A 111333-nucleotide genomic window follows, 5' to 3' on the forward strand; every position below is an offset into this window, starting at 1 on the left:
TGACGTTGATCGGCGTCCGGCTGCTCGGGATCGGCATCAAGCCCGGCCACTACCCGGTCCGGAGCCGGATCGGCTGGCAGGTGTGGGCGACAGAGCGACTGCTCGACACCGCCCGGACGCTGCTGTTCCCGCTCTACGCGAGCCTGGCGACCCCGTGGTGGCTGCGTGCGCTCGGCGCGAAGATCGGCAAGGACGTCGAGGCGTCGACGGTGTTGCTGCTGCCGAAGATGACCACGGTCGGCGAGGGCGCGTTCCTCGCCGACGACACGATGATCGCGTCGTACGAGCTCGGTGGCGGCTGGCTGCACGTGGCCGGTGCGAAGGTCGGCAAGCGCGCGTTCCTGGGCAACTCCGGGATGACCGCGCCCGGCCGCTCGGTCCCGAAGAACGGACTGGTCGCCGTACTGTCGGCAGCTCCGAAGAAGTCCAAAGCCGGTACGTCGTGGCTCGGCTCGCCGCCGGTGAAGCTGCGCAGGCAGGCCGTGGCCGGCGACCAGAGCCGCACGTTCCACCCGCCGTTCAAGCTCAAGGTCGCCCGCGCACTGGTCGAGCTCTGCCGGTTCGTCCCGATGATGTGCACGGTGCTGATCGCGCTCGGCGTCCTGTTCGCGCTGCAGGCGCTCGACATCTGGCTCGGGCCCTGGGCGGCACTGCTGCTCTCTGGCGCGGTGATCCTCGCGGCCGGCGCGGTCGCGGGCGGGATGGCGACCGTCGCCAAGTGGGTGATCGTCGGCCGCACCCGCGCCGTCGAGTACCCGCTGTGGAGCTCGTTCGTCTGGCGCAACGAGGTGGTCGACAGCTTCGTCGAGCTGGTCGCGGCTCCCTGGTTCGCGAACGCCGCCGCCGGTACGCCGGTCCTCGCGCTCTGGCTGCGGTCCCTCGGGGCCAAGATCGGCAAGGGGGTTTGGTGCGAGACGTACTGGTTACCGGAGGCCGACCTCGTCACATTGGGCGACGGGGCAACGGTGAATCGCGGATGCGTGCTGCAGACACATCTTTTTCATGATCGAGTGCTCTCCATGAGCACAGTCACCTTCGGCCCGGGAGCGACGCTCGGCCCGCACGGCATCGTCCTGCCCGCGGCCTCGATCGGTGCAGGAGCTACCATCGGCCCGGTGTCTCTCGTCATGCGCGGTGAAGGTGTGCCCGACGGCACGCGCTGGGCCGGGAACCCGATCGCTCCCTGGCAGGGCTGATGGTGCTCCGTGGTCACGGACAGCCAGGAGCGTCGTCCGCCGGAGATCCGTACACGCCCAACCACGGCAACGGCGGCTACCACGTCGAGTCGTACGAACTCGATCTCGACTATCGGGTCAACAGCAACCGCCTGACCGGCAAGGCCGGGATCACCGCAGTCGCCGACCAGACGCTGACCCGGTTCGCCCTCGACCTGTCCGGACTGCGCGCCACCAAGGTGACCATCAACGGCCGCCGGGTCTCGCGCTTCACCCAGCGTGCCGGGAAGCTGCACATCACCCCGGCCAGCACGCTGATGGACGGCGCCGAGTTCCTCGTCGACATCCAGTACGCCGGGAACCCGAAACCCGAGGACAGTCCGTGGGGCGGCCTCGGCTGGGACGAGCTCACCGAGGGTGTGATCGTGGCCAGCCAGCCCAGTGGCGCGGCGACCTGGTTCCCTTGCAACGACCATCCGGCCGACAAGGCGCACTACCGGATCACGATCACCACCGATTCGCCGTACCACGCCCTCGCGAACGGGCGGCTGGTCTCGCGCCGGGTGAAGGCGAGTCGCACGACCTGGGTCTACGACCAAGCCGCGCCGATGGCGACGTACCTGGCGACCGTGCAGATCGGCCGGTACGACGAACTGGAGCTGGCCACGACTCCGGTCACCACGCGCGCGCTGGTGCCGCCGGGCGAGCTGCGCGAGTTCAAGCACGACTTCGGTCGGCAGCAGGACATGATCAAGCTGTTCTGCCAGCTGTTCGGGCCCTATCCGTTCGGCAACTACACCGTCGTGGTGACCGACGACGACCTGGAGATTCCCCTGGAGGCACAGGGGATCTCGGTCTTCGGCAGCAACCATGTGGACGGCAAGCGGACCGCGGAGCGACTGGTCGCGCACGAGCTGGCGCATCAGTGGTTCGGCAACAGCGTCACGCCTTCGGCCTGGAAGGACATCTGGCTCAACGAGGGCTTCGCCTGCTACGCGGAGTGGCTGTGGTCGGAGGAGTCCGGCGGTCTCAGTGCGGACCAGCAGGTCGCGAAGGCTCACACTCGGTTGCGCGGACTGCCGCAGGACCTGCTGCTGTCGGATCCCGGTCCGGAGCTGATGTTCGACGACCGGCTCTACAAACGTGGCGCGATCACGCTGCACGCCGTACGGCTGCATCTCGGTGACGACGCCTTCTTCGACTTGCTGCGGACGTGGACCAAGACCTACCGCCACGCCTCCGTCACCACGGCCGACTTCATCACCCTCGCCAGCCAGTTCTCTCCGGACGCTGACGCTCTCCGCACCCTCTTCACCAGCTGGCTGGACGACTACCCCGTGCCACCCCGCCCCCGTAAGCGCTAACCGCGGGCGGCCTCGGCGGCGGCTTGGAGGAAGCGCTCGGTGAGTGGACTGCGGGTGGACCAGGCGGCGCCGATCCACCAGGTGGCGGTGCGGCCCGGGAGCGGGACGAGGCGCACCTCGCCGGGCGCGATGCGTTCGGCCGACAGCGGTACGACGGATGGTCCGGCACCGGCCGCGGTGAGCGCCAGCACGGTCTGCAGGTCGCCGGCTTCCTGAAGTACTTGCGGATGGCAACCGAGTTCGGCGTACAGGCCGTTGATCTGGGCGGTGAGTCCGGGACCGCGGCTCGGGGTCAGCCGGACCAGTGGGCGGCCGTCCAGCCAGCGTGCGAGGTCGCGCGGCACGGCCTGCTCGACGGGCAACGCGAGCGCCAGCCGGTCCTTGCGTAGACGCAGATGCTCGAGGCCGGCCGGGACCGGCAGGCGCACGAAACCGATCTGTAGTCCGCCGGCACGGAGTCGCTCGTACTGCTCGGCCGACGACATGTCCTCCAGCGATACCGACACCCGCGGCCAGCGGCTGCGGAACAGCGCGACCGCACGCGGCGCCAGCTCGATCCCGGACAGACCGAAGCCGATCGCGAGCGAACCCTCGACGCCGGCGGCGACCTGCGCGGCCCGCCGCTCGAGGGCCTCCGACCGCTCGAGCAGTTGCAGAGCGTCAGGGAGCAGCAGCTCACCTTCCGGAGTCAGCCGGGCGCCGTGGCGGCCGCGGACGAACAGCACCGCGCCGATCCTGCGTTCGAGGACCTGGATCTGCTTGGTGAGCGCCGGCTGGCTGGTCGCCAGCTCGTCGGCCGCGGCCCCGAAGGTCCGCAGCCTGGCGACGGTGACGAATGCCCGCAGCAGTCGCAGGTCCATAACCACAGGATATGGAAAATCGACAAACATCTATTGGACGTGATGGATCGTCGGGCGTTTCGATGGCGGTATGACGCTCTTTCGCACCGCCACCGTCCAGTTCCAGGCCGTCCCCGACGACCCCGCGCAGAACCTCGCCACCGTCGAGCGGCTGGCGCGACAGGCCGTTGCCGAGGGCGCGCGGTTGGTCGTCTTCCCCGAGCTCTGCCTGCTCGGCTACTGGCACCTGCGCCGGCACACCGCCGCCCGCCTGGCCGAGCTCGCGCAACCGGCCGACGGCCCGCTGATCCGACAGGTGCTTGCCCTGGCCAAGGACCTGGACGCCGGGCTCGGCGTCGGCTTCCTGGAGGCCGCCGACGGACAGCTCTACAACGCGTACGCCGTCTGCCTGCCGACCGGCCAGGTCCACGTGCACCGCAAACTGCATGCCTTCGAGCACGAGGCGATCGCCAGCGGATCGTCGTACACGGTGTTCGAGACGCCGTGGGGGTTCCGGGCCGGGGTGCTGATCTGCTGGGACAACAACCTGGTGGAGAACGTCCGGATCACCGCGTTGCTCGGGGCCACGGTCCTGCTCGCCCCGCACCAGACCGGCGGGACGAACTCACGCAGCCCGCACGGAATGAAGCCGATCCCACTGGAGGTCTGGGAACAGGACCCGACCGAGGCCTTCAACGGCCCGAACGGCCGGGAGTGGTTGCTGCGCTGGCTGCCGGCCCGGGCGCACGACAACGGCATCTTCGTCGTCTTCAGCAACGGAGTCGGACCGGACGACGACGAACTGCGGACCGGCAACGCGATGATCCTCGACCCGTACGGCCGGATCGTCGCCGAGACGCCGGTCCCGCGCGAGGCCGTGGTCACCGCCGACCTGGACCTAGACCTGGTGCCACTGGCAACCGGCCAACGCTGGATGAGAGGCCGCCGCCCCGAGCTGTACGGCCCACTGACAGTGCCACACGGTGAGGTGGACGCGAGAACAGCTCGGTTCTCGACAGCGCCAGTCAGTAGATGAGGGCGGTGGCCATCGCCACGATGCCTTCGGCGCGACCCGTGAAGCCCAGCCCGTCGGTGGTTGCCGCGCTCACCGACACCTCGGCGTCGCACGCGGCGCTCAGCACCTTCTCGGCTTCTTCCCGCCGCACGCCGATCCGGGGCCGGTTGCAGACGATCTGCACCGTCACGTTCCCGATCTCGAACCCGGCCGCTCGCACCCGCCGCGCAGCCTCGGTGACCAGCGCGACGCCTGCCGCCCCGGCCCACTCCGGCTCGGCGGTCCCGAAGTTCGAACCCAGGTCTCCCAGCCGCGCCGCGCTCAAGAGCGCCGTACAGATGGCGTGCGCAGCAGCATCACCGTCGGAGTGACCGGCGAGTCCGGCCGGCTCGTCCGGCCAGTGGAGCCCGGCCAGCCACATCGGTCGGCCGGCCTCCAACGGGTGCACGTCGATGCCGTTGCCGACCCGAGGAAGCTTCACGCCAATCGCCTCTCCGCCAGCAGGGCCTCTGCCAGCAGCAAGTCCTGGGGACGCGTCACCTTGAACGCGTCCGGCGACCCCTCGACCGTCTGCACGGTCACGCCGAGCGCCTCGCACAGCATCGCATCGTCGGTGGCCCCGACCACCCCGGCCGCATGCGCCCGCCGCAGTACGTCGGGCGCGAAGCCCTGTGGCGTCTGCACGGCAACCAGCGTCGACCGGTCGGGCGTGGCAACCACCTCGCCGGTTGGCGCGACCTGCTTGATCGTGTCTGTCACCGGCACAGCCGGTACGACGGCCTCCGCGCCGGCACGCACTGCCGCGACCACCCGCTCGATCGCGTCGACGGGGACGAACGCCCGCGCCGCGTCGTGCACCAGGATGCAGTCGATTCCCTCGACCGGGACGAGCTCCAGCGCCGTCCGGACCGAGTCGGACCGCTCCGCGCCGCCGGCAACCACGAGCAGGCGGGTCTGACCGACGTACGGGGTGAGTTCTTTGGTGACGATCTCTTCGGTCCCGAGCGGGACCGCGACCACCAAACAGACGAGGTCGGCGGCGGACGCTGCCTTCAGTCCACGAACCGCGTGGACCAGCAGCGCGTCGCCACCGACCTCTCGAAACGCCTTCGGGGTCTCGCCACCGAGTCTCAGCCCGAGACCTGCTGCCGGAATGATCGCCGCGGTGCTCATGCGACGGAACCGGACAGCAGGATCACGGGAACAGACTCGACCTGGAAATCAGGACGCGAGAACCTCGTCGAGGATGGCTTCCGCCTTGTCCTCGTTGGTGTGCTCGGCCAGCGCCAGCTCGGAGACGAGGATCTGACGAGCCTTCGCCAGCATCCGCTTCTCACCCGCCGACAGGCCACGATCACGCTCACGGCGCCACAGGTCGCGGACGACCTCTGCCACCTTCATCACGTCACCGGAGTGCAGCTTCTCCAGGTTCGCCTTGTACCGTCGCGACCAGTTGGTCGGCTCCTCCGTGTGCGGAGCCCGCAGCACGTCGAAGACGCGCTCCAGACCGGCCTGATCCACGACGTCACGCACGCCGACAAGATCGAGGTTGCACGCGGGGACCCGGACGACCAGGTCGTTCTGAGCGACGATCCTCAAGACCAGATAGGTCTTGTCCTCACCTTTGATCTTACGGGTCTCGATGTCCTCGATAACGGCCGCACCGTGGTTGGGGTAAACAACCGTCTCGCCGACGTTGAAAGTCATATGTCACGTGCCCCTTTCCGAGACCTATCCTACCACGCAGTCGCTGGTCCGGTCCGGGCGTTTGTGCTGGTCAGACGCCATTTCCCGCCTTGACAAACCCTGTCGGCCATGCGTCGTACGCGCGAAAACAGTTGCCGGTGACACCTTCGAAGGCCCACCCGGCGTCGGCCTCGCCGGGGCCGGGCACTACGCTGTGCTGCGCCGGAGGCCACGCACTGGGTCCAGTACCCGAGCCGTGCCGAAGGGCCCCGAAACAGCTTGCAGGAGAGGGATTCCAGTGCCGATCACGTTGTCCGCGCGGTCCGTCCGGCGCGTCGCGCTGGCGGGTGCCGCCGCCACTCTCAGTGTCGTTCTGGCGGCCTGTGGCGCGAGCTTCAACGCCCAGACGTCACAGCCGTACCAGCCGGCCGAGGGCACCAACGCCGCCTCGGGCGGCATCGTGGTTCGCAACCTCCTGATCCTGTCCGACGCGGACGGCAAGGGCGAGGTGCACGGCGTCGTCGTCAACAACGGCGCCGAGTCCGACACCCTGGTCTCGATCACCCAGGCCCCGCCGAAGCCGGCCGCCGCGGACACCCCGCCGGAAGACGCGACCCCGGTGAAGTTCGGCGAGTTCCAGCCCCTGACCCTGCAGGTCGGTGCCGCTGTGCGCCTCCCGCAGACCGGCGGCACCGAGCCCACGCCGACCACCACCCCGTCGACGACGCCGAGCACCACCCCCACCGCCACCCCGAAGACCCCGGCCACCCCCGCAGCGGCGGCCCCCTTCTCGGTTACCGGCGGCAAGCCCGGCGAAATGGTCAGCGTCGTCATCACCTTCGGCAAGGCCGGCCCGATCACCGCCGACATCCCGATCCTCCCCGAGGACCACTACAGCCCCTCCCCGCGCAACGACGCCGAGGCCGGGCACTAACTCCCCAGAACGCCCGAACGGGCCGCTCCCGGCGCGGGGCGGCCCGTTCGTCGTACCGGCGGGGCCTGTGGCCGAGGTCCCGTCGGACGCCTCAGCTGGCGGCTTGGGCCGCCTTCGTCAGGCCGGGAAGCATCTTGTCCAGGACCCAAGGGACGCTCAGGACGCTGATCGCGCTCTGGCCGGAGATGACCTGCTGGTCGTCCAGGACGTAGGCGCTGCCGCGTTTGACGGCGCCCAGGGACGCGTAGATCGGGTCGGCGGCGAACTTCTGCGGGCCGAGACCGTCGACGTACGCGATCAGTACGTCGGCATCGGCGGAGGCGATCTTCTCCTTGCTGACGGTCACCGCGAACTCGTTCTTGGTGTTGGCCTTCTGCAGGGCCTCGACGCCGGGCGCGTTCACGAAGCCCATCTCGTTGAGGATCTGCACCCGGGGATCGCCCGGCATGTAGACGTAGTTCTCCGCGCCGAAGGAGCCGACCGCGATCGACTTGCCCTTGAATTCGGGGTGCTCGGTCGCGACCTGCTTGATCTTGTCGTTCAGCCCGGTGATCAGCTTCTCGGCCTCGGCCTTCTTGCCGAGCGCTTCACCGACGAGCAGCGTCTGGTCCTGCCAGGTGGTCTGCCACGGAGCACCCGGGTAGGCGACCGTCGGCGCGATCCCGGACAGCGTCTCGTACGTCGCCTTGTCGAAACCCTCGTACGGCGCCAGGATCACGTCCGGCTTCAGCGCCGCGATCTTCTCGAACGGGTACTTGTCACCGGTGTCGAGCAGTTCGGTCTTGGCCGGGTCGAACCAGTCCGCGTCCCAGGCAGTGACACCGGCCGCGGTCGGGCCGTAGGTGACCTTCGGCATCGCGACCGGGGTCTCGCCGAGGGCGTGCACGATGTCCTGGGCGTTCCAGCCGAGGGTGACGATCCGCTGCGGTTTCGCGGGGACGACGGTCTCGCCGAAGGTGTTCTTCAGCGTGACCGGGAACCCCGCCGTACTGGCGGACTCCTGCGGCGCCGCGTCGTCGGATGCACCGCACGCGACGAGCAAGCTGGTCGCGATCAGTACGCCGGCGGCCGCACTGATCGCCCGAAAACAGGGCCACGCCATAGGAAACTCTCCTCAGTTCAGATGCCTCACTAAGGACAGCCTAAGCTAACCCCCACTCAGGAATCGAACTTGTACCCCAGACCACGGACCGTGACCAGGTGCTGCGGGTTCGACGGGTCCTTCTCGAGCTTCGAGCGCAGCCGCTTCACGTGCACGTCCAGGGTCTTGGTGTCGCCCACGTAGTCGGCGCCCCAGATCCGGTCGATCAGCTGGCCGCGGGTAAGCACCCGGCCGGTGTTGCGCAGCAGCATCTCGAGCAGCTCGAACTCCTTCAGCGGCAGCCGGATCTCGGTGCCGGCGACGGTCACGACGTGCCGCTCGACGTCCATCCGGACCGGTCCGGCCTCGAGGGTGTCCGGCAGCAGCTCGACGTCCTGACCGCGGCGCAGTACGGCGCGGATCCGGGCCAGCAGCTCGCGCGGGCTGTACGGCTTGGTGACGTAGTCGTCCGCGCCCAGCTCGAGCCCGACGACCTTGTCCACCTCGGTGTCCTTGGCGCTCACGATGATCACCGGGACGTTGCCCCGGCTGCGCAGCGCCCGGCACACCTCCGTACCGGACAGGCCCGGCAGCATCAGGTCGAGCAGCACGATGTCCGCACCGGCCCGGTCGTACTCGTCCAGCGCGTCCGGCCCGGTCTCCGCGACGGCGACCTCGAAGCCTTCCTTGCGCAGCACGTACGACAACGCGTCGCTGTAGCTCTCTTCGTCTTCGACGACCAGCACTCGGGTCACGAAGCTGTCTCCTTTGTGATCTGCCCTGACGGGGTAGGCGGCAGGGTGACGGCCGGGTCCTCCTGGCTGGCGGAACCGGTCTGGCCCGGGGCGGATTCGAGCCGCAACGGGAGTCTCACGGTGAACGTGGAGCCTTGGCCTTCGACACTCCACACCCGTACGTCGCCTCCGTGGATCGAGGCGATGTGCTTGACGATCGACAACCCGAGCCCGGTGCCGCCGGTCTCCCGGCTGCGGGCCCGGTCGACCCGGTAGAAACGCTCGAAGATGCGCTCCAGGTCGCTGCTCGGGATACCCACGCCCTGGTCGCTCACCGTCACCTCGACCAGGTCGCCGATCGGGTGCGCGGCGACCGCGACCCGGGTGCCGTCCGGGCTGTAGTTGACCGCGTTCTCCACCAAGTTGCCGATGGCAATGGACAGCTGGTCCTCGCTGCCCATCACCTCCAGCTCCGGCTCGGCCTTGACGACGATCTTGATGTCGCGGTCCTCGGCGTCCACCCGGCAGCGGTCGACCGCGGCCTCGATCACCGCGTTGATGTCGACCGAGTGCGGGTGCTCCAGCGGATCGTCGCCCTGCAGCCGGGACAGCTCGATGATCTCCTTGACCAGCCGGCTGAGCCGGGAGGCCTCGATCCGCATCCGGTCCGAGAACCGTTGCACCGCTTCGGGATCGTCCGAGGCCTCGGAGACCGCATCGGCGAGCAGGATCAGCGCACCGACCGGGGTCTTCAGCTCGTGACTCACGTTGACGGTGAAGTCGCGCCGGATCGCGTCCAGCCGGCGCTCGCGGGTCCGGTCCTCGACCAGCACCAGCACCAGCTGGCTGCCCAGCGGGGCGACCCGGGCGCTCACGTACTGCGTGGCGCCGAGCCGGCCGCGGACGATCTCCAGGTCCTGCTGGCGGATCTCGCCGTCCCGGCGGACCGCGCGGACCATGGTCAGGATGTCGTCGACCACCAGCCGCTCACCCCGGACGATGCCGAGCACATGCGCCGGAGCGCTTGCCTGCAGCACCTGATCCTCCGGACCCATCACGACCGCGGACGAACGCAGTACCGACAGGACGGTCGCGACCCCACTCGGTACGGCGGGGTCCGGGGTCTCGGGGATCTTGCGCTGGGACCGCTCCGAAAGCATCATCGCGCCGAGTGAAAGGAGGGCCAGGGCCGCGCCGATGACGCCGCCCAGCACCGCAGCCAGCGTGGGGTCCACGAAACCGATGCTACGCGGGCAACCAGCAGGGAAAGACCGAATGAGCACCGGATGACCGGGACGCGTCACAACTGTTCATCAGGCGTTCACCACGCGTCGCCGTCCGGCAACCTCGACGGCATACGGTCCCCCTTGGAGCAGGTACCGGCCTGTCCGGCACCGGGTACGGGCACACCACAGATCGGAAACGAACACAATGCGTGACAGCTACCACGAGCAGCTCGACGACATCCTCGCCGAGCTCGAGCGGATGACCCGCACGGTCTCCACCGCCGTTCGCCGGTCGACCGCAGCCCTGCTGGAGGCCGACATCCGCAAGGCCGAAGAGGTGATCGCGGCCGACATCCAACTGGACGCGGCCGGCGAGGGCGTCGAGGAGAAGGTCTTCGAGCTGATGGCCCGCCAGGCCCCCGTCGCCAACGAACTGCGGATGCTGGTCGCCGCCCTGCGCATGGTCGCCGACCTCGAGCGGATGGGCGACCTCGCCGCCCACGTCTCCAAGATCGCCCGCCTGCGCTACCCCTCCCCCGCCATCCCCACCGAGCTGCACTCCGTCATCCAGGAGATGGGCACCGTCGCCGGCCAGATGGTCGACGCCGCCGGCGACGTCATCCAGACCCGCGACGTCGAAGCCGCCGGAGCCCTCGAGGCCACCGACGACCTGATGGACAAGCTCCGCAGCAACCAGTTCCGCCTGATGATGGACGACACCTGGCCGCACGGCGTCGAGGTGGCCGTCGACATCGCCCTCCTCGGCCGCTACTACGAGCGCATCTCCGACCACGCCGTCTCGATGGCCCGCCGCGTCGTCTACCTCGTCACCGGCGAACTCCCGGTAGCCATCGGCGGCACCGCCGCCGGCTCCGGCGCCGGCGCCTCGGCACCAAACCCCAACGGCGCCAACTGATCCACGCCGTACAAGTAGCCCCTGGCAACCAAATAGTTGCTAGGGGCTACTTCTCGTCCAGGGGCAGTGGGAGTGGCCGGGCGGCGCGCCAGAGAATCTCCGCCTCCTCGAGGAACTGCGGGAACCAGGCGTCGCTCGGCTGAAGGACGAACTTCGGCTCCCCTTCGGCCTGGAAGGTGTAGTACTCGACGAACAAGGCCGAGTACTCCGTCCGCCGGTCGGGCGCGGTGTCGACCGCCACGACGCCGAGCGGGATCGGATGGCTCGTCAGTCGGACCTCGAGCGCACCACCGGTCGTCGTGGCCAGCTCGGACAGTAGCCGCAGCGACTGTTCGATGCGACCCCTGGCGGACGCCGGAGAGCGCTCGGCGTAATACCGTTCGGCGGCGACCTCGACCGCGTTCGAGGACGGCTCGATCAACAAGATCCGGAGCGTGCACCCCCGCCGCAACCACCGCTCGAATTCGTTGTAGTTCTCCACCAGCAGCGTGTTCCGCGCAACGCCGGTGACGAACAGGTCGGTCGCGGCCTTCATCGAGTTCAGCAGTTCCGGGCCGAACGACTGCACGAACTTCGGCCGCGCCATCGTGCTGAGCCGGCGACTCGGCGGCGGCGGCCAACTGGTCCCGGCTTCCCACAGCCGCTCGGCCTGCTGTGCGTAGAAGGAGAACCAGCTGTCGGACTCCGTGAAGTGCATGATCGGGCCCGGCTCGGCCGCGGGCCGCAGCTCCGGGTGCTGGATGGTCACGGACGCCGAACCGCGGGCGCGAATCAGGTTCACCCCGATCGGCGGCACGAACTGCGCAACGCGGATCTCAAGGTTGCCCTGGGTGCTTGCCTGGAGTTCTTCCAGTTCCTCGATCGTCGTCATGATCCGCTGCGACAACAGTGCCGCGCGGCCGACCGGACGGTGCATGGCAGCCTGCCCGACCAGCGCGTCATCGGTCGGATCGACGACCAGGACACGCAGCCGCGCACCGCGAACCAGTGCTCGGTGGAAGTCGTCGCGGGCCCCTTGAACAGTGCGTGCCATCGCGATTCCGATCAGCAGTACGTCGTCCGCCTCGGCCCGCCGGCGAGCCAGGTCCGCAGGGAAGTCCCGCAGCAGGACTTCGGCCGGCTGGGCGCGATCGGCCATCTCCGCGACCAGCCGCCGGGACCGGACCTGCGCGATCGCCAGCGCCGCGAGCAACGCCAGGATCGCCGAACTCAGCACCTCCGGCTTCGCCACGTTCACGATGCCGAGCACGGTGAACACCCCGGCCGCAGCCGTCAGCAACCAGAGGTCGAAGTTGTCGTCCGTCAACACCCGATGAACGGCCCGCGCCGAGGCCCGCAGGAGACTCACTCACCTACCGTACGGACACTGGCGCCGCCGGGTCGGGTCCCCCGAGTGTCACGGCGCCGGCGCCAACCGTTCAAGGGCCTGGTGGTTGTTGGATGGCCTCGGTGGAGACCACGGCGGCCAGTACGAGCGGGGCGTCGCCGTCGCTGTGGCCTACGGTGATGGCGATCCAGCGGTTGTCGACGTGCCAGACGTGGAGTTCGCCGTACAGGTCTTGGCTGAAGAGGGCGTGGAACAAAGGGTGCACCGGTTGGGACTGGTGCCAGCGCAGGAGTGGGCCGTCGAGGGTGATGACGTGGTGCGGGCCCCAGTGGGCCGAGAGGACCTCGGTCAGGTGGGTCAGGTGGGTGGTGCCGATGCCTTCGGCTGCTTCCCAGGCGGCGTCGTACAGGCCGGTGAGGGATTCGCCTTCCCAGAGCGGGACGATGTGGAAGCCGGCGCCGGTGGTGCCGGTCCATTCACCGGTGGCCGGGTCGCCTTCGGCGGTGGTCGGGCCGGCGGCCGGGACGTCGGCGACCAGGAGTTCGGTCACCTCGGTCCCGGCCCGGGACGCGTCGAAGGACTGTCCGGCGCGGACGGTCAACGGCCCTGGTTCTTGACGGCTTCGATGGCTGCTGCGGCGGCGTTGGGGTCGAGGTACTCGCCGCCGGGGGTGATCGGCTTGAGGTTCTCGTCGAGCTCGTAGAGCAGCGGGAGGCCGGTGGGGATGTTGAGGCCTACGACGGTGGGCTCGTCGAGGTTGTCGAGGTGCTTGACCAGGGCGCGCAGCGAGTTGCCGTGGGCGGTGACCAGGACCGTCTTGCCGGCGCGGAGGTCGGGGACGATGGCGTCGTACCAGTAGGGGAGCATCCGGGCGACGACGTCCTTGAGGCACTCGGTCGTCGGGATGATCTCGGGGGCGAGCGCCGCGTAGCGGGGGTCGCCGGCCTGGTCGAACTCGGAGCCGCGCTCGATCGGCGGCGGCGGGGTGTCGTAGGAGCGGCGGAACAGCATGAACTGCTCCTCGCCGAGCTCCTCGAGGGTCTGCTTCTTGTCCTTGCCCTGCAGGGCGCCGTAGTGGCGCTCGTTGAGGCGCCAGGAGCGGCGGACGTCGATCCACTGGCGCTCGGCCACCTCGAGCGCGATGTTCGCGGTGCGGATCGCCCGGCGCAGCACCGAGGTGTGCAGGACGTCGGGGAGCAGGCCGCGGTCGCGGAGCAACTCACCGCCGCGGTGCGCCTCCTCGACACCCTGCGCGTTCAGGTCGACGTCGACCCAGCCGGTGAAGAGGTTCTTGGCGTTCCATTCGCTGTGGCCGTGGCGGAGCAGGATCAGGCGATAGGTCATACCCGCAGCTTACAAGTGGTCCGGGCGTGCTGAGGCTTGAGTGATAGCGGTGTCCAGGTGCGTGCCTGGGCGCCGATAGCGCCAAGCCTCAGTGCGCCCGGACCACTATGGTTCCAGCCAGCCTTTGAAGGCGTCCAGGTTCCGGGTGGACTCGCCCCGCGAGATCCGCCACTCGTACTCCTTGCGGATCGACGAGGCGAAGCCGAGCTCGAGGATCGTGTTGAACGACGAGTCCGCATACTCCAGTACGGCGCCCAGCAGCCGGTCCACCTCGGTCGGGGTGATCGCGTGCAGCGGGACCCGGCCGTCCAGGTGGATGTCGCCCAGGTGGTCGACGGCGAAGGCGACGCCGTACATCTTGAGGTTCTTCTCGAGCAGCCAGCGGTAGACGGCCTCATGGTTCTCGTCCGGGCGCCGGGCCACGAAGGCGTGCACCTGGACGGCCTGCGCGCCGACCGACAGTGTGACGGTGGTCTTGAGCTTGCGCTCACCCGGCAGGTCGGCGCTGAACTCGCCCGGCTTCACCTCGGTGAACTCGATCTCGTTCTCGGTCAGCACCTGACGGATCACATCCGCCGCGGACACCCTCATTCAGAAAACACCTCAGCCGCCATGGTCTCCGCTGCGGTCCGGTACGCCGCCAGCGTCTTACGCGCGGTCAGTTCCCAGCCGAAGCCCTGCGCATGCTTGACCGCTGCGCGGCTCATCGTCTCGCGGGTGTGCGGATCCGTCGCGATCCGCGCCAGCGCGTCGGCGAAGTCGTCGGCGCCGTGCCCGTCGACGAGCAGCCCGGTCTGCCCGTTCACCACGGCGGTCGTCAGGCCGCCCACAGCCGCCGCGACCACCGGCGTACCGCAGGCTTGGGCCTCCAGTGCGACCAGCCCGAACGACTCCGAGTACGACGGGACGCAGACCACCGAGGCCGCGCGGTACCAGTCGGCCAATCCGCTGCGCTCCATCGGCTTCACGAACCGCGTCACGTCGTCGACCCCGAGCGCCCGTGCCAGCTCGGCATGCGCCTCGGGGTGCTCCATCCCGTTCCCCGACGGACCGCCGATGATCGCGACGACGAGCCGGCTGCGCAACGACGGGTCACGCGAAAGCATCCGCGCCGCTGCCCGAATCAGCAGGTCAGGCGCCTTCAGCGGCTGGATCCGCCCGACAAAAGCCAGTACGACAGCATCTTCCGGTACGCCGACCGCCCGGCGCGCGGCGAGCTGGTCGCCAGGCGCGAACACCTCCAGGTCGACCCCGGGGTTCACCACACCGACCTTCGCGGGCTGGGCGCCGTACAGGGTGATCAGTTCCTGCGCCTCGTCCGGAGTGTTCGCCAGCAGCCGGTCCGCGGACTCGACGACCTGCTCCTCGCCGATCAGCCGAGCAGCCGGTTCCGGTACGTCGCCCTCCGCCAGGCTGGCGTTCTTGACCTTCGCCATCGTGTGCATGGTGTGCACGAGCGGAACCGCCCACCGGTCCCGCGCCAGCAACCCGACCTGCCCGGACAGCCAGTAGTGCGAGTGGATCACGTCGTACCAGCCGGGCTCGTGGATCGCCTCGGCCCGCAGGACCGCCCGGGCGAAGGTGCAGAGCTGAGCCGGAAGCTCGTTCTTGGTCAGGCCCTCGTAGGGCCCGGCCGCCACGTTGCGCACCATCACACCAGGCATCAGCTCGACTCGCGGCGGCACCGCCGAGGTGGTGGCGCGAGTGAAGATGTCGACCTCGGTCCCGAGTTCGGCGAGCTGCTTCGACAGCTCCACGACGTACACGTTCATCCCGCCGGCATCGCCGGTCCCCGGCTGGTCCAACGGCGAGGTGTGCAGGCTGATCATCGCGACCCGCCGCGGCGGACGGTCGGCGGACGGCGGCAGACTCACGCCGCCAGCGTACGCCCGTCGGTGGAGGTAACTCCCCTACGGGAGGAGCCCTGAACCCAGTGCTCCGCGCGGCGTGCGCCGAAAGCATGAACACATGCACAAAGTCCTCGCCGAAGTACGAACCTGGCATCGCCCGTTGCTGGTGATGGTGTCCGCCATGGCCGCCCTGGTCCTCGTCGCCGGTATCGGCCTGCTGGTCGACAACCGCGAGATCCTGAACGAGTCCGTCTGGCTCAAGCCGTTCAAGTTCGGCCTGTCCTTCGTCCTGTACGGCGCGACGCTGGCGTGGCTGGTGTCCAAGCTGCGCAAGGCGAAGCGGTTCGGCTGGTGGCTGGGCACCGTCTTCGCGATCACCGGCGTGATCGACGTCGGCTTCATCGCGATCCAGGCCGCTCGGGGCACGTTCAGCCACTTCAACGCCAACACCGACACCTTCAACCAGGTCGGCCAGCAGGTCTTCATGTCCGGGGTGCTGGGTCTGTTCGGCGTGAACCTCGTGGTCGCGGTGATGCTGTTGTTCCAGCGGGTCGGTGACGCGCCGCTGAACCGCGCGATCCGAACCGGCCTTGCCCTGGCGATCGCCGGGATGGCACTGGCCTTCTACCTGGTGGGCGCCAACGGCACCAGGACGCAGACCACCGATGCCTACGGCAACCCGGTGACGCTGGGCGGCAGCCATGGTGTCGGCGTCGAGGCCGGCGGTCCCGGCTTGCCGATCACGCACTGGAGCACGGTCGGCGGCGACCTGCGCGTCCCGCACTTCATCGGCCTGCATGCGATCCACGCCTTGCTGGCGGTCGTTCTGCTGCTGAGCATTCTGGCCGCCCGGGTGGCCTGGCTGCGTCCGGAGCGGGTTCGTGCCCGGCTGGTCGGGGCGGCTGTCATCGCCTACACCGGTCTGATGGTCGCGACCAGCGTCCAAGCGTTCCGCGGGCAGTCGGTCGTTCATCCGGACGGACAAACCCTCGCTTTGTTCGGCGGCTTCGTCGTACTGGGCCTGGCGGTGGCCGCCGGCACGATCGTCGCGGCGCGGCGCGCAGTACCTGAGACGGGTTCGGCCGAGATCCGGGCGAGTGAAACACTGACGGTATGACTGCGAACCGTCCTCTTGCCGTGGTGACCGGAGCGAGCAGCGGGATCGGGGCCGCCACGGCCCGCCGGCTGGCCAAGGACGGGTTCGAGGTGATCGCGGCCGCCCGGCGGCTGGATCGGATCGAGGCGCTGGCCAAGGAGATCGACGGCCGCGCGGTGCAGTGCGACGTCACGTCGGCCGACGACGTGGCGGCACTGACCGCGACCGTCGGTGACCGGCTGGATCTGCTGGTGAACAACGCCGGTGGCGCGTTCGGCGCCGAGCCGGTGGCCGACGCCGACCTGGACGCGTGGCGGCGGATGTACGAGGTGAACGTGATCGGCGTCGCCGCCGTCACCAAGTCGTTGCTCCCGGCCCTTATCACCGGCCGGGGCACGATCGTCGTGATGGGCTCGACGGCCGGCCAGGTGGCCTACGAGAACGGCGGCGGGTACGTCGCCGCCAAGCACGCCGCGAAGGCAGTCGTCGACACGCTGCGCCTGGAGCTCTTCGACCAGCCGGTCCGGGTCACCGAGATCGCCCCGGGCATGGTCAAGAGCGAGGGCTTCGCCCTGACCCGCTTCGAGGGCGACCAGGCCAAGGCCGACGCCGTGTACGCCGGGGTCGCCGAACCGCTGACCTCGGACGACATCGCTGACATCGTCAGCTGGGTCGCGAGCCGCCCGCCGCACGTCAACCTGGACCGGATCACCGTCCGCCCGCGGGCGCAGGCCGCGCAGCACAAGGTGCACCGCGTGCAGTAGGCGATTCGGGGATACGCTCCGTCACAGGTAGGATTGGGCTGCTGTGCCCTGCGTCGAGTGGCTGTTCTCTCGTGAATCGACACGCCGTAGCCACCGCCTGACACTCAGTCTACTGCTTGGAGCGCTTCCCCATGCCTGTCCGTAACGACCTGCGCAACGTCGCGATCGTGGCCCACGTCGACCACGGCAAGACCACCCTGGTCGACGCGATGCTGTGGCAGTCCGGCGCCTTCGGCGCGCATCAGCACGTGGACGAGCGGGCGATGGACTCCGGCGACCTGGAGCGTGAGAAGGGCATCACGATCCTCGCCAAGAACACCGCCGTCCGGCACAAGATGGCCAGCGGCGAGACGGTGACGATCAACATCATCGACACCCCCGGCCACGCCGACTTCGGTGGTGAGGTCGAGCGCGGCCTGTCGATGGTGGACGCGATCGTGCTGCTGGTCGACGCCTCCGAGGGTCCGCTGCCGCAGACCCGGTTCGTGCTGCGCAAGGCGCTGGCCCGCCGGATGCCGGTGATCCTCGTGGTGAACAAGGTGGACCGGCCGGACTCCCGGATCGCCGAGGTCGTCGACGAGACCTACGAGCTGTTCCTCGACCTGCTCGACCACGACGCCGACCAGAGCGCCCTCGACTTCCCGGTCGTGTACGCCTCGGCCCGCGCCGGCCGCGCCTCGCTGACCCAGCCCGCCGACGGCGGCCTGCCGGACTCCGAGGACCTCGAGCCGCTGTTCGAAACCATCATGGCCAACGTGCCGGCCCCGGAGTACACCGAGGACGCGCCGCTGCAGGCCCACGTGACCAACCTGGACGCCTCGCCGTTCCTCGGCCGGCTCGCGCTGGTCCGGATCCACGAGGGCACGCTGAAGAAGGGCTCCCAGGTCGCCTGGTGCCGCCACGACGGCTCGATCCAGAAGGTCAAGATCACCGAACTGCTGGTCACCGAGGCGCTCGAGCGCGTCCCCGGCGACTCGGCCGGTCCCGGTGACATCGTCGCGATCGCCGGTATTCCGGAGATCATGATCGGCGACACCCTGACCGACCCGGACAACCCCAAGCCGCTGCCGCTGATCACCGTGGACGAGCCGGCCATCTCGATGACGATCGGCACCAACACCTCGCCGCTGGCCGGCCGGACCAAGGGCACCAAGGTCACCGCCCGCCTGGTCAAGGACCGCCTCGACCGCGAGCTGATCGGCAACGTGTCGCTGAAGGTGCTGCCGACCGAGCGTCCGGACGCCTGGGAGGTGCAGGGCCGTGGTGAGCTGGCGCTGGCCATCCTGGTCGAGCAGATGCGTCGTGAGGGTTACGAGCTGACCGTCGGCAAGCCACAGGTGGTCACCAAGGAGATCAACGGCAAGCGCCACGAGCCGGTCGAGCGTCTCACCATCGACTGCCCCGAGGAGTACCTCGGCACGGTCACCCAGCTGCTCGCGGTCCGCAAGGGCCGGATGGAGCAGATGACCAACCACGGCACCGGCTGGGTCCGGATGGAGTTCCTGGTCCCGGCGCGCGGCCTGATCGGCTTCCGCACCGAGTTCCTCACCGACACCCGCGGTACCGGGATCGCGCACCACGTCTTCGAGGGTTACGAGCCGTGGTTCGGCGAGCTGCGTACCCGTCCGTCCGGTTCGCTGGTCTCCGACCGGGCCGGCGCCGCGACGTCGTACGCGATGATCAACCTGCAGGAGCGCGGCACGATGTTCGTCGAGCCGACCACCGAGGTGTACGAGGGCATGATCATCGGCGAGAACTCGCGCGCCGACGACATGGACGTCAACATCACCAAGGAAAAGAAGATGACCAACGTCCGCTCGAACGCGGACGAGTTCGAGAAGCTGGTGCCGGCTCGCAAGCTGTCGCTCGAGCAGTCGCTGGAGTTCTGCCGCGAGGACGAGTGCGTCGAGGTCACGCCGGACGCGATCCGGATGCGCAAGGTCGCACTGACCCAGATCGAGCGGGCCAAGCTGGGGCGCAAGAGCAAGGCCTGAGCTGTCAGAAGTCGTTTCACAACACGGTTCGGCAACGCGGACCGCGACGACGCGCGCCGAAAGACAAGGGTGTGATACACCCTTCTTCGGCCGGTCGCGCGAAAGATACTTCCGGATCGTTACCAACCAGATGTCGCCGCGCGACGTCTGACTCTGTGAACAGCAAAACATCAGTTGGGGGAAGGAAGAATCACCATGGGGATCCTGCGTAAGCTCGGCGCCACCGTGACCGCGGTCGCCTTTGTCGGCGTCGGTGCACTCACCGCCGGTACGACGGCGCACGCCGCCACCGCGTCGGTCGCACCGAAGGCCGCTGTGGCCGTGCCGCAGAAGGCGGTCGCCAAGACCAAGTACATCGGTCGCTACCACCTGGACCCGCGGTGCATGAAGGGCCGTGTCATGTGCGCCAACAAGAAGACGCGCAAGATGGTCTACCTGATCAACGGCAAGACGATCTACGTCCTGGACGCCCGCTTCGGCGGCTCCAAGACGCCGACCCGCAACGGTCAGTTCAAGGTCTACCGCAAGTCGAAGAACCACGTCTCGACGCTCTACAAGTCGAAGATGCCGTACGCGATGTTCTTCAGTGGCGGCCAGGCCGTGCACTACTCGTCGGACTTCAAGGCCCGCGGCTACAACGGCGCCTCGCACGGCTGCATGAACATCCGTGACAAGGCCAAGCTGGCCAAGATCTTCGCCCAGATCAAGATCGGCGACAAGGTCGTCGTCTACAGCGGCTGATCGATCGAACGTCTACAGCGGCCGGGGCTTCACGCCTCGGCCGCTGTTGCTTTTCCGAACGCCTTGTACAGCCGCGGCTCCACCAGACAGAACGTCGCCGTCTCCACAGCACTCGCCGTACGGCGAAGTGTCCCGACCGCGATGTCGGCCGCCGACTGGGCCGGCCACCCGAAGATCCCCGCCGAAACCGCCGGCAGCGCCAAGGTCTTCACGCCCAGCTCGTCGGCGATCCGCAGCGCATTGCGATAGCACGACTCGAGCAGCGCCGGATCGCGTTGACCGGCGGTGTAGTTCGGTCCCACCACGTGAATCACGTACGACGCAGGCAGTTGCCCGGCTGTCGTCCACACCGCGTCACCGGGTGACGCTCCTCGCGGATAGCGCTCGATCAACTCGGCGAGGATCTCCGGTCCGCCGGCTCGGTGGATCGCGCCGTCGACTCCACCACCGCCGCGTAGGGCGTGGTGGGCGGCGTTCACGACCGCATCGGCGGGAACGGTGGTGATGTCCGCCGTACTGAGCACGATCTCCATGGGGTCTCCGGTCACGAGTTGCTCACGAGTGGTGTGGGGCTGGTGGTAAGTAATTTACGCTGGTGCGATGCGCGCGTTGAGTATTCGCAAGGTCGTGGCTGGGCTGGTGGCCGGCGCGGCGGCTGCGGTGCTGGGTGGGGCGGGGGCGCAGGCGGCGCCGGCCGAGGTGAAGGTGGTGCCGTTCGAGGTCAGTGGGCAGCTGCCGATCTATCCGAAGGCCCTGTACCGGTACGGCGCGGTGAGTGTGAGCGTGCGGAAGCTCGAGGCCCGGCTGATCCAGCTGAAGCTGATCGACAAGAAGTACCTGGACAACGAGTACGGGACGATGACCCGGGCCGCGGTGAAGAAGTTCCAGCAATCCAAGGGGATTCCGCCGCTGGGGTATGTCGACCAGAACACCTGGGACAAGCTGCTCGCGGCGACGAAGGAGCCGACTCAGCAGGAGCTGTACCCGCCGGTGCCGGTGGTCGACGGACGCAAGCTGGACGCGCGGTGTGCGACCGGGACGGCGTTGTGCATCGACAAGACCACCCGCAAACTCCGGTACGTCGTCGATGGCGTCGTGAAGATGCAGTTCGACGTACGGTTCGGGGCGGTGAAGACGGCTACACGTGAGGGTGGTTTCACGGTCGGCTGGAAGAGCCGGAACCACGTGTCGAAGCTCTACGACTCACCGATGCCGTACGCGATGTTCTTCAGCGGCGGTCAGGCGGTGCACTACTCGTCGGACTTCGCGGCGCGCGGCTACAACGGGGCGTCGCACGGCTGCGTGAACGTCCGCGACCTGGCCAAGATCAAGGTCCTGTTCGACCTCGTCCACATCGGCGACAAGGTCATCGTCTACCGCTCGTAAGCAGGGCTCAGAGCGGACGAGGGCCGCGCCGGCGGCGAATGCCCCAGCCACCGCGACCACGGCCGGTGGCGGCGCGCAGCGCGGGCCGGGCGTCGACGAGGTAGACACCGGCGGCGGCGATGCCGATCAGGCCGAAGAAGCTGAGCCAGCCTTGGAAGAGCTGGCTGAGCGAGAACACGACCAGGATCAGCACCCAGCCGGGCTTCGTCAGCTTGTCCGCGGCGATGAAGACCGCCCGCGGCCGGAGGGCCGCATCGACGAGCGCCACGAGCTTCAGCGCGAGCACCACCCACCAGATGATCTCGAACGGGCCCGCGAACCCCGGGAAGAGGTTTGGGAACGTGGCGAGTGGGAGCATGCCCCGAGCCTAGCCGAAAGACCGGGCGGCCCACCCCTGTCAAGGACAGGTGCGGGCCGCCCGGGCCGAATTTTCACCCTGTGCTGGGTGAATTACTACGCTCAGTCGCCGACCTTGGCGGCCGCGGCGGTGGTCGCCTTGGCGGCCGTCTTCGCGGTCTTCTTGGCCGCGGTGGTGGTCGCCTTGACGTTGCGCTGCGCGGTCGTGGCGGTCTTCTTCACCGTGGTGCGGGTGGCCTTGGCCTTGCTCACCGTGGTCTTCGCGGCGGCCTCGAGGTCCGCGGTCGCCTTCTGCGAGCGGATCCGCCCGACCAGGTCCTTGCCGCGACCGGCGAGGTCCTCGTAGGTCTCCTCGGCCTGGCCGAGCACGGTGGTGAAACCGGCCTGCGCGACGGCCGGCAGCTCCCGCAGCTTGGCCGGGGCGGTGCGGGCGTCGGCGACCAGAGCCTCGAAACGCTTGGTCAGCTCAGCCTGACGCTTGGTCAGCTCGGCGGTGAGCTCGCTCTGCCGCTTGGTGAGCTCGGCCTGCACGGCCTTCTGGTCCAGCTTGGCGAACCGGGTGGTGACGTCGGCGCTGACCGCGCGGACCTTCTCCACGGCCAGGTCGCCGGCACCGGCGATCGCGTACAGCGGGGTGACGGGGGTACGGGTAGCCATCAGGCTTCTCCTCGGGATGTTCAGCGAGTGGTGGTACGAGGTGTTGCAGGGGTCTTCTTGGCCGCGGCCGGCTTCTTCTTCGGCGGCTCGGCGGCGGTCTCGGCGGGCGTCTCGTCGGCGGGCGTGTTCTCACGGACAAAGGAGCCGTACACGTCCAGCAGGACCCGTTTCTGCCGCTCGTTGAGCGCTGGGTCGAGCAGGATCGCGTCGACCACGGCGGCGGCCCCTCGGCCGTCCGAACCGTCGTCCGGATCGAGAATGCCGGCCCGCACGTACAAGGTCTCCGCGGAGATCCGCAACGCCTTCGCGAGCTGCTGCAGCACCTCGGCCGACGGTTTCCGCAGGCCGCGCTCGATCTGGCTCAGGTACGGGTTCGACACTCCGGCCAGATCCGACAGCTGCCGCAACGACAACTGCGCCTGTCGCCGCTGCTCGGCCAGGTACTCCCCAACGGAGCCCACCGATCCGGCGACACGATCACTCAATCTGGCCATGTCCCCAGTGTGCTAGCAGGGTGCTTGCAATTGCAAGCAGACCCGCCGTGACTTCACTCACTACTCGAAGGCAGGCCCATGCGGCCGCACCGAGCCGACCTCCACACCGCCACCCAGCAACGGGAACTGCGACTGCTGCTCGATCACCTCGTGCTCAAGCCCGAGCTTGCGCAGTACGGCGGCCATCACCACTGCCCGGGCCCGCGGCGTACCGTCCTCGATCTTGAGCGCGATCCCGCGGCCGTCCTCGAGGCCCACGGCGTACACGGCCTCGGCGCCCACCTTGCAGAACAGGCCAGGCACCGCGCGCATCAGAGCCGCCTCGTCGCGTGTACTCCCGCTGGCGTACTCGGGGTACGCCCGGTAGGCATCCTTCACCTTGGCCTCGAGCGTGCCGGGCGCCGCGGCGGCGAACAGGCCGAACGACCGCGCCAGGCCGGCCAGGCTGATCGCGAGGATCGGCGCACCGCAGCCGTCGACGGCGACGTACGAGACCTTCTCGCCGGCGATGTCCTCGACCGCGCTGCGGATGGCCTGCTGCAGCGGGTGATCCGGCGAGCGGTAGGTGTCGATCGGCCAGCCGTTCGTCACACAGGTCAGCAGCATCGCGGCATGCTTGCCCGAGCAGTTCATCACGACCGATTCCTGGCCATGGCCGGCCCGGACCCAGGCGTCGCGGACGGCGTCCTCGATCGGGTACGCCGGGGGCGTCTGCAGCGCGGACTCGTCGAGCTTCGCGAGCGCGAGGATCTCGCGGACACCGTCCACATGGAACGGCTCACCCGAGTGTGATGCCGCCGCCAGGGACAACAGTTTCCCGTCCAGCGGGAGGCCGTGGCGCAGCATGCCGACAGCCTGCATCGGCTTGTTCGACGACCGCGGGAACATCGGCTGGTCGACGATGCCGACCGACCACGACACGGTCCCATCGGGATCCGTCACGACGACGGAGCCACGGTGGTGGCCTTCGACGAAACCACTGCGGACGACATCGGCCAGGATCACAGGTTCACTCACGGCACGAACTGTACGGCCTGGATGTCAGGGGCAAAAAGCGGTCTTGCGAATGATCCGGCTCACAGCCGAGCGCGCACGTGCAGCCCGACCTCGGGGTCGACCAGCAGCTCCTGCGTCGCGGTCACGGTCGGCTGATCCTCCGCGACCACCTCGAGAATCGCCTCGGGGTCGACATTCCGCTTGACCAGCGCGAGCGCGATCGGGCCGAGCTCGTGATGCCGGGCCGCGGAGCCGATGAAGCCGATCTGCTTCTCCCCCACCCGTACGGCGTACCCGTGCGTGGGCAGGTGGTCGACCGAACCATCGAGCAGCAGCCGGACCAGGCGGCGCGGCGGGCGGCCGAGGTTGTGCACGCGAGCGACCGTCTCCTGGCCGCGGTAGCAACCCTTGTCCAGGTGGACGCCGATGCCCAGCCAGCCCAGCTCGTTCGGGATCGCGCGCTCGTCGGTGTCCAGGCCGAAGCGCGGGTGACCAGCCTCGATCCGGAGCGCTTCGTACGCCCAGATGCCGGCCGCGGGGCCCTCCAGACCAGCGAGCTCGGCGCGCGGGAGGAAGACCTCGTGCCCGCCCAGCGAGTCCGCACCGGAGCGCGTGAGGTGCTCACCGGTAGCCGGACCCGGCCGCCAGACGATCGCGTAGTCGTCGGTCACGTCAGCGATCTCGACGCGGGACATGAAGACCATCTTCTGCAGCCACTCGACCAACGCGGCCGCCGCGCCAGGCTCGGTGTGCAGCCAGAACGTCTCGCCGTCGTCCACGCCGTACATCGCGTGCTCGACGTGGCCGGTCGGCGACAACAGCAGCGCGGTGGTCGACGTACCGGGCTTGAGGCCTTCGAAGTACTGGGAGGTGAGCGCGTGCAGCCAGGTCAGCCGGTCCGGGCCCTTGATCGTGACCACGTCGCGGTGCGACAGGTCGACGAACGCCTCGCCCGCGACCAGCGCGCGCTGTTCGCGCAGATCCGAGCCGTAGTGCGCCGCGACTCCGGCGTCGAGTCCGTCGGCCTCGACGGCGGCGGGCCGGTCGAGCAGGGGGCTGCGGGTCCGTGACATGTCACCAGAGTACGTCGCCCGGCGTACGGCGATCGCCTCCCTGCGTGGGATGCGGACGGAGGTGGCTCGCGGCCAGGCTGTGGGTATGAGATTTCGATTCGGAGTAGTGGGCAGCCCGCAGACGGGCGACGACTGGATCAAGACCGCCCAGCGGGCGGCCGAGCTCGGCTACACGACCGTGCTGATGCCTGACGGCCTGCAGTTGCCGTCGCCGTTTCCCTCGCTGGCGATGGCGGCCGCGGTGGCCGATATCCGGGTCGGCACGTTCGTGACCGCCGCCCCATTGCGTACGCCGCGCCAGACCGCCTGGGAAGCGCACACCCTGTCGACGCTCACCGACGGCCGGTTCGAGTTCGGGATCGGCACCGGACGGCCGGTCGCCGAACAGCAGACCGCCGAGCTCGGCCTCCCCTGGGGTACCGCTCGTGAACGCCGTGAGCAGGTGATTGAGACGCTCGACCTGCTGCGTGAGCTGGACGGCGAACGTCGTACGCCGATCATGCTGGCGGCCGGTGGTCCCAAGGCGCTAGCCCTGGCTGCCGAACGAGCCGACATCGTCTCCCTCGCCAAGGACGCCACCACACCCCGCGAGGAGGTAGCAGCCCTCGCGCAAAACCTCCGCGACCTGGCCGGCTCCCGAGCCGACGACATCGAACTCGCCATGAACCTGCTCGCCGCCGGCACCCGTCCGCTTCCCGCCTGGACGAAGCGCGCCTCCGGCGTCGACCCCGAAGCCCTGGAAGCGATGGACTCCCTCATGCTGCTCCGCGGTACCCCGCGAGAGATGGCCGACGAACTCCTCCGCCGCCGCGACACCATCGGCGCCACCTACATCTCCGTCAACGCCGGCTACCTCGAAGACCTTGCCCCGGTCATCGAACTCCTGCGGGACAAGTAGCCGGAACCCGGCGGACGCGGCACTCGTCGTACAGCTGCTGCAAGGCACTGTCCGCCCATCAAGGAGTGTTCATGGATCTGATCCTGCCCTCGACTCTCAGCCGCCGGTCGCTGATCCGGCTCGGCGCGGCCGCAGCCGGCGGCGCCGTTCTCGGGTCGGCCGTCGCGCCCGGGATCGCCGAGGCGACGTTGCCCACGTCACCCAAGTTCAACCTGACGGCGACCGAACACCACCTGTTCGGCCCCAAGATCATGCACGAGACGCACCACGGCATTCAGGGCTTCACGTTCGACGACGTCAACCGGCGGCTGTTCGTCGTTCAGGCGCAGAACAAGGGATCCGGCGCCGACCTGGTGGTCAACCAGGTCTCGGCGAGCGGCAAGGTGCTCGGCTCGATGGTGGTGAAGCGGGCCGGCCACGGCGTGTCGATCGCCGCCGAGCCGGTCGGCAAGACGACGTACATCTGGATCGAGTGCGACGCCGACAAGAACACCAAGGACGGCCGCGGTACGGCGCTGGCCCGGGTCCAGTTCAAGAACATCACCCGGACCTCGATCGACAGCTCGGCGAAGTTCTTCAAGGGCAGTAAGAGCATCACCGCAGCGGTCGACCCGGTCAACAAGCGGCTGATGGTCCGCCGGATCGAGAACGGCGACTGGTGGTTGAGCGTCTGGCCGCTCAGTAAGGCGCGAGCCGGCAAGGCCGCCGACCGGCTCGTGCACATCAAGCAGCCGTCGTACGGGCGGACCTTCCAGGGCTACACGTTCTACGGCCAGTACGCGTACCTGTTCTACGGCGACGGCCACACCGACCCGGCGAAGATCAACTCGACGATCCGGCGGCTGAACCTCAACACCGGCAAGTTCGACGGCGACGCCTACGTCACCAAGGCCGGGAAGTCGCTGAACTACCGCGAGCCCGAGGGAATGGCTATCCACAAGCTGGACAACGGTCACGTCGGCCTGTTCTTCGGCTTCGCCTCGCACCAGTCCGGCGGCGGCGCCAACCGGTACGCCAACCTCTACTACAAGCAGCTCTGAACAGACCACGCCCGCCGGGCTGTGGCACCGGCGGGCAGTGTGGGGGGTGGGAAGGGTGGTCAGTGGGTTCTGGTGTCGTTGACCTCGGCAGGTACGTCGCCGGCCGGTAGGTCGCCGGCGTGGGTGTCGCCGGCCGCGAAGGCCACTTCGTCGAAGGGGTCCTCGCCGGCGAAGACCTGGCGAGCCTGGTCCTTGTCGAAGTCCTTGACCCAGTGGCCGACCAGGACGGTGGCCACCGCGTTCCCCGCGAAGTTGGTCAGGGCACGGGCCTCGGACATGAAGCGGTCGATGCCGACGATCAGGCCGACGCCGTCGACGAGCTCGGGGCGGTGCGACTGCAGGCCGCCGGCCAGCGTGGCCAGGCCGGCGCCGGTGACACCGGCGGCACCCTTCGAGGCAATGATCATGAACACCAGCAGGGAGATCTGCTGCCCGAGCGAGAACGGCGTGTTCATCGCCTCGGCGATGAACAGCGACGCCATCGTCAGGTAGATCGCGGTGCCGTCCAGGTTGAACGAGTAGCCGGTCGGAACGGTGATACCGACCACGGACTTGCCGACGCCGAGGTGTTCCATCTTTCCGATCAGCCGGGGCAGCGCGGTCTCCGACGACGAGCTGGACACGATCAGCAGGAACTCGCGGCCCAGGTACTTGAGCAGCTGGAAGATCGAGATCCCGGTGACCACCTTGAGAATGGTGCCCAGGACAACGATCACGAACAGCGCACAGGTGATGTAGAAGGCGACCATGATCTTCAGCAGGCTGAGGAGTGCGGTCGAACCGGCCGCGCCGACCACTGCGGCGAGCGCGCCGAACGCACCGATCGGCGCCGTCCACATGATCATCGACAGGATCTTGAAGACCAGCCGCTGGATGTGACCGATGCCGACCAGGATCGGCGCGCCCTTCGAGCCCAGCGCCTGCAGCGCGAACCCGACCAGCAGGGCCACCAGCACCGTCTGCAGGACCTGACCCTCGGTCAGCGAGGAGAGCAGCGACTTCGGGATGATGCCGAGGATGAAGTCGGTCGTCGTCGCGTGCGCACCGGAGGCCTGTTTCTGGCCCGCCTCGCGCAGCTTGTCGGTCAGGTTCAGACCGGAGCCCGGCTGAACGATGTTGCCGACCACCAGACCGATGAACAGCGCGACCGTCGACATCACCAGGAAGTAGACGAGCGCCAGGCCACCGACCTTGCCGACCGAGGCCGCCTGGCGGACCGAGCCGATGCCGATGACGAGGGTGCAGAAGATGATCGGGCTGATCAGCATCTTGATCAGGTTCACGAAGCCGGTGCCGAGCGGCTTCAGCTCCATCGCGAAGCTCGGGAACAGCAGGCCGACACCGATACCGAGGAACGCGGCGACGATGACGGCGATGTAGAGGAAGTGGGTTCGATCGTTCCGGACCGGGGTCGGTCGGGGTTCGGTCGTGGCCATGAAGACTCCTGTATCGGCCGGCGGGGCAGTACTGGGCTGGAGGGCTTGAGTAACTGTGACGTGACGCACAGGAGAAGTGCGCGTTTCGTTCATATCGTTCTCGGTGCAGACTGTCCGGTGTGAAACACCGGCCGTGGGAGCTCCGTCGCCAGGTCCTCTGGTTGCAGACGGTCACGGTTGCCGTGCTGATCGTCATGGTCTGGATCTCGCTCGTGGCTCGCTCCCGCGCGCAGGCCGACCGCGATGCGGCGGCCACCGGCACCGCCCCGGCAAGTCTGGGCGAGCTCGTCCGCCTCGACCTGCGCCCGATGCTCGGGATCGCCAGCCTGATGCTCGGGGTCGCGATCGCCGGTAACGCCCTGGTCGCCTGGCGGGTCCGCCGGGCCACTCGCGGCATCGGCACCCAGGCACTCGCCCGGATGCTCGACTTCTACGAGGGTGTTCTGCATGCGGCGCGCGAAGGCCTGATCCTGCTGGACGCCGACGGCCGGGTCCAGCTCGCCAACGACGAAGCCCTTCAACTGCTCGGCCTCCGCCAGGTCCCACCCGGTACGCCGATCGAAGAACTCCACCTCGGTACGCCGTTGGCCGAGCTCCTCCACGACGGCAGAACGGCGTACGACGAACTGCATCTCGGCGCGAACGGCGTACTGGTCGTGAACCAGCAACCGTCCCGCGCCGGGCGGATCGTGACACTTCGCGATCACACCGAACTGCAGCGGCTGCTGGGCGAGCTGGACGCGGTCCGCAGCCTGGCCGAGTCGCTGCAGGCACAGAACCACGAGGCGTCCAACCGGCTGCACACCGTCGTCAGCCTGATCGAGATCGGCAAGCCGGAGCGGGCCAGGGAGTTCGCGGTGTCGGAGTTGCAGTTCGCGCAGGCGATGACGGATCGGGTGGTCGGCACGGTCGGCGATCCGGTGCTCGCATCGCTGCTGCTCGCCAAGCTGGCCCAGGCTCAGGAGCGCGGCGTCACACTCACGCTCGACCTCGGCCAGGAGTCGCTCAACACCCGGCTCCCTGCGCAGGACGTGGTCACCGTCGTGGGCAATCTGCTCGACAACGCGATGGAGGCCGCTCGCGGCGGACCGGCGCCGCGCCGCGTCGAGCTCCGCGCCAGTACGACGCCGGACGCGATCGACCTGATCGTCACCAACACCGGCGCCGAGCTCGGTGCGACTGAGCTGGCGCACATGTTCGAGCGCGGCTGGACCACGAAGTCCGAGCCTGGTCATGGCCTCGGGCTCGTGCTGGTCCGCAGTACGGTCGAGCGCTGGCAGGGCACGCTGATGGTCGATCCCGATTCCGAACTGGCCGACGTACCGGCGCTGACCGTGCGGGTCCGGCTGCCGCGGGCGGTGAGCGCGAGTGCCTGACCTGCGGGTCCTCGTGGTCGAGGACGACCCGGTCGCGGCCGAAGCCCATCGCACGTACGTCGACCGGCTGCCGGGCTTCACCTGTATCGGCATCGCCGGTACGGCGGCCCGCGCGCTCCAGACGCTCAGCCGGCCGGGCGTGGACCTGGTGCTGCTGGACATGAACCTGCCGGACGGTCACGGCCTCGACGTCGTCCGCCGAATGCGGGCCCTAGGCAACCAAACCGATGTGGTCGCGGTGACCGCGGCCCGCGAGGTGGCGGCAGTGCAGGCGGCGGCTCGGATCGGCGTCGTGCAGTACGTGCTGAAACCCTTTGCCTACGAGACGTTGCGCGACCGGCTCACGGCGTACGCCCGGCAACGCCGTGCCGCCGAGGCCGGCCAGGTCGTCGCCGACCAGGACGAGGTTGACCGTTTGCTGCACCCGGCAAGGGTCTCGTCGGTTCCGAAGGGTCTCGCCGGGTCGGTGCTGGACCGTGTCGTCCAGTTGCTCGGCAACCGTGAAGGCTGGACCGCCGAAGAGGTCGCCGGCTCGATCGGCACCTCGCGCATCACCGCGCGGCGCTATCTGGAACACCTGGCGGATCAGGGGCAGGCGCTGCGCACGCAGCGGTACGACGGGCGCAGCGGGCGCCCGAAGGTGGAGTACAGCTGGGTCGCCGAGAGCTAGGCGCGGACGAGGGTGGCCCAGAGGTGGGGCTGGAGGGGCTGGCCTTCGGCGGCCATGTCGTAGGCCCACATCAGCTCGCCCTTGACCAGGCCGTAGAGGCGGTGGCCGGCGGTGACTTCCTTCGCCGTTTCGGTGCGGGCGACCACGTCGGTCCGCATCTCCACCTTGGCGCCCTCGATCTCGCCGTACCAGATCTCGGCGAAGCCGGTCGGGTGCGCGAGGATCACCTCGAGCTTGTTGTCCGGCTTCGGCCGCCAGAACCCGGTCTCGAGTGCCAGCGGGCGCTCGCGCTTGCCGTCCTCGCCGACCACGAAGGTCTGGCTGACGTAGTGCAGGAACGGCTTGCCGTTGTGACTGAAGTCGATCTGCTGCCCGAACTCGAACTTCTCAATCGTCGGGTAGTCACCGTGCCCGCGGCCCTCCCAGCGACCGAGCAGCCAGGCCAGCGGCATCAGGTCGGGGTGCAGGTTCTGCGGGATCTCGAACGCCATCGGGGTCGCTCAGCTCGCCTGGCGGCCGCGGAACAGCCGGTAGACGACGTATGCCGAGAACCAGCCCATGAAGATGGACACCAGGACCAGCAGCGTGGTGAAGATGACGTGGAGCACGATCACGAGTCTAGAGGATGGTTCGCGGGGCTTCGGCTACCGTGGCGTGATGTCCCGCACGCTGGTGATCAAACTGACCGCAGGCGCCGACGAGCCGGAGCGCGCCAACCAGGCGTTCACGGTGGCCGCCACAGCGGTCGCCGCCGGTGCCGAGGTGTCGCTCTGGCTGACCGGTGACGCCGTCTGGTTCGCCGTACCGGGCCGGGCGGAGGCCTTCGAGCTCCCGCACGCGGCACCGCTCGCTGACCTGCTCGCCGCGGTCCTGGAGGGTGGTCAGCTCACCGCCTGCACGCAGTGCGTCAAGCGCCGCGACCTGACCGAGGCCGACCTGCTCCCCGGGACGCGGATCGCCGGAGCGCCCGCGTTCACCGAGGAGATCCTGGCCGACACCGCCCAGGCCATCGTCTACTAGCCCTTGCTGAGTTCGTGGCCGCTCTGCTCGCGGCCGCCGCGGCCGGTGGTCTTCGCGTGCAGCTGGGCAGCGGTCTGGCCGCCGCGAGCGCCTTCGAGCGCCTCACCGTTCGGGCGGCTGCCGACCGCGCCGCTCGGGCTCGCCGTACCGGCGCTGTAGGCGTTCTGGTTGCGCTGCACTTCTTCGGGTGACATCTGGCTGCGGGTGGATCCGTCCTGCTGCGGGCTCGCGCCGTCCTGCTGCTCGCGATCGAGCCGCTGCTGCTCGAGGAGCTGATCCTCCGCGTTGACCCGGCCGTCGGGCTGCTCGGCCTGTTCGGCGGCCCGGTCCGCGACCTCGTGGTCGCCGCCGGTCGGGAACGCCTCGCCGGTACCGACGTCGGCCTGCTCCCGGTCTTCTTCCTGGCGCTCGGTCTCCTGTTCGCGGCGACTCTCCGGCTCGTCGCCGTCCACACCGTCCTGCTCGACCTGCTCGCGCTCCTCCTGAGCTTGCGGCTCGCGCTCCTGCTGTTCGCGCACCTGCTCCTGAGTCTGCTCCCGCGGATCCTGCTGCTGAGCTGCCTGCTCCTGAGCCTGCTGCGGGTCTTGCGCCTGCTCGCGCTGCTCCTGCTGGGCTTGGTCGCGCTGCTCCTGCTCAACCCGCTGCTGCTGCGCCTGCTCCTGGCTGGGCTGCTGCTCCTGCCGGGTCTCCGTCTGCTCCTGCTGCGGAGACTCCTGCGACTGGTCCTGCTGGTTGCGAGCCTCCTCGACCTGCTCGGCCACATCTCGCGGCGGCATCTCGTTGCGCTGCTCGGCCTCGGCGCGCACCTCGTCGACCAGCTCACGGTCGCCCAGGCCGCCGGAGTTCTCCATCTCCTGGCGCTGCTGCTCGCGGATCTGCTCGCTCTGCGCTTCCATCGACTGCCGGGACTGCTCGCGAGCGGCCTCGTTGTCGGCGCGCATCTGCTCGGCGGTCTGGTCGAAGTCGTCGTCGAGCGCGGCCGCGGCGCCGGCGCCCGCGGCGGCTTCGGCGACCGGCAGGCTGGGGTTCGGCGTACCGGACTCAGTGCCGCGCTGCTCCTCCTCCTGCCGCTTGCGCTCCTCTTCTTCGCGCTCGCGCTGTTCTTCCTGCTCGCGCTGCCGCTCTTCCTCTTCGCGCTCGCGCTGCTCCTGCTCCTCGCGCTCACGCTCGTCCTGCTGCTCCTGCTCGGAGCGCTCGTCGCGGTCGTCGGTGACCTCGTCGCGCTCCTCGATGTCGTTGCGCGAGTCGTCCGGGTTGCCGTCCCGGTTCAGGTCCTGGTTCGCCTCGAGCTCCCGCTGCCGGTCGTCGAGCTCGCGGCGCAGATCGGCTTCGCGCTGCCGCAACGTCTGCACCTCGCGCTCGAACTGCGCGTACCGCTCCGTGGGCGGCCGCTGGGAGGTGACCTGATCCACGCCCCAGTGGTGCCGCTGGATGTTGCGGATCTCCTCCATCAACGGGCGCGGCATCTGCGCCTGCCGGTTCTGCTGGAGCTGCCGCCGGAAGCTGTCCAGGTCCCGGGCCAGCTTCCGGACCTGCTTGAACAGGATCTCCAGCATCTCTTCGGCTTCATCAGCCATCAGGCGACCTCGCTCGCATAGACGGAGTACCCGAACCCGGCCTGCGGGGTGTCCACAGTCGGCTGCGTGGCATACAGATGGAACTCGGCGCCCGGGCGCAGCCAGACGGCCAGGTGCCGTCGCCGGCCCCGCCACTCCGGCGGAACCCGCGGATCCGATCCGGGACCGACGTACACCGGGGCGCCCCAGTGCCGGCGGCCGCGCTCGATCTCGGCCGGCCAGTGCTCGTCGAGCCCCTCTTCGGCCGCGGGCAGCTCGCCGGGCCCGATGTCGTACGCCGACCAGCCACTGCGCGGGCTCTCCGGCAGTACGGCGTCGGGGAGCAGCAGCATGACGGTCTCGCGCGGGGTGATCAGGCCCCAGGTGAACTGCTCGGGGTCGATGTTCCCCGGCGCCCAGGGGCGCCAGCCGGTGGCGGCAGTGACTCGCAGGACGCGCTGCCGGATGGCCTCCGGGCCGGCTCCGGGCGGTCCCCAGACCGACGTCCACTCGGACACCTCGGCCAGGTCCGCCATGGCGCGCTCGTCGTCGTCGGACGGCCGCTGCTGCGTCTTCACCTGCTACTCACTCCTCTCCCCTGATCCGCCCCAGCCTATGCCTTCGGCAGGCCGTCCACCTCGTGCATAGACGTGCCGAAAGCTGCAACGGATCCCGTTCGCGAGCAGTAACCGGTGATCGCCGTTCAGCGGCCGTGATCTGCGCTGTAGTTGAGACATGAAGCTTCCGGCCCCTCCGACGGAGAACTCGTTTCGGTCGCCACTGCACCATCCGCGGGTGGCGACCGTGCTCGGCCGCTGGCTGGCCGCGGCGGTGGCGATCTGCTTCCTGACCGGCCTGTTCAGTCATTTCGTCCAGGAAACGCCCGCCTGGCTGCACATCCCGACCCGCCCGGCCTCGCTCTACCGAGTGACTCAGGGTCTGCACGTGCTGAGCGGGACAGTCGCCGTACCGTTGCTGCTGGCAAAGCTCTGGACGGTCTACCCCAAGCTCTTCGCGAAGCCGGAGCTCAAGACGCTGCTCGAGCGCGGATCGATCCTGGTTCTGGTCTCGGCGATGGCGCTGGAGCTGTTCCTCGGCTATCTCAACACTCTGCAGTGGTATCCGTGGCCGTTTCCGTTCAAGCAGACGCACTACGCCCTGGCCTGGATCATCGTCGGCGCACTGCTCGTCCACATCGCCGTGAAGCTCCCGCTGATCCGCGCCCACTGGCGCCGTACGACGGAAGCCGTGCCAGAGTCTTTGCCGCCAGCAACCACCGGGCTGACCCGCCGGGGACTGTTCCGTACCGTTGCCGGCGCTGCCTCGCTGGTCGGAATCAGCACCATCGGTCAGTCCGTATCGGCGTTCGGGCCGGTCGCCGTTCTCGCACCACGCAAGCCGAACATCGGCCCGCAAGGCCTGCCCGTCAACCGCACGGCCCACGACGCGGGCGTCTCGGCCGTCGCGGCCGACTGGCGCTTCACGGTCAGTGGCCCTCAGCAACTATCGCTGTCGCTGGCGGATCTCCAGCAGCTTCCGCAGCGCCGCTCTGCATTGCCGATCGCCTGTGTCGAAGGCTGGAGCCAGGGCGCCCACTGGGAGGGCATCCGGATCCGCGACCTGCTCGAACTCTGCGGCGCTCCGGCGTCGTCCCGAGTCCGCGTCGTCTCGATGGAGAAGGGCGGCTTCTACGCGACAACCGAGCTTCCGCCGGAGTACGCCGCCGATCCGCTCACGCTGCTCGCCTTGCGGCTCAACGGCGCCGAGCTCGCCCTCGACCACGGATTCCCGGCCCGGATCATCGCGCCGAACCGCCCTGGCGTCCTGCAGACCAAATGGGTGCACCGACTGGAGGTCATCAGATGAAGGCCCGCGCCGCCCTGATCGCGGTCGGCGTCGGCTTCGGCCTCTGGGGTGTCTGGCTGATGCTCCAGGCGCTGGAGCCGCCGCAATTGATCCGGCTGCCGCTCTGGCTGGGCGGCGCCGTCCTCGTCGACGACGCCTTTCTCGTCCCGATCACCGTCGCCGCCGGCTGGCTCGTCACCCGCTGGTCGATCGGCCCCGACCATCACCGCACGGTCGGCGCCGTCCGCACCACCTTGCTGTACGTCGGAATCACCACGCTGATCGCGATTCCGCTGCTGCTGCGGCAGGGCAAGGGCGCCAACCCGACCGTCCTGCCGCGCAACTATCTCCGGGACTGGCTGTTGCTCGAAGCAACGATCGTCGCGGTCGGCCTGGTGGTGTTCGTTGTTCAGCGGTCACGCTTGACGTTGAGCAGGTCACGCGCCTCGTCCGGTGACATCGGCGGCCGCTGAGCCATCGTCGCGAGCGCGGCGGCCCGCTCGACCAGCTCCGCGTTGTGGTTCACCGGCTGACCCTTGGCCAGGGTCAGCGTGTCCTCCATGCCGACGCGGAGGTGGCCGCCCTTCGACAACGCGGCCAGCGCGACGGTGATCGACGAGCGCCCGATGCCGGTGGCGGACCACGACGTCACCGCGGCCGGCAGCGCGTTCACCGCGGCCACCAGGGCATCCGTCGTACCGGGCATGCCGCCGGGCACACCCATCACCAGGTCGCAGTGGACGCGGCCGCCGTACGGGAGGCCGAACTTGTCCAGCAAGCGGTGCAGCGCGGCGACCTGGCCGAGGTCGAACAGCTCGAACTCCGGGACGATCTCCCGCTCCTGGCTGAGCTGGTAGAGCTCGGTCACGAACGGCCATGGGTTCATGAAGACGTCGTCGCCGAAGTTCACCGTGCCCATCGTCAGCGAGCAGGAGTCCGGCGCGGCGTCGAGCACCCGCAGCCGGTGGTCGTACGGATCGGTGACCGCGCCGCCCGAGGAGAGCTGCACGATCAGCCCGGTGTTCGCGCGGACCGCGGCGACCGCCTCGGTCAGTCGGCCGAGGTCGAGCGTCGGCCGGTGCTCGCCGTCCCGGATGTGCAGGTGGATCATCGCGGCCCCGGCCGCCTCACACCGCTTCGCCGTCTCGACGAGCTCCTCGAGCGTGGTGGGCAGCGCCGGGCAGTCCGCCTTCGCGGTCTCGGCGCCGGTCGGGGCAACGGTGATCAAAGTCGAGGCCATGGAGCAAATACTGCCAGATCCCGGCTGACGACGGGAGATTCCCCGGTCAAACTAGCTCATCACAGGATTTCTTCCGGCACGGCAGGATTAGCCTTATGAGAGCAGTCGTGCAGCGAGTCAGTCAGGCGTCCGTCACGGTCGAGGGCGAGGTGGTCGGCGCGATCGACGGGCCGGGGCTACTGGTCCTGCTCGGCGTGACGCACGACGACACGGTTGCGACGGCGAAGACGCTGGCAGCGAAGATCTGGACCCTGCGCATCCTGCACGGCGAGCGCTCCGCCTCCGACGAGCAGGCGCCGATCCTCGCGATCAGCCAGTTCACCCTGTACGCCGACACCCGCAAAGGCCGCCGCCCGTCCTGGAACGCAGCCGCCCCAGGCCCCGTCTCCGAACCCCTGTACGGCGCCTTCTGCGCGACTCTGGAGGAGTTGGGCGCGAAGGTGGAGCGGGGCAGGTTCGGCGCCCACATGGACGTCAGCCTGGTCAACGACGGCCCGGTGACACTGATCCTCGACGCCTGACATGGATCAAGCCCGTCTCGTCGCCCGTCGGTTGCCGCAGGCGCCCGGCGTCTACCGCTTCCGCGACGACAACGGCCGCGTCCTCTACATCGGCCGCGCGGTCAACCTGCGCCGCCGTGTGCTGTCGTACTGGACGCATCTCGGCGACCGGCCGCGGCTGGCCCGGATGGTGAACCGGATCGCTCGGGTCGAGGGTGTGGAGTGCGACTCCGAACACGAGGCAGCCTGGCTCGAGCGCAACCTGCTCGAGCACACCAAGCCTCGCTGGAACCGGACCGAGGGTGGCCAGGAGGTCATCGGGTACATCCGGTTCGACGCTGGTCCCGCTCGCCCCGGTCTGCGATTCACCCACACGATCACGTCGGGCGCCCGGCACTTCGGGCCCTACCTCGGCGGGCTCCGCATCCGGCAGGCGATCTCGGCCCTGCACCGCGTGATCCCACTGCAGTACACGGCCGAGGCCAACGGCAGTCTGCGCGAGTTCGCCGAGCTCGTCGGCGTCAGCCCCAGCGACCGGGAGGCGCTCACGAGCGCGGTGTGCGCCGTACTCGATCGCGATCCTGCGGCGGTGAACGCCGTACGGGACGAGTTGGCCCGGCGGCGAGACCGTGCGTCGGCGGCGTTGCGCTTCGAGTTCGCGGGGAAGTTGCAGGACGAGCTGGCGGCGTTCGAGTGGATCGTGGCCGAGCAGAAGGTCTCACTGCTGACAGCTGACGATGCGGACGTCTTCGGATGGGCCGACGGCGTCATGGTCGGCTTCGGACTGCGCGACGGCCGGGTGCGGACCTGGAGCCAGCACGCGATGAGCGAGCGCACCGCACGCGATCGGGTGGCCGCCACTCCGCCGGCCTGGCAGTTGTTTGCCCAACGCAACGCCGAGCTCGCCGCACGCTTGCTGGCATAAGAGAAACCGCCCCGGATCCCGAAGGACCCGAGGCGGTTCTCAGATTTCTGAGACGGTGAGGTTCGACTCAGACAGGTGGCTCGATCAGCCGATGACGCCCGCGGCGGAGTGGCCGACGACAACCTTGGTGTTCAGGCTGTAGACATCGATCACCAGTGCGTTCACCGCGATGTACCGCTGCTGCTTGACGACCTGGTTGAAGGTCAGCTTGGCGATGCCGGGGATGTCCAGCGTGGAGTTCACGCCGGTCTTGACCGGGTAGACCTTGCCGTTGACCGAGATCGAGGCGATGCTCGACTTCGAGTCGACGCCGTACTTGCCGTCCTTGGTCTTCCAGGCCGACGCCGAGGAGTTGATGGCGCCGATGGCGAGGTTGCCGACCTTCACACCCGCGACGTGCGAGGTGAAGTTGACGGCGGCCTTGCTCGCGTTCTGGTAGCCGTTCTTCGTGGTGTAAGCAGCACCGACGTAGGCGACCTTCGGGATGACGACCTCGCCCACCGAGGCGCGGATCGTCTTGCCCTCGGTGCCCTTGCAGGTGGCCTGGTACGACGTCGGGCCGGACACGACCAGCTTGTCGACGTTCGCCTTGGTCACGAAGGCGTCACCGATGACGATCCCGACGGCCGGCTTGGCGATCTCGGCGCGCGTCTTCAGGATCGCGACGTCGACACCCTCCGGGATGTACTTGTTCTTCACGTTCGCGTGGACCACGACGGCCTGCGCGTACGAGTAGATGCCGCTCTCGCTCTTCACGCCACCGACGCGGTTCAGCACGATGTAGCCGAGGCCCGGAACGGCGACCTTGGTGTTCCAGTCGGGCTTGATCAGCGACGGCACCGAGATGCCACCGATCTTCACACTGGCGAACGTGGTGCCGCCGGTGTAGGAGAGCTTGCCGTTCTTGTAGACAGCCGTGGTGGTGGTCTTCACACCGGACAGCTGGAGCAGGCTGCCGATCTTGATGTCGACCGCCGAAGCGTTGCTGGTGACGCCGTTGCCGGACTTGTTGTTGAACGCGTGGGTGTCGGTCCGCACGGTGCGCGCGATCGCCTGGTTGTTCACGTTCGCCGCGGCGACGTCGTTGGACATCTTGGCCGACGCGTTCGTGGTGCAGCTGATGGTGCTCACGGTCTGCGGGCCGCTGTTGACGACACCGCCCGTGGCCTCGACACCGATGCCGTAGCCGCTGTAGCCGAAGACCGGCGACGCGGACGCAGAGCCCGAAGTCAGCGCGATCGTAGAAGCGACGCCGACGACCGCCGCTACACCGACGGCGGCGAGCTTCTTGTTGATGCGGGGTCCCATGACCCCTCCTCCCTGAGTGATGACATGACCCGTAGCGCGGGCCAGGACACAGAGGACAACTCGGGCAGTTGCGGTAGGTAACGAGCCTGATGCGCTCCGAGATCAAACCGTTACCTTGCGATTCAATGAACCCGCACCCATAACCCCGGCCGAATGACCACCGATCCGTTGCCCGCAAGGAGTTCCGGGCATGCCGAAGGGCCCGGACGCGCAAGGTCCGGGCCCTTCGGGAACTGCCTCAGGGTGGGCCGCCGTCCCGTGACGGCGGCACCATCAGTAACGAGCCAGAAGTCAGACGGTAACGGCCACTTCCGCGACCGCGCCGTACTGGGCGACGACCTGGCGGTCGACCGGCTCGGCCTTGGGCGCAAGCGTGCGCAGCGTCCACTCACCAGGCTTGGCGAAGAACCGGAAGTGCCCGGTGGCCGACGTCGGCACCTCGGCGGTGAACTCACCCGTTGCGTCCAGCAACCGCACGTACGCGCCGCCGACCGGCTCCTCGCCGCGCAGCACCTGGCCCTGGATCACGGCTTCCTTGTCCACGTCGACGCCCTTGAGATCAAGGCCGCCCTTCTTGGCTCCGCACATGTCAGGCCTCCCCGGGCTCGTCGCCGAGGGCGACCGGTACGCCGACCAGCGAACCCCACTCGGTCCACGAACCGTCGTAGTTCTTGACGTTCTCCTGGCCGAGCAGCTCGTGCAGCACGAACCAGGTGTGCGCGGAGCGCTCGCCGATCCGGCAGTACGCGATGGTGTCCTTGCCGAAGTCGACCCCGGCGTCGGCGTACAGGGTCTTCAGCTCGTCGTCGGAGCGGAAGGTGCCGTCGTCGTTGGCCGCCTTGCTCCACGGGATGCTGGCCGCGGTCGGGATGTGACCCGCGCGCTGCGCCTGCTCCTGCGGAAGGTGGGCCGGGGCGAGCAGCCGGCCGGCGTACTCGTCGGGGCTGCGCACGTCGACCAGGTTCTTGACGCCGATGGCCTCCTCGACCTCACCGCGGAACGCGCGGATCGACAGGTCCGGCTCCTTCGCGACGTACTCGGTGGCCTCGCGCTTGACGACCTCGTCGGTCAGCTCGCGGCTGTCCAGCTCCCAGCGCTTGCGGCCGCCGTCGAGCAGGCGGACGTCGGCGTGACCGTAGAGCTTGAAGTACCAGAAGGCGTAGGCGGCGAACCAGTTGTTGTTGCCGCCGTACAGCACGACGATGTCGTCGTTCTTGACACCGCGGCCGGACAGCAGCTCCTGGAACTGCTGCTGGTTGACGAAGTCCCGGCGGACCGGGTCCTGCAGGTCGTCCTTCCAGTCCAGCTTGATCGCACCGGCGATGTGGCCGGCGTCGTACGCCGAGACGTCCTCGTCGACCTCGATCAGGACGACGTTGGCGTCATTCTTGTGCTCCTCGACCCAGTCGGCCGAGACGAGCGCGGTTTCCCTGCTCATGTGTGCTGCCTCTCTCACTCAGTTGGTAGCGGTGCTTGGCGTACGAATGCGTTGGATCAGTAGAAAGGCCTCGCAGCCGAGGCAGAGCCCCACAGCCGCGTTCACGAACGCGGCGACGAGGGCGAATCCGGTGGCGACCACTCCGAGCACGGTCGCGCCGCTCAGATAGCCGATCAGGCCGGCGATCGCGAAGATCAGCCCGACCAGTTGGGCGAACCGCGGCGGCGCCGCGTCCTCCAGCTCCTGCGGCGGTCCGAGGCGCGGGCGGACGACCCGCTGGAAGACCTGGCCGTACGGCGACGCCTGGACGCCGAAGGCGGTCCCGATCGCGAACACCAGGGTCTGGACCGCCAGGATCCACGGGTTACCGAGGATCAGTGTCAACGCCAGCAGAACCGCGGTCACACCGGCTGCGAACCGGAGCCCCCGCGGGTCGACCTGGGGAGGAGAAAGCTTGGCCGTCTGTTCGGACATGACGACTCCTGGAGGAGGAGTGGTTCGAGCCGGACCCGCCCGTACCTGCGGGAGACGACGTACGTGGAACCGCGCTCAGCGATCAGTTCCACAGCGCTCGGGACGCCGCCTGGTCAGCGGCCACGACACAGCGACGAGCGCATGCGGCAGTTGTCCACTGCGCGGCGCTTGGTCAGCAAGGTCGTGTACTCCACGCTCCGAGAGTACGGAACGTGGAGCACGAGGTTCTCAGTTGTCCCATTTAGTGAGACAACTGATCAGGATGCGGACATACTAGGTGCGGACGACGTTCGTCTCGGCGATCTTGTCGTGCAGCGCCTGCTTCTTGTCGTCCCACAGCGGCCACAGGTAGTCGAGCAGTGCGACCAGCCCGAGCAGCGAGCCGACCAGCGGGACCAGGCCGAGGACGCCGATGGCGGCGAAGAATCCGGCCCGCTTGGCGATCGCGACGTTGCTCGGCAGGCCCGGGCGGTCCCGCAGCCGGACGCCGATACTGAGCGCCATCTTGCCCGGGGTCGCGCCCTTCTTGGTCAGGAAGAAGAACTCGTAGGCGAAGGCGACCGCGGCGCTGATCAGCGTGATCGGGATGATCCACTTGTAGACCTCGGCCGGCAGCGCCGAGCTGGGCGGCTGCGTACCCGCGGCCGCCGCGTCGAAGACGCCCTGGAAGTAGTCGATCGCCCACTGCATGTACTGCCAGATGAAGTAGCCCGAGAACGGCAGCGCGATGATGCCGGCCAGGATGTTGTCGATGATGCGCGCGCCGACCCGCCGCCACCAGCCGGACAGGGGCTGGCCGTCCGGGGTCGCGAACTTGTTCTGCGCCGCGTAGCCGTAACCACCTTGCTGCTGCGGGTACGCCGGGTAGCCGTGCTGCTGGTGCGGCTGGCCGTACTGGGCCCGCCCGTACTGCGGTTGCGGCGGCACAGGACCCGGCTGGCCGTAGATCGGCCGGTCCTGCGCCGGCGGCCGGGGCTGTGCGCCGCCGTACACCTGACCGTGCTGCGCGGGCTGACCGCCGTAATGCTGCTGGCTCTGGGCGGGCTGACCGTACTGCCCCTGGTACGGCGACGGCTGCTCACGTGGACGCCGCTGATCGGTCCACACGCTGCCGTCCCAGTAGCGTTGCTGGGACTGGTCCTGAGGGTCGTCGTACCAACCGGCTGGGAAGCTCACCCGCAAAGCATTGCCCACGGGTGGGCCATCGCGCCATCCAGATGCAGGTATCAGTTCGGCTGACGGTCGATCGCGGTGGCCAGGGCGGCGATCACATCCGGTTTGCGCGGGGCGCCGCTGGCGCGTTTCACGATCGCTCCAGTACTGTCCAGCACCAGCGTGGTCGGCGTCCGCAGGATGTCGAACTTCCGCACCAGCTCCAGGTGCGACTCCGCGTCCAGCTCGACGTGCCGGACGCCCTCGACCATGCCCTCGACCTCGGCCAGCGTCCGCCGGGTCACCCGGCAGGGCGCGCAGAAGGCGGAGGAGAACTGCAGCAACGTGGCCCGCTCGCCCAGCTCGACACCTACGTCGGCTGCGGAGACTCTCTCCACGTCACTCCCTTTCTGCCGGAATCGTCCGTCGATCCAGGTTTTGAGCACACTGAGCACCACTCCGGCGACGAGCGCGCCAGCCAGCACCCACAGTCCTAGGCTCACAACAAACCAGAGTACGTCGGTGGATTTTCAGCTCCAGCGATCGTTTCACTCCGTGGACACGCGGTTAGTCGTCGGGGCGGGAGCGCAGCCGTTTGGTCTGGCCGCGGCGCTTCTTGTCGTCGAGCCGGCGCCGCACCGCGCCCTTGCTGGGCTTGGTCGGACGCCGCGGCCTCGGCGGCGGTGCGATCGCCTCTTTGAGCAACGCCACGAGCCGGGCACGTGCCGCCTCGCGGTTGCGCCACTGCGACTTGTACTCGGAGGCCGCGATGGTCAGTACGCCGTCCACCAGCCGGCTCTGCAGCCGCTCCAGCGCCCGCTCCTTCAGTACGCCGGACAGTGCCGTCGTACCGGCGAGGTCGAAGCTGAGCTCGACCCGGCTGTCGGTGGTGTTCACGGACTGCCCGCCCGGTCCGCCCGAGCGGGAGAACCGCCAGGACAGCTCCCCTTCCGGGATCACCAGCCCCGGTCGCACGATCAGCCCGGTTTCCTCCACACCCCTATTACACCGTGTTGCCCCTGGTGCTCGTTACCCTTTTCCCGTGCAGGAGACGGGGACGCCGGGGCGGGCCGAGCAAGCGCAAGGACAAGAGCAGGAGCCCGAAGAGCTTCCGGAGCTGGCGGACCTCAAGGTTCGCGGGCGGTCGGTCAAGACCTGGGTGATCGGCGCGGGCGCCGTCGTACTGGCGATCTCGGCGGCTTTCGGCGGCCTGAACAAGGCTTCGGCCGAGGTCCCGCCGCTGACCGCCGGGGCGGCCGTGGACGCCGGGCGGTTCGCGGTGACCGTCGAGCGGGTCGTCACCGTCAAAGACCTGAAGCCGCTGTTCCAGCCCGAGCCCGGCGGCGCGCTGATCGCGATCGTTGCCAAGGTCAAGGTGACCGACGACATCGGTACGACGCCACCGTCGGACCTGTTCCGGCTGGTCGGCGTACCGGGGATCAAGGAGACCGAGGCGCCGATGGGCACCACCACCATCGACGACGAGACGATGAACCCGGTGCTGACCCCGGAGTCCGAGCAGGAGGTGGCCTTCGTCTGGAAGCTGCCGAAGCTCTCCGAGCTGCCGACCGAGGTCAAGGTCGCCGTGCAGGGCTACAAGCACTACGACGAGTCGCTGCTGGACCACCACGAGAAGTGGCTGCCCGACGAGCTCGCCGGTGAAGGCACCGTCAAGGTCAAGGACAACACGAAGTGACCGGCCGCAAACTCGTCAACGGCGTCCTGGCGGCGTTCGTCCTGGTCGCGATCATCGGGCTCTACCGGCTGACGCCGACGCAACAGGACATCCAGGATCCGACCCCGGTGAACGGCATCGTCGGCCGCGCGGTGGACGCCGGCCGATTCACGCTGACCGTCGACGCCGTGCGGGTCGGCAAGACCCTGAAGATCCCGGGCAGCGCGCCGGACCGCAAGACGAAGACGAGCTTCGTGGTCGTCGACGCGACCGTCACCGCGACCCAGGAGCCGATCCACCTGAACCAGGTGCAGATCCGCAGCTCCGACGGGATCACCTATCTGGGCGCGAACCGCAGCGGCCTGGACCGGGTCGACCTGACCAGCTTCCAGTTCGCGCCCGATATCCCGGCGCACGGCTCGTTCGTGGTCGAGATGCCGGCCGACAAGTTGCCGGGAGCAACGTTGCAGGTGATGGAGAAGGCGATCATGAACGACCTCGAGCCCGAGGTGAACGTCCCGCTCGGCGACAAGACTCCCGAGGTCGGCGCCGTCGTCACCTTCGCCCGGGTGAGCACCTCGTGACCGGGGCGCGCCGGGCCCGCCGAGGCTGGTTGAGCAAGAACGTCGCCGCTCTGGCCTCGCTGGTGATCACCGTGCCGCTGGCCGGCTGGTGGACGACCAGGGAGGACTACAAGTCCTGGTACGACGCCGAGCCGCGCGACCCGGTCGTGGTCGCCGACGGCGGGACGCCGTACCAGGGAGCGACGTGGTTCGCGGCGAGTGTCGAGGAGAATCCGCCGGCCAAGCGGTCCGGGGCCGCGGATCCGATGCCGCCGAACACGACCCGGATCCGGGTGCACTTCCGGCTTCAGGTGGACAATCTGGCGACGCTCGACCAGCCCGGGCTCGGCGGCTGCCGGGCGCATCTGCGCGCCCCGGACGGCCGGATCTGGGACGAGGACATCCTCGCCGACGACTACCAGGACCGGCCGAACAGCTGCACCGGCGGGTACGACGACAAGCCGCAGAGCTGGCGTGGTCCGCTCGCCGAGTACTACGTGAAGCCGGTCGCCGGGAAGCCCTACGAGATCACGGCGGTGTTCGTCGTACCGACGTCGGTCGCGGCCAGTGTGCAGCCGACGATGACGTGGGCTACGACCGCGCCTCAGTACCTGGCATTCCCGAGGTAGCGGCGGTCAGGTCGGCGACGCCGCCCTGCTCGCTGTCGTCCTGCTGGTAGACCGCGTGCGTACCGCGGTCCAGGTAGCCGGCCAGGCCACCGATCATCCGGTCGTACGCGGCCGCGAGCAGGCTGACCTGCAGCATGATCTTCAGCCCGTCGGTGATCAGGGTCAGCGGCTCGTCGATCACCAGCCAGAACGGCAAGGTGTGCGGGCCAAGCACCCAGAGCTTCAGAGCCATCCAGACACCGCTGGCGAGGAACGTCACGATCGCCCAGGCGAGGAAGTAGCCGAGCATCGGGCGCACCCCGGAGCGGATCACCAGCCGGAACGCGTCCATCACCGGCGTCCAGCGATCCTTCCAGTCCGCGACGACGGAGTTGCCGGCCGCCTGCACGAACCGCGGCGTCTGCTGCCAGCGGTTCGTGATCCGGTCGAAGCGCCAGCGCGGTGCCTTCTGCGCCTTGTGCACGGCGCGGCCGTAGATCACCGCGGTCATTGTGATCCACATCAGCGGCAGCACCGCGGCACTCCACAGGTCACCGACACCGGCCGCGATGAATCCGGTCACGGCGTCCCAGATCTCGCGGACCTGGCTCACGCCCAGCACGTTGTCGAGCACCGAGACGTAGGCATCGTGCAGCCACTGCCAGATCACGCGCTCCTGCAGCCACTGCTTCGGCGACGGGACGTACGACGACGCCTGGTAGATCACCACGAAGATCCAGAGGGCTTCGAGATAGGTGACGAACAGCTTGCGGACCGGGCCTTCGTCCTCGCGCTTCCACTTCTTGAACGCGAAGCGGAGCAGGTAGGCGACAACGCCGAGGCCGATGAACAACCAGGTCGACAACGACTGCAGCCCCTGGGACGGCTCGGCTACGGCGCCGCCGCCGAGCGTCTTGGCCACAGTGTCGTTGACCTGGTGCACAGCCAGCTTGTACTCGTAGTCCAGCGCCTCGGCCTGCAAGAACTTGTACGCCGCGTAGAACGCCAGGAAGGGCAGCAGCGCGGCCGCCAGCGCGTCGACCGGACGGCTCTCCTTGCCGGGCTCGACGCCGTCCGGGGCAAGCATGCCTTCGGCAACGGCCCGGCGATGGAACGGCAGCTCACCACGCAGGACGAGGAACATCGCGACGTACATCGCCAGCGAGACCACGACGATCAGCGCCAGCACGGCGAGACCGGCCGCTTCCGCGGCGGCGCCGGCCTGCACGGCCACCCACTGCAGCCCCCGATGGGCGAGCTGCGCGATCAGAAAGACCGCAAGCAACCTCGGCCAAGCTTTGCTGAACAAGACCCCCGCGCGGCCCACCGTGGTGAGCAACGACCCCGACTCCATCGCCACGGGCAGAATCTACCTGCCCGCGGGGGCTTCGCACTGACTCAGGCCGGTGCCTCGGCCGTTTCGCGCTGGCTGGTGGTCGGCGGGACCACGAAGCGGTAGCCCACGTTGCGGACGGTGCCGATCAGCTGCTCGTGCTCCGGGCCGAGCTTGGCCCGCAACCGCCGGACGTGAACGTCGACCGTCCGCGTGCCGCCGAAGTAGTCGTAACCCCAGACCTCCTGGAGGAGCTGCTCCCGGGTGAACACCCGCCCGGGGTGCTGCGCCAGGAACTTGAACAGCTCGAACTCCTTGTAGGTGAGGTCGAGCGCGCGCCCGTTGAGCTTCGCGGTGTAGGACGCCTCGTCGATCACCACGTCGCCGGTACGGATCAGGCTGGTGTCGGGGTCCTCGTTGCGGGTCGCGGCGAGCCGGCCGATCACCAGTCGCAGCCGGGCCTCGATCTCGGCCGGGCCGGCGGTGTCCAGCAGTACGTCGTCGGCGCCCCAGTCCGCGTTGACCGCGGTCAGGCCGCCCTCGGTGACGACGAGGATCAGCGGTACGTCGATGCCCGTCGTACGGATCAGGCGCGAGACACCACGGACGGCGACCAGGTCCCGGCGGGCGTCCAGCAGGACGGCGTCCGCGTCGGGGGCGTCCACCAGAGCGGCCACCTCGGCGGGCAGGATCCGGATCTGGTGCGGTAGCAACGCGAGCGACGGCAGCACCTCGGTGGAGGCCTGCAGAGCGTTCGTCAGCAGAAGCAACGTGCTCACGTTGTCCCCCTGTTCCTGTCGTAGCGCACGTCGAGCCCCTGCGGCGTCATTGCCGGGGGCCCGAGACACTGGAAAGCAACAGCAAGCTGACATAATAGCGGAAGACTTAACCGATTAGGGAGGTCGTCTCCAGATGGCGGAAGTCACCATCAGGTACTTCGCTGCCGCCCGCAGCGCCGCCGGAGCGGCCACGGCGACCGCAGAGGCCGCCTCGCTCGGGGATCTGATCAGCACGGTCTCGGCCGATCGGCCCGAGCTCGCCCGCGTCCTTTCGCTCTGCACCTTCCTGCTGAATGGCGAGCGTGCGGACGCCAGCACACCGCTCCCCGCCGGCGCTCAGGTCGACGCGCTGCCGCCCTTCGCCGGCGGCTGATCCGGGCCTGCGATCTAGACCGGTGCTGTGACAGCTGAGGTTGGTGTGATTGCTGGGACGACGGCCTTTTACGACTGTCAAGGATCCTGCTACCTTGCGTATTCCGACGTTCCACGGAAGGTCACCGATCCTCGATGGCGCACGTTGCTCCGACCTCGCACCGCCGCGCGACCCGCGCTTCGCACCGCGGTCACCGCACAGCTGACGGTCCGATCCGCCGGTCCACCTGGCTGGGTCTCACGTTCGCGATGATGCTCGGTCTCGTGCTCAGCGGCCGCAGCCACGTCGGCGTCCACGCCGGCGCTGTCACGCTGCTGGTGATGCTCGTCCCGCTCACGGTGGCCGTCTTCGGCGCAGCGCTGCGGCGGGGCTTCGGCAGTCTCGCCGCGCTCACCACCGCCGCGGCGCTGGCCTTCGTGCTGCTCAAGTTCTTCCTGTGAGTGCGGGTCGCACTCACAGGAAGAACCAGTTTCAGGAACCGATCGAGATCCGGTCCGTCGGCCCTGGGGTGTACGGGTCGTGCGCGGTCAGGTACTTCGCGAAGGCATCGATGTCGAGCCCGCCGAAGAACTTGTTCGTCGCGGTGGTGAACGCGGGGAACCCGTCGCCACCGTCGGAGAGGAAGTTGTTCGTGACGATCCGGTACGACGTACCGTCCACGATCGGCTGACCACCGATCTTCACCGAACCCGGCACGATCTTCGAGCCCGCCGCGGCGGCCGGGTTCCACGTGTAGGTGATGCCGGCAACCTGGAGCACCTTGTACTTCCCGGCCTCCGGACCGTTCACCCCGGAGAACTGCTGCTCGAGCAGGGCCTTGATCTGCGTCCCGGTCATGTCCATCGAGACCAGGAAGTTGTTGAACGGCTGCACGGTGAACGCCTGCCCGAAGGTGACCTCACCCGCGTTGGACGCGAGGTCGGCCCGGATACCGCCCGGGTTCATGAACGCCGCGACCGGCACCTTGCCACCGGTCACCGCCGACGGATCGGCCAGCTGCGCGTCCGCGATCAGGTCGCCCAGCGGGGACTCGAGCGAATCGTCCGGAGTCCGGGAGACCGACGTACCGGTGAGGTGGCCGATCACCTTGTTGGAGATCGGGGCCACCAGCGTCTGGTACTTGCTGATCAGCTCGCTGGTCCGGCGGTCGGCCGGCACGTCGCGGGTGACGATCTGGTTGTTGGCCATCGTGTTCAGCCGGTCGACGTCACCGGTCGCGTTGTTGATGCTCAGCCGGACCTCGGTGACGAGGCGGCCGAACGACGAAGCGCTGGTGACGAGGCGTGGCTGACCGGCGCTGTCCGGCAGGCTGCAGTTGTAGCCCTGGTGGGTGTGACCCGAGATGATCGCGTCGATCTCCGGGTCGAGACCCTTGTTGATGTCGACGATCGGGCCGGAGATCCCCGGGCAGCTGTTGTACGCCTTCGGGTCGGCCGGGAAGCCACCCTCGTGCAGCAGCACGACGATCGACTTCACGCCCTTCTTCTTCAGCTCCGGAACCAGCGCGTTCGCGGTCTCGATCTCGTCCTTGAAGGTCAGCCCCTCGACACCGGACTTGGTGACGATGTTCGGCGTGTTCTCGAGCGTCATGCCGATGAAGCCGACCTTGCGGCCGTCGTCGAAGGTCTTGATCGTGTACGGCTTGAACAGCGTCCGCTGGGTGTTCTCGAAGAACACGTTGGCCGACAGGTACTTGAACTTGGCGCCCTTGAACGGGTGCGCCGCGTCCGGGCAGGAGTTCTGGTTGTTCTGCCCGTCGCCGTCCGGCAGACAGCCACCGGTCTGCATCCGGAGCAGCTCGTGCCAGCCCTCGTCGAACTCGTGGTTGCCGACCGAGGCGGCCTCCAGGCCCATCCCGTTCATCGCCTCGATGGTCGGCTCGTCGTGGAACGCGGCCGACAGCAGCGGCGACGCCCCGATCAGGTCACCCGCGGCGACCGTCACCGAGTCCTGCCCCTTCGCCTCCGCGGCGGCGCGCAGCTGCTTCAGGTGCGTGGCGAGGAACGCCGCACCACCGGCCGGAACGCCGTTGATGTTGCCGCTCGAGCCGCTCGGCGCCTCCAGGTTGCCGTGGAAGTCGTTGATGGCGAGCAGCTGGATCTGCGTGTGCGTCGGCTTCGGTTTCGCCGGCGCTGCCTGGGTCACGGTTCCCCCCGTGGCCAAGCCGAGCACCGCGGCCGCGCCGACGGCGACCAGGCCCACGGCCCGGCGTCGGTTCAGCCACTTCACGTCTCGTCCTGTCAAGGCCATGTCTACTCCGTCGTCGTAGCGATCACCGCGCGGATTTGCCGCGTGGTCCCGAGAAACTAACCGACGCGCGGCAACCCTTCCAAGGACTTGGACACGAACTCACCAGGACCTTTTACGGTATTCCTTGTGACCCTCGAAGCAGTTCCCTCACCGTTGCCCCCGGCCACCGCCGCCGCCGTCACAGAGCTCGCTCGCACGGCCGCAGACAGCGACGGTGTGAACCCGCTCGACGAACGCACCCTCCTGCACCTCGACGGCGAACATCCCGGCGACCTGCACGTCCTCGCCTACGACGGCGAACCCGGCATCCTCGAACCCACCGGCCTCCAGTCCGCCCGCAACCTGATCGGCTACGCCGCCCTCTCCCCCGACGGCTCCGCCGAACTGGTCGTCACCCCGTCGTACCGCCGCCAAGGCACCGGTACGGCGCTCCTCCGCACCCTGCTCGACCACGCCGGCCCCCGCCTCGCCATCTGGGCCCACGGCCGCCTCCCCGGCGCCGACGCCCTCGCCTCCCGCCTCAACCTCGAGGTCTCCCGCGAGCTGTACTTCCTCCGCCGTACCCGCGCCGACCTCCCCACGCCGACCTGGCCCGAGGGCTTCACCGTCCGCACCTTCGTCCCTGGGCAGGACGACGCCGCCTGGCTCGACGTCAACCACCAAGCCTTCGCCACCCACCCCGAACAAGGCGCCTGGACCCAGTCCGACCTCACCGACCGCCTCCACCAGCCCTGGTTCGACCCGGCCGGCTTCTTCCTCGCCATCGATGCCGAAGGCAACCTCGCCGGCTACCACTGGACCAAGGTCGAGGACGCCACCGGCGAGGTCTACGTCGTAGGCGTCTCCCCCGCCCACCAAGGCCTCGGCCTAGGCAAAGCCCTCACCCTCCAAGGCCTCCACCACCTCCAAACCACCCGCAACCTCGACACCATCACCCTCTACGTAGACGGCACCAACACCCCCGCCCGCCACCTCTACACCTCCCTCGGCTTCACCACCGCCGCCCTCCACGTCCAATACACCCCCGTGACCCACACCACACCTCACTCCGCGTCATAACCCGCACCCCCCGCCGTCTCTTCAACACCAGGAGCCGTCCGCGCCTCTAACCCCCCAGCCGGACGGCTCCTGGCCAGTTATCCACACCTGCACGAACTGACATCCCCACCCGCCACCCCCTCCCTCTACGATCAGAGATGACTACGGAGAGGTGATACCGGTGACCCCCCGCAACACTCTGACCTTCCTGGCAGCCACCTGCCTAGCCGCCCAGACCCTCACCGCCTGCGGCCCCGGCAGCCCCGAAGCCGGCCGGCCCAACACGGCCCCACCGTCCTCGTCGGGCACGCCGAGCGGATCGACTGGAACCACGCCGACGCCAACCGCAACGAGTCCGACCCGGCCGCCAGCCGCCAGCGGATCCAGCCTCGCTGCCGGCGAAGCGTTCATCAGCTTCTACGTCACGCTGATGAACCATGCGTCCGAAACCGGCGACACCGGTCCGCTGCTTGCCGACAGCGACAAAGGCTGCATCGGATGCAAAGGGATCGCCGACTTCAGCCGGAAGGTCAACGCGAAAAACGGCGGTCTGAAGGGCGACTACAAAGACCGCCTGGCCACCGTCAAGGAAATCTATCGGGGAGCCGACACGAAGAAGGTCGGCGGTTCGGCCACGATCAAGAGCGGTGCCTACGAGGAGCGGCCGTCACCAAGTGCTGCCCCCGTGTCGCACACTCCGGGCACCGGGACCATGGAGTTCACCCTGCTGCTCCGTGATGGGAACTGGGTGATGTACGAGATGCAGATCAACCAATGACCGGCGCTCCGGCCCGATCATTGTGGACGACGGCGATCGTCGGCCTGATCCTCGCTGGAGCCGGACCCTGCACTGCGGCGTTCGCCGCTCAGCAACGGCCGGTCTCGGCTCTCGTCCCCGCAAGGGCGGACGGCAAAACCCCAAAGCCAAACGTCACGGGGAAGAAAACCGAGTGGGGCGCGAGCGTGTCCGGCCGTACAGAGCAGCGCGGGCGGCACCTGACGAGACCAGCAGCTCCATCCCACAAGCCCCGCAAGTCGCTCCTAACCTCTCCTGGCCGCCGACCACAGAAGCGGCCCCAGAACGATCCTGCACCGATCCGGTTGAACATTGGGATTTGTGGGCGCGTGACACCCGATGGGACGATTCCTGGGCCTACGCGGTGTCAGCCGACTGGGCCGATCCAGCCGCGGCAGCCGGTGCGTCCTGGTACGCCGCCTCGCGTCGTACAGCCTCGGCCTGAGGACATCACGTGGGAGCAGGTGCTGGCTGAGTCCAAGGACGTGATTTTTCCGAAGTTGACGGTTCATGTGCAGCCCAAGGATCGGACGCTCGTCAACATGGAGACGATCGTCTACACCGACGACAAAGGCATCACTACGGTCCCCGTGAACGTCGCCGGGATCAACGTCATTGTGACGGCGGTGCCGCGCAACTACACGTGGCATTTCGGGGACGGGACGAGCAAGACCACGGAATCGCCGGGGAAGCCGTATCCGTCGAAGGAGATCACCCACAAGTACATGAAGCGGGGTGACCTGCGCCTGTCGGTCACGGTCACTTATGACGCGAGTTTCGATGCTCCCGGCGTGCCGACCCGGTACCTTCCCAACATCCCGATCACCGGCCCCTCGACGCCGTTGCGGGTTCGGGAGGCTGTGCCTGTGTTGGTGGATCCGCCTCGTTAGTGGAGGGCTGCTTTTAGGTGCTCGGCGAGGGTGGTGATGGCTTCGGCGGTGGCGCCGGGGATTGCTTGGAGGTTGTAGTGGCCGTGGGGGAGGCCGGGGTGGTTGAGGTGGGTTACTTCTACGCCGGCGGCGGTTAGGGCTTCGGCGTACTCGATGCCTTCGTCGCGGAGGGGGTCGAAGCCGGCGGTGGTGATGAGGGCTGGCGGGAGGCCGGTGAGGGAATCGGCGAGGAGCGGGGAGACGATCGGGTCGGGGCGGATCGCGGGGTCGGGGGTGTAGTGCTCGCGGTACCAGAGGATGTCTTCTTCGGTGAGGAGGAAGTTGTCCGCGAAGAGGTCTCGGCTGGGGCGGCGGCCGACGAGGTCGACGGCGGGGTAGAGCAGGACCTGGAGGGCCGGGCGGGGGAGGTCGCGGGCGACGGTTTGCTGGGCGACTACGGCGGCCAGGTTGCCGCCGGCGCTGTCGCCGCCGATGGCGATCAGGGCGGGGTCGACACCGAGATCCTCGGCGTGTTCGACCGCCCAGGAGAAGGCGGCGAGCGCGTCCTCGGCGGCAGTGGGAGCGGGTGCCTCGGGGGCCAGGCGGTAGTCGACCGACAGGACGCGGAGGCCGGCGTCGGCGGCGAGGGCGCGGCAGAGGGCGTCGTGGGTGTCGAGGTCGCCGACGACCCAGCCGCCGCCGTGCAGGAAGACGAACAGGCCGCGGCCGGGGTCGCGCGGGACGTACAGCCGCGCGCCGAGCTGGCCGTCGGCGCCGCGGACGGTGAGGTCGGTCACACGCTGTAGCTCGCGCGGGTGACCGGCGACCAGCTTGGTCACGCTGCGCATGTGTGCGCGGGCCGCGGCGGCGGTCGTCTTCGTTGTGCCGGGCAACAATGACTCCACGCGCAGGAGCAACTGGATCTCGGGATCGAGGGTGTTGCCGTCGATCTGGATCGGGGCGCCGGCCAGCCGCCGCCGGACGGCGGTGGGGAGCGCGTAGAGCGGCGTCAGCGCGTTCGCCTGTACGGCGGACACGGTGCTTCGGAGCAAGGCGTCCAGTCGAGGGTTCACAAGGAGTGACGCTAGCAACAAGATCCGGCGGTCCGCCGACATGCCCTCCGCAACCTTGTGTTCACCAAAGGATGGGATGCTGGTCAACGTGGCTGGAGACTTGCTGGCATCCCACAATCGGGAGTACGACGTCGAACCGCCGTACGACATCGCGGCAGCGGGCGATCTCCCGGAGGACCGCTTCTCCGATCGGGAGCTGAGCTGGCTGGCGTTCAACCAGCGGGTGCTCGAGCTCGCGGAGAACGACACGGTCCCGTTGCTCGAGCGGGCCAAGTTCCTGGCGATCTTCGCGAGCAACCTGGACGAGTTCTACATGGTCCGGATCGCCGGTCTGAAGCGCCGGATCGCGGCCGGGGTCGCGGTCAAGGCGGCCAGCGGGCTGCTTCCGCGCGAGGTGCTCGACCGCAGCCTGACCCGTAGCCGCGAGCTGATGGACCGGCAGGCCGACACCTGGCGCAAGGTCGTTCAGCCCGCGCTGACCGAGCAGGGCATCGACATCCTGCGCTGGGTCGACCTGGAGCAGAGCGAGCGCGACGAGATGACCCGGTTCTTCCGGGACCGCGTCTTCCCTGTGCTGACGCCACTGGCGGTCGACCCGTCGCACCCGTTCCCCTACATCTCCGGCCTGAGCCTCAACCTGGCCGTCGTGGTCCGCAACCCCGACACCGGTGGTGAGCACTTCGCGCGCGTGAAGGTGCCGCCGCTGTTGCCGCGGTTTGTGCAGGTGGCGGAGGGTCGGTTCGTCCCGCTGGAGGACGTGATCGCGGTCCATCTGGACCAGCTCTTCCCGGGCATGGAGGTCACCCAGCACCACACCTTCCGGGTGACCCGCAACGAGGACCTCGAGGTCGAGGAGGACGACGCGGAGAACCTCCTGGTGGCGCTCGAGAAGGAGCTGCTGCGCCGACGGTTCGGTCCGCCGGTCCGGCTCGAGGTCGAGGAGTCGATCGATCCGCAGGTCCGGGCACTGCTGCTGTCCGAGCTGGGTGTCAAAGAGGCCGAGGTGTTCGAGCTGCCCGGTCCGCTGGACCTGCGCGGCCTGTTCGCGATCGCCGGTCTGGACCGCGCCGAGCTGAAGTACCCGGCGTTCGTCCCGTCCACCCACCCGCATCTGGCGGAGGTGGAGACGTCGAATCCGGCGGACATGTTCTACGCGCTCAAGCAGCGCGACGTGCTGGTCCACCACCCGTACGACTCGTTCTCGACCAGCGTGCAGCGGTTCATCGAGCAAGCGGCTGCCGATCCGCATGTGCTGGCGATCAAGCAGACGCTTTATCGCACCTCCGGCGACTCCCCGATCGTCGACGCCCTGATCGATGCGGCCGAGGCCGGCAAGCAGGTCCTGGTGCTGGTGGAGATCCAGGCGCGCTTCGACGAGCAGGCCAACATCAAGTGGGCCCGGCAGCTCGAGCACGCCGGCTGTCACGTCGTGTACGGCGTGATCGGCCTGAAGACGCACTCCAAACTCTCCATGGTGGTGCGTGACGAGCCCGACGGCCTGCGTCGCTACGTCCACATCGGTACCGGCAACTACCACCCCAAGACGGCACGGCTCTACGAGGACCTAGGTCTGCTCACCAGCGACAAGGTGGTCACGGAGGACGTGGCGCACCTGTTCAACCACCTCTCCGGTTTCGCGCGCAACGCGGGCTACCGCCGGATTCTGGTCGCACCCCAGTCCGTACGGCGTGGTCTGCTCGAGCGCATCAACCGTGAGGTCGGGCATCACCTGGCCGGTCGCCCGGCGCGCGTCCGGATCAAGGTGAACAGTCTGGTCGACGAGGCGCTGTGCGACGCGCTCTACCGGGCGTCACAGGCCGGCGTACCGGTTGACCTGTGGATTCGCGGCATCTGCACCATCCGGCCGGGGATCGAGGGGCTGTCCGAGAACATCCGCGTCCGCAGCATCCTGGGCCGGTTCCTGGAGCACAGCCGGGTGTTCTGGTTCGAGAACGGCGGCGAACCCGAGGCATGGATCGGCTCGGCCGACCTGATGCACCGCAACCTGGACCGCCGGGTCGAGGTGCTCGTGCAGCTCAAGGAACCCGACCACATCGGTGAGGTCCGGGAGATGTTCGACCTGGCGCTGGACGAGGGCACCCAGTCGTGGTGGCTGCAGCCGGACAACACCTGGGAAGCCAGACTGATCGGGCCGGACGGTGAACCGCTCCGCGACCTGCAAGAAAAGCTGATCGCCACGCGTGGCCGCCGCAGAACCGCCGATCCGATTACCTAGGCTGAAGATATGAGCAACCCGGCGACGGTCATCGCCGCGGGTGGTGTCGTTTGGCGGGAGCGCCACGGCACCCGTCAGGTGCTGCTCGTGCACCGCCCTCGGTACGACGACTGGTCCCTCCCGAAGGGCAAGCTCACCCAGCACGAGCATGTCCTGCTCGCCGCACGACGCGAGATCGAGGAGGAGACCGGCGTACAGGTTGTTCTCGGTGCGCCGCTCGGCGTGCAGCGCTATCCGATCCGCAAGAACGGCGCCACGGCGGAGAAGCTGGTGCACTACTGGTCCGCCGTAGCAACCGGTGGCACCGACTTCGAGCCGAACGACGAGGTCGACAAGATCGACTGGTTGCCGGTGGACAAGGCGCGCTCACGGCTGAGCTATCCGCGCGACGTGGACATCTTGGACGCTCTGGACAAGGTGGCGCCCGTCGAGGCCACGCTGGTGCTGGTCCGGCACGCAGAGGCGGTGAAACGCAAGGACTGGGACGGCAAGGACACACTCCGTCCACTCAACTCGACCGGTACGGCGGTCGCCGGCCGACTGAGCGAAGTACTGGCTGCTCTTGGTGCCGACCGGCTGATCAGCAGCGACGCCGAGCGCTGCACCGCCACCCTGAGTCCGTACGCCGAGGCGATCGACCGGAAGCTGCACCTCTGGCCGGAGATCTCCGAGCGTGGGTACGACGCTGATCCGCACGGCCTGCGTGGTCTGCGGGACCGCGCCTGGCGGCCGGGCCGCGTGACGGTCGTGTGCTCCCACCGACCGGTGCTCCCTGCTCTGCAGCGGGAGCTGGGGCTGAAGGTCGGCAAGTTCTCCCCCGGCGCCTTCCTGGTTGCGCACCGGCTGGCTAACGGCCGCCTGATCTACGAGCGCTTCAGCGCCCCCTGAGCACCTCACGCGCCTTCGCCGCCATCGCCTCGATCTGCGGGTTCAGCCCGCTGAACTCCGCGACATGCCGCTCTACGATCTGTTGCTCGATGGCCCTCTCGTCGCGATCGATGGCCGCGAACAGTCCGCTCTGCCGGCCGCAGCGAACGAAACTGACCGCGAACGCAGCTTCGGCCTTGCTCGGCCGGTACTCGCGCGCAGGTACCGCCGGCTTGATCTGCACCTCGGCCGGCAATCCGTCCGGACGGCGTACCGCAAGCGGCTTCGCCGGTGTGTGCGTACCAAGCGCGACACCAAACTGCTTCAGGTCACCACGAGCACTGAAGGTCGCTCCGGTCTGCAACCGATGTCCCCGACCGGCCAGGCAGGCGGCCAGCTTCTTGCTATGGGCGACAAGAATCGTCTCAACCTTCCGAGCCCGCTCCTGAACCAGCGCATTCCCCAGCTGTGCATAGCGATCCCGCAACCCTGCCACCTCGATCGGTACGCCGAGGGCCGATCGGGCCGTGGTCTCGCAGCGGCCGGCGACGGCGAAGAACGCCGGGTCCTTGCGGTCGATCGCGGCCGGCTCCGCGGGTAACGCCGTACCGAATCCGTACTTTCGCGCCTCGGCCTCGGTGCGCGGGCTGATCGGCGGTCGCGACAGCCCGGCCACGGCGGCGACAGGTTGGTTGCCGAGGGCCCGTTCTTGTGGATAGCCGTTGTCCGCCAGGCAGTCGTTGAACAGAGCGCGGTCGGCTTGGTCGATCTGCGTCAGGTCGGCCCGCCGGAACAACTCGAACGGCCGGGCACCGGCCGGCAACGGCGGTAGTTCAGGCGCTCGCGACGGCGGCTCCGCAGCACAGCCGGTCGCGATCAACAGCACACTCAGTACGGCGATGGCACGCATCACGGTCCCCTTCGGCCAACCGCGGGGACGGGCGGACCCGCCCCCGCGCAGCGAGTTCGTCAGCAGCGACCGCGCTTGTGACTGGCGTTCTCGTCGTTCAGGTCCTCGGCGAAGTTCGACCAGCTGGACGACCGCTCCGGGAACTGCCAGCTGTCGTTGACCCAGTCGCCGGACTCGGTGACGCAGACCGGCGACTCGGTGTCGCGGTTCTTGATCGAGCTGGCGTTGTGGTAGAAAACCACGCCGTTGGAGAAGTTGCCTTCGTTGGCGTGGTTGGTCGACCCGTAGAAGAAGTGCCGCTGACCGCCGCCACCACCGGAGTTCTGCGCGAAGCAGATCTCGCCCGAGTTGCAGGCCAGTTGGCCGTCGCCGCGGTCCGCGCCGGCCACCGAGGCACCGGCGAATCCCAGTCCGGTGGTCATGACGAGTCCGACGGTGATTCTCGTGATTGCGCGCATGGTGTGCGCCTCCCCTGGTTTCGACGTGCCGAGCCGCTGGTCGGCCCTGCCATCGAGTCAACCGCCTGGACAGCCGCACGACCCGTGTCGTTCGGACACGTCAGCCCTGGTCGGACGGACAGGCGGCGGTGAGCAGACCTGATCGAACGGCCAGGTTGACGACATGCGCCCGATTGCGCGCCTGCAACTTCGAGAGCAGGTTCGACACGTGGTACTTGACCACGCGTTCACTGCGTTGCAGCCGGCCCGCGATCTCGCGGTCGGTGTGCCCGTCGGCCACCAGCTTCAGTACGGCGTACTCGCTCGGCGTGATTGCCTCGAGCAACTTCTTCGACGGCTCGGCGACCCGCGGCGGATCACGCAGGATCTCCGCACCGATCGCCGGACTGATCCAGCCGCCCGGCGCCGCGCCGGACCGGACGGCGACCAGGCCGACCGTGATGTCGTCCGCGCTCGAGACGATCCCGTCCAGACCGGCCGCGAAATACTCGCGCAGCCGCGCCACCGGTGGACAGTCGCCGGTGACGAGGGCAACCACCTTGGGCCCGTCGTACCCGCTCCGCAGCTGCAGCAACCCGATGATCCCGACGTGGTACGCCGTGTCCACCAGCACCACGTCCGGCCGGCCGGAACGAATCCCGTGGCTCGCGGCCGCGATGTTCTCCACCGCGCCGGACACCCGGAACCCGTCCTGCTCCTCGACCAGCGTCTGCACTCCGTCGCGAACCAGGCGGTTCGGCGCCACGATCAGCACCTCGGTCCCCATGGTTCGCACTGCAAAGGTCCCCCGACCTGTCGGCATCGGTCCCCAGCCTCTCGCCGTACCGGACTATTCCATTGTCGGTGACAGGTCAATGACGCACTGTCACCTTGCTGTCTCTTACCTTGCTGGCTGGTCACTGACCGTGCAAGCGATTCGATCTGAGTTGTAGGGCTCCGGCTTTCAGCACTGTCGCGCCACGGCTCGGTGACGATCCAGGCACAGCAGCAGGGGTGTCCGGGTGACACTGGTAGCGACGGGTATGTTCCTACCGAGGAACCGGCGCCCCACCCGGTGCCGGTCTGAGGAGAGGTCGCACCATGACGATGATGCGAGAACTGACACTGATCGGGATCCGGATGGAATCGCCCAACCGGGCCCCGGTGATGATGCTGCGCGAGACCGAGGGCTACCGCTACCTGCCGATCTCGATCGGCTCGGTCGAGGCGACCGCGATCGCCTACGAGGAACAGGGCCTGCGCCCATCCCGGCCGCTCACCCACGACCTGATGCGGGACCTGATCGAGGCCTGGGGCGTTCGCCTGGAGGCCGTCGAGATCGTCGAACTGCGGGACGCGGTCTTCTACGCCGAGCTCCTGCTGGACAACGGCGCCCGGGTCTCGGCGCGCCCGAGTGACTCGGTGGCGCTCGCGGTCCGGCTGAACACCCCGATCCGCTGTACCGAAGAGGTTCTCCGCGAGGCCGGCGTGGCGACGCCGGAGGAGGAACAGGCCGAGCTGGAGCGGTTCCGCCAGTTCCTGGACGGCGTAGCCCCGGAGGACTTCTCCAGCTGAGTGACCCTTTGCACGTTGGTGCAAAAGTTTTCCGGTCTGAGCCGTTGGCCTGCTACGGTTCGGGCCACGCGCTGGCGACAGGGGTGATCGTCAGGCGTTCTCACCTGGGATGCACTCACATGCGCAAATTTGCCCTCGCGGCGGCTGCTGTCGCCGCCCTCACCGCCGGCCTGCAGGCGCCCGCCTGGGCCGCCGCTCCCGACGTACCGACCGGCGTCACGATCGCCTGGGCGGACAGCAGCAACATCAAACTGACCTGGACCGACACCGGCGAGGCCAACACGGTCTACTGGCAGCTCCCGGGCGGCAACGAGCTGAAGTTCGGCGACGTCGCCTCGACCGCGGCCAACGAGTTCCTGTTCCCCGCGAGCGTCCTCGCGAAGAACCTGGACAAGGTGAAGCTGATCGTCAAGTCCACCAACGCCGACGGCGAGAGCGCCTCGGCGCCCTCCCCCGAGTTCGACACCTTCGTGCCGGCCGCGCCGGCGCTGCAGGACGCGACCCTGGCGGCGAACCTGTCGACCCAGCTCAAGTGGACACTGCCCGCCACCTCGGACGCGACGCCGGGCGACCCGCTGGACGCCCGTGGCTACGAGGGAATCGAGGTCACCGCGCTGCGGCCCAACGGCACCACTCAGAGCCTGGGCGTCTACAGCTTCGCCACGGATGGTGCCACGATCGCTCCGCAGCCGCGGCCGACCACGTTCACGCTGACCTCGATCAGCCCGTGGGGCAAGGCCAAGGGGGCCCGGACCGTCAAGCTGGGCACGCTCGGCGCCGGGATCACGGTCCCCGCGTCGGCGCAGTTCTCGAACCGCCTCCCGATCAAGAGCACCCTGGACCTGTTCACCAGCCCGGGCCGCGAGGAGCGGGCGAGCGGGATCAAGGTCGAGCTCCAGGCCCGCGCCAAGACCACCGACGCCTTCAAGACCTACGGCCGGTACGACGGCAACACCACCGCCGCCTTCGACACCGGAATCGCTGCCCTCGGCAACCGTCAGTACCGGCTCTGGGTCCCGGCCCGGAAGGTTGCTACCAGCAACGTCATCGTGCTGACCCCGGCCACCTCGACCTCGGTCAAGTCCTCCAAGACCTACGTCAAGTTCGGCACCGGCGGCTTCAGCCCGTCGGTCGTCCGGGTCGGCGCCCGCTCGACCTTCTCGGTGAAGATCCTGCCGGCCGTCTCGGTCAAGGCGCAGCTGCAGGGCTGGACCGGCAGCAAGTGGATCGCCCTCGGCGACCTGCCGCTCACCAAGGGATCGTACGTCGAGCGCGGTGACATCGAGACGGAGCGCTACACCGTCCGGGTCCGCGTCATCGCACCCACCGTCGTCGTCAACGGCCTGACCGTCCTGGCCAACACGAGCCCTGCCTACAACCTCACCGTCAAGTAGTCACTCTTCAGCACATTCACCGCCACGGCAGCCACTGCGCCGTGGCGGTGAACTCGTTTCGAAAGGTTCACCATGCGTAGATTCGCCCTCGCCGCGACCGCCGTCGCCGCCCTCGCCGCCGGTCTCCAGACCCCCGCCTTCGCCGCCGCCCCCGACGTACCGACCGACGTGACCGTCAGCTGGGTCGCCGAGCGGGTCAACCTGAAATGGAGCGACGCCGGCGAGGCCAACCAGATCTTCGCCGAGTACGACGGCGGCACGCCCACGCTGATCGCCTCGGTCACCGGCGAGGACGGCAATGTCGCCTCGCTGGCCAACCCGCTGGCCGCCTCGGACAAGGTCCGGCTGATCATCAAGTCCGTCGTCGGCAGCGAGGTCAGCGACGGCGCCGCGACGCCGGTCTTCGACACCCGGCGCCCCGCCGTACCGGTCCTGCAGGACGCCAACCTGGCCGCGAACCTGACGACCTCGCTCACCTGGACGCTGGCTGCCGTGGCCGACCAGACGCCGGGCGATCCGCTCGACCTGCCCGGCACCGGAGCGGTCAGGGCGAACATCGACCTCCCCGGCACCGCTATCGGCCGCCACGACTTCGCCGCCGGCGCGACCTCCGGCGTCGTACCGGCGCAGGCCCGGCCCGCGGCGATCCGGCTGAGCGCCGTCAACGAGTGGGGCGAGAGCGCACAGAGCGCCAAGGTCGTCCGTCTGGGCACCATGGGCGCCGGGATCACCGTGCCGGCCCGCGCCGTCTACAGCTCCCGGCTCGCCATCAAGAGCACCCTCGACCTGTTCACCAGCGAAGGCCGCGAAGAGCGCGCCAGCGGCATCCCCGTCGAGCTCCAGGCCCGCGCCAAGACCGCCGACGCCTGGAAGACCTACGGCCGGTACGCCGGCAACACGACGGCTGCGTTCGACACCGGAATCGCTGCCCTCGGCAACCGTCAGTACCGCCTGCTCGTCCCGGCCCGCAAGATCGTTGCCACCAACGTCATCGCGCTGACCCCGGCCACGTCCACGTCCGCCAAGTCGTCGATCACCTTGGCCAAGTTCCTCTCGGCCGGCTTCTCACCGTCCACCGCCCGTGTCGGCGCCAACGTTGACCTGTCCGCACGGATCCAGCCCGCCTCCACGGTGAAGGCCCGCCTCCAGTTCTGGGACGGCCGCACCTGGTTCGACGCCGGCCCCCTCCAGTTCACCAAGGGCTACGCCCTCCAGCACGGCGGCGCCGGCGACGAGCCCGGCTCCGCCCGCTACCGCATCACCGTCCCCGCGGTAGTCGTCAACGGCCTGACCGTCAGCGCCACGACAAGCTCCGCCTTCACGCTCACCGTGCGCTGACCGCCGTGCGCTCTCACCAGGGAACCCACATGCGTAGATTCGCCATCACCGCGGCCGCGGCCGCCGTACTGACTGCCGGTCTGCAGGCACCTGCCTGGGCCACGGCACAGGATGCACCGACCGACGTCTCCGTCGGCTGGACCGCCGAGCGAGACATCCGGCTGTCGTGGAGCGACCTCGGCGAGGCCAACACCGTCCGGGTCGAGTACCAGAACCCGCACCGGATCGAGGTCCTGAAGTCGGTGACCGCTGCCGAAGGCAACGAGGTCGTCCTCCCGGCCAAGCTCCAGGCCGCGGATCGGGTGCGGCTGCTCGTCACCAGCGGCGACGATCTCACCACGGCCGCTCCGACCGAGTGGTTCGACACCCGCCGCCCTGCGGCACCGGGCCTCCAGGACGCCGAACTGATCAGCAGGCTGATCATCAACGTGTTCTGGACGAAGGACCCGCTCGCGGACAGCACGCCGGGGGATGCACTGGACCTCCCGTACAGCCCCACCGTCAAGGCTGTCGTGGACCTGCCAGGCACCGCCACGGAGACCATCACCTTCGACCCCCGGCAGACGTCGGCCTCGCTGCCGCCGCAAGCGCGTCCCGCCGCCATCCGGCTGATCTCCACCAATGAGTGGGGCGAGACTCCGGACACCAGGATCGTGCGGGTCGGCACCCTCGGGGCCGGCATCAGCGTCCCGGCGAGCGCGGTGTACTCGACGCGACTTGGGATCAAGAGCACCCTCGACCTGTTCACCAGCGAAGGCCGCGAAGAGCGCGCCAGCGGCATCCCCGTCGAGCTCCAGGCCCGCGCCAAGACCACCGACGCCTGGAAGACCTACGGCCGGTACGCCGGCAACACCACGACCGCCTTCGACACCGGAATCGCCTCGCTCGGCAACCGTGAGTACCGGCTCTGGGTTCCGGCCCGGAAGGTTGTCAGCGGCAACGTCATCGCGTTGACCCCGGCCACATCCACTTCGGCCAGGTCCTCCAAGACCCTGATCAAGTTCGTCAGCAAGGGCTTCACCCCTGCTCACCCCGCCCGCCACGCCAAGGTGGATGTGTGGGCGAAGATCCAGCCCGCCGCCACCGTCCGCGGCTCCCTCCAAGTCCTGCTCAAGGGCAAGTGGAACACCGTGTTCCCGGTCCAGTTCACCAATGGCTCCATGCTCACGCACGCGAACGTCGGCAACGACGTCGGCTCCTTCAGCTATCGCATCGCCCTCCCCGCCGTGACCGTCAACGGCCTCACCCTGAGCCCCACCACCAGCTCGGCCTTCCCCATCACCATCGGCTGATTGCACGAAGCTGCAACGGCTTCGACTTGCATCACGCGCCAGTGCGTGCGCTACTTTTCAGGCACGCACTGGCGGCAGGGGTGACCACCGGGCGTTCTCACCTGGGGATCCCATGCGCAAACTCGCAGCCACGACTGCTGCCGTCGTACTGCTGACGGCTGGTCTGGCCACTCCTGCTTGGGCTGTGGAGCCCACTGTTCCGACGAATGTGCAGGTCTCCTGGGTGGGCGACCAGATTCGAGTGACCTGGCAGGACAACGGCGAAGCGAATGTGATCCGTAAGCACGTCGGAGTGGGCAACGGGACCGAGGTCGACACGCAAGAGGCCGATGAGCCCAACGAGGTGCTGCTGTCGAAGGACTTCGTGGAGACCGACGATGCTCGGATCATCGTCTTGTCGAAGAGGTCCGACGGATACCTGAGCGGGTGGGGCCAGAGTCCGAAGTTCGACACTCGGCGGCCGGTCCGGCCCGAGATGCGTAGCGCGAGCATGCGCCCCGATCTGTCGGTGCGGCTGTGGTGGTACCGGGAAGAACGCATCGACTACAAGGATCCGCTGGATCGGCCCGAGGCCGAGTGGTTCAAGGCCGTCGTCACCGGGCCTGCGGGCGGGCCCAAGCAGGAGTATGCGCTGCCGTTCGAGAACAACACCGCCTTCGACGTACCGGCCCCGGCACCGTTGTCGACGATCACGCTCGCCGCAGGCAACGAATGGGGTACGTCGGCCGCGACCGGACCGTTCGTGCGGGTCGGCATCACGCGCATCGAGACGCCGGTCGTCGCACGGCAGGCCTACGGCCGCAGGGTGATGACCTTCAGCACGCTGCGCTACCAATGCAACTGCGTCGAGGACCGCGATCCGAGCAACAACACCGTCGAGGTGGAGATCCAGGCGCGGCCGAACAGTTCCGCGCCCTGGACGAAGATCGGCCGCAACGCCGGCCGGCCAGGCGAACCGTTCTTCACCGAGGCATCCGCCGTAGGCGGACGGCAGTACCGGACCTTCGTCCCGCCGTACAACAACTCCTGGTCGGGCGACATCCCGATCGTCGTGATGCGGCCCGCCTCCACCGCACCGAAGGCCTCGCTGACCACGGCGAACTTCGGCAAGACCGGCTTCTTCCCCGCTTCGGCGCCGGTGAGCGCCACCGTCAAGCTGATCGTGCAGTTGTCCCCGCAGGTCGACATGAAGGCCGCCCTGCAGCGTTGGGACGGCAAGCAGTGGCGCTACCTCCGCGAGGTGCGTTTGGCCAAGGGCCACGCCGACATCGCCATCCGCGCCGCCGGCCGCGGCACCACCACGAGGTACCGCATCCTCACCCCCAAGCTGATGCTCAACGGCCTCCCGATCGAGGCCAGCACCAGCTCCCCGTTCACTCTCACCGTCCGCTAGGAACCCAGCACATGCGCAAGATCACCGCCCTCGGCGCCGCCGCCGCCCTGTTCGCCACCACCTTGGTCACCCCGGCCTGGGCCGCCGCCCCGGCCGCGCCGACCGACGTACAGGTCTCCTGGACCGACGACGGGAAGGTCCGCGTCACCTGGAAGGACAACGGCGAGGCCAACAGCGTCGCAGCCTCCATTCCGGATGCTGGATACCGGCTCGCCGTAACGACGGCCGATGCGCCGAACGAGCTCCTGCTCGACCCCAGGGTGTTCAGCGAGGCGCCCAAGGTGCAGATCGCGGTGCGCACGACAGGGGCAGACGGCGAGATGAGCGAGTCGGCGCGCAGCGCCCTCTTCGACACTCACCGCATGCCCCAACTGCGCGTCAACAAAGCCCAGTCGCTGTCCACCACTTCGGTCCGTGTGTGGTGGGGGCGGGATCCCTTCGTGGACGAGACCCCGAACGATCCGCTCGACCAGCCAACCGGCACCTGGTTGAAGGCCGCCGTGACCGGACCGGCCGCAGGGCAGCAGACGGAGTTCGTGACGCGAGGCACCGTTTCGCCCTCCGATATCCCGGTCCGCCCGGGGCCCCTGACGATCAAGCTCTCGTCGGGTAACGAGTGGGGACAGTCTCCGGCCGGCGAGTACCAGACCGTGCGGGTGGGAACCCTGGGCGTGACCGCGACGACCTACGGACGGCAGCTCTGGGACCGGACCTCCTTCGACACCAAGATGGTGGCTCGCTACCCCGAGATCCTCAAAGGGGAGGTGTTCGGGATCGAGGTCCACGCTCGCCCGAACAGCTCGAGTCCGTGGAAGAAGGTCGGCGAGAACGCCGGCCAGACCGATGGCAAGCTCTTCCAAGCCCCCGGCGGCAGGTCCGGCGGCCAGGAGTACCGGCTGTGGGTCCCTGCGACCGAGACGTACCGCGGCGACGTCACCTTGGTCACACCACCTGCCTCAACGGCAGCGAAGTTCGTGCGGAAGTACTCGGAGATCCAGTTCGGATATCCCTGGGCCACGGCACAGGTGGGCGTGACAGTGCACCGGACGGTCAAGGCTCTGCCCGGCCTTCCGCTGAAGGCCGCGCTGCACAAGTGGGACGGCAAACAGTGGCGTTACGTCCGAGCCATCCAGCTCGGCAGCAAGGGCACGGCAGACCTCGCGATCCGCGCCGCGGGCCGTGGGACGACGCAGAAGTACCGCATCGTCACTCCGCCGGTGAAGGTCAACGGCCTGCCGGTCGAGCTCAGCACCAGCGATACCTTCACCCTGACGGTGGTCTGACATGCGCAAATTCGTTGCCGGTACGGCGTCCGCCGTACTGCTGACCGCGGGTCTGTCCACGCCTGCTTGGGCCGCGGCGCCGGAGGCGCCTACCGACCTGCAGGTCGGTTGGGTGGATCCGGCTGCGCCCACCAAGGTGCGGCTGACTTGGAAGGACAATGGCGAAGCGAATCAGGTGCGGGTCGAGTACCAGGACTGGCCGACCCTTGAGCGTCTGGTTCAAGTACCTGCGGATCAGCCTAACGACATCGCGCGTACTGCGGTTGTCTACTTCAGACTGAACAAGGTTGCCCGGATCCAGGTGACGGCGGTCGGCGCTGACGGTGTTGAGAGTTCTCCGGTCTTCTCGCCCTGGTTCGACACTACCGGCCCGGCAGCACCGACTTTGAAGGGCGCGGTGCCGCGCCCGGACGGATCGCTGCAGGTCGACTGGACGAACGCCTCGGCGCCCGAAGAGACCACTCCCGGCGATCCGCTCGACCTTCCGACGGACAAGGCGGTCGGACCGGTGGTCTGGTCCCCGACCGAGTCGGCCGGCGGAACGATGGAGTGGTTCGCGGCTCAGGTCGGTACGACGAGTGCCGTCGTACCGCCGCGCCCTCGGCCGTACCCGATCCGGGTCACTGCGCAGAACGAGTGGGGCAAGCAGGAATCGAAGCGGCGGCTCGTGTTCAGCACGATGACTATTCGCTACACCTTTGTTCCGACCATGGACGAGTACAGCTGGAGCGAGACGATCCTGGCGACGGTCAGCACGCCGATCTGCCTGCCGATGACACCGAGCTGTAAGCCGAGGACGTTCGGTATCCCGGCCACGCTGGAGGGACGAGCCAACGCCAAGCAACCGTGGGGTTACATCTCGCGGATGGAGTCCGGTACTTCCGGTGTGGTGCAGGGAGGGACGCGCGCACGCGGCGGGCAGGAGTACCGGCTGAACGTACCGAGCTCGAAGAACTACCCGGATCAGAGCGAGTGGATCGTCTCGACACCGGCTTCAACCAGTGCGCGGCTGGTGAAGACGCGGGCCTACATCGCGACCGCAGGGTTCAACCGACCGACCGCCCAGGTGGGCCAGACCGTCAACTTGGTCGTCGACTCGCGGCCCTGGGTGACGACCAAGGTCACCCTGCAAGCCTGGAACGGCACGAGCTGGCGGACGGCGCGGACCGTGCAACTCACCAACGGCAAGGCGACGGTGGCGATTCGGGCCGCCGGGCGCGGAACCAAAACCCGTTACCGGATCGCGGTCCCTCGGCTCGCTGTCGGCGGACTGCCGATCGAGCCGACGATCAGCCGTGAGTTCACCCTCACAGTGCGCTGAGCGTTACTGGAACGTGAGCACACGCCCGTCTTGATCTACGGAGAGTTACGAGTGCTCACTCAGTTCACCTGATGGCCGCCTGGTGGCACGCGGGGCGTCGTTTACGGTGCCGGAACCGTTCACCGGTCGTTCACCGGCGACGGGCCGGGCAGTCACTTCGTCTCCCTACCGTCTGTGGAAGTTCAGAAGTCTTGATTCCCGCAGAAGGGCAACACTCTCGTGTTCGTGAATCGCCTGCTCCGCGTCGGCTCCGTCGCCGTGGCATCCCTCGGTGTGCTCGCTCTGAGCGCCTGTGGCAGTGACCCGGAGCCGACCGGCTCCTCGGACCCGAGCACGGGTTCGTCCTCGACCGGCGCGACCGACTGCCCGCAGGGCACGCTGAACGCCGAGGGCTCCTCGGCGCAGAAGAACGCGATCGAAGAGGTCATCAGCAAGTACAACGAGACCTGCGACAAGGTCACGGTGAACTACAACCCGACCGGCTCCGGTGCGGGGATCAAGCAGTTCAACGCCAGCCAGGTGGACTTCGCCGGGTCGGACTCGGCGCTCAAGACCGAGTCCAAGGACGGCGGCGAGCCGGAGGCCGCGCAGGCCACGAAGCGGTGCGCGAACAACCCGGCGCTGAACCTGCCGATGGTGATCGGCCCGGTCGCGATCGCCTACAACGTGGACGGCCTGCAGAAGCTGGTGCTGGACGGTGCAACGGCGGCCAAGATCTTCCAGGGTGACGTCAAGACCTGGAACGACCCGGCGATCGCCAAGCTGAACGCGGGCGTGACGTTGCCGTCGGCCCCGATCTCGGTGTTCTTCCGTTCGGACGAGTCCGGCACCACGGAGAACTTCACCAAGTACCTGAAGGCCGCCGGTGGTGGCGCCTGGAAGGGTGAGCCGGCCAAGAAGTGGACCGGCACCGGTGCGGGCAAGGAGAAGTCGGCGGGTGTCGCCGAGGGCGTCAAGAGCACCAAGAACTCGATCACGTACGTCGAGTGGTCGTACGCCGTCGACAACAAGCTCGGCGTCGCGCAGATCGACAACGGGTCGGGGACGCCGGTCGAGCTGACCGCCGAGTCCGCCGGTAAGGCGCTGGCCGCCGCGAAGCCGGCCGGCACCGGGTCCGACCTGGCGCTGAAGCTGGACTACGCGACCAAGGAGGCGGGCGCCTACCCGATCATCCTGGTCACCTACGAGATCGCCTGCAGCAAGGGCCTGCCGGCCGAGAAGACCGCGCTGGTGAAGAGCTTCCTGAGCTACTTCGCCGGCAAGGACGGCCAGGGTGCGCTGACCGAGCTCAACTACGCGCCGCTGCCGGAGGAGATCCGGACCAAGGTCGACGCGGCCATCCAGACGATCAGCTGACCCGGCCGATCAGACGTCGTACCAGCAGTGATGCAAGCCCCGGCCGGTCCGCTTCTGGACGGCCGGGGCTTCGCCTCGTCGGACCCCAACCCCGCAGCCCACGACCACGGCGCTTGGAGCACCATCGATGAGTAGTCCAGACGGCACGGCACCGCCCGACCGGCCGGCGGATCCGGCAGCCGCCGGAGCAGAACCCCAGATCGAGGATCTGATCGTCGGGCCGAGCGGCCCGGCCCTTCACTTCGACGCCCTCGCCGAGGAGCACGTGGGCGACAAGCCCACCGGTACGGCGACCGGCGAGACCGGACCGAAGCTCGAGCTCGGCCCGGTCGGTCATCTCGGCGACCGGTTGTTCAGCGGCCTGGCGCACGGCTCCGGTGCCCTGGTGGTCGTCATCGTGGCGTTCGTCGGCATCTTCCTGCTGGCGCTGGCGATCCCGTCGCTGGCCGACAACCACACCAGCTTCCTGTTCTCCCGGGTCTGGGAGCCGGGTGGCGCCGAGCCCCGGTTCGGGATCGCGGCGCTCTTCTACACCACGGTGATCAGCTCGATCATCGCGATGCTGATCGCCGTACCGATCGCGATCGGGGTCGCGCTCTTCGTCACGTACTACGCTCCGAAGCGACTCGCGACGCCGGTCGCGCACGCGGTCGACCTGCTCGCCGCGGTGCCGTCGATCGTGTACGGCCTGTGGGGCATCCTGTTCTTCGCCCCGATCCTGCTGCCGGTGATCAACGGCCTGTCCGACGCCCTCGGCTGGATCCCCTTGTTCGACAAGCCGATCGGCGACAACGTCGGCGTCATCTTCACCGTGTCGGTGGTGCTGGCGATCATGATCCTGCCGGTGGTCACCGCGATCAGCCGCGAGATCTTCGCGCAGACGCCGATCGCGCACCGCGAAGGCGCCCTGGCGCTGGGCTCCACCAAGTGGGAGATGATCCGGATGGCAGTCCTGCCGTACGGGCGCTCCGGCGTCACCAGCGCCGCGATGCTCGGTCTCGGCCGCGCGCTCGGCGAAACGGTCGCCGTGATGATCATCCTCACCGTGCCCAACGGCAACGACCCGTGGATCTCGTCGATCTTCGCCGGTGGTGAAACCTTCGCGTCGAAGATCGCCAACAACGCCGCCGAGTTCGACTCCCCGGAGAAGACCGGCGCCTTCATCGCGGCCGGCCTGGTGCTGTTCGTGGTGACGTTCCTGGTCAACTCCGCGGCCCGCCTGATCGTCGCCCGCAGCGCCCCCGGGGCCAAGCGCCCGCGCCGCAACCGCCGCGCCACCGAAGGAGCGTCCGTATGACGACCATCGTCGAGAACAAGCCGGCGTACGACGGGAAGCAACTGGACCTGACCGGCAAGTCCGGGGCCCGCGCGTTCAAGAACGTGCTGGCGACCGTACTGATCGTGGCGGCCTTCGTCATCGCACTGATCCCGCTGGTGTGGATCCTCTGGACCGTTGTCAGCAAGGGATATCACCTGCTCGCGAGTGCGGACTGGTGGAGTCAGTCGCAGCGCGGTGTCACCGTTCGCCGCGAAGGCGGTGGTGCGTACCACGCGATCATGGGCACGCTGATCATGTCGTTGCTGACGGCACTGATCGCCGTACCGATCGCGGTGCTCGGCGCGGTCTACCTGGTCGAGTACGGCAAGGGCACCAAGGCCGCGCGCGCGGTCAGCTTCATGGTCGACATCCTGACCGGTGTCCCGTCGATCGTCGCCGCGCTGTTCATCTACGCGGTCTGGATCACGATCCTGGGCTTCAACCGGGTCGGGTTCGCGGTCTCGCTCGCACTGGTGCTGCTGATGCTGCCCGTCGTTCTGCGGTCGACCGAGGAGATGCTCAAGCTGGTCCCCGACGAGCTCCGGGAGGCGTCGTACGCGCTCGGGGTGCCGAAGTGGAAGACGATTCTGAAGGTGGTCGTGCCGACCGCGTTCGGCGGCATCGTCACCGGCGTGATGCTCGGCCTGGCGCGGGTGATGGGTGAGACCGCGCCGCTGCTGATCCTGGTCGGCTATTCCAAGAACATCAACCTGAATCCGTTCGACGGCTTCATGGGCGCGCTGCCGACGATGATCAACCAGGACCGCACCGAACTGGCTTTGCAGCCGGCCGCGGACCGGGTCTGGGCGGCCGCGCTGACCCTGATCCTGCTCGTTCTTGCCCTCAACGTGCTGGCCCGGGTGGTTGCCCGGTTCAGCGCCATCAAGTCGAAATAGTCAGAGAGGTTCTGAGTCGATATGGCTAAGCGCATCGAGGTCAGCGGCCTCAACGTCTACTACGGCGATTTCAAGGCCGTCGAGGATGTGTCGATGACCATCGAGCCCCGCTCGGTGACGGCGTTCATCGGCCCGTCCGGCTGCGGCAAATCCACCTACCTGCGCACGCTGAACCGGATGCACGAGGTGATTCCGGGGGCTCGCGTCGAGGGCAAGGTGCTGCTGGACCAGCAGGACCTGTACGCCACCGGTGTCGATCCGGTCGCCGTACGGCGGGTTGTCGGCATGGTGTTCCAGCGCCCGAACCCGTTCCCGACGATGTCGATCTTCGACAACGTGGCGAGCGGCCTGAAGCTGAACGGCGTCAAGGACCGCAAGAAGCTCGCCGAGGTGGTCGAGGCGTCGTTGCAGGGTGCCAACCTGTGGAACGAGGTCAAGGACCGCCTCGACAAGCCGGGCGCCGGTCTGTCCGGTGGTCAGCAGCAGCGGCTGTGCATCGCCCGGGCGATCGCGGTCGAGCCCGAGGTGATCCTGATGGACGAGCCATGCTCGGCCCTGGACCCGATCTCCACGCTGGCGATCGAGGACCTGATCGAGAAGCTCAAGGACCGCTTCACCGTGGTGATCGTCACGCACAACATGCAGCAGGCGGCTCGCGTCTCCGACCAGACGGCCTTCTTCAACCTGGCCGCGACCGGCAAACCCGGTCGCCTGATCGAGATGGGCGCCACCAAGGCGATCTTCTCCAACCCCACCGAAAAGGCCACCGAGGACTACATCACCGGCCGCTTCGGCTGAGTCCGGGCACCGTGTCCGCGCCTTCGACGGCGAGGGTACGTGACCCTGAACCCGTGGCCCAGATAGGCTTCGGGGATTCTTCGATGTCTCAGAAGGGACTGTGGTGAGCACTCCGACGCCTCCCGGCGATGACCAGAACGACCCCCAGGACACCCCTGGCCAGACTCCGGGCGGCCAGCCGGGGCAGTACGGCCAGCCTGGCTACGGCCAGCAGCAGCCTGGTGCGTACCCCGGCCAGCCCGGACAGTACGGGCAGCCGCAGCAGCCCGGTTATGGGCAGCAGCAGCCCGGCTACGGCCAGCAGCCCGGCTACGGTCAGCAGCCGGGCCAGCCGGGCTACGGCCAGCAGCCGGGTCAGCCGGCGGCCGGCGGCTACGGCGCCTACCCGGGCGGCCAGAACGGCGGCTACGGCTACGGCGCCCAGGCCGCACCCAGCAACACCCCGATGATCCTGTCGATCATCGGCATCGTCTGCTGGTTCTGCTGCTCCCCGGCCGCGATCGGCCTGGGTCTGTTCGCGCAGAGCAAGTACCGCGAGCATGGCCAGTCGGACACGCTGGCCAAGGTCGCCTGGATCGGCGGCATTGTCGCCTTCGTCATCGGCATCATCTCGTACGCCACCGGTCTCGTCGGCCGCTGACGTTCACGCTCGACTGTCGCCGGGTAGCTCCTTGCTACCCGGCGACACTCAGTTGAGGTTGCGTGCGACGCCGTACACGATCAGCAGGGCGATGACGCCCTTGGTCAGCCAGTCGACCAGCCGCGGACTCATGGTCAGCCGCGGCAGCCGAACCAGCCGCAGGGCCTCCAGAGCCCACGCCAGCACCTGGTAGCCGACGGCCAGCCCGATCAGCGGCCCCAGCACCAGTACGACGGGGTTGAAGTGCCAGGCGGCGTTCAGATCGCCACGGAGCAAGGCCGCGGCCATCCGGGTCGATCCGCAGAGCGGACAGTTCAGACCGGTGGTGGCGTGCAGCAGGCACGGGATACCGAGGCCGGTCAGCTGATAGACACCGGCGAGCGCGAAGCCGCCGACACCGACCACCGCGAGACCCTGCACCCGGCGGTCGACCGGCACGACCGGTCCCGCGGGACGAAGTACGACGCCTTGACTCACCGCACCACAGTAACCTGCTCTCCAGTCCGCAACAGAGCACCAGAGAGGAACCCAGGTGACCACCCCTCCGTCCGGCCCGTACGACGGGCCCACGCCGCCCGGTCAGCCCGGTCAGTACCCGCCTGGCCAGCCGAACCAGTACCCGCCGGGGCAGCCCGGGGGCGGGTTCCACCCGGCCGGACAGATCCAGCCCGGCTACAACCCTTATTCGCAAGGCTCCTCGGGCCAGGGCAGCTACCGCTACGCACTGCCCGGTCAGCCGGCCGGCTACACGACACGGGTGGGCGCATCGCTGATCGACGGCGTTCTCCAGAGCCTGCCGCTGGGTATCGGCCTGATCGCGACCATCGCGATGCACACGTCGGACGCGGCCGGAGCGCCGCTGACCCTGGGTATCGCGGGCAGCTGGGTGATCTGGTTCCTGAACCGCGTGCTGCAGCAGGGCCGCACCGGCCAGTCGCTCGGCAAGAAGATGACCGGGACCCGCGTGATCAGCCTTCAGACCGGTGAGTTGATCGGTTTCGGCCCAAACCTCGGCCGCGAGGTCCTCGCCATCGTGCTCAACTACGTCTGCTTCCTCAACGTCATCTGGCCGTTGTGGGACGAGAAGCAGCAGACCTGGCACGACAAGATCGTCAACGACATCGTCGTCAGCACCTGAGCTAGTGCGACAGCACGAAGGCGGCGCAGGTCACCGACCAGAGCACACTGGTGAAGGTGCCGATGATGAAGCGCTCCGCGACCGCCTGCGGCGTGACGGACGCGGGCTGGTCCGGACTGCGGAGCTCTGGATAGCGGGCCAGTCCCTTGATCGCCAGCACGATGGCCAGCCCCTCCGGCCAGCCGGCCACCAGGGCCGCGAAGATCGCGCCACGCTCGAGCGAACCGATCAGAGCGCCGCCGCGCAGGACCTCACCGGCCTTCTGCGTCGACTGCGCCCGAGTGTTGCCCCGGTCGACCAGCGCGAGCACAGAGGTCGTCAGCGGGCCGCCACCGGTCACTGCGAGCCCTCCGGCCAGCAGGAGCAGCACATTCCACCAGCGCTCGGGCCACGACGCCACACCGTCGGTCGAGAGCAGCAGTAGGCCGACAGCGACGCCGCAGGCCAGCATGAGGCCGCTGAGCACGATCTCCAGCGTGGCGCCTTCGGCCTTCGGCACCCAAGCCAGTACGGCGAACAGCAGGCCGCCGGCTGTGAGTGCCAGGACGAGTGCCGTCACGCAGCGGTCCCGAGCTCGAGCAACTCCGACGCCAGCAACCGACCACGCTGCTCCTCGACCACTCCGGCCGCCTGAGCTCGTTGCGTCACCGCAGATTGGCTGATCCCCAGTTTCACGCCGATCTCCCGTCGTGTCAGTCCCTCGGCCAGCAGGTCGGCAACAGCCCAGCCCCGCTCGCTCCGGCGGCGCAGCACCGAGGCCATGAGCCACAGCACCGTTTCCACCTGCTCGGCGAGCCGGTCGTCCGGTCCGCACACGTTGACGTGATGCGGACTCGACTTCGCCTTCGTCACCGCCTCGCGGGCGTAGACGAACGCGTCACCGTTCCCGGCCCGGGTACTGCGCGGCAGCGGCTCGGCCACCTCGCCGATCCCGAGCCCGACGTACCAGGCGTCCAGGCGGAGCAGCTCGACGATCAGGTCGATGGTTGCCCTGGCCTCCGAAAGCACTCCCTGCACCTCGTCGCCGGCGGTCCGCTCGAACTTGCGGAGCAGCCCGGTACGCCGGGGCCTGCGGTTCAGATCGGTGAGTAGCTCGGGTACGAGATCGCCGCTGACTCGGCTGCCTCGCTGATCTACCGTGAGAACGAAGACCACTGTCTCGCACCTCCTTCCAACGGAGTTAAGGCTACAGTCTTATTCACGCTGAGTGAAGGCAAAAACCTGAATCGGTTCACCCCATCACTCTCGGTGATCACCCCGCAGGACAGCTGATTCCCAATTCTCCGCTCAATCCGGCCACTTCGGCATCTCGACACCTTCGCGAATTTCACTCCGCGTGAAGTTGCCAAACCGGTTCACGGCTCCCGGCGGGCGGGAAGCCCGCCGGGAGCGTTCAGATCAGTCGGCGAGCGGCAGGTAGAGCTTGCCGTCTCCTGCCTTGAAGGTCTCGGACATTTCGTTGAAGCCGGCCTCGATCGCCTCGGTCGACGTCAGTCCGTGCTCCTCGGCGTACGCGCGAATGTCGGCGGTGATTCGCATCGAGCAGAACTTCGGCCCGCACATCGAGCAGAAGTGCGCGGTCTTGGCCGGCTCGGCCGGCAACGTCTCGTCGTGGTACGACCGCGCGGTGTCCGGGTCCAGCGAGAGGTTGAACTGATCCTCCCAGCGGAACTCGAACCTTGCCGTGGACAACGCGTCGTCCCAGGCCTGCGCTCCCGGGTGTCCCTTGGCCAGATCGGCGGCATGGGCAGCGATCTTGTAGGTGATCACCCCGGTCTTGACGTCATCGCGATCCGGCAGCCCGAGGTGCTCCTTCGGCGTGACGTAGCAGAGCATCGCCGTACCGAGCCAGCCGATCTGCGCCGCGCCGATCGCGCTGGTGATGTGGTCGTACGCCGGCGCCACATCGGTTGCCAACGGCCCCAAGGTGTAGAACGGCGCTTCGCCGCAGAGCTCTTCCTCGAGCCGCACGTTCTCGGCGATCTTGTTCATCGGCACGTGCCCGGGGCCCTCGATCATCACCTGTACGTCGTGCTCCCAGGCGATCTTGGTGAGCTCCCCCAGTGTCCGCAACTCGGCGAACTGCGCCTCGTCGTTCGCATCCGCGATACACCCCGGCCGGAGTCCGTCGCCGAGCGAGAACGTCACGTCGTACTCACGCAGGATCTCGCAGAGCTCCGCGAAATGCGTGTACAGGAAAGACTCCTGGTGATGCGCGAGACACCAGGCCGCCATGATCGAGCCGCCGCGCGAGACGATGCCGGTGATCCGCCGCGCGGTCAGCGGCACGTAGCGCAGCAGTACGCCGGCGTGCACGGTCATGTAGTCGACGCCCTGCTCGCACTGCTCGATCACCGTCTCCCGGTAGACCTCCCAGTTCAGCGCGGCCGGATCGCCCTTCACCTTCTCGAGCGCCTGGTAGAGCGGCACGGTCCCGATCGGCACCGGCGAGTTCCGCAGGATCCACTCCCGGGTCTCGTGGATGTTCTTGCCGGTCGACAGGTCCATCACGGTGTCGGCGCCCCAGCGGGTCGCCCAGACGAGCTTCTCGACCTCGTCCTCGATGGAACTGCTGACGGCGGAGTTGCCGATGTTCGCGTTCACCTTCACCAGGAACTTCTTGCCGATGATGGTCGGCTCGCTCTCCGGGTGCCGGCGGTTGACCGGGATCACGGCTCGGCCGCGCGCCACCTCGGACCGGACGAACTCCGGATCCATGTTCTCCCGGAGCGCGACATACCGCATCTCCTCGGTGATGGTGCCGGCGCGCGCGTGCGCGAGCTGGGTCAGGTTCTCCCGCCCGGCGATCCACTCGCGCCGGAGCGCGGGCAGACCGGCCTGTACGTCGATCTGCGCCGTCGCGTCCGTGTACGGCCCGGACGTGTCGTACAGGTCGAAGTGCTCGCCGTTGGTGAGATGGACGCGGCGCGCCGGAACGCCCAGTTCGCCGCGATAGATCTTCTCGGAGCCCGAGATCGGGCCGGTGGTGACAGTCGGTCGTACGGTGCCGATAGTTGTCACTTGTGTGCTCCCTACGCCGGAATTACCCGGACAGGTTCGGCGGTCGGCGGCGCCGGATTCTCCAGCCGCCCTCTCAGCCCACTACGGTGCGAGCTCCCGCGATCTCCAGTTATCACCGGCAGCTTAGTAGCATTCCGGGATGCGCGACTTTGTCTATCCGCCTGTCGTCGGCGTTGCCAAGACTGCCTTCAAGGTGCTGGACCTGAAGTTCCAGCTCGCCGGCACCGAGAACATCCCGCGGACCGGCGGCGCGGTGATCGCGCTGAACCACATCAGCTACGTCGACTTCATCCTCGGCGGGTACGGCGCGGTGCCGAGCAAGCGGCTGGTCCGGTTCATGGCCAAGGAGGTGCTGTTCCGCAACCGCTGGTCCGGGCCGCTGATGCGTGGGATGCACCACATCCCGGTCGATCGCGACGCGGGCGCGGCGTCGTACGAGCACGCGCTGCGGCACCTGCGCGCCGGTGAGGTGGTCGGCGTCTTTCCGGAAGCGACGATCAGCCGGTCGTTCGAGCTCAAGGAGTTCAAGTCCGGCACGGTCCGGATGGCCGCGGAGGCCGGCGTACCGCTGATTCCGATGATCCTGTGGGGCACCCAGCGGATGTTCACCAAGGACCACCCGAAGGACTTCACCCGGCACCGCACGATCGCGATCACGGTCGGTACGCCGATGACCGTGACGCCGGACGACGACCCGGTCGAGGCCACCGCCGTCCTGCGCTCGACGATGGCCGAGATGCTCGACGAGACGATCCGCGCATACCCGGAGCAGCCGCCCGGCGCCTGGTGGCTGCCCGCCTCGTACGGCGGCTCCGCGCCGACGCCGGCGGAGGCCGACCGGCTCGACCGCGAGGAGCTGGCCCGCCGGGCCGAGCGCCGCCGCTAGCCCGACGGAGGTCGGACAAGGCCTTGACCCTCGACGGCATCTGAGGGTACGAAGGGCACTTGTCATTGACAAGGCAGGAATCTGGGGGATTTCTGTGCTGCTTGCCTTGTGCTGGGCGGGGGAAGGTTTTTGTTCGATTCACCGGAAGAACTGCGCCTGTTCGAACCCGGGACGCTGCAGATCGCGCCGCATGTCGCGGAGCACATCCCGGATGCCGGGGCGTACTTCATCGACTGGTCCACCCGGGACCTGGACCGCGAGCGAGCGCGTGAGGTCGAGGCCGCGGTCAACGGCCGGCGGTGCGCGAACGGCTGGTTCCCACTCGAGAGCCTGGACAGCATCGGGCACCGGGGCTACTGGCGTGGTCCGCTCACCTACCTGGCGCAGATGACGGCCGACGACGCCGGCATCCTGCAGGACTGGGCGGCGTACGGCCTGACCGGTGAGAACCGGCACCGCATCGAAGCGACCGTCAACCACCTGCTCCACCAGCAGGGCCACGCGGCCGCGGCCACCTGGGCCGTTGCCGTCCGCCCCCAAGCCGGTCTGGACGCAGCCGCCCTCGGCGACCGCCTCTTCACCGCCTGGGAGCGGAACCTGGACGCCGTACGCACCAAGGACGTGGCCAAGGCAGTCCGCCGCTGGAACCGCTAATGGAACTGCGGAATGATCAGGTAGAGCCCGAACAGCACCGCAGCTAGGCATGCTGCGAAGCACAGTGACGCGACTGCGGTGTCGACCATCGGTGCAGGCCGCTTCTCGTCGATAGCCGCCGCTCTGCGGGCCATGGCAGTCACACCGAAGGCGAAGACGACAGCCAGCCCGACTCCGAAGAGCAGACTGACCAGTGCGACCTCACCGAGGCCGGTCCAGTTGATGTGCATCGCCGTACTCCTCTCAGACCGTCGCGTATTCGTTGACGTTGTGCGGAGTGACCGGCTTGCGCCTGGAGGCCGCGTAGATGCCGCCACCGACCACCACAGCCAGTACGGCGATGATCGCGACCCCGAGATTGCCGGAGTTGGCCACGCGGCCGGAGAGCGCGCCGACCACCGCAGCAGCCGGCAGGGTGAACAGCCACGCCAGGGCCATCCGTCCGGCCACCGTCCAGCGCACCTCGGCCAGCCGCTTGCCCAGACCGGCGCCCAAGATGCTGCCGGAGCAGACCTGCGTGGTTGAGAGCGGGAAGCCCAGGTGAGAGGAGGCCAGCAGCACAGCGGTCGAACTGGTCTCGGCGGCGAAGCCCTGCGGCGACTCGATCTCGGTCAAGCCCTTGCCCATCGTGCGAATGATGCGCCAGCCGCCGAGATAGGTGCCGAGCGCAATCGCCAGACCGGCGGCGAAGATCACCCACAGCGGCGGCCGCGAGCCCTGCGCCAGGCTGCCGGAGGTGATCAGGACGAGCGTGATGATGCCCATCGTCTTCTGTGCGTCACCGGTGCCGTGCGCCAGCGAGACCAGCGAGGCGGAGGCGATCTGACCGGCCCGGAACCCGTCGTCCACACTGCGCTTGCGGGCCCGCGCGGTGATCTTGTACGCCAGATAGGTCCCCAGCAGGGCGACTACGCCGGCGACGATCGGCGCGGCGACCGCCGGGACGACGATCTTCTGCACCACCGTACCGAAGTTGACCGCGCCGCTGCCGGCGGCGATCCAGGTCGCCCCGATCAGACCTCCGAAGAGCGCGTGCGACGACGAGCTCGGCAGCCCGAGGTACCAGGTGAGCAGGTTCCACAGGATGGCGCCGACCAGACCGCCGAAGATGATCGGCACGGTGACCAACGTGTCGTCGACGAGTCCGCTGGAGATCGTCTTGGCGACCTCGGTGGAGACGAACGCCCCCACCAGATTCAGTACGGCGGACAACCCGACCGCGACCTTGGGTCTGAGCGCACCGGTGGCGATCGATGTCGCCATCGCGTTGGCGGTGTCGTGGAAGCCGTTGGTGAAGTCGAACACCAGTGCGGTGACGATCACCACGACCACGAGAAACGACAGATCCATCCCGATCACATCCCTCGGCGGACGAGTTGTGAGACTCGTCCGACCGTAGGGGTGATGGATGAATTCGAAATGAATGGAACCCGGAGATCACTCCAGGATGAGGTGGGCCAGTCCGTAGCAGGCGGCGGCCACCAGGCCCGCGGCCGGGATTGTCAGCACCCAGGCGGTGACGATGCCCTTCGCGACACCCCAGCGGACCGCGGACAGCCGCTTGGTGGCGCCGGCGCCCATCACCGCGCTGGTGATCGTGTGGGTGGTCGAGACGGGAGCGTGCAGGCCGATCGCCATCACGTAGAGCACGCCGGCGGCGATCGCCTCGGAGGCGAAGCCGCGGGCCGGGTCGAGGTGGATGATCCGGCGGCCCAGGGTCCGCATGATCCGCCAGCCACCGGAGTAGGTGCCGAGCGAGATCGCGGTCGCGGCGGAGATCTTCACCCACAGCGGGATGCCGTCACCCTTGGCCACGTGGCCGGTGGTGAGCAGCGCCAGGAAGATCACGCCCATGGTCTTCTGCGCGTCCTGCAGACCGTGCCCGAGCGCCATCGCGGCGGCCGACAGCGACTGCGCCAGCCGGAAGCCGCGAGTGGTCTTGCCGGGGTTCTTGCGCCGGAAGATCCACAGGATCGCGAGCATCAGCAGGAAGGCGCCGCAGAAGCCGATGGCCGGTGACAGCACCATCGGGATGACGACCTTGTCGACGATCCCGGTCCACAGGACCACGCTCGTCGAGGCCAGTCCGGCGCCGACCAGGCCACCGATCAGCGCGTGCGACGACGAGCTGGGCAGACCGAAGTACCAGGTGACCAGGTTCCAGGTGATGGCGCCGATCAGGGCCGAGAGGACGACCACGAGGCCGTGCTGGCCGCCCGGGGCGGTGATGATGCCCTTGCCGACCGTCTCGGCGACCTCGGTGCCGGCCAGCGCGCCGAGGAAGTTGCAGACCGCGGCCATCGCGAGCGCCACCCGCGGCGTCAGCGCGCGGGTCGAGATCGAGGTCGCGATCGCGTTCGCCGCGTCGTGGAAGCCGTTGGTGTAGTCGAAGGCCAGCGCGATCACGACGACCGCGATGACGAGCGTGAGCTCCAAGGCTCAGCTCTCCTTGACGGCGATCTGCTCGACCGTGTTGGCGACGTGCTCGAACGCGTCGATCGCAGCCTCCAGCAGGTCGACCACGGTCTTCAGCTTCATCACCGTGAGGGCGTCGTACTCGCCGCTGAACAGCTTGGCGATGATCCGGCGGTGCACCGCGTCACCGGTGTTCTCCAGCCGGTTGATCTCGATCCAGTACTCGGCGAGATCTTTCATCGTGCGCAGCCGCGGCATCGTCTCCGCGGTCAGCTGGGCGGCCCGCTGCAGCACCTCGATCTGCTCGGCCACCTCCTCCGGCAGCGCGTCAAGGTTGAAGAGGTGGACCGTGTCCACCGCCTCCTCCATGAAGTCCATGACGTCGTCGAGGTCGGAGGCCAGCCGATAGATGTCCTCCCGGTCGAACGGGGTCACGAACGTCGAGTTCACGCGGCGGATGATCGAGTGCGTGGTCTCGTCCGCGGCGTGCTCGGCGTCCTTCATCTGGACGGCGATCTGATGACTGGCCGACAGGCCGCTGCCGGCCGTACTGCCGAGCAGTTCGGCGAGGATCCGAGCGCCGTCCACGAGGTGGTTGGCGGACTCGGTGAAAAGGTCGTAGAACGTCGGGTCGTTCGGACGCAGACGTAACGGCACTTCAAGCTCCGGGTGAACGAGGGACAAACCGTTGATCATGCTAGGGGGAACAGCCCGCGGTTCTTGCATCCGCGGGGTCAACGTAGCGCGTCGGGGTGAACTAGTTCACTAGGAGGTGACGACCGAGTAATCAATTGGTATCAGCGTGTGATCACGGCGTAGAGGTCGAACAGCCCGACCACCAGCACCAGCCCGGCGGCGATCCGCAGTACCCGTTCCTGGCCGAGGGCATGGACCGCCGCACCCCGCGCAAGGCGGTAAACAGCGCTCACCGCCGCCCAGCAGCCCAGTGAAAGCACCAGTACGACGATGCCCAGGCCAGTACGGACATCCGACGAACCGTGGCCTGAGGCAAGCAGCAGGATGCCGTTGGCGATCAGTCCGAGCGACGTACGCCGCCACGCGAGCAGGGTGCGCTCGGGCTGCAGACCGGGATCCGGTGTGCTCATCGCCACAGTTATCTCGACAGGGCGAAAATTAGACCGACCACCCCGGCCACCGCGATGGTTGCCGCCAGCATCAGCGGCAGTCTGGTCACGGGGAGTGGCTCAGCGCGACGCATGGCGACCAGGTTCTGCTGCCAGCGTCGCAATGCGCCGAAGGTCGTCACCAGTCCCGCACTGACCAGGATCAGCCCGATGATGCGGGCGGGCCAGCGGTCCAGTCCTAGGTCCAGAAACTGCACAGCCGAGAGCCCGCCGGCATAACAGGCCAGCGATGTCCGCAGGTACGCCAGATAGGTCCGCTCGTTGGCCAGCGTGAACCGGTAGTCGGGCTCCTGCTCCTCCTGCATCAGCAGGCCACCAGACCGTGCTTCTGCTTGAGTGCGAGCACCCTCCGGACGCTCTGGTCGAGCTGTGCGGCGAACTTCTTGTCCTGCTGTGCTTTCACCACCAGTGCGTTCACCATGGTGGCAGTCAGGTCCGCAGCGCCGTTGATGACGATGTCTCCGCCGGCCGCGATCACCCTGGTCGCCCGCTGGCCCGCCGGCACCTTCGCCACGTTCGCCGCCGCCCCGACGTCGTCGGTGATCACGACTCCGCCGTACCCGAGGTCGCCGCGGATCATCCCCTCGATGACGGTCGAGGAGAACGCTGCTCGATTCTTGGGGTCGATCTTGGTGTAGGTGACCGTGGAGACCATCACCAACTCGCTGCCTGCCTCGATCCCGTCCGCGAACGGCTGCAGGTCGTCGTCACCACGGACGGTGACGTTGTCGAACACGTTGGCCGAGAAGTCGGTGTTGCCTTTGACCTTGCCGATGCCCGGGAAGTGCTTCACCGAGGTGATCACACCGCCTGCCGTCATCCCGTGAACGAACGCCTGAACCTTCGGACCGACCTCGGCCGACGTGTTGCCGAACTCCCGGTCCAGCTGGCCGATGGGCGCGTTCTGCTTCTTCAGCGACGCCGGTACGACGTCCGCCACCGGAGTGAGGTTGGTGTTGACCCCGGCCTGCTTGAGCTGGTTCGCCCATTGCGTCGCGCGGGCAGTGAGCTTGTCACTGGTCCACGTGCCTTGAACGGTGGCCGATGGGATTCTCGTGAAGCCCGAGCCTTTCAGGCGCTGGACCTGACCACCTTCCTGGTCGGCCGCCACCAGCGGCCGGATTCCGTCGACCGTCGCGGCAGTCGTCGCCGCGGCTGTCGCCGTACGGGTGTGGGCGAGGCTGCCACCAGCGCCGAGCAGCAGGACGCCGCCTGGCTTCTGCTTCTGGATGATCGATCGCTGCGCCGAGGTCATGCCGTTGGCGCTCATGCCGGTCATGATCAGCTGAGCGGCGCGCTGGCGGAGCGTGAGGTCTGCCAGCTTCGCGTCGAGGCAGCTGGGTGCCGATGGGGTCTCGGTCGGGGTGGATGTTGGTGTCGTCGTTGGCTGGGCGGTGGTCTTGGGAGGAAGCGGTACCGATGACGAGGGGACGGTGCTGGGTCCGGCGGTCGGTGGGGACTGGCTGTCGTTGCAGCCGGCCAGCAACAGCGCAGACAGTACGACGAGCGCCGTCGAACGGACGCGCATCACCGGTCCTGGCCGGTGTTCTCGGCGAGCGCCGTACAGATGTCGAACAGTTGCTCCACCTGCTCGGCGTTCAGCGCATCGAAGATCGCGCTGCGGACCTCCTCGACATGGCCGGGCGCCAACTCCACCAGCTTCTCCCGGCCGGCGTCGGTGATGATCGCGACCTGCCCCCGCCGGTCGGACTCAATGCCCTCGCGACGCACCCAGCCGTACTGCTCGAGGCGGTTCACCGCATGCGAGAGACGACTGCGGGATCCGAGCGTCGCGATGGCGAGCTCGCTCATCCGCAGCCGGCCGTCCGATGCGTCGGTCAGTCGCACCAGGATCTCGTAGTACGTATGCGGAATTCCGGCGTCACGCTGCAACTGCTGCTCGATCCGGCTGTTCACCACGCGCTGGGCAGCGATGAATGCTCGCCAAGCCCGCGCCTCGTTCTCGTTCAGCCATCGGGGTTCCGCCATGTCCGCAGCGTAATCAGCAGGACTGCAACGGCACAGACCAACATGCCGACCACAGCCAGCGCTCCGATGCTCTCGTCCAAGACGAAGTACGCCAGCAGCATGGTGGTCGGCGGCACCAGATAGAGCAGGCTGCTGACTCTGGTCGCGCCGGAAAGCTTGAGATTCACCAGGTATAGCCCCCATCCGCCGCCGGTTGCCAACAGCACCAGCCACAGCACAGCGCCGTAGAAACCTGGCTCGGTGGGGACGGTGAGCTGGCTGGTGGTGGCCGCCAATGTGACGAACAGGACACCCGAAACCATGCTCTGCACGCAGAGTGCGTCGAATGAGCTGACCGTCGACGGACGGCGGCGATCCAGGCAGGTGCCTCCGACCAGAGCTAGCAGACCACCCAGTGGAATCAAGAACAGCAGCAGCGAGCCGTGTCCTGCGTTGAGGTCGTCGGCGACCACCAGCGCGACTCCTGCGAGTCCGACGACCAGTCCGATCCATTGGCGTCTATTGACCGGCTCGCCGAGCAGTGGCCCGGCCACTGTCGCGATGACCAGCGGCTGGAGCGACCCGATCAGCGCTGTGACTCCTGCGGTGATGCCGTGGTCTATGCCGGTGAAGATCGCGCCGAGGTAGACGAACTGGGTCAGGACTGCCATCCAGACCTGCGTGACCAGATCGCGACGAGTCAACTGCGGGCGGCGGATGCTGAGGATCAGTGCACCCAGCAAGCCGGCGACCAGGAAGCGCCACCCAAGCAGGTCGAACGCTGTCGTGTACCGCGTTCCCCAGCCGGCGCCGATGAAGCCGGAACTCCAGAACACGACGAACCCCGCTCCCGCCGCGAGCGCGATCACGGGGCGGCTCGGCCGCCGTCGTACTGACTGGGTGATTGTCATGCTCCGACGGTAACCACACCGGTCGGTATACTGTCAGTATGGCTGTTCAGCAGATGAGACTGCTCGTCGATCGCGCGCTGCCCACGGCAGACCCGCTCACCCCGGCCGGGACGCGGATCCTGGCGGCGGCCTCGACGCTGTTCTACGAGCAGGGCATCCGGACTGTCGGCGTCGATGCGATCGCGGCCGCCGCCGACGTGACCAAGAAGACGCTGTACGACCGGTTCGGCTCGAAGGACCGGTTGATCGCGGCGTACCTGGAGCATCGGAACCGGGTGTGGCACGAGTTTCTCGACGAGCAGCTGGCCTCGAGGGCACCGGCGACGCCCGAAGACGTCATCCTGGCGCTCTTCGCAGCGCTGACCGACTGGCTGGCAGGATCGCGCAACGGCTGCGGCTTCATCAACGCCAGCGTCGAACTGGCAGCGCCCGATCACCCAGCGATGCCGGTGATCGTCGGACAGAAGCAATGGATGCGGTCCGAGTTCGAAGCGCAGGCACGCTTGGCCGGCCTGGCTGACCCGGGCGAGCTCGCCGATCGCCTCTTGCTCCTGCACGAAGGCGCCCTGGTCAGCTTCCGGGTTGCGGCCATGACCAATGCAACCGAGGTGGCTGCCCGCGCCGCCGCCGACCTGCTGGCCACCTGGCCGCGGCTCAGCTAGTACGGCGGGAGATCGTCAGGCCGACCAGGCGGGAGACGACCATCGCGACGTACCCGAGGCCGGCGAGCTGCTCGATCATCACCACTGAGCGGCCCCAGCTGGAGATCGGGACGACATCACTGAGCCCGGTGCTCGACAGCGTGGTGAAGCTGAGGAAGAGCAACTCCATCCACGTCCGGTCGTCGCTGGGGGCAACTGCTGCGATGAAGCTGCCGGGGACGAGGACCTGGACGAACACGTAGACGTAGGCGAATCCCCAGGCCACCAAGGTGAAAGTGGCGCCCGTCGCGTACAGCTCGTCGGTGCTGACGTCGTGATCGGACAGCATGTACCGCAACAGACTGTAAGCCGCGTAAAAGTAGAAGGCCGCGTGCAAAGCGGCGGAGATGGCCACCACGGCGTCGTTGGAGTTGTAGACGTCGATGAACGAGAGCGTGACGGCCGGGATGCCCAGTCCGATGCTCACCCAGGTCAGCCCCGGCGTCGATCGCACCGAGAACACGGCCAGTACCAGCACAACGAGCCCGAAGGTCTCGAACGCGAGCCGGCCGCCCCGAGAGCCTTCGGTCAGCGGGTAGAGGAGCACACCCAGCAACTGGACGGCCAGCAGCACCGCCGATGGCTGCCGCCGCGCCGCGGAGTAGAGGCTCATCCGGCCGACCGATCCTGCTCGCGGGAGGCGATGATCGCCTGCCGGCGCGCCAGCCGGTGGCTGCGGCGGATCTCGGCCTCGCGCATCCGGCGCAGTTCCTCCTCGGTCTCCGGCACCACCTGCGGCACCGCGCGCGGCTTACCCTCCGCGTCGACCGCCACGAACACCAGGTACGCCGAGGCCACATGCACCTCGGGTCCGACCGCGTCCCACCGGTCGGCCGTGATCCGTACGCCGACCTCCATCGAGCTCCGGCCGGTCCAGTTCACCTGACTGCTGAAGTGCACGACATCGCCGACCCGAACCGGGACCAGGAAGACCATCTCGTCCATCGACGCCGTCACCGCGGCTCCGCCCGAATGCCGTGCCGCGACCACTCCGGCCACCGAGTCGACCAGCGTCATGATCACGCCACCGTGCACGGTGCCGAGCAAATTCGTCTCGTTCTGCGCCGTGATGTGCGACAACGACAACCGGGTCACCGAGGTCGGCCGCGACGCCGGGATGCTGGTCATCTTGGTCCTTTCGTCCACTCCGGACCGGGTTCGGTCCCGGCCGCACAGTACCGAGCGAGTTGTCCACAGGTTCGAATCGACCGGCCGGAACGGGGTCGAATCCTCGTACTTTCTCTGTCGAGGAGGTGCCCATGACAACCACCGAAACCCCCACCGACGCCTATCTGAGCCCGTTGACCGCACCCCAGGTCGACCGGCTCGTCACACTCGCGCGGTCCAGCTGCCGCCGGCTCGGCTTCGACCTGCACTACGAAGCCGGCGCCTTGGTCCCCGCCCCGTCCGAGGCCGACACCTCGGGCCCGATTCTCGGTCTCACCAACCTGGCCCGCGCGGTTGCCCAGCAGGATTTCGACGACTGGCCGCAGTTCGTCGATCTGCACTTCAGCGAGCTGCTCGGCCGCCTCGAGGAAGGAGCCCCCGACCCACCTGACAACCCCGCCGACCAGCTGATCCAGCGTCTGGTCCCCCGCGCCTCTCTGCCACCCAACTGGGTCGCCGACCGTCCCGACGTGATCCCCGGCCTGCTCTCCGTCCCGGCCACGCTCCACGACTCCACCGTCACGATGTACCTCGACCCGTCCGACCTGGGCCTCACCTGGTCGGCCGCCGAAGCACTGGGCCTGGCCAACCTCCGCCGCCGTCCCGACCATCTCGAGCTGCTCGAAGACGACGGCGTTCACATCGCCCGCGTCACCGGCGACTCCTTCACCGCCTCCCGAGCCCTGGTCCTCGACACGGTCCTCCACGAAACCCTCGACCTCCCCGATCTCCCAGCAGCCGTCCTCGCCGCCGTTCCCTCCCGAGACCTGCTACTCATCCATGAGATCAAGGACCTCTCCGTTCTTCCCGCCCTAGGCCTCCTCCTTCACCTCACCGCCCGAGCCCACAGCCAAGCCCCCGGCCCCCTGTCCCCCGACATCCACCTGGTCACCTTCACGCCCAGCGGCCACCCCACCTGGCACCCCGCCACCACCCAGATCTCGCCCAGCACCCTGACGCTCTCCCCGCAGCTCACCACCCTCGTCGGCTCCCTGCCCTCTGAAGCCCCCTAGGGCCCGCCGTACAGCGCCGCACTTGGCAACCACCACGAAACGTTTAAGCCTCTGGCGCTGAGCGGCTGCGCAGGAGACGGTTGCGGGAGCGCTCCCAGAGACGCCGTTGTCGGGGCCGTCTGTCGGCGCGAGCGACGGTCCATGGAGGAGGATCATTGTGAGGCTTTTACGACCCATTGCACTGAGCGCCGCCCTGCTCGGTCTCACCGGCGCGCTTCTGGTGGCGTTGCCGGCACCGGTGGCCCAGGCTCACGGCGCGTTCACTTTTCCCGGTAGCCGGACCTACCTGTGCTACGTCAACGGCAAGGAAGGCGGTGGCGGAGGCGACCTCAAACCGACCAACCCGGCCTGCGCGGACGCCTGGAACAACGGCGACCACTATCCGTTCTGGAACTGGTTCAGCAATCTGATCAGCAACGCCGGCGGCCGGCACCGCGAGATCATCCCGGACGGCAATCTCTGCGGCCCCGATGCGCGCTTCGCGAAGTTCCGGGCGGCGCGATCGGACTGGCCCACCACGAACATCCGCTCCGGTTCGACCGTCACCATCCGCTACAACGCCTGGGCGCCGCATCCAGGCACCTGGACGCAATACATCACCAAGGACGGCTGGGACATCAATCAACCGCTGCGCTGGTCCGACCTCGAACCGGCTCCGTGGAACGAAGTGACCAACCCACCGCTGAACGGCAGCGGCCCCGACGGTCCGGAATGGACCTGGCCGGCCACCCTGCCCGCGAACAAGACCGGCCGCCACATCATCTACTCGATCTGGCAGCGCAGCGACAGTCCCGAGGCGTTCTATCAGTGCGCGGACGTCAACCTGACCACCGGTTCAGGCGACCCCACACCCACTCCCACCCCGACGCCCACGCCTCCCCCACCGACCAGTTGCTCGGTGACCTACTCGACGCCAAGCCAATGGAACAACGGTTTCACGGCCAGCGTGAAGGTGACCAACACCGGCCAGAACCCGGTCGGCGGCTGGACCGTCCGCTGGACCTGGCCGAACGGCCAACGCGTCGTCGGCGAAGGCTGGGACGCCACCGTCGTCAACAACGGCGCCACCGGAGCAATCGCCTCCAACGCCTCATGGAACTCGGTCATCCGCCCCGGCGAATCAGTGACCTTCGGCTTCAACGGCTCACACACCGGCACCAACACCCCGCCCACCGACTTCATAGCCTGCCAACCAGCACCCGCAGCCGCACCCCAAACCACCAGCGGTGAAGGCGTCCTAGCCCAAATCCTCGCCAGCATCCGCAGCTTCGGCCCCTTCGTGCCCACCCACCACGACCACGAAGCCCACCACCACTAGCCACCCCGACCAACCGATCCCAGACAACGCCGGCAGGGCGGGCCCTCGTCAGCCACCGAGGGTCCGCCCGTCGCGCGACCGAAAGACGCACGGCTCTCAGCCCGAGATCCACCCAGTCCCCGACCGCATCTCGCTGCCGCAACCAAGCCCCATCAACCTCAGGCAGGTCCACGCGCTCGCCAGCCCACCCCCGCCGACCGCAACGCCCAAGCCCGTAGCCCCAGACAAGGTCCACGCGGTCTCCGACCTCGCGCCCGCCCACCGCACCCCCGCCCCCATCAACCCCAGGCAACGTCCACGCGCCCACCGACCTCACGCCCGCCCGCACCCCCAACCCGTCAACCCCAGGCAAGGTCCAGGCGCTCACCGACCGCACCTCGCATATCGCAGCCCCACCTCGTCCGCCCCAAATGAGGTCCACACGGTCGTCGATCCGACCCCGCCTACCGCAACCCAAGCCCGTCAGCCCCAGGCGAGGTCCACGCGATCGCCGACCTCGCCAGCCCCCTCAGCCACCGCGCCGCTCAGCCACCCCTGCCGTTAAATCGGCCGCAGCGGCGACCAGCCACAACCCACCTCACCGGACGCATCACTAGCCGCGATCCGTGGAGAGAAGTTTGCAGATACTGCCTATTAGGTTCCACAAAGGCGTGGTCCCACGGACTCGACCGCCACGGCGGCCGACACAACGGGGATGGCGCCCCGGGCGCGTGGCTGAGATGGATCGCGAGGCCGGCGATCGCGTATTCGTCGCCTGAGGCTGACGGGCTGTGGCTGACGAAGCCGCGCGCCGTCGCCTGCCAAGTGCCGGGGGGTTCGACCGCTACGGCGGGCGACGGAGCGGATGGCGGGCCGGGCGCGTGGCTGAGGTGGATGGCGAGGCCGGCGATCGCGTGATCGTTGCCTGGGCTGACGGGCTGTGGCTGGGGAGCCGACTTGCGTCGCCTGCGACGTGACCCCTCGCTGGAAGCTGGGGAGGATGTTCGCCCCGACAGGCTCACTTTCCTCCCCAAACCGGTTCGGGGAGGATCCACCGCCCGAATCCGTCTCGGATCCGCCCCAAACCGGTTTGGGTGGGGGCCTGCATGGAGCGGCGGGTGGGGTGGGTGGACCGCCGGCACTGATCAAGTGCCGGCGACTGCGACTGGCTGTGTTTGTGCTTGCGTTGGCGAGCGCGGTTGGGCGGTGGCGCAGGTTCATTCGCCACGGCGCGGCATCGGGGGCCGTGTGGCGTCAGGTGAGGGTGGGCCAGGGGTGGGGTGGGTTGGTGGTGAAGAAGGTTAGGAGGTTGAGGACGCGGCTGGTGGGTGGGGCGGTCCAGTGGCGTTGGGAGGGCCAGGGAGCGGTGGGGAGTTTGGCTAGGGCCCAGGAGAGGTGGAGGTAGAGGATGCCGGCGGCTAGTTCGTCGGCGGTGAGGGTCGTGGCGGCTAGGTAGGCGGGGAGGAGGTGGGCGACTTCGGTCAGGCGGAGTTTGGCGAAGTCGATGGCACGTGGGCCCCAGGCTGCGTCGCCCCAGTCGATCAGGGCTTGGAGACTGCCGTCGGCGGGGTCGACGAGAAGGTTGTGTGGGGCAACATCTCCGTGGAGGAGGACGGGCGGCGCGGAGCGGTCGAAGCGTCGCTCCAGACGGTCGAACCAGCCGGTCAGCCAGTCGGCCGTGCCGGTGTCCAGGTATCCGCGAGTCGCGAGATCCGCAACGGTTGCGCGCGGTTCGCCCCAACCATCGTCGGCAACGCCGGGCAAGGAAACGCGTTCGGCGGAGTGCAGGCGAGCCAGTTCCAGGGCGACTTCGGAGGGAGTGGTGAGTGGCTCGACGCCATGAATGCGTTCGACCACAACGTACGACGCGTCCACCTGCGCCCGGCTCTCGTCGTACTCGAGGATTGCGGGCGTCCGGACGCCGGCGGCCCGAGCGACCGGTACGACGGCGGTCTCCTTCCGCAGGTCGTCCTCGAAGCCAGATCGCGCCACTCGGACGAACAGACGCGGCCCGAGCACGAAGCCGCGATTCGCGACACCACCGGGGACCTCGTGCACGTCGGCCGGCGCAACGTCGTACCGGTGCGCGAGCAGGCGAACGTCGTCCAGCATGCGATCCATCCCGACGATCCTGAACGCGAGCGCAGGTGAAGTCCAACGGTTTGATGTACTGCGAGGGTGCGAGTCGAACTGGATCCGGAGCAGGTTGCGTCGCGGGAGATCTACGCGACGTTGAACTCGGTGGTCGTGCCGCGGCCGATCGCGTGGGTGTCGACGCGGTCGGCGGACGGGGTGCTGAACCTGGCGCCGCATTCGTTCTTCACGGTGTCGTGTGTGCGGCCGCCGATGGTGCAGTTCACGTCGGTGGGGCGCAAGGACAGCCTGAACAACGTCGAGGCGACCGGGGAGTTCGTGGTGAACTTCGCGGCGGAGGCGTTGTTCGAGCAGGTGAACGCGTCGGGGACGAACTTCCCGCCGGAGGTGTCGGAGTTCGAGGCGATCGGGGTGACGACCGAGCCGTCGCGGACCGTCGGCGTACCGCGGGTGGCCGAGTCGCCGGTGGCGATCGAGTGCACGCTGCACACGACGCTCGAGCTCGGCGACTGCACGATCGTGATCGGCCAGGTGCGGGCGATCGCGATCGACGAGTCGGTGCTGGCCGACGGCCGGCCCGAGGTCCGGCTGCTGCGTCCGCTGGCCCGGCTCGGCAAGGACGAGTGGTCGACGCTCGGCGAGGTCCACGAAATCTCACGCATCCCGTACGCCGACTGGCCCGGGCACTTCAGCGCGTGACCGATCAAGAAGGTCGAGTTCTGAGCGCCAGAAGCGGCGTTTCTTGCGCAAAACAAGGGGTTTTGCGCTTGTTACGACATGGTGCAGACTGAGGTTCGTGACTGACTACGTGGCTGCCCAGGACCGGTACGACGACCAGATGGTCTATCGGCGGACGGGCCGGAGCGGGCTGCAACTGCCGGCGATCTCGCTGGGACTGTGGCACAACTTCGGTGACGACAAGCCGTTCGAGACGCAGCGCGCCATTCTGCGCCGCGCGTTCGACCTCGGCGTGACGCACTTCGACCTGGCGAACAACTACGGCCCGCCGTACGGGTCGGCCGAGACGAACTTCGGGACGCACTTCCAGCGGGACTTCAAGAAGTACCGCGACGAGCTGATCCTGTCGAGCAAGGCGGGCTACGACATGTGGCCGGGGCCGTACGGTCAGGGCGGCGGCTCGCGGAAGTACGTGCTGGCCTCGCTCGACCAGTCGCTGCAGCGGATGGGCGTCGACTACGTCGACATCTTCTACTCGCACCGGTTCGACCCGGACACCCCGCTCGAGGAGACGATGGGCGCCCTCGACACCGCGGTCCGTTCCGGCAAGGCCCTGTACGCCGGCATCTCGTCGTACAGCGCGGAGAAGACGCGGGAGGCGGCGCGGATCCTGCAGGAGCTGGGAACGCCGCTGCTGATCCACCAGCCGTCGTACTCGATGCTGAACCGCTGGATCGAGGAGGACCTGCTCGACGCCGTCGGTGAGCTCGGTGTCGGCGTGATCGCGTTCTCGCCGCTGGCCCAGGGCGTGCTGACCGATCGCTACCTGGACGGCATCCCCGAGGATTCGCGGGCCGCGCAGGGCAAGTCGCTGAACCCGGACTCGCTGACCGAGGACACCCTCAAGCACGTCCGCGCGCTGAACGAGATCGCCAAGGAGCGCGGCCAGTCCGTGGCCCAGCTCGCACTCGCCTGGACGCTGCGCGACGACCGCGTCACCAGCGCGCTGATCGGCGCCTCCAGCGTCAAGCAGCTCGAGGGCAACCTCGAGGCCGTCCGCAACCTCGAGTTCACCGCGGAAGAGCTCGAAGCCATCGACGCCGACGCGGTCGAGGCCGGCATCAACCTGTGGAAGAAGAGCTCCGACCACTGAGCCACTCTGCTCAACGACCACCCCGGGCAACTGTTACCTGACGGAAAGTCCCGGGGTGGTTGCGTTGTGCAGCAGCTGGGCACAGGCTGGATAAGACCCCGGAGGTGGTTTCCATGACCGCTTCGACGCTGGAAATGGCGCTGAGCTACGAACACGCGAAGATCCGCGAGCTCGCCGAGCCGGCCCGGCACCCGGCCGCTGCCCATCCCGACCGTAGGCACCGAACCGACTGGTTCTACGCGATCGCCGCGCAGCACCTGGCCGCGGCCGAGGACGTGCTGCTCGCCCGCGTACGACGGCTGCCGGACGGCGCCGAGCTGGTCGCGGCGTACGTGAGCAACGCCAAGGACCTGGAGCGGAACCTGCGCTACCTCAAGGGCCGCCAGTACGGCGACAGTCGCGTCCAGAACCTCGATCCGTACGACGTCCTGCGCACGATCGACCGGCTGCTCGACGAGCACGAGCGGCTCGAGACCGACTACAGCCGGCAGCTGGACGAGCAGCTCGACGACGCCACCATGAACGCGTTGGCCGAGGAGCTCCTCGAGGCCGAAGAGGTGGCCCCGACCAGGGCCCACCCGAACTCACCGCACACCGGTCGCACCGGCCGGATCGCGCATCGGATGTGGCGGCTTGCCGACACCGCGTGGGACAGCGCCGAAGGGCGCGTCGTACCGACGAAGTATCACGTGCATCCCAAGCGCAACTCAGCGTTGAGCCACTACCTCTACGGCACGCCGATGCCGACCACAGAAAAGTGACCGGGCCCGGTTCCCTCGGATGCCTCCGAGGGGCCGGACCCGGTCGACCGCCTCCCACTGCGCCTGGATGTGAGAGCCGGCCTGACGCCCTCCCCCGCTGCGCCTGGTGTGCAGGGGAGGGCGGTCTGGTGATTACTTCAGCGCGTCGAGCGCCTTCTGGGCACCCGGGTGCAGCGGCACCGGGTCGGTCTTGGTGGCGTTCTCCTTAGTGATCCCCTTGGCGGCGGCGTTCACCGCGACCAGGGCGTCGAGGTTCTCGTACAGGGTCTTGGTGAGCTGTTCGGCCAGCTCGTCCTTCATGTCCTTGCGGACCAGCAACACGTTCGGTACGACGATCGTCGCGACGTCGGCCGGCTGCTTGTACGTCGTGGCCGGGATCGGCGCCTCGGAGTAGACCGAGCCGTACTTCTCCGTCATTTTGGGCAGCAGATCGGCGATCGGCAACAGTTTGACGCCCTTGCCGAGGCTGGTGGTGAGGTCGGTGATGCCGCCGGTCGGCAGCCCGCCGGACCAGACCAGGGCGTCGATCGAGCCCGACTTCATCGCGTCCACCGACTCCGGCAGGCCGAGCCGCTGGGCGGTGACGTCCTTGGCCGGGTCGAGACCGGCGGCCTCGAGCAGGCGCCGGGCGATCACCTCGGTGCCCGAGTTCGGCGAGCCGGTGGAGACCCGCTTGCCCTTCAGGTCCGCGATCGAGTTGATGTTCGCCGACGTCCGGACCGCGACCTGGGTGTAGTTGTTGTAGAGCCGGGTCAGCGCGACGACGTCCTGCTTGGACTGGAAGCTGTTCTCGCCCTTGACCGCGTCGGCCGCGGTGTCGCCGAGCGAGAAGGCGATGTCGTAGTTGCCGCCGACCAGGCCCTGGATGTTCTGCACCGAGGCGCCGGTCTCGCTCGCGGTGGCCCGGTAGCCGGACATCTTCTGCGAGATCACCGAGGCCAGCGCACCACCGAGCTGGTAGTAGACGCCGGTGGTGTTGCCAGTGGCAATGGTCAGCCGGCCACCGGCCTCCGCACCGGATCCGGAAGGCTCACGCTGACCGCCACAGGCGACGAGGGACGCGGCAGCGGCGAGCGCCACCACGACAGTGGGGAGGCGACGGATTCTCATGATCTGGCGGATCCTTCCGTGGGTGCGGCCAGGCGTTGCCGCCGGACCACATTGATGACGACGGCAACAAGTAGCAAACAGATTCCGGCGCTGATGGTTACGGGCGCGAGGTACAGCAGGAGCAACGCGGCCGGTACGCACAGCGTCCGCTCGATCCAGGTCGTCGCGACCACGATCCAGCCGCCTGTCACGACAGCCAGTGCGGCCACCGCCAGCATCGACACCGCGAGCGTCCAGACCATGCCGACGAACGATCCCTGACCGAGCAGGTGCGCGCCGTTGTCGGTGAGCACGAACGCGAACGGGACCAGGAACGCGGGCAGCGTGTACTTCCAGGCCTGCCACATCGTCGGCATCACCTTGCCGCCGGTGATCGCCGACGTCGCGACCGCGGCCAGCGCGGTCGGCGGCGACACCTCCGACAGCACCGCGTAGTAGAAGATGAACATGTAGGCCTCGGCCTGCGTCACCCCGAGCTGCACCAGCGCCGGCGCGATGATCACCGCGGCGATGATGAACGACGCCGTGACCGGAACCGCCAGCCCCAGGATCAGTACGGCGATCGCCGACAGCACCACGGTCAGAATCAGGATCACCGTGTGGTTGTCGGTGAACCCGCGGGCCGCCCCGACGATGATCTCGGCCAGGTTCAGTCCGAGCCCGGTCTGCGTGGTGACCGCGACGATCACGCCGGCCGTCGCGCAGGTCGCCGCCACCGGCAGCACCGAACGGGTGCCCTGGGCAAGCGCTTTGAACAGCGGCCGCCCGGTCAGCCGGTGCTCACGGTCCAGGAACGACAACCCGAACTGGATGATCACCGCGTAGACCACAGCCTTGAACGGCGGTACGTCGACCGCCATGAAGCCGATGATCACGAACAGCGACAGGAAGTGGTACCCGAACCGGAACAGCAGCTTGCGCGCGGACTGCGTCGAGGTCTCGGCCGACGTCGTACCGTGCCGGCGGGCGTCGATCTCGATCGCGAGCAGGATGCCCAGGTAGTAGAGGATCGTCGGGATCACGGCGTAGCCGAGGACGGTCAGGTACGAGACCTGCAGGAACTCGGCGATGATGAACGCCGCCGCGCCCAGGGTCGGCGGCGAGAGAATCGCGCCGATACCGGAGGCCGCGAGCATTCCGCCAGCCGGTTCGGGCGGGTACCCGGCCCGGCGCAGGATCGGCCACGAGACCGTGCCAAGCGATACGGCGGTCGCCGTCCCGGAGCCGGAGACGCTGCCGAGCAGGAAGCCGGCCAGGGTGACGGTGCGGCCGGGTGCGGTGCGGCTGCGACGGAAGGCCGCGAAGGACAGGTCGATGAAGAACTTGCCTGCACCCGAGTAGTCGAGCACCGCGCCGTAGATGGTGAACAGCACGATGTACGACGCCGCGACGCTCAGCGGCGTCCCGTAGAAGCCGGCGGTTCCCATCGTGAACTGGCCGATGATCGCGTCGAAGTTGAAGCCCTGATGCGCCAGCGACCACGTATAGGGCAGGTAGCCGCCGTAGTACGCGTAGGCGATGAACAACAAGCTGACGACCGGCAGCACCCAACCCGTCGTACGGCGGCAGGCTTCCAGCAACAGCACCAGCAGTACGGCGCCCGCCAGGACGTCGAGGCCGGTCGGAGTCTGCCGCCGTTCCAGGTACCCGTCGAAGTCGAGCAGCGGATAGACGCAGACCACCAGCGCGACCAGAGCGAGCAACCAGTCCGTCAGACCGGGGTCGTCGTGCGGGCGCGCTTTGAACGGATTGAGGACCGCGGGGACCTTCCAGCCGCGGTAACACAGCAAAGTGATCGGCAGGATGGCTGCGAGAAAGATCACCAAGTAGAACTGAGTTCCCTGTGGTAATGGGAAGAACACCTGGGCGAGGACGCCGACACTGACGATCGCGCACCAGATCGAGATCACGAGGTCCAGGGCAGGGCGAAGCCGCCGAGCGGGCCGCTCCTGTTCGTACTCGGCGAGTTCTTCGTCGGAGGGCGCGCTCACGCCACCCCCCGTTCCGATACCGACAGTCATCTACCGGTTCCCTCCTGTGTGCGGAAGGCTAATGTTGCCGAACACTGCGTGGAGTCGCGTGATTACGTCTTTACCAAGATCTGACACATCCACGCGCTACCTGGCCTACGATCACCGCATGAGTGGCGCCGTCAGGATTCTGCTGGTCGAAGACGATCTAGATATCGCCAATGCCCTGATACCCGCGTTGCGGCGTTACGGCCTGATGGTGACCCATGTCCGGACGGCGGCGGACGCCCTCGCGGCGGACCCCGGCGACCTGGTCCTGCTGGACCTCGGACTGCCCGATGGGGACGGCATCAACGTCTGCCGGCAGATTCGTTCGGTCTCCGACGTACCGGTGATCGCGGTCACCGCGCGGGGCGAGGCGGCCGACCGGGTCCGCGGTCTGCGCAGCGGCGCCGACGACTACGTGGTCAAACCGTTCGCGATCTCCGAGCTCCTGGCCCGGATCGATGCTGTACTACGTCGTACCGGCCTTTTGCAGCCCCGCCCCCGGGTCACTGTCGGCGATCTCACCGTGGACATCGAGGCACGGACCGTCCAGGTCGCCGACAAGCCCATCAGTCTGACCCGCAAGGAGTTCGACGTGCTCGCAGTGCTGGCCGCGCACCACGGCCGGGTCGTCCCCCGCGAACAGGTCGCCCTGTACGCGTGGCAGTCCGTCTTCGAGGCCTCCTCGCGCACCATGGACGTGCACGTCGCCAGCCTCCGCGCCAAGCTCGGCCGTCCGGAGCTCGTCCAGACGATCCGGGGCGTCGGTTACCGGCTCGGTTCGGACTGACCGTTGCGCCGTCGACTACTGCAGTCCCTCGTTCCGATGGTGGTTCTGCTCGCCATCATCGCCACCGTCCCGCTGGCGAACTTCATCGCGACCAGCGCCTCCCGCACCCTGTTCCTGTCCCGCAGCAACGACGCGGACTGGTTCGCCACCATGGCCGAGGCTCCGCTGCAGTCCGGTGACATCGCCAACCTGCGCGAGATGGCCGTTCGGTACGACGAGCTCTACGACACCCCGGTCTTCATCGTCGACGACAACAACAAGGTCGTGGCCACGTCCAAGTCCGGCGTGGAGACCGCCCAGGCGGATATCGCCTCCGCCCTCGGCAGCACGCTGGCCGGCCGGCTCCCCCCGGAGCCGCCGGCGCTCTGGCCGTGGCAGAGCGGCGAGATGATCGTCGCCCGCCCGGTCGCCAACAACGGCCGGGTCCTCGGCGCCGCGGTGCTGCGGGTCCCGACCGACAACCCGCGAGCCGATGTCCAGCGCAGCTTGATCCTGCTGCTGATCGGCCTGCTGATCAGCATCGGCGCGATCATCGCCGGCATCGTCCGGCCGATCAGAAAGTGGGTCGTCAACCCACTGAAGGACCTGGACAACGCGACCCACCAGATCACCCGCGGCGCGCTCGACACCAGAGTCTCCACCGACAACAGCGCACCCGAGCTCCGTCGTCTCGGCGACAGCTTCAACTCGATGGCGCTGAGCCTGCACCAGGCCCGGCAGCGCGAGCGCGAGTTCGTCGCCGACGCCTCGCACCAGCTCCGGACACCGCTGACCTCGGCCCGGATCCACATCGAGGGCCTGTCCCGGCTGTCGCCCACCGCGCGGTTCGCGCTCAGCGACATCGACCGGCTCGGCCGGATCGTCCAGCGGCTGTCCCGGCTGGCCGGTTCGGACCGCCCCGGAGCCGATGCCGAGGGCAACAGCGAGGAGCCGCTGGACCTCGCGCAGGCGGTCAAGGAGCGGCTGGTCGGCTGGAAGGCCGTGTACGCCGCCGACGACCTCGAGCTGATCATCGGCGAGATGGTCCCGGGCGGCGTCGGCCCCGAACTCGAGGTCGACGACATCCTCGACGTACTGCTCGACAACGCCTCCAAGTACGGCGCTCCGCCGGTCGAGGTCTCGGTCACCCGTGACGGCGACGAGGTCGTGCTCTCGGTCCGCGACCACGGTCTCGGCCTCGGCTCGCGGGACCTGAAGAAGGTCGGCGAGCGGTTCTGGCGCAGCGCGCACCACCGTGAGATGCCGGGCACCGGTCTCGGCCTCGCGATCGTCCGCTCCGAAGCGGCCCGGGTCGGCGGCCGCGTGGTCGCCCGCCCGCCGCTCGGCGGTGGCCTGGTGATCGAGGTTCGCGTTCCCCTGATCGACGACTACGAGCTCTGACGGTACGGCGTTCGCCGTACCTCAGATGTGGTTGTTGCGGTACCAGCGCTCGGCGGCCGGGTGCAGCGGCACCGGCATCGTGGCGATCGCGGAGCGCGGGTCGAGGGCGCTCGCCTCGGGGTGGTAGTGGTCGGGGTCGTTCGGGTTGCCGATCAGGTCCTTCTGGCGGCGGAACAGCGTGTTCACGATCCACCAGGCCCAGGAGTCGGGCAGGTTCGGACGGGTGATCAGGTAGTTCGGGATGGTCAGGGTCGCGACGGCACTGGCCAGCCCATAGGTCTTCGGCGGGATCGACGAGACGATGTAGCCGCCGAACTGCTTGAGCGCGATGGTCTCGGCGGTCTGGCCGATGTCGACCAGCCGGAATCCGACGTTCTTCTGCAGCTCCGCGATCGGTTCGGTCGGCAGGCCGCCGCTCCAGATCATCGCGTCGATACCGTCCTCGATCGAGCCGTCGGCCTTGCCGCGGAGTTGCTTGACCGCCTGCTCCAATGTCAAGAAGCGCTTCTTCACCTCGACGCCGGCGGTGTCCAGGATCATTTCGGCGACCAGCTTGGTCCCGGACTTGTCGGGCCCGACACTGACGACCAGGCCCTCCAGGCCCTTGAGATCCTTGACCCGCGAGGCCATCGGCACCACGACGTGCACGTAGTTGTCGTAGGTCCGGCCGAGCGCCTTGAACTTGTTCAGCGCCCCGCTCTGGAACTCGCCGAGCCCCTCGTAGGCGGCGTACGCGGAGTCCGAGGTGGTGAAGCCGACGTCGTAGGTGCCAGTCGAGACGCTGCGCAGGTTGGCGATCGATCCCGCGGTCTCGACCGGCGTCAGCTGCACGCCGGTGACCTCGCCGACGAGCGAGGCCAGCCCGGCGCCGAACTTGTAGTAGACGCCGCCGTTGTTCCCGGTCGCGAGGGTGGCCGGGGCGGCGGGCGCGGGCTCGTCGGAGCGGCCTCGCGAGCACCCGGGCAGCGTGAGAGCCGCCGCGGCGGCCGCGCCGAGGCCGAGCGCACGGCGCCGGCTCATCGAATCCGGGACGATCAGGCGGGGACGATCCATACGGGACAACCTATGTGGCAACCGGTCCGGTTCGGTAGCCACGCGTGCTCGCCGCTACCGAACCGCTACCTGCAGCGTTCGCCGGAAAGTTCCCACAGCAGGTTCAGCCAAACTGTGTCTGGACGGGCCCCCGGTCGGTGTGACAGCGTTGTCATCACGCGCCCGCGTGGGTTGCGTGACTGACCCAGTGACACAGCCCCGGAGGATGATTTCGTGCACGACGACCGTCAACTCATCGAGGAGCGGCTCAAGCGCGCCCTGCGGGAGCGGATCCGCCCCGCGATCTACGGCGCGGCGGTCCCGCTGGACATCAAGGTGTGGCACGCACCTGGTGAGCCGGTGTCTCCTGCCGAAGCACTCGCCGCCTCGTACGAGCCCGCCGAGATCGGCCTGCCCTGGGGCGCTCCGTGGGGCACCGCCTGGTTCCACTTCAGCGGCCAGGTGCCGGCCGAGTGGGCCGGCGCCGAGATCGAGGCCGTCATCGACCTCGGCTTCAGCGGCGGTCCGGGCTTCTCCGCGGAGGGCCTGGTGCACACCACCAAGGGCGTCCCGCTGAAGGGCCTGCACCCGCGCCAGACCTACGCACCGCTGTCGATCCTCGGCCCCGACGGTACGGCGGCCGCGCCCGGCGACCACATCGAGTTCTACGTCGAGGCGGCCGCCAACCCCGAGGTACTGGGCTGGAACGCCTTCGCCCCGGTCTCCGCCGACCTCGGCTCCAAGCCGGAGCCGGGCGGCAAGCCGATCTACCAGCTGACCCGCGCCGACCTGGCCGTCTTCAACTCCGAGGTCTGGGACCTGATCCTCGACCTCGAGGCCCTGGACGGCCTGCAGCGCGAGCTCGCCCCGCAGGAGCCGCGCAGCCGGGAGATTCTCCGCGCGCTGAGCCGGGCGCTCGACGTACTGGACTATGAGGACGTCGCCGGTACGGCGGCCGACGCGCGCGCCCAGCTGACCGACGTACTGAGCCGGCCGGCGCACGCGAGCGCGCACCAGCTGTCCGCGGTCGGCCACGCGCACATCGACTCCGCCTGGCTCTGGCCGCTGCGCGAGACCCGGCGCAAGGTCGCCCGGACGGTCTCCAACGTCGCCACCCTGGCCGAGGAGTACCCCGAGCTCGTCTTCGCGTTCTCGCAGGCCCAGCAGCACGCGTGGGTCAAGGAGAACTACCCCGAGGTCTGGGAGCGGCTGAAGAAGGCCGTTGCCGAGGGCACCATTGTTCCGGTCGGCGGCATGTGGGTCGAGTCCGACACCAACCTGCCCGGCGGCGAGGCGCTGGCCCGGCAGTTCGTGCACGGCAAGCGGTTCTTCCTCGACGAGTACGGGATCGACACCCAGGAGGTCTGGCTGCCGGACTCGTTCGGCTACACCGCGGCGCTGCCGCAGCTGGTGAAGCTGTCCGGCTCGAAGTGGTTCCTGACCCAGAAGATCTCCTGGAACCAGAAGAACAAGTTCCCGCACCACACCTTCTGGTGGGAGGGCCTCGACGGGACCCAGATCTTCACGCACTTCCCGCCGATCGACACCTACAACTCCAACCTGTCAGGTCACGAGCTGGCCAAGGCGCAGCGCAACTTCGCCGAGAACGGTTCGGCGACCCGCTCGCTCGCACCGTTCGGGTACGGCGACGGCGGTGGCGGCCCCACCCGTGAGTTCATCGCGACCGCCCGCCGGGTGGCGAACCTGGAGTCCTCGCCGCGGGTGACCATCGAGTCCCCGACCGAGTTCTTCACCGCCGCCCAGGAGGAGTACGCCGACCAGGCCCCGGTCTGGTCCGGCGAGCTCTACCTCGAGATCCACCGGGCGACGTACACCTCGCAGGCCAAGACCAAGCAGGGCAACCGCCGTAGCGAGCACCTGCTCCGCGAGGCCGAGCTGTGGTCCGCGGCCGCCGTGGTCGCCGGCAAGCTCGACACCTACCCGTACGACGAGCTCGACCGGATCTGGAAGGCCGTGCTGCTGAACCAGTTCCACGACATCCTGCCCGGCAGCTCGATCGCCTGGGTGCACCGCGAGGCCGAGGCGACGTACGCGAAACTGGCCGAGGAGCTGGAAGCGATCATCGCCAAGGCCCAGCAGGCGCTGGCCGGCGAGGGCTCGAACCAGATCGTCTTCAACGGCGCACCGCACAGCCGCGAAGGCATCGCCGGGCTCGGCGCGGGCATCACGGTCGGCGCGGGCCAGGCCGCGACCATCGACGGCCAGGTGCTCGACAACGGCCTGATCCGGGTCACCGTCGACGAGCGCGGCCTGATCACCAGCCTGTACGACGTCGCCGCCGACCGCGAGGTGATCGCCCCCGGCAGCGCCGCGAACCTGCTGCAGCTGCACGTCGACACCCCGAACCAGTGGGACGCCTGGGACGTCGACGCGTTCTACAAGAACAACGTCCGCGACATCACCGAACTCGACTCGCTCGACTTCTCCGTCGAAGGCGGTGTCGCCACGGTCGTCGTCAAGCGTTCCTTCAACCGCTCGAGCGTCACCCAGACGTTGCGGCTGCGTCCGGGCGCCAAGCGGGTCGACATCGAGACCACGATGGACTGGCACGAAGCCGAGAAGTTCCTCAAGGCGGCGTACCCGGTCGACGTTCACGCCGACCGCTCCGCCTCCGAGACCCAGTTCGGCCACATCTTCCGGCCCACCCACCAGAACACCTCCTGGGACGCCGCGAAGTTCGAGATCGCGGCCCACCGCTGGGTGCACGTCGCCGAACCGGGCTACGGCGTGGCGGTCGTCAACGACTCCACCTACGGCCACGACATCAACCGCACCGCCCGCCCCGACGGCGGCACCACCACCACGATCCGCACGTCGCTGATCCGCGCCCCGCGCTTCCCCGACCCGCAGACCGACCAGGGTGTGCACACCGTCAACCACGCCCTGGTGGTCGGCGCCGCCATCGGTGACGCCATCGCCGAGGGCTACCGCATCAACCTGCCCGAACGCGTCGTCACCGGCGCCGAAGGCACCGACCCCATCGTCACCCTCGACAACCCGAACCTCGTCGTCGAAGCCCTCAAGCTCGCCGACGACGAGTCCGGCGACGTCATCGTCCGCCTCTACGAGTCCACCGGCGGCCGCTCCCGCGGCACCATCACCCCGTCCTTCGCGGTGTCGTCGGTGACCGAAGTGGACCTCCTCGAGCGTCACCTGGCAGACCGGGACCTGACCGACGGAGCGGTGGCACTCGACCTCCGCCCGTTCCAGATCCTGACTCTGCGCTTCAAGCGCTCGTAATCCCCGAGGGCACCACTCCCCCCACCCCAGGTGCCCTCACCCCGCGCCCGGTGCCGCCACGGCACCGGGCGCGGTGCTTTGCGTGGGGGCTACTTGGCAGCCGCGGCTACTACGGCGGCGAAGGCGGACATGCCCTGGCGGGTGGGGTGGAGGGGCGCCGCGTCGGAGGCGGGGAGCAGGGCCTCCAGCCAGCGCTCACTGACCGGCGAACACGTGTCGTGGCCGATGCTCGGCGTACGAAGGTCGACGTACGTCGCGTTGTGGGCGGCGGCTTGCGTCGCGATCATGCGGTTGAGGTTGTCGATCGTGCCTTGGAGGTAGTTGGCGTCGACAGGCCAGACGGGGACGCGGGGGAAGCAGCCGTCGGGGCGGATGTAGGTGCCGTAGCCCGTGACGAGGATGCGGGCGTTGGGCGCAAGCTCGTGGATCCGGTCCAGCGCTCGGCCGAGAGCCGGCGCACTGGCGGCGATGCTGGCGGCAAGCTGGTCAGTTCCGCCGGCGGTGTAGCGGGCCTTGCAGGAGACACCGGCGGGTGCGGGCAGCAGGTTGAGGCAGCTGAGAGCTGCCTGGAAGAGCCCAGAGTCGTTGGCGCCGATCGCGACCGTCACCAGGTCGGTCGTCGACTTCAACGCGCTGTACTGCGGCGGCACGAAGCCGAACTGTTTGCCGCTGAAGTCCGAGATCTCTGCCCCCGAGCACGTGACATCGGTCAGCCGGGCGCCGAGTTGCTCGGCTGCGACGTGCGGGTAGTTCGCGGCCGAGCGCAGGCACGGCAGGTTGATCTGCGGCAGGATCAGCGGTCCGGCGGCCGACGAGTCGCCGAGGGCGACGTACTCGAGCGGGTCGGCCGCGCGGGCTGCCGCGGGGCTGACCAGGCCGGTCAGCAGCACACCCACGGCCAGCAGTACCCGTCGCTTCATGGTCATCACCCTTTGCGGTCGATCCAGCACTGTACTTATGGGTAGTAATGTTCGACCCCAAAGAGCCCGCCGGTCGCTGGGGCCACGCCCAGAGTTCAAGGGGTGATTGTTGTGACGGATCACAAAGAGCTGCGGTCGGGTGGGGTTCCTGTCCACGAGCTGGTCCGGTCGCGACTCAGCCGGCTGGTCGACAGTGTGCTGGCGCGCCTGGTCGCGGAGATCCCCCTCTACGCGCAGTTGCCGGCCGAGGAGTTGCAGGGCGATATCCGCCGGATCACTGACCAATCGTTGCGCGCGTTCATCGAGACCTTCCGGACCGGCGTCGTACCGACGGGTGAGGTGCTCGCGCCACTGCGGGAGTCGGCGCGGCGGCGCGCCGAGGAGGGTGTGCCGCTCGAGGCGTTGCTGGCCGCGTACCACCTGGGCGGGAAGGTCTGCGCCGACGACGTCGCCGCAGGATTCCGCCCGGAGGAACTGCCCGACGCGATCGCGCTCAACCGGCTGATCCTCGACTTCCTGCAGCACGTCACGGCGGTCGTCTCGGCGAGCTACTTCGAGGAGCGGCAGTCGATCGCCGGTGAGGACCAAGCCTCTCGCCAAGCCGTACTCGCGGCCTTGCTCGATGGTCGGGCGGTCGACGAGGCAGCGGTGCGGACGGGCGTTCGGTTGCCGGCCGAGTACGTCGTGGCCGGGCTCGCGTTCGGCACCCACCCTGACGAACTCCAGCCCGGCGTCGACCGCCAGATCGTTGCCCGACGCAAGCTTCGGCGGATCCGGGTCGAGCTCGATCGGCTCACCGGCAGTATGGCGAGCCTGTCGGTCGACGGTGGAATCGCCTTACTCCCCTGCACTCGCGGCGATGTCGACAACCTTCGCACGAGGTTGAGTCGGGTCGCCGGCGTGGACATCACGCTGGCGATCACCGTCAGCCCGCTGGCCGACGTACCGGCTGCTGCGGCGCTGGTGCGGGACCTGCTCGACGTCATCCGCATCCACCGGCATCCGCCCGGCGTCTATGAGCTCGACGATCTCGTGCTGGAGTTCCAGCTGAGCCGGCCGAGCCCGGCACGCGACCGATTGGCGCGACTCCTTGAACCGCTGGAAGACCGAGCCGACCTGCTCGCCACGCTGCGCTGCTACCTCGCCAACGCGCGCAACCGCCGCCAGACCGCCGCCGATCTGCACGTCCACGCGAACACCGTCGACTACCGGCTGAAGCAGGTCGCGCGGCTCACCGGACTCGATCCGGGCAGCGATGATCAGTTGCCCAGGATCGTTGCTGCGCTTGTTGCTTTCGACTCCCGGCGTTCACCCGGCTGACGTAGCTTGGAAGGTATGGCTCCGACACCACTGCTCGGTTCCCGCACCCTCGATCGGCAGACCGCCCGCACACTGCCGCCCGGACCACGCTGGCCGACGTTGGTGCAGAGCGCTCTGTTCGCGAGCCACCGCAAGACATTCCTGCCGCGGATGCGAGCGCAGTACGGCGATGTCTTCACGATCCGCCTGGTCCCGAAGAGCCGGGTGTGTGTCGTGCTGTGCCGGCCGGATCACATCCGCGAGGTGTTCGGCGGCTCACCTTCGGTCATGCATGCCGGTGAGGGCAACACCGCGCTCGAGCCGGTGATGGGGTCGAGTTCGCTGCTCCTGCTCGATGATGAGGACCACGTGCGGATGCGTCGGCAACTGATGCCGGCGTTCTCCGGCCAGGCTCTGCGCGGGTACGCCGAGATGGTGCACGAGCTCGCGGTCGCGGAGGTCGCGACCTGGCCGATCGGTACGCCGTTCCAGGTGCACCAGCGGATGCGGAATCTGACGCTGGAGATCATCCTGCAGGTGATCTTCGGCGTGACCGATCATCGTCGGCTGAACACGCTGCGGCCGTTGGTGGACAAGATCGTTTCGGTCTCGCCGATCATCATGCTGGGCGGGCTCTACCGGCCGTTGCTACGGATCCCGCCGTGGCGGACCTTCCTGCGTGCACAGGAGCAGATCGACCACCTCCTGTACGACGAGATCGCGCGCCGGCGCGGAAACCTTGCCGGACGCAACGACGTACTGTCGCGGTTGCTAGCGGCCGGTGAGTGGACCGACGTGGAGCTGCGGGATCAATTGGTCACGCTGTTGCTGGCTGGGCACGAGACGACGGCGACCGCGCTGGCCTGGGCTTTCCATGAGCTGGCGCGGCGGCCGGAGGATCTCGCGTTCGGGCAGCGGGCGGCTGATCACGGTGCTGACGGTGAGCTCGAGGCGATCGTCAAGGAGTCGCTGCGGTTGCATCCGGTGGTTTATCAGGTCGGTCGTCGACTGACCGAGACGACTGATCTGGCGGGCTACCGGCTGCCGCGTGGTACGACAATCCTGGCCGCGATGGGTCTCGTCCACCGCGACGCTGAGCACTTCCCCGCGCCGGCCGAGTTCCGGCCGGCGCGCTTCCTGTCCGACGATCCGCCCGCGCCGGGCACGTGGATGCCCTTCGGCGGTGGGGCACGGCGGTGCATCGGTGCTGGGTTCTCCCTGATGGAAGGCACCGAGATCCTCCGCGCCACCCTCGCCGCCTACAACCTCCAAGCACCCGACCCGTTACCTGAGCCCGCGCAGGCGAAGAACGTCACCCTCGTCCCCAAACACGGCACGCGAGTGATCGTCACCCGCCGTTGAGGTCAGTTCTCGGGGTCGGTTACATCGCCTAGGTCTACGTTCTCGTAGGACGCGAGGTCGGTGTCGTCATCGTCGTCGAGTTCGAAGTTGTCTTCGTCGTCGACGACGTGGATGGCGGCTTCTTCGGCGGAGGCGGCGGCGCCGTCGAAGCCGACGTCTTCGGCGACCAGGTCGGACTCGGAGTCTGAGTGGGCGCCTTCGTCGGGGGCTACCAGGCGGCCGGAGCGGCGGACGCCTACTTCGGGGCCGCCGACGTCTTCGCCGTCTTCGGCGTACGGGTCGACGTCGGGCTCTTCCTGGGCGATGCGCTGGTCGAGGGTCTCGCCCTGGAGCGCTTCGTCGGCGGTGGTGCCGAAACCTTCACCGGCGGACCACTTCTCGGGCGGCGAGTAGCCCTCGTCGAGCAGATCGTCCACCCCACGGTCGTTCAGGGTGTCTTCCGCCTGCAGCTGGTCCTCGTCGTCGACGCTGTAGCTGCCGTAGTCCTCGCGGTTGTTCTCGGTCATGCCTCCACCTCGCTAGCGCTCGGCTCCGTCACGCCCGAGATCTCGACAGCGCCTTTTGATCGTTCGCTCCGCTCACTCATAGGGACACAGTGTCCCCACACGCCCCGAGTAATCAAGCCGGGCACAATAGGGCGCGTGGATCCGGTCAGGCTGACGTTGGACCAGTTGCGGGAGCTGCGCGACGACATCGCGCCGCAGGCCGCGCGGCGGTCGCGCGCCTCGGTTCGCCGTCGCCTGGAGCGGTGGCGGGACCGGATCTTCTTCATCACGCAGTGTGCGCTCGCGGCCGGTGTCGCCTGGGCCCTCGCCCGGTACGCCGTCGGTCACAAGCAACCGTTCTTCGCACCAGTGGCCGCGATGGTCTGCCTGGGCTTCAGCTTCGGTCAGCGCCTGCGCCGGGTCGCCGAGGTGATGGTCGGAGTCGCCGTCGGCGTGGGCGTCGGGGATCTGTTCGTGCGGTTCTTCGGTACCGGTGTGCCGCAGATCATCTTCGTGGTCGCGCTCGCGATGAGCGTCGCCGTACTGCTCGGCGCCGGCACCCTGATGACGACCCAGGCCGGCGTCCAGGCCGCGATCGTCACCACCCTCCTGCCCAATCCCGGCGCCGGCTTCAGCCGCTGGCTGGATGCGGCGCTCGGCGGTGTCGTCGCACTGGCTGCGGCGACGATCGCCCCGGCGGCCGCGATCAGGCGCCCACGGCAACAAGCCTCCGAGGTGCTCAACGAACTCGCCGCGATCCTCGTCGAGACCGCCGACGGGCTCCGCGACAAGACCGACCAGGAAGCGCACGAGGAAGAGCGCGATGAGCGTGAGCTGACCGACGCGCTCAGACGGGCCCGCGCCAGCGAGGCGATGCTCGACGACCTGCGCAGTGCCGCCGCGGAGGGCGTCGCCGTCGTCCGCCTCTCCCCGTTCCGCCGGCGGCACCGCGGTCGCGTTCAGCAGATCGCCGACCTCGTCATCCCGCTCGACCGCGCGATCCGCAACGTCCGCGTCCTGGTACGGCGCTGTGCGGTGTCGGTCTGGCGCGACGAGCGGATGCCCGCCGAGTACCCGATGCTGCTCGAGCGCCTCGCCGACGGCACCCGCCTGATCGCGGAGTCGCTCTTCGAGCCCGCCGCCAAGGTCGCCGCCCACCGCGTGCTGGGCGAGCTCGGCCGCCGTACGGCGGACATGCCGCTGCCGACCGGGTTGTCCGCGGTGGTGGTGCTCGGCCAGATCCGCTCCACCGTCGTCGACCTGCTGGAGCTGACCGGCACGTCGTACGACGAGGCCCGCAAACTCGTCCCGTTGCGGCCCGACGGCCTCGACGAGAGCTAGTGGCCTAGGTCACATCGAGAAACTTCTCGATTTTCCCGTCATACCCGGGGCCGGGGTGCGTCTCACTGGCATGACGATCCACCGAATGATGACGGCACTGGCCACGGAGCTTGGCCGGACCGTCGAGACGACCACACCCACAGACGACCGGAGCGACGCCGCCGCTGAGCAGTAAGGGCGCCAACCGGACGAACGGAACCGGCAGCGCACCCGGACGGTCCTACCCACCGAGTTGGACCGCACGGATGACGCACACACCAACGCAGAGGCGCCCATGTGCAGCGCCGCCGGAACCGTGACGGTGCATCACCACAGAGATGCACCGCAAACCACCCACCGACTGTCCTGACGCCGCTTGCGCGAGGCTCAGGCCAGACCCGGTGGGTGGTTTTTTAGTGCACCACAGTGATTTCGGTGGTGACCGAGTTCGCGATGAAACACTCCTGATGCGCCAGGTGGTGCAACCGGTCCAGTACGTCGGCCGCGGGTTCGGCGGCGCCCCAGACGATCTTCGGGTGCAACGTCACCTGGGTGACCGCGACCCGGCCGGCCTCGTTCTTCGCCATCACGCCGACCGCGTGGTCGTCGTACGAGTCCACGACCAGCCGCTTGCGGGCCGCGATCGCGAGGAAGGTGAGCATGTGGCAGGACGAGATCGCCGCCACGAACGCTTCCTCGGGATCGACCGGCCCGGGGTTGCCCAGGTACGCCGGATTGGCGGACCCGGGCACGGTGATGCCGCCGTCGAAGCGCCACTCGTGGTCGCGGCTGTAGGTGTCATAGGTGAACTCGTGCTCACCACGGCTCCAGCTGACGTCGACCACGTGCTCCGACATGCTCAGATCACCTCTCCGCTACGTGTTTCCCGGGCTGCCCGGTTACCGGGTTCAAGCGTACGGGAGTGTCCCCGGGCAGTTCGGCGACGAAGTCGCTGTCGTACCGTGCGGCCATCCCGGCCACCGGGAAGTCGGTGCTGACGAACTGCGCACCACTGCCCAGCGCGATACCGACCCGGCTGAACTCGTTGTTCCGGATCGTCGACAGCGGCTCGTCCGACCGGGTCCGAACCAGGTACCCCTTCTTCACCAGGCGCTGGATCTCGGCGGCGCCCTCGCCCCGCGGGTCGTTCACCTGCGTGATCGCCGCGTCCGCTTCGCCCTCGGCGCCGCGCGTGAAGACCGCCCGGCCCTCCAGGTTCGGCTTGCCCTCGCGGTACAGGTTGCGGATCTCCGTGCCCGGTCCACCGTTGTCGAAGTAGAACAGGACCTTGCCTACCGCGTTCTTGAGCGTCGGCCAGCCCTTGGTGGTGACGGACTGCTCCAGCGTCAGGCCGGGCTTGCGAACGTCGTCCGGCGACAGCAGCTGCTGCTCGCTGAAGACCGAGCGGATCTCGGCGTCGACGGTGTTCAGGTTGCCGGCATCCCACGGCGGAGCCTTCACTCCGCCCTGGGCGACGATCGCCGGGTCGGACTGCTTGAGCTCGAGGTTGATCACGATCGGCGCGGCGTACGGGTGTGCGTCGGACCAGGTCTTCACCTGCTGCAGGCACTGGACGAAGCTGCGGCAGACGGTGTTGTAGTCGACGTCGACGATGTGCATGACCTTGATCCCGGGCTTGGCCAGCTCCGGGTCGGTGAGCGCCGGCAGCCCGGCGATCTTGCGGATCAACGGGTAGGTGTAGAGCCCGCCGTTCGGGTCCGGAAAGAGGTCGAGCTCGAGCTGACGGACGTGCTGGTCCTCGAGCTGCTGACCGAGCGGGGCGTGCGAGTACCAGAGGTCGACCGCACCTGGGTTCTGCCCGACCTGGATCTTCTTCTCGTTGTCGCTGAGCTCACGGTGGTAGGAGTTGTGCGACCCGATCACCTGGATCTGGTTCATCTTGAGGCCGGCCGACGTACCGGCGGCTGAAGTCTGTGTGGTCAGTGCCGAACCGGCCAGACCGGATGCGGCGACCGCGGTCGTCGCGATCCCGGCGACCACCGATTTGCTGATGCGCATGTGGTGCGTTCCCTCCCGGAAGACATGAGGCAGATCTGACGGCAATCTGTCACACGAGGGTGGCAACGTTGTCCCCCTTTCGGGGCACAATGGCCGCATGGTGACATCGGGCGCGTATCCGCTGCGTCGCACGCCGACCCAGGACCGGGCCAGCCGGCAGGTCGAGCGGATCCTGGACGCCGCCTGCGCGGAGGTGGTCGAGCGCGGGTACGACGCGGCCTCGACCAGTGGGATCGCGAAACGGGCCGAGATCGCGGTCGGCAGCGTCTACCGGTACTTCCCCGACAAGCGCAGCCTGATCCAGGCGATCGAGCGCCGGAACCAGGCCCGCTACACCGAGGCGGTGAGCATCCGGCTGGCAGAGGTGACCAGCTGGCGGCAGGCCGTCGACGTCACGATGGTGACGTTCCGCGAGATGCACCGGACGGACCCGGGCTTCCGGGCGGTCGTGCTGAGCGGGCTCGGCGACCCGGACCTGGAGACCCAGCCGGGTGAGTACGACGATCAGCACGCCGGCGAGTTCTCCGAGCTGCTGGTGGCGCGGTTCGGCGCGCAGGACAGCCGCGAGTTCCGGCTCGCGGTCACCGTCAGCATCGCCATGGGCGAGGCGCTCGCGCACCTCGCCGACCGCTTGCCGGACAACGAAGCCGAGTATGTGCTGTCCCAAGGGCTCCCCGCCCTTTACAGCCTGCTCGCTCCGCACTTCCCGGCGTAATCACAAAACCCTCACCTGTCATCAGGTGAGGGACTCCAAGTGCGGGAGATTTACCGCTGTGGCTGCGGCTCTCCCGCCCGCGGCCCCAGCTGGGGCCAGTGCGTGACCCGGCCGGCGATCCGGCCGCGACGTGGTGTGCGCACGTCGTACGCGACGATCACCCGATCGCCCTTGCAGTACGACGTCCTGCTCCCGACCGGAAGTTTGCGAGCGACCTCGTACGGTCCCTCACCCCGGCGGGTGTAGTACTCGACGATGACCTCGGTGTAGATGGCCGGGGTACCG

Annotated in this window: 118 protein-coding genes and 1 riboswitch (2 of these 119 running past the window's edge); of the genes, 57 read left to right on the forward strand and 61 right to left on the reverse strand. The window is 68.3% G+C overall.

All coding sequences use genetic code 11. The features are described from left to right. On the forward strand, positions 1 to 1196 hold the final stretch of the coding sequence (locus tag ABZS29_RS34765; protein WP_355468638.1) for a Pls/PosA family non-ribosomal peptide synthetase. It extends 2737 nt beyond the left edge of the window; the window shows 1196 of its 3933 coding nt (coding positions 2738-3933); the start codon falls outside the window, past its left edge; the stop codon is at positions 1194 to 1196. Further along, on the forward strand, positions 1196 to 2539 hold the full coding sequence (locus ABZS29_RS34770) for a M1 family metallopeptidase (RefSeq protein WP_355468640.1): 1344 nt from the start codon (positions 1196 to 1198) through the stop codon (positions 2537 to 2539). Before ABZS29_RS34765 ends, ABZS29_RS34770 begins: the two co-directional genes overlap by 1 nt. On the opposite strand, the gene ABZS29_RS34775 is transcribed toward ABZS29_RS34770, so the two are convergent. After that, positions 2536 to 3399, reverse strand: coding sequence for a LysR family transcriptional regulator (locus tag ABZS29_RS34775; RefSeq protein WP_355468642.1), 864 nt, complete (start codon positions 3397 to 3399; stop codon positions 2536 to 2538). The genes ABZS29_RS34770 and ABZS29_RS34775 overlap by 4 nt on opposite strands. Before the next feature lie 70 nt (positions 3400 to 3469). Here ABZS29_RS34775 and ABZS29_RS34780 point away from each other — a divergent pair, with 70 nt between their 5' ends. Beyond that, positions 3470 to 4414 carry a nitrilase family protein gene (locus tag ABZS29_RS34780; RefSeq protein WP_355468644.1) on the forward strand — a complete coding sequence of 315 codons (945 nt, stop codon included), beginning with the start codon at positions 3470 to 3472 and terminating at the stop codon, positions 4412 to 4414. Here the strand turns inward: ABZS29_RS34780 and ispF are convergent. Genes ispF through ABZS29_RS34795 form a run of 3 tightly spaced genes read right to left on the reverse strand, consistent with a single transcriptional unit; the run spans position 4404 to position 6100 of the window. Continuing rightward, entirely contained in the window at positions 4404 to 4814 is a 411-nt protein-coding gene (ispF, locus tag ABZS29_RS34785) for a 2-C-methyl-D-erythritol 2,4-cyclodiphosphate synthase (protein ID WP_355468989.1), read from the reverse strand. The genes ABZS29_RS34780 and ispF overlap by 11 nt on opposite strands. 56 nt (positions 4815 to 4870) lie before the next feature. Further along, the gene (ispD, locus tag ABZS29_RS34790; protein ID WP_355468646.1) at positions 4871 to 5566 is read right to left on the reverse strand and encodes a 2-C-methyl-D-erythritol 4-phosphate cytidylyltransferase; all 696 of its coding nucleotides are present in this window, start codon (positions 5564 to 5566) and stop codon (positions 4871 to 4873) included. Positions 5567 to 5614: 48 nt separating this feature from the next. Continuing rightward, complete coding sequence (locus ABZS29_RS34795) at positions 5615 to 6100, reverse strand: CarD family transcriptional regulator (RefSeq protein WP_132176829.1); 486 nt, start codon at positions 6098 to 6100, stop codon at positions 5615 to 5617. A gap of 277 nt (positions 6101 to 6377) precedes the next feature. Between ABZS29_RS34795 and ABZS29_RS34800 the strand changes: the two genes are divergently transcribed. Then, positions 6378 to 7013 (forward strand): hypothetical protein, encoded by a 636-nt coding sequence (locus ABZS29_RS34800; RefSeq protein WP_355468648.1) that lies wholly within the window; start codon positions 6378 to 6380, stop codon positions 7011 to 7013. A 91-nt stretch (positions 7014 to 7104) separates the two neighbouring features. On the opposite strand, the gene ABZS29_RS34805 is transcribed toward ABZS29_RS34800, so the two are convergent. From ABZS29_RS34805 to ABZS29_RS34815, 3 genes are read right to left on the reverse strand one after another with little or no spacing between them, the layout of a single operon-like run. Next, positions 7105 to 8115 (reverse strand): iron-siderophore ABC transporter substrate-binding protein, encoded by a 1011-nt coding sequence (locus ABZS29_RS34805; RefSeq protein ID WP_355468650.1) that lies wholly within the window; start codon positions 8113 to 8115, stop codon positions 7105 to 7107. Between the two features lie 56 nt (positions 8116 to 8171). Then, a complete protein-coding gene (locus tag ABZS29_RS34810) occupies positions 8172 to 8849 on the reverse strand; it encodes a response regulator transcription factor (protein WP_355468652.1) in 678 nt (225 codons plus the stop codon). Further along, entirely contained in the window at positions 8846 to 10063 is a 1218-nt protein-coding gene (locus tag ABZS29_RS34815) for an ATP-binding protein (protein ID WP_355468654.1), read from the reverse strand. Before ABZS29_RS34815 ends, ABZS29_RS34810 begins: the two co-directional genes overlap by 4 nt. A 196-nt stretch (positions 10064 to 10259) precedes the next feature. Between ABZS29_RS34815 and phoU the strand changes: the two genes are divergently transcribed. After that, complete coding sequence (phoU, locus tag ABZS29_RS34820; protein ID WP_355468656.1) at positions 10260 to 10970, forward strand: phosphate signaling complex protein PhoU; 711 nt, start codon at positions 10260 to 10262, stop codon at positions 10968 to 10970. 46 nt (positions 10971 to 11016) lie between these two features. Here phoU and ABZS29_RS34825 read toward each other — a convergent pair whose 3' ends face one another. The 5 genes from ABZS29_RS34825 to mshA all read right to left on the reverse strand — a co-directional run bounded on the left by ABZS29_RS34825 (position 11017) and on the right by mshA (position 15515). Further along, positions 11017 to 12318: a hypothetical protein gene (locus ABZS29_RS34825; RefSeq protein ID WP_355468658.1), complete on the reverse strand. Its 1302-nt coding sequence runs from the start codon at positions 12316 to 12318 to the stop codon at positions 11017 to 11019. A gap of 70 nt (positions 12319 to 12388) precedes the next feature. After that, positions 12389 to 12898: a hypothetical protein gene (locus ABZS29_RS34830; RefSeq protein ID WP_355468660.1), complete on the reverse strand. Its 510-nt coding sequence runs from the start codon at positions 12896 to 12898 to the stop codon at positions 12389 to 12391. After that, positions 12895 to 13641 (reverse strand): phosphoglyceromutase, encoded by a 747-nt coding sequence (locus ABZS29_RS34835; protein WP_355468662.1) that lies wholly within the window; start codon positions 13639 to 13641, stop codon positions 12895 to 12897. Before ABZS29_RS34835 ends, ABZS29_RS34830 begins: the two co-directional genes overlap by 4 nt. 105 nt (positions 13642 to 13746) lie before the next feature. Beyond that, positions 13747 to 14232: a YbjN domain-containing protein gene (locus ABZS29_RS34840; RefSeq protein ID WP_355468664.1), complete on the reverse strand. Its 486-nt coding sequence runs from the start codon at positions 14230 to 14232 to the stop codon at positions 13747 to 13749. Then, entirely contained in the window at positions 14229 to 15515 is a 1287-nt protein-coding gene (gene mshA / locus ABZS29_RS34845) for a D-inositol-3-phosphate glycosyltransferase (RefSeq protein WP_355468666.1), read from the reverse strand. The genes ABZS29_RS34840 and mshA overlap by 4 nt, the downstream gene beginning before the upstream one ends. 94 nt (positions 15516 to 15609) lie before the next feature. On the opposite strand from mshA, the gene ABZS29_RS34850 reads away from it, so the two are divergent. From ABZS29_RS34850 to ABZS29_RS34865, 4 genes are all read left to right on the forward strand, one after another. Next, positions 15610 to 16608 carry a hypothetical protein gene (locus tag ABZS29_RS34850; protein ID WP_355468668.1) on the forward strand — a complete coding sequence of 333 codons (999 nt, stop codon included), beginning with the start codon at positions 15610 to 15612 and terminating at the stop codon, positions 16606 to 16608. Further along, positions 16605 to 17351: an SDR family NAD(P)-dependent oxidoreductase gene (locus tag ABZS29_RS34855; RefSeq protein WP_355468670.1), complete on the forward strand. Its 747-nt coding sequence runs from the start codon at positions 16605 to 16607 to the stop codon at positions 17349 to 17351. The genes ABZS29_RS34850 and ABZS29_RS34855 overlap by 4 nt, the downstream gene beginning before the upstream one ends. A gap of 131 nt (positions 17352 to 17482) precedes the next feature. After that, positions 17483 to 19345 (forward strand): translational GTPase TypA, encoded by a 1863-nt coding sequence (gene typA / locus ABZS29_RS34860; RefSeq protein ID WP_355468672.1) that lies wholly within the window; start codon positions 17483 to 17485, stop codon positions 19343 to 19345. A 195-nt stretch (positions 19346 to 19540) separates the two neighbouring features. Next, the gene (locus tag ABZS29_RS34865) at positions 19541 to 20086 is read left to right on the forward strand and encodes a L,D-transpeptidase (RefSeq protein WP_355468674.1); all 546 of its coding nucleotides are present in this window, start codon (positions 19541 to 19543) and stop codon (positions 20084 to 20086) included. A gap of 29 nt (positions 20087 to 20115) precedes the next feature. On the opposite strand, the gene ABZS29_RS34870 is transcribed toward ABZS29_RS34865, so the two are convergent. After that, entirely contained in the window at positions 20116 to 20619 is a 504-nt protein-coding gene (locus ABZS29_RS34870) for a macro domain-containing protein (protein ID WP_355468676.1), read from the reverse strand. Between the two features lie 67 nt (positions 20620 to 20686). Here ABZS29_RS34870 and ABZS29_RS34875 point away from each other — a divergent pair, with 67 nt between their 5' ends. Then, entirely contained in the window at positions 20687 to 21472 is a 786-nt protein-coding gene (locus tag ABZS29_RS34875; protein ID WP_355468678.1) for a L,D-transpeptidase family protein, read from the forward strand. Between the two features lie 7 nt (positions 21473 to 21479). Here ABZS29_RS34875 and ABZS29_RS34880 read toward each other — a convergent pair whose 3' ends face one another. From ABZS29_RS34880 to ABZS29_RS34900, 5 genes are all read right to left on the reverse strand, one after another. Beyond that, positions 21480 to 21830, reverse strand: a complete 351-nt coding sequence (locus tag ABZS29_RS34880) for a DUF2516 family protein (RefSeq protein WP_355468680.1) — start codon at positions 21828 to 21830, stop codon at positions 21480 to 21482. Positions 21831 to 21931: 101 nt separating this feature from the next. Beyond that, positions 21932 to 22486 carry a hypothetical protein gene (locus ABZS29_RS34885; RefSeq protein ID WP_355468682.1) on the reverse strand — a complete coding sequence of 185 codons (555 nt, stop codon included), beginning with the start codon at positions 22484 to 22486 and terminating at the stop codon, positions 21932 to 21934. 20 nt (positions 22487 to 22506) lie between these two features. Further along, on the reverse strand, positions 22507 to 22980 hold the full coding sequence (locus ABZS29_RS34890; protein WP_355468684.1) for a helix-turn-helix transcriptional regulator: 474 nt from the start codon (positions 22978 to 22980) through the stop codon (positions 22507 to 22509). A gap of 60 nt (positions 22981 to 23040) precedes the next feature. Beyond that, complete coding sequence (locus ABZS29_RS34895) at positions 23041 to 23997, reverse strand: asparaginase (RefSeq protein WP_355468686.1); 957 nt, start codon at positions 23995 to 23997, stop codon at positions 23041 to 23043. A gap of 59 nt (positions 23998 to 24056) precedes the next feature. Beyond that, positions 24057 to 25049, reverse strand: coding sequence for a glycine cleavage T C-terminal barrel domain-containing protein (locus ABZS29_RS34900; RefSeq protein ID WP_355468688.1), 993 nt, complete (start codon positions 25047 to 25049; stop codon positions 24057 to 24059). A gap of 85 nt (positions 25050 to 25134) precedes the next feature. Between ABZS29_RS34900 and ABZS29_RS34905 the strand changes: the two genes are divergently transcribed. Continuing rightward, positions 25135 to 25947, forward strand: coding sequence for an LLM class flavin-dependent oxidoreductase (locus ABZS29_RS34905; RefSeq protein ID WP_355468690.1), 813 nt, complete (start codon positions 25135 to 25137; stop codon positions 25945 to 25947). 71 nt (positions 25948 to 26018) lie between these two features. Then, positions 26019 to 26987, forward strand: coding sequence for a hypothetical protein (locus tag ABZS29_RS34910; RefSeq protein ID WP_355468692.1), 969 nt, complete (start codon positions 26019 to 26021; stop codon positions 26985 to 26987). A gap of 59 nt (positions 26988 to 27046) precedes the next feature. Here the strand turns inward: ABZS29_RS34910 and ABZS29_RS34915 are convergent, their stop codons facing one another. Continuing rightward, complete coding sequence (locus ABZS29_RS34915) at positions 27047 to 28423, reverse strand: cation:dicarboxylase symporter family transporter (protein ID WP_355468694.1); 1377 nt, start codon at positions 28421 to 28423, stop codon at positions 27047 to 27049. Positions 28424 to 28542: 119 nt separating this feature from the next. Here ABZS29_RS34915 and ABZS29_RS34920 point away from each other — a divergent pair, with 119 nt between their 5' ends. Together ABZS29_RS34920 and ABZS29_RS34925 are read left to right on the forward strand one after the other, a co-directional pair. Next, complete coding sequence (locus tag ABZS29_RS34920) at positions 28543 to 29799, forward strand: ATP-binding protein (protein WP_355468696.1); 1257 nt, start codon at positions 28543 to 28545, stop codon at positions 29797 to 29799. Then, positions 29792 to 30469, forward strand: a complete 678-nt coding sequence (locus ABZS29_RS34925) for a response regulator (RefSeq protein ID WP_355468697.1) — start codon at positions 29792 to 29794, stop codon at positions 30467 to 30469. The genes ABZS29_RS34920 and ABZS29_RS34925 overlap by 8 nt, the downstream gene beginning before the upstream one ends. On the opposite strand, the gene ABZS29_RS34930 is transcribed toward ABZS29_RS34925, so the two are convergent. Continuing rightward, the gene (locus ABZS29_RS34930; RefSeq protein WP_355468698.1) at positions 30466 to 30960 is read right to left on the reverse strand and encodes an FABP family protein; all 495 of its coding nucleotides are present in this window, start codon (positions 30958 to 30960) and stop codon (positions 30466 to 30468) included. The two genes, ABZS29_RS34925 and ABZS29_RS34930, sit on opposite strands and share 4 nt — an antisense overlap. Positions 30961 to 31126: 166 nt before the next feature. On the opposite strand from ABZS29_RS34930, the gene ABZS29_RS34935 reads away from it, so the two are divergent. Beyond that, on the forward strand, positions 31127 to 31489 hold the full coding sequence (locus ABZS29_RS34935; RefSeq protein ID WP_355468700.1) for a DsrE family protein: 363 nt from the start codon (positions 31127 to 31129) through the stop codon (positions 31487 to 31489). On the opposite strand, the gene ABZS29_RS34940 is transcribed toward ABZS29_RS34935, so the two are convergent. Beyond that, entirely contained in the window at positions 31486 to 33066 is a 1581-nt protein-coding gene (locus ABZS29_RS34940; RefSeq protein ID WP_355468702.1) for a hypothetical protein, read from the reverse strand. The genes ABZS29_RS34935 and ABZS29_RS34940 overlap by 4 nt on opposite strands. After that, entirely contained in the window at positions 33066 to 33623 is a 558-nt protein-coding gene (locus ABZS29_RS34945; RefSeq protein ID WP_355468704.1) for a hypothetical protein, read from the reverse strand. Before ABZS29_RS34945 ends, ABZS29_RS34940 begins: the two co-directional genes overlap by 1 nt. Positions 33624 to 33840: 217 nt before the next feature. Between ABZS29_RS34945 and ABZS29_RS34950 the strand changes: the two genes are divergently transcribed. Together ABZS29_RS34950 and ABZS29_RS34955 are read left to right on the forward strand one after the other, a co-directional pair. After that, positions 33841 to 34911 (forward strand): molybdopterin-dependent oxidoreductase, encoded by a 1071-nt coding sequence (locus ABZS29_RS34950; RefSeq protein WP_355468706.1) that lies wholly within the window; start codon positions 33841 to 33843, stop codon positions 34909 to 34911. Further along, the gene (locus tag ABZS29_RS34955; RefSeq protein WP_355468707.1) at positions 34908 to 35363 is read left to right on the forward strand and encodes a hypothetical protein; all 456 of its coding nucleotides are present in this window, start codon (positions 34908 to 34910) and stop codon (positions 35361 to 35363) included. Before ABZS29_RS34950 ends, ABZS29_RS34955 begins: the two co-directional genes overlap by 4 nt. On the opposite strand, the gene ABZS29_RS34960 is transcribed toward ABZS29_RS34955, so the two are convergent. Beyond that, positions 35300 to 36130: a 3-keto-5-aminohexanoate cleavage protein gene (locus tag ABZS29_RS34960; RefSeq protein ID WP_355468709.1), complete on the reverse strand. Its 831-nt coding sequence runs from the start codon at positions 36128 to 36130 to the stop codon at positions 35300 to 35302. The genes ABZS29_RS34955 and ABZS29_RS34960 overlap by 64 nt on opposite strands. Positions 36131 to 36225: 95 nt before the next feature. Here ABZS29_RS34960 and dtd point away from each other — a divergent pair, with 95 nt between their 5' ends. Next, a complete protein-coding gene (dtd, locus tag ABZS29_RS34965) occupies positions 36226 to 36651 on the forward strand; it encodes a D-aminoacyl-tRNA deacylase (RefSeq protein WP_355468711.1) in 426 nt (141 codons plus the stop codon). A 1-nt stretch (position 36652) separates the two neighbouring features. Continuing rightward, positions 36653 to 37555, forward strand: a complete 903-nt coding sequence (locus ABZS29_RS34970) for a GIY-YIG nuclease family protein (RefSeq protein WP_355468713.1) — start codon at positions 36653 to 36655, stop codon at positions 37553 to 37555. A gap of 84 nt (positions 37556 to 37639) precedes the next feature. Here the strand turns inward: ABZS29_RS34970 and ABZS29_RS34975 are convergent, their stop codons facing one another. The 7 genes from ABZS29_RS34975 to arfB form a co-directional block, all read right to left on the reverse strand. Next, entirely contained in the window at positions 37640 to 38863 is a 1224-nt protein-coding gene (locus ABZS29_RS34975) for a choice-of-anchor P family protein (protein WP_355468715.1), read from the reverse strand. A 291-nt stretch (positions 38864 to 39154) separates the two neighbouring features. Continuing rightward, a complete protein-coding gene (locus tag ABZS29_RS34980; protein WP_355468717.1) occupies positions 39155 to 39451 on the reverse strand; it encodes a DUF1416 domain-containing protein in 297 nt (98 codons plus the stop codon). A gap of 1 nt (position 39452) precedes the next feature. Continuing rightward, positions 39453 to 40301, reverse strand: coding sequence for a sulfurtransferase (locus ABZS29_RS34985; protein WP_355468719.1), 849 nt, complete (start codon positions 40299 to 40301; stop codon positions 39453 to 39455). A gap of 18 nt (positions 40302 to 40319) precedes the next feature. Continuing rightward, entirely contained in the window at positions 40320 to 40775 is a 456-nt protein-coding gene (locus ABZS29_RS34990) for a DUF4395 domain-containing protein (RefSeq protein ID WP_355468721.1), read from the reverse strand. A 273-nt stretch (positions 40776 to 41048) separates the two neighbouring features. Beyond that, the gene (locus ABZS29_RS34995; RefSeq protein ID WP_355468723.1) at positions 41049 to 41951 is read right to left on the reverse strand and encodes an RDD family protein; all 903 of its coding nucleotides are present in this window, start codon (positions 41949 to 41951) and stop codon (positions 41049 to 41051) included. Between the two features lie 50 nt (positions 41952 to 42001). Further along, the gene (locus ABZS29_RS35000) at positions 42002 to 42430 is read right to left on the reverse strand and encodes a thioredoxin family protein (protein ID WP_355468724.1); all 429 of its coding nucleotides are present in this window, start codon (positions 42428 to 42430) and stop codon (positions 42002 to 42004) included. A 64-nt stretch (positions 42431 to 42494) separates the two neighbouring features. After that, complete coding sequence (arfB, locus tag ABZS29_RS35005; protein WP_355468726.1) at positions 42495 to 42923, reverse strand: alternative ribosome rescue aminoacyl-tRNA hydrolase ArfB; 429 nt, start codon at positions 42921 to 42923, stop codon at positions 42495 to 42497. 46 nt (positions 42924 to 42969) lie between these two features. Between arfB and ABZS29_RS35010 the strand changes: the two genes are divergently transcribed. The 3 genes from ABZS29_RS35010 to ABZS29_RS35020 are packed head-to-tail and all read left to right on the forward strand — an operon-like array spanning position 42970 to position 44794. Beyond that, on the forward strand, positions 42970 to 43623 hold the full coding sequence (locus tag ABZS29_RS35010) for a hypothetical protein (protein ID WP_355468727.1): 654 nt from the start codon (positions 42970 to 42972) through the stop codon (positions 43621 to 43623). Next, entirely contained in the window at positions 43620 to 44186 is a 567-nt protein-coding gene (locus ABZS29_RS35015) for a hypothetical protein (protein ID WP_355468729.1), read from the forward strand. The genes ABZS29_RS35010 and ABZS29_RS35015 overlap by 4 nt, the downstream gene beginning before the upstream one ends. Further along, positions 44183 to 44794, forward strand: a complete 612-nt coding sequence (locus ABZS29_RS35020; protein WP_355468731.1) for a hypothetical protein — start codon at positions 44183 to 44185, stop codon at positions 44792 to 44794. Before ABZS29_RS35015 ends, ABZS29_RS35020 begins: the two co-directional genes overlap by 4 nt. Here the strand turns inward: ABZS29_RS35020 and ABZS29_RS35025 are convergent. Both ABZS29_RS35025 and ABZS29_RS35030 read right to left on the reverse strand, forming a co-directional pair. Next, positions 44757 to 46127 (reverse strand): hypothetical protein, encoded by a 1371-nt coding sequence (locus tag ABZS29_RS35025; protein ID WP_355468991.1) that lies wholly within the window; start codon positions 46125 to 46127, stop codon positions 44757 to 44759. The two genes, ABZS29_RS35020 and ABZS29_RS35025, sit on opposite strands and share 38 nt — an antisense overlap. 44 nt (positions 46128 to 46171) lie before the next feature. Then, positions 46172 to 46885: a response regulator transcription factor gene (locus ABZS29_RS35030; RefSeq protein ID WP_355468733.1), complete on the reverse strand. Its 714-nt coding sequence runs from the start codon at positions 46883 to 46885 to the stop codon at positions 46172 to 46174. A 133-nt stretch (positions 46886 to 47018) separates the two neighbouring features. On the opposite strand from ABZS29_RS35030, the gene ABZS29_RS35035 reads away from it, so the two are divergent. Then, positions 47019 to 47258: a MoaD/ThiS family protein gene (locus tag ABZS29_RS35035; protein ID WP_355468735.1), complete on the forward strand. Its 240-nt coding sequence runs from the start codon at positions 47019 to 47021 to the stop codon at positions 47256 to 47258. Positions 47259 to 47392: 134 nt separating this feature from the next. Beyond that, complete coding sequence (locus tag ABZS29_RS35040) at positions 47393 to 47698, forward strand: hypothetical protein (RefSeq protein WP_355468736.1); 306 nt, start codon at positions 47393 to 47395, stop codon at positions 47696 to 47698. A gap of 31 nt (positions 47699 to 47729) precedes the next feature. On the opposite strand, the gene ABZS29_RS35045 is transcribed toward ABZS29_RS35040, so the two are convergent. After that, positions 47730 to 49508, reverse strand: a complete 1779-nt coding sequence (locus tag ABZS29_RS35045; protein ID WP_355468738.1) for a bifunctional metallophosphatase/5'-nucleotidase — start codon at positions 49506 to 49508, stop codon at positions 47730 to 47732. 126 nt (positions 49509 to 49634) lie between these two features. Between ABZS29_RS35045 and mshD the strand changes: the two genes are divergently transcribed. The 3 genes from mshD (at position 49635) to ABZS29_RS35060 (ending at position 52232) form a co-directional block, all read left to right on the forward strand. Further along, the gene (gene mshD, locus ABZS29_RS35050) at positions 49635 to 50567 is read left to right on the forward strand and encodes a mycothiol synthase (protein WP_355468740.1); all 933 of its coding nucleotides are present in this window, start codon (positions 49635 to 49637) and stop codon (positions 50565 to 50567) included. A 160-nt stretch (positions 50568 to 50727) separates the two neighbouring features. After that, entirely contained in the window at positions 50728 to 51324 is a 597-nt protein-coding gene (locus tag ABZS29_RS35055; protein ID WP_355468742.1) for a DUF6318 family protein, read from the forward strand. Between the two features lie 518 nt (positions 51325 to 51842). Beyond that, entirely contained in the window at positions 51843 to 52232 is a 390-nt protein-coding gene (locus ABZS29_RS35060) for a PKD domain-containing protein (RefSeq protein WP_355468744.1), read from the forward strand. Here the strand turns inward: ABZS29_RS35060 and ABZS29_RS35065 are convergent. Further along, on the reverse strand, positions 52229 to 53284 hold the full coding sequence (locus ABZS29_RS35065) for an alpha/beta hydrolase (protein ID WP_355468746.1): 1056 nt from the start codon (positions 53282 to 53284) through the stop codon (positions 52229 to 52231). The genes ABZS29_RS35060 and ABZS29_RS35065 overlap by 4 nt on opposite strands. Before the next feature lie 76 nt (positions 53285 to 53360). On the opposite strand from ABZS29_RS35065, the gene ABZS29_RS35070 reads away from it, so the two are divergent. Both ABZS29_RS35070 and ABZS29_RS35075 read left to right on the forward strand, forming a co-directional pair. Continuing rightward, positions 53361 to 55520 (forward strand): RNA degradosome polyphosphate kinase, encoded by a 2160-nt coding sequence (locus ABZS29_RS35070; RefSeq protein ID WP_355468748.1) that lies wholly within the window; start codon positions 53361 to 53363, stop codon positions 55518 to 55520. A gap of 9 nt (positions 55521 to 55529) precedes the next feature. Further along, complete coding sequence (locus ABZS29_RS35075; protein WP_355468750.1) at positions 55530 to 56408, forward strand: NUDIX domain-containing protein; 879 nt, start codon at positions 55530 to 55532, stop codon at positions 56406 to 56408. Here the strand turns inward: ABZS29_RS35075 and ABZS29_RS35080 are convergent. The 3 genes from ABZS29_RS35080 to ABZS29_RS35090 form a co-directional block, all read right to left on the reverse strand. Further along, positions 56395 to 57297, reverse strand: coding sequence for a hypothetical protein (locus ABZS29_RS35080; RefSeq protein ID WP_355468752.1), 903 nt, complete (start codon positions 57295 to 57297; stop codon positions 56395 to 56397). The two genes, ABZS29_RS35075 and ABZS29_RS35080, sit on opposite strands and share 14 nt — an antisense overlap. A 59-nt stretch (positions 57298 to 57356) precedes the next feature. Next, on the reverse strand, positions 57357 to 57755 hold the full coding sequence (locus tag ABZS29_RS35085) for a hypothetical protein (RefSeq protein ID WP_355468754.1): 399 nt from the start codon (positions 57753 to 57755) through the stop codon (positions 57357 to 57359). A gap of 100 nt (positions 57756 to 57855) precedes the next feature. Then, complete coding sequence (locus ABZS29_RS35090; RefSeq protein ID WP_355468756.1) at positions 57856 to 58521, reverse strand: response regulator transcription factor; 666 nt, start codon at positions 58519 to 58521, stop codon at positions 57856 to 57858. A gap of 323 nt (positions 58522 to 58844) precedes the next feature. On the opposite strand from ABZS29_RS35090, the gene ABZS29_RS35095 reads away from it, so the two are divergent. The 12 genes from ABZS29_RS35095 (at position 58845) to ABZS29_RS35150 (ending at position 72338) form a co-directional block, all read left to right on the forward strand. Next, positions 58845 to 59309: a bifunctional nuclease family protein gene (locus ABZS29_RS35095; protein WP_165952492.1), complete on the forward strand. Its 465-nt coding sequence runs from the start codon at positions 58845 to 58847 to the stop codon at positions 59307 to 59309. A gap of 119 nt (positions 59310 to 59428) precedes the next feature. After that, on the forward strand, positions 59429 to 60703 hold the full coding sequence (locus ABZS29_RS35100) for a hypothetical protein (RefSeq protein WP_355468758.1): 1275 nt from the start codon (positions 59429 to 59431) through the stop codon (positions 60701 to 60703). A gap of 72 nt (positions 60704 to 60775) precedes the next feature. Then, positions 60776 to 62041 (forward strand): hypothetical protein, encoded by a 1266-nt coding sequence (locus tag ABZS29_RS35105; RefSeq protein ID WP_355468760.1) that lies wholly within the window; start codon positions 60776 to 60778, stop codon positions 62039 to 62041. Between the two features lie 29 nt (positions 62042 to 62070). After that, positions 62071 to 63333, forward strand: coding sequence for a hypothetical protein (locus tag ABZS29_RS35110; RefSeq protein ID WP_355468762.1), 1263 nt, complete (start codon positions 62071 to 62073; stop codon positions 63331 to 63333). 112 nt (positions 63334 to 63445) lie between these two features. Beyond that, complete coding sequence (locus tag ABZS29_RS35115) at positions 63446 to 64726, forward strand: hypothetical protein (RefSeq protein WP_355468764.1); 1281 nt, start codon at positions 63446 to 63448, stop codon at positions 64724 to 64726. 11 nt (positions 64727 to 64737) lie between these two features. Continuing rightward, a complete protein-coding gene (locus ABZS29_RS35120; RefSeq protein ID WP_355468765.1) occupies positions 64738 to 66009 on the forward strand; it encodes a hypothetical protein in 1272 nt (423 codons plus the stop codon). Between the two features lies 1 nt (position 66010). Further along, a complete protein-coding gene (locus ABZS29_RS35125; RefSeq protein ID WP_355468767.1) occupies positions 66011 to 67330 on the forward strand; it encodes a hypothetical protein in 1320 nt (439 codons plus the stop codon). Positions 67331 to 67549: 219 nt separating this feature from the next. Beyond that, entirely contained in the window at positions 67550 to 68686 is a 1137-nt protein-coding gene (pstS, locus tag ABZS29_RS35130) for a phosphate ABC transporter substrate-binding protein PstS (protein WP_355468769.1), read from the forward strand. A 127-nt stretch (positions 68687 to 68813) separates the two neighbouring features. Then, the gene (gene pstC, locus ABZS29_RS35135) at positions 68814 to 69983 is read left to right on the forward strand and encodes a phosphate ABC transporter permease subunit PstC (protein WP_355468771.1); all 1170 of its coding nucleotides are present in this window, start codon (positions 68814 to 68816) and stop codon (positions 69981 to 69983) included. Beyond that, complete coding sequence (pstA, locus tag ABZS29_RS35140) at positions 69980 to 70900, forward strand: phosphate ABC transporter permease PstA (protein ID WP_355468773.1); 921 nt, start codon at positions 69980 to 69982, stop codon at positions 70898 to 70900. The genes pstC and pstA overlap by 4 nt, the downstream gene beginning before the upstream one ends. Positions 70901 to 70921: 21 nt before the next feature. Beyond that, positions 70922 to 71698: a phosphate ABC transporter ATP-binding protein PstB gene (gene pstB / locus ABZS29_RS35145; protein ID WP_355468775.1), complete on the forward strand. Its 777-nt coding sequence runs from the start codon at positions 70922 to 70924 to the stop codon at positions 71696 to 71698. Positions 71699 to 71801: 103 nt separating this feature from the next. Continuing rightward, positions 71802 to 72338, forward strand: a complete 537-nt coding sequence (locus ABZS29_RS35150; protein WP_355468777.1) for a hypothetical protein — start codon at positions 71802 to 71804, stop codon at positions 72336 to 72338. 48 nt (positions 72339 to 72386) lie between these two features. Here the strand turns inward: ABZS29_RS35150 and ABZS29_RS35155 are convergent, their stop codons facing one another. Further along, positions 72387 to 72815, reverse strand: a complete 429-nt coding sequence (locus ABZS29_RS35155; protein ID WP_355468779.1) for a DUF2752 domain-containing protein — start codon at positions 72813 to 72815, stop codon at positions 72387 to 72389. A 55-nt stretch (positions 72816 to 72870) separates the two neighbouring features. Here ABZS29_RS35155 and ABZS29_RS35160 point away from each other — a divergent pair, with 55 nt between their 5' ends. After that, complete coding sequence (locus ABZS29_RS35160; RefSeq protein WP_355468781.1) at positions 72871 to 73476, forward strand: RDD family protein; 606 nt, start codon at positions 72871 to 72873, stop codon at positions 73474 to 73476. Position 73477: 1 nt separating this feature from the next. On the opposite strand, the gene ABZS29_RS35165 is transcribed toward ABZS29_RS35160, so the two are convergent. The 3 genes from ABZS29_RS35165 to thiC form a co-directional block, all read right to left on the reverse strand. After that, positions 73478 to 74035 carry a hypothetical protein gene (locus ABZS29_RS35165; RefSeq protein WP_355468783.1) on the reverse strand — a complete coding sequence of 186 codons (558 nt, stop codon included), beginning with the start codon at positions 74033 to 74035 and terminating at the stop codon, positions 73478 to 73480. Then, on the reverse strand, positions 74032 to 74631 hold the full coding sequence (locus ABZS29_RS35170; RefSeq protein WP_355468785.1) for a transposase: 600 nt from the start codon (positions 74629 to 74631) through the stop codon (positions 74032 to 74034). The genes ABZS29_RS35165 and ABZS29_RS35170 overlap by 4 nt, the downstream gene beginning before the upstream one ends. Before the next feature lie 243 nt (positions 74632 to 74874). After that, positions 74875 to 76488, reverse strand: a complete 1614-nt coding sequence (thiC, locus tag ABZS29_RS35175) for a phosphomethylpyrimidine synthase ThiC (RefSeq protein WP_355468993.1) — start codon at positions 76486 to 76488, stop codon at positions 74875 to 74877. Further along, positions 76489 to 76607: riboswitch (TPP riboswitch) on the reverse strand. 29 nt (positions 76608 to 76636) lie between these two features. Here thiC and ABZS29_RS35180 point away from each other — a divergent pair. After that, positions 76637 to 77383 (forward strand): lysophospholipid acyltransferase family protein, encoded by a 747-nt coding sequence (locus ABZS29_RS35180; protein WP_355468787.1) that lies wholly within the window; start codon positions 76637 to 76639, stop codon positions 77381 to 77383. A gap of 129 nt (positions 77384 to 77512) precedes the next feature. Then, on the forward strand, positions 77513 to 78037 hold the full coding sequence (locus ABZS29_RS35185) for a hypothetical protein (RefSeq protein ID WP_355468788.1): 525 nt from the start codon (positions 77513 to 77515) through the stop codon (positions 78035 to 78037). On the opposite strand, the gene ABZS29_RS35190 is transcribed toward ABZS29_RS35185, so the two are convergent. The 9 genes from ABZS29_RS35190 to ABZS29_RS35230 form a co-directional block, all read right to left on the reverse strand. After that, a complete protein-coding gene (locus ABZS29_RS35190) occupies positions 78034 to 78267 on the reverse strand; it encodes a hypothetical protein (protein ID WP_355468790.1) in 234 nt (77 codons plus the stop codon). The two genes, ABZS29_RS35185 and ABZS29_RS35190, sit on opposite strands and share 4 nt — an antisense overlap. Before the next feature lie 13 nt (positions 78268 to 78280). Next, entirely contained in the window at positions 78281 to 79387 is a 1107-nt protein-coding gene (locus ABZS29_RS35195) for an inorganic phosphate transporter (RefSeq protein WP_355468792.1), read from the reverse strand. An 87-nt stretch (positions 79388 to 79474) separates the two neighbouring features. After that, positions 79475 to 80473 (reverse strand): inorganic phosphate transporter, encoded by a 999-nt coding sequence (locus ABZS29_RS35200; protein ID WP_355468794.1) that lies wholly within the window; start codon positions 80471 to 80473, stop codon positions 79475 to 79477. A 3-nt stretch (positions 80474 to 80476) separates the two neighbouring features. Beyond that, positions 80477 to 81109 (reverse strand): DUF47 family protein, encoded by a 633-nt coding sequence (locus ABZS29_RS35205; protein ID WP_355468796.1) that lies wholly within the window; start codon positions 81107 to 81109, stop codon positions 80477 to 80479. A 140-nt stretch (positions 81110 to 81249) separates the two neighbouring features. Then, positions 81250 to 81558 carry a DUF202 domain-containing protein gene (locus ABZS29_RS35210; protein WP_355468798.1) on the reverse strand — a complete coding sequence of 103 codons (309 nt, stop codon included), beginning with the start codon at positions 81556 to 81558 and terminating at the stop codon, positions 81250 to 81252. 8 nt (positions 81559 to 81566) lie between these two features. After that, positions 81567 to 81902 carry a DUF202 domain-containing protein gene (locus ABZS29_RS35215; protein ID WP_355468800.1) on the reverse strand — a complete coding sequence of 112 codons (336 nt, stop codon included), beginning with the start codon at positions 81900 to 81902 and terminating at the stop codon, positions 81567 to 81569. Further along, a complete protein-coding gene (locus tag ABZS29_RS35220) occupies positions 81902 to 83125 on the reverse strand; it encodes a glycoside hydrolase family 3 N-terminal domain-containing protein (RefSeq protein WP_355468802.1) in 1224 nt (407 codons plus the stop codon). Before ABZS29_RS35220 ends, ABZS29_RS35215 begins: the two co-directional genes overlap by 1 nt. Continuing rightward, the gene (locus tag ABZS29_RS35225; RefSeq protein WP_355468804.1) at positions 83125 to 83586 is read right to left on the reverse strand and encodes a MarR family transcriptional regulator; all 462 of its coding nucleotides are present in this window, start codon (positions 83584 to 83586) and stop codon (positions 83125 to 83127) included. The genes ABZS29_RS35220 and ABZS29_RS35225 overlap by 1 nt, the downstream gene beginning before the upstream one ends. Then, the gene (locus ABZS29_RS35230; RefSeq protein ID WP_355468806.1) at positions 83565 to 84476 is read right to left on the reverse strand and encodes a DMT family transporter; all 912 of its coding nucleotides are present in this window, start codon (positions 84474 to 84476) and stop codon (positions 83565 to 83567) included. The genes ABZS29_RS35225 and ABZS29_RS35230 overlap by 22 nt, the downstream gene beginning before the upstream one ends. Positions 84477 to 84514: 38 nt before the next feature. Between ABZS29_RS35230 and ABZS29_RS35235 the strand changes: the two genes are divergently transcribed. Next, positions 84515 to 85138, forward strand: coding sequence for a TetR/AcrR family transcriptional regulator (locus tag ABZS29_RS35235; RefSeq protein ID WP_355468808.1), 624 nt, complete (start codon positions 84515 to 84517; stop codon positions 85136 to 85138). Here ABZS29_RS35235 and ABZS29_RS35240 read toward each other — a convergent pair. Beyond that, a complete protein-coding gene (locus ABZS29_RS35240) occupies positions 85131 to 85790 on the reverse strand; it encodes a potassium channel family protein (protein WP_355468810.1) in 660 nt (219 codons plus the stop codon). The genes ABZS29_RS35235 and ABZS29_RS35240 overlap by 8 nt on opposite strands. Then, the gene (locus ABZS29_RS35245) at positions 85787 to 86305 is read right to left on the reverse strand and encodes an acyl-CoA thioesterase (protein ID WP_355468811.1); all 519 of its coding nucleotides are present in this window, start codon (positions 86303 to 86305) and stop codon (positions 85787 to 85789) included. The genes ABZS29_RS35240 and ABZS29_RS35245 overlap by 4 nt, the downstream gene beginning before the upstream one ends. A 131-nt stretch (positions 86306 to 86436) precedes the next feature. On the opposite strand from ABZS29_RS35245, the gene ABZS29_RS35250 reads away from it, so the two are divergent. Both ABZS29_RS35250 and ABZS29_RS35255 read left to right on the forward strand, forming a co-directional pair. Continuing rightward, positions 86437 to 87357 (forward strand): hypothetical protein, encoded by a 921-nt coding sequence (locus ABZS29_RS35250; RefSeq protein ID WP_355468813.1) that lies wholly within the window; start codon positions 86437 to 86439, stop codon positions 87355 to 87357. A gap of 157 nt (positions 87358 to 87514) precedes the next feature. Next, positions 87515 to 88675 carry a lytic polysaccharide monooxygenase gene (locus ABZS29_RS35255; protein ID WP_355468814.1) on the forward strand — a complete coding sequence of 387 codons (1161 nt, stop codon included), beginning with the start codon at positions 87515 to 87517 and terminating at the stop codon, positions 88673 to 88675. A gap of 1233 nt (positions 88676 to 89908) precedes the next feature. Here the strand turns inward: ABZS29_RS35255 and ABZS29_RS35260 are convergent. After that, positions 89909 to 90775, reverse strand: a complete 867-nt coding sequence (locus ABZS29_RS35260) for an aminoglycoside phosphotransferase family protein (RefSeq protein ID WP_355468816.1) — start codon at positions 90773 to 90775, stop codon at positions 89909 to 89911. 57 nt (positions 90776 to 90832) lie between these two features. Between ABZS29_RS35260 and ABZS29_RS35265 the strand changes: the two genes are divergently transcribed. From ABZS29_RS35265 to ABZS29_RS35275, 3 genes are all read left to right on the forward strand, one after another. Continuing rightward, positions 90833 to 91447, forward strand: coding sequence for a flavin reductase family protein (locus tag ABZS29_RS35265; protein WP_355468818.1), 615 nt, complete (start codon positions 90833 to 90835; stop codon positions 91445 to 91447). 97 nt (positions 91448 to 91544) lie between these two features. Beyond that, positions 91545 to 92579 (forward strand): L-glyceraldehyde 3-phosphate reductase, encoded by a 1035-nt coding sequence (mgrA, locus tag ABZS29_RS35270; RefSeq protein ID WP_355468820.1) that lies wholly within the window; start codon positions 91545 to 91547, stop codon positions 92577 to 92579. Between the two features lie 113 nt (positions 92580 to 92692). Continuing rightward, positions 92693 to 93340 (forward strand): hypothetical protein, encoded by a 648-nt coding sequence (locus ABZS29_RS35275; RefSeq protein ID WP_355468822.1) that lies wholly within the window; start codon positions 92693 to 92695, stop codon positions 93338 to 93340. A gap of 132 nt (positions 93341 to 93472) precedes the next feature. Here ABZS29_RS35275 and ABZS29_RS35280 read toward each other — a convergent pair whose 3' ends face one another. Both ABZS29_RS35280 and ABZS29_RS35285 read right to left on the reverse strand, forming a co-directional pair. Beyond that, complete coding sequence (locus ABZS29_RS35280) at positions 93473 to 94450, reverse strand: TAXI family TRAP transporter solute-binding subunit (protein ID WP_355468824.1); 978 nt, start codon at positions 94448 to 94450, stop codon at positions 93473 to 93475. Then, positions 94447 to 96441, reverse strand: a complete 1995-nt coding sequence (locus ABZS29_RS35285) for a TRAP transporter fused permease subunit (RefSeq protein ID WP_355468826.1) — start codon at positions 96439 to 96441, stop codon at positions 94447 to 94449. The genes ABZS29_RS35280 and ABZS29_RS35285 overlap by 4 nt, the downstream gene beginning before the upstream one ends. A 148-nt stretch (positions 96442 to 96589) precedes the next feature. Between ABZS29_RS35285 and ABZS29_RS35290 the strand changes: the two genes are divergently transcribed. Continuing rightward, the gene (locus ABZS29_RS35290; RefSeq protein WP_132414253.1) at positions 96590 to 97255 is read left to right on the forward strand and encodes a response regulator transcription factor; all 666 of its coding nucleotides are present in this window, start codon (positions 96590 to 96592) and stop codon (positions 97253 to 97255) included. A gap of 36 nt (positions 97256 to 97291) precedes the next feature. Beyond that, positions 97292 to 98635: a HAMP domain-containing sensor histidine kinase gene (locus ABZS29_RS35295; protein WP_355468828.1), complete on the forward strand. Its 1344-nt coding sequence runs from the start codon at positions 97292 to 97294 to the stop codon at positions 98633 to 98635. Between the two features lie 21 nt (positions 98636 to 98656). Here ABZS29_RS35295 and ABZS29_RS35300 read toward each other — a convergent pair whose 3' ends face one another. Beyond that, a complete protein-coding gene (locus ABZS29_RS35300) occupies positions 98657 to 99688 on the reverse strand; it encodes a TAXI family TRAP transporter solute-binding subunit (protein ID WP_355468830.1) in 1032 nt (343 codons plus the stop codon). A gap of 213 nt (positions 99689 to 99901) precedes the next feature. Between ABZS29_RS35300 and ABZS29_RS35305 the strand changes: the two genes are divergently transcribed. Further along, positions 99902 to 102928, forward strand: coding sequence for a glycoside hydrolase family 38 C-terminal domain-containing protein (locus ABZS29_RS35305; protein WP_355468831.1), 3027 nt, complete (start codon positions 99902 to 99904; stop codon positions 102926 to 102928). Positions 102929 to 103017: 89 nt separating this feature from the next. Here the strand turns inward: ABZS29_RS35305 and ABZS29_RS35310 are convergent, their stop codons facing one another. After that, positions 103018 to 103848, reverse strand: a complete 831-nt coding sequence (locus ABZS29_RS35310; RefSeq protein WP_355468833.1) for an SGNH/GDSL hydrolase family protein — start codon at positions 103846 to 103848, stop codon at positions 103018 to 103020. Positions 103849 to 103959: 111 nt separating this feature from the next. Between ABZS29_RS35310 and ABZS29_RS35315 the strand changes: the two genes are divergently transcribed. Together ABZS29_RS35315 and ABZS29_RS35320 are read left to right on the forward strand one after the other, a co-directional pair. Beyond that, positions 103960 to 105168: a helix-turn-helix domain-containing protein gene (locus tag ABZS29_RS35315; protein WP_355468835.1), complete on the forward strand. Its 1209-nt coding sequence runs from the start codon at positions 103960 to 103962 to the stop codon at positions 105166 to 105168. Between the two features lie 15 nt (positions 105169 to 105183). After that, complete coding sequence (locus ABZS29_RS35320; protein ID WP_355468837.1) at positions 105184 to 106509, forward strand: cytochrome P450; 1326 nt, start codon at positions 105184 to 105186, stop codon at positions 106507 to 106509. A gap of 2 nt (positions 106510 to 106511) precedes the next feature. Here ABZS29_RS35320 and ABZS29_RS35325 read toward each other — a convergent pair whose 3' ends face one another. Further along, positions 106512 to 107015, reverse strand: a complete 504-nt coding sequence (locus ABZS29_RS35325) for a DUF5709 domain-containing protein (protein WP_355468839.1) — start codon at positions 107013 to 107015, stop codon at positions 106512 to 106514. A 135-nt stretch (positions 107016 to 107150) separates the two neighbouring features. Between ABZS29_RS35325 and ABZS29_RS35330 the strand changes: the two genes are divergently transcribed. Continuing rightward, positions 107151 to 108335: an FUSC family protein gene (locus ABZS29_RS35330; RefSeq protein ID WP_355468841.1), complete on the forward strand. Its 1185-nt coding sequence runs from the start codon at positions 107151 to 107153 to the stop codon at positions 108333 to 108335. A gap of 392 nt (positions 108336 to 108727) precedes the next feature. On the opposite strand, the gene ABZS29_RS35335 is transcribed toward ABZS29_RS35330, so the two are convergent. Further along, positions 108728 to 109171 (reverse strand): OsmC family protein, encoded by a 444-nt coding sequence (locus ABZS29_RS35335; RefSeq protein ID WP_355468843.1) that lies wholly within the window; start codon positions 109169 to 109171, stop codon positions 108728 to 108730. Between the two features lie 7 nt (positions 109172 to 109178). Further along, positions 109179 to 110333 (reverse strand): phosphatidylinositol-specific phospholipase C1-like protein, encoded by a 1155-nt coding sequence (locus ABZS29_RS35340; RefSeq protein WP_355468845.1) that lies wholly within the window; start codon positions 110331 to 110333, stop codon positions 109179 to 109181. Positions 110334 to 110430: 97 nt separating this feature from the next. Between ABZS29_RS35340 and ABZS29_RS35345 the strand changes: the two genes are divergently transcribed. Next, positions 110431 to 111048, forward strand: a complete 618-nt coding sequence (locus ABZS29_RS35345) for a TetR/AcrR family transcriptional regulator (protein WP_355468847.1) — start codon at positions 110431 to 110433, stop codon at positions 111046 to 111048. A gap of 50 nt (positions 111049 to 111098) precedes the next feature. Here the strand turns inward: ABZS29_RS35345 and ABZS29_RS35350 are convergent, their stop codons facing one another. Further along, positions 111099 to 111333 carry the 3' portion of a DUF3592 domain-containing protein gene (locus tag ABZS29_RS35350; protein WP_355468848.1) on the reverse strand. It continues 173 nt past the right edge of the window, so the window shows 235 of its 408 coding nt (coding positions 174-408); its start codon lies beyond the right edge, outside the window; the stop codon is at positions 111099 to 111101.

The organism is Kribbella sp. NPDC005582, assembly GCF_040605415.1.
Lineage (GTDB): Bacteria > Actinomycetota > Actinomycetes > Propionibacteriales > Kribbellaceae > Kribbella.

Bases quoted from the DNA above. Each gene is read 5' to 3' on its own strand.
- ABZS29_RS35070 (WP_355468748.1), top strand. From the start codon at position 53,361: ATGCTGGTCAACGTGGCTGGAGACTTGCTGGCATCCCACAATCGGGAG.
- ABZS29_RS34915 (WP_355468694.1), bottom strand. From the start codon at position 28,423: ATGGCCACGACCGAACCCCGACCGACCCCGGTCCGGAACGATCGAACC.
- ABZS29_RS34805 (WP_355468650.1), bottom strand. From the start codon at position 8,115: ATGGCGTGGCCCTGTTTTCGGGCGATCAGTGCGGCCGCCGGCGTACTG.
- ABZS29_RS34905 (WP_355468690.1), top strand. From the start codon at position 25,135: ATGAGATTTCGATTCGGAGTAGTGGGCAGCCCGCAGACGGGCGACGAC.
- ABZS29_RS34770 (WP_355468640.1), top strand. From the start codon at position 1,196: ATGGTGCTCCGTGGTCACGGACAGCCAGGAGCGTCGTCCGCCGGAGAT.
- pstB (WP_355468775.1), top strand. From the start codon at position 70,922: ATGGCTAAGCGCATCGAGGTCAGCGGCCTCAACGTCTACTACGGCGAT.
- ABZS29_RS35320 (WP_355468837.1), top strand. From the start codon at position 105,184: ATGGCTCCGACACCACTGCTCGGTTCCCGCACCCTCGATCGGCAGACC.
- ABZS29_RS35105 (WP_355468760.1), top strand. From the start codon at position 60,776: ATGCGTAGATTCGCCCTCGCCGCGACCGCCGTCGCCGCCCTCGCCGCC.
- typA (WP_355468672.1), top strand. From the start codon at position 17,483: ATGCCTGTCCGTAACGACCTGCGCAACGTCGCGATCGTGGCCCACGTC.
- ABZS29_RS34850 (WP_355468668.1), top strand. From the start codon at position 15,610: ATGCACAAAGTCCTCGCCGAAGTACGAACCTGGCATCGCCCGTTGCTG.
- ABZS29_RS34795 (WP_132176829.1), bottom strand. From the start codon at position 6,100: ATGACTTTCAACGTCGGCGAGACGGTTGTTTACCCCAACCACGGTGCG.
- ABZS29_RS35340 (WP_355468845.1), bottom strand. From the start codon at position 110,333: ATGCGCATCAGCAAATCGGTGGTCGCCGGGATCGCGACGACCGCGGTC.
- ABZS29_RS35275 (WP_355468822.1), top strand. From the start codon at position 92,693: ATGACCGCTTCGACGCTGGAAATGGCGCTGAGCTACGAACACGCGAAG.
- ABZS29_RS35075 (WP_355468750.1), top strand. From the start codon at position 55,530: ATGAGCAACCCGGCGACGGTCATCGCCGCGGGTGGTGTCGTTTGGCGG.
- ABZS29_RS34855 (WP_355468670.1), top strand. From the start codon at position 16,605: ATGACTGCGAACCGTCCTCTTGCCGTGGTGACCGGAGCGAGCAGCGGG.
- ABZS29_RS34775 (WP_355468642.1), bottom strand. From the start codon at position 3,399: ATGGACCTGCGACTGCTGCGGGCATTCGTCACCGTCGCCAGGCTGCGG.
- ABZS29_RS34985 (WP_355468719.1), bottom strand. From the start codon at position 40,301: ATGAGCAGGGAAACCGCGCTCGTCTCGGCCGACTGGGTCGAGGAGCAC.
- ABZS29_RS35195 (WP_355468792.1), bottom strand. From the start codon at position 79,387: ATGGATCTGTCGTTTCTCGTGGTCGTGGTGATCGTCACCGCACTGGTG.
- ABZS29_RS35100 (WP_355468758.1), top strand. From the start codon at position 59,429: ATGCGCAAATTTGCCCTCGCGGCGGCTGCTGTCGCCGCCCTCACCGCC.
- ABZS29_RS35115 (WP_355468764.1), top strand. From the start codon at position 63,446: ATGCGCAAACTCGCAGCCACGACTGCTGCCGTCGTACTGCTGACGGCT.
- ABZS29_RS34935 (WP_355468700.1), top strand. From the start codon at position 31,127: ATGTCCCGCACGCTGGTGATCAAACTGACCGCAGGCGCCGACGAGCCG.
- ABZS29_RS34840 (WP_355468664.1), bottom strand. From the start codon at position 14,232: ATGAGGGTGTCCGCGGCGGATGTGATCCGTCAGGTGCTGACCGAGAAC.
- ispF (WP_355468989.1), bottom strand. From the start codon at position 4,814: ATGTGGCTGGCCGGGCTCCACTGGCCGGACGAGCCGGCCGGACTCGCC.
- ABZS29_RS35210 (WP_355468798.1), bottom strand. From the start codon at position 81,558: ATGAGCACACCGGATCCCGGTCTGCAGCCCGAGCGCACCCTGCTCGCG.
- ABZS29_RS35240 (WP_355468810.1), bottom strand. From the start codon at position 85,790: ATGAGCCTCTACTCCGCGGCGCGGCGGCAGCCATCGGCGGTGCTGCTG.
- ABZS29_RS35190 (WP_355468790.1), bottom strand. From the start codon at position 78,267: ATGCACATCAACTGGACCGGCCTCGGTGAGGTCGCACTGGTCAGTCTG.
- ispD (WP_355468646.1), bottom strand. From the start codon at position 5,566: ATGAGCACCGCGGCGATCATTCCGGCAGCAGGTCTCGGGCTGAGACTC.
- phoU (WP_355468656.1), top strand. From the start codon at position 10,260: ATGCGTGACAGCTACCACGAGCAGCTCGACGACATCCTCGCCGAGCTC.
- pstA (WP_355468773.1), top strand. From the start codon at position 69,980: ATGACGACCATCGTCGAGAACAAGCCGGCGTACGACGGGAAGCAACTG.
- ABZS29_RS35025 (WP_355468991.1), bottom strand. From the start codon at position 46,127: ATGGAGTCGGGGTCGTTGCTCACCACGGTGGGCCGCGCGGGGGTCTTG.
- ABZS29_RS35045 (WP_355468738.1), bottom strand. From the start codon at position 49,508: ATGGCCTTGACAGGACGAGACGTGAAGTGGCTGAACCGACGCCGGGCC.
- ABZS29_RS34870 (WP_355468676.1), bottom strand. From the start codon at position 20,619: ATGGAGATCGTGCTCAGTACGGCGGACATCACCACCGTTCCCGCCGAT.
- ABZS29_RS34865 (WP_355468674.1), top strand. From the start codon at position 19,541: ATGGGGATCCTGCGTAAGCTCGGCGCCACCGTGACCGCGGTCGCCTTT.
- ABZS29_RS35230 (WP_355468806.1), bottom strand. From the start codon at position 84,476: ATGACAATCACCCAGTCAGTACGACGGCGGCCGAGCCGCCCCGTGATC.
- ABZS29_RS35280 (WP_355468824.1), bottom strand. From the start codon at position 94,450: ATGAGAATCCGTCGCCTCCCCACTGTCGTGGTGGCGCTCGCCGCTGCC.
- ABZS29_RS34780 (WP_355468644.1), top strand. From the start codon at position 3,470: ATGACGCTCTTTCGCACCGCCACCGTCCAGTTCCAGGCCGTCCCCGAC.
- ABZS29_RS35080 (WP_355468752.1), bottom strand. From the start codon at position 57,297: ATGCGTGCCATCGCCGTACTGAGTGTGCTGTTGATCGCGACCGGCTGT.
- ABZS29_RS35120 (WP_355468765.1), top strand. From the start codon at position 64,738: ATGCGCAAGATCACCGCCCTCGGCGCCGCCGCCGCCCTGTTCGCCACC.
- dtd (WP_355468711.1), top strand. From the start codon at position 36,226: ATGAGAGCAGTCGTGCAGCGAGTCAGTCAGGCGTCCGTCACGGTCGAG.
- ABZS29_RS34885 (WP_355468682.1), bottom strand. From the start codon at position 22,486: ATGGCTACCCGTACCCCCGTCACCCCGCTGTACGCGATCGCCGGTGCC.
- ABZS29_RS35035 (WP_355468735.1), top strand. From the start codon at position 47,019: ATGGCGGAAGTCACCATCAGGTACTTCGCTGCCGCCCGCAGCGCCGCC.
- ABZS29_RS35215 (WP_355468800.1), bottom strand. From the start codon at position 81,902: ATGCAGGAGGAGCAGGAGCCCGACTACCGGTTCACGCTGGCCAACGAG.
- ABZS29_RS34930 (WP_355468698.1), bottom strand. From the start codon at position 30,960: ATGGCGTTCGAGATCCCGCAGAACCTGCACCCCGACCTGATGCCGCTG.
- ABZS29_RS35260 (WP_355468816.1), bottom strand. From the start codon at position 90,775: ATGGATCGCATGCTGGACGACGTTCGCCTGCTCGCGCACCGGTACGAC.
- ABZS29_RS35335 (WP_355468843.1), bottom strand. From the start codon at position 109,171: ATGTCGGAGCACGTGGTCGACGTCAGCTGGAGCCGTGGTGAGCACGAG.
- ABZS29_RS35125 (WP_355468767.1), top strand. From the start codon at position 66,011: ATGCGCAAATTCGTTGCCGGTACGGCGTCCGCCGTACTGCTGACCGCG.
- ABZS29_RS35250 (WP_355468813.1), top strand. From the start codon at position 86,437: ATGACAACCACCGAAACCCCCACCGACGCCTATCTGAGCCCGTTGACC.
- ABZS29_RS35295 (WP_355468828.1), top strand. From the start codon at position 97,292: ATGGTGGTTCTGCTCGCCATCATCGCCACCGTCCCGCTGGCGAACTTC.
- ABZS29_RS34875 (WP_355468678.1), top strand. From the start codon at position 20,687: ATGCGCGCGTTGAGTATTCGCAAGGTCGTGGCTGGGCTGGTGGCCGGC.
- ABZS29_RS34975 (WP_355468715.1), bottom strand. From the start codon at position 38,863: ATGGGACCCCGCATCAACAAGAAGCTCGCCGCCGTCGGTGTAGCGGCG.
- ABZS29_RS35220 (WP_355468802.1), bottom strand. From the start codon at position 83,125: ATGCGCGTCCGTTCGACGGCGCTCGTCGTACTGTCTGCGCTGTTGCTG.
- ABZS29_RS35095 (WP_165952492.1), top strand. From the start codon at position 58,845: ATGCGAGAACTGACACTGATCGGGATCCGGATGGAATCGCCCAACCGG.
- ABZS29_RS35245 (WP_355468811.1), bottom strand. From the start codon at position 86,305: ATGACCAGCATCCCGGCGTCGCGGCCGACCTCGGTGACCCGGTTGTCG.
- ABZS29_RS35180 (WP_355468787.1), top strand. From the start codon at position 76,637: ATGCGCGACTTTGTCTATCCGCCTGTCGTCGGCGTTGCCAAGACTGCC.
- ABZS29_RS35345 (WP_355468847.1), top strand. From the start codon at position 110,431: ATGGTGACATCGGGCGCGTATCCGCTGCGTCGCACGCCGACCCAGGAC.
- ABZS29_RS35225 (WP_355468804.1), bottom strand. From the start codon at position 83,586: ATGGCGGAACCCCGATGGCTGAACGAGAACGAGGCGCGGGCTTGGCGA.
- ABZS29_RS34955 (WP_355468707.1), top strand. From the start codon at position 34,908: ATGAAGGCCCGCGCCGCCCTGATCGCGGTCGGCGTCGGCTTCGGCCTC.
- ABZS29_RS35235 (WP_355468808.1), top strand. From the start codon at position 84,515: ATGGCTGTTCAGCAGATGAGACTGCTCGTCGATCGCGCGCTGCCCACG.
- pstC (WP_355468771.1), top strand. From the start codon at position 68,814: ATGAGTAGTCCAGACGGCACGGCACCGCCCGACCGGCCGGCGGATCCG.
- ABZS29_RS35040 (WP_355468736.1), top strand. From the start codon at position 47,393: ATGGCGCACGTTGCTCCGACCTCGCACCGCCGCGCGACCCGCGCTTCG.
- ABZS29_RS35085 (WP_355468754.1), bottom strand. From the start codon at position 57,755: ATGCGCGCAATCACGAGAATCACCGTCGGACTCGTCATGACCACCGGA.
- ABZS29_RS35090 (WP_355468756.1), bottom strand. From the start codon at position 58,521: ATGGGGACCGAGGTGCTGATCGTGGCGCCGAACCGCCTGGTTCGCGAC.
- ABZS29_RS35290 (WP_132414253.1), top strand. From the start codon at position 96,590: ATGAGTGGCGCCGTCAGGATTCTGCTGGTCGAAGACGATCTAGATATC.
- ABZS29_RS35325 (WP_355468839.1), bottom strand. From the start codon at position 107,015: ATGACCGAGAACAACCGCGAGGACTACGGCAGCTACAGCGTCGACGAC.
- ABZS29_RS35310 (WP_355468833.1), bottom strand. From the start codon at position 103,848: ATGAAGCGACGGGTACTGCTGGCCGTGGGTGTGCTGCTGACCGGCCTG.
- ABZS29_RS35110 (WP_355468762.1), top strand. From the start codon at position 62,071: ATGCGTAGATTCGCCATCACCGCGGCCGCGGCCGCCGTACTGACTGCC.
- ABZS29_RS34890 (WP_355468684.1), bottom strand. From the start codon at position 22,980: ATGGCCAGATTGAGTGATCGTGTCGCCGGATCGGTGGGCTCCGTTGGG.
- ABZS29_RS34910 (WP_355468692.1), top strand. From the start codon at position 26,019: ATGGATCTGATCCTGCCCTCGACTCTCAGCCGCCGGTCGCTGATCCGG.
- ABZS29_RS34990 (WP_355468721.1), bottom strand. From the start codon at position 40,775: ATGTCCGAACAGACGGCCAAGCTTTCTCCTCCCCAGGTCGACCCGCGG.
- ABZS29_RS34880 (WP_355468680.1), bottom strand. From the start codon at position 21,830: ATGCTCCCACTCGCCACGTTCCCAAACCTCTTCCCGGGGTTCGCGGGC.
- ABZS29_RS34970 (WP_355468713.1), top strand. From the start codon at position 36,653: ATGGATCAAGCCCGTCTCGTCGCCCGTCGGTTGCCGCAGGCGCCCGGC.
- ABZS29_RS35300 (WP_355468830.1), bottom strand. From the start codon at position 99,688: ATGGATCGTCCCCGCCTGATCGTCCCGGATTCGATGAGCCGGCGCCGT.
- ABZS29_RS34835 (WP_355468662.1), bottom strand. From the start codon at position 13,641: ATGACCTATCGCCTGATCCTGCTCCGCCACGGCCACAGCGAATGGAAC.
- ABZS29_RS34960 (WP_355468709.1), bottom strand. From the start codon at position 36,130: ATGGCCTCGACTTTGATCACCGTTGCCCCGACCGGCGCCGAGACCGCG.
- ABZS29_RS34940 (WP_355468702.1), bottom strand. From the start codon at position 33,066: ATGGCTGATGAAGCCGAAGAGATGCTGGAGATCCTGTTCAAGCAGGTC.
- ABZS29_RS34980 (WP_355468717.1), bottom strand. From the start codon at position 39,451: ATGTGCGGAGCCAAGAAGGGCGGCCTTGATCTCAAGGGCGTCGACGTG.
- ABZS29_RS34900 (WP_355468688.1), bottom strand. From the start codon at position 25,049: ATGTCACGGACCCGCAGCCCCCTGCTCGACCGGCCCGCCGCCGTCGAG.